Origin of the sequence: Photobacterium makurazakiensis (genome assembly GCF_050336715.1) — a bacterium.
Lineage (GTDB): Bacteria > Pseudomonadota > Gammaproteobacteria > Enterobacterales > Vibrionaceae > Photobacterium > Photobacterium makurazakiensis.
Genome location: NZ_JAKJSJ010000025.1, coordinates 1 through 89994 on the forward strand (window position 1 = coordinate 1; position 89994 = coordinate 89994).

Genomic DNA, 89994 nt, shown 5'->3' on the forward strand with positions numbered 1-89994 from the left:
TATATAAAGCACATTATAAGCTTATAATTGCATACGATTTTAATTTTGCCTGCATGCTCACGAAATCAGACTCATATACTTTTAAATCATCGGGTTAGATATTATAGTTATTCCATCAAACGCGGAAGTGGATGGGGTCTGGTGGCCCTCCCGGTCTTCAAAACCGACGTGAGCTGAATAGGCTTTGGCAGGTTCGATTCCTGCTCCTTCCGCCAACTCTTTTATAACTAAGTGTATGGAATAAATATTCACTTAGTAACTTTAAATATTAAAACATGACGATGAATTGAGAATAACCTGAAATAATATTCATGTTTTATTCAGGGTTTTAAGATTATGGTGGAATATTAACTACCACTGAAATTATAAATTCAATTGTACGTTATACATGCCCCCCTTAATTCGATAAAGCCCGATTAATTATTCTTATAGTTGGTGGTAATAAAAGACCAACTATTTACTTAATTTTTTAATCTTAATGGGGCTTTATATTATGGCCGTAAGCACCTTATCTTCGATCCCTCAGATTGATAAAATCCTTCAACAAGCCTTTCTTGCCGCTTATATCGAACGATTGAGCCGTCCTATGGTGGCCGACATCATACGTGACCAAGTGAATAGCTATAAAAAGGCGCACCTCCAGAACCCTGAAGCCAACCCATTTTCGTTAGAGCAGCTTTATCATCATATTGAGCGTGGTTGTTGGTTGGTTAATCAGCAGCGCCTTCAGCGGGTGATTAACGGCACTGGTGTTATTGTTCATACTAACCTAGGTCGCTCACCGTTAGATGCCGATTTGTGGCAAAGTGTGAGTGAGGTAAACACTCATTATAATAACCTTGAAATCGATTTAGGTACGGGTAAGCGAGGGAAGCGGAAAGGGCTGCTGCAAGCGTTAATGCAACACTTAGTAAAGGGAGAAGACACGTTGGTTGTCAATAACAATGCTTCTTCTATCTACTTGATGCTACATGAGCTCGCCAAAGGTAAAGAAGTGATTGTTTCTCGTGGTGAGCAAATTCAAATAGGCGGAGGCTTCAGAATCCCCGATATCCTTGCTTTATCGGGGGCTAAATTGGTTGAAGTCGGCACGACGAATATCACGACAACACAAGATTATTTGGACGCGATTACTGATGATACGGCGATGGTACTCATTGTTCATACCTCAAATTTCAAGATCCGCGGCTTTACTGAATCTGCCGATGTGAAAGAGTTAGCTCAAGCACTGCCTGAGCGCGTGGTACTGGCCGTTGACCAAGGCTCAGGTACAACAACAGAAGTAATGCCTGACGAGCCAACGGTGGCAAGTTATATTCAAGCTGGCGCTGATATTGTGTGTTTTTCTGGCGATAAAATTCTTGGTGGCCCGCAAGCGGGTTTAATAACTGGCAAGCAATCGCTGATCCATCAGTTAGAGAAAAACCCGATGATGCGAGCATTCCGTCCAAGTCGCATTGTTTACTCATTGCTTGAAGAGCTCGTCGTTCGCAAACTCAATCTGCTTGATAGCGGTAAAGGTGTGGCTGAAGTTAAACGGCAAGCCGATTTGTCTGCGATTGAGCAGCGTGCTCATCGATTGGCTAAAGATTTTGGGGATCAGGTAACGGTCGTACGTTCTGAATTGACCGTAGGTGGCGGATCGCTGCCCGATCAGAGTGATCCGTCTTGGTCGATAGAGATCGCGCCGAATGCTGGCCGTTTCAGGCCCGAAAAGTTACTGCAGGTGATGCGAAATTGGCCATTATCGGTGATTGGGGTTATTAAGCACGACAAAGTGCAGTTGAACATGGCAACTATCAGCAATGATGAAGTGTTTTATTTACGTAGCCAGCTGGCGGAGGTGTTGCAATGAGCTACGTTGTAGGCACTGCTGGGCATGTAGATCATGGCAAGTCAGCGTTGATCAAAGCATTAACCGGTATAGAGACTGCGCACTTACCGCAAGAAAAGAAGCGAGGGATGACCATCGATCTTGGCTTTGCGTATTTCAAGCACCCGAACGGCGAGCCTGTCGGGGTTATTGATGTTCCGGGGCATGAACGCTTTATACGCAATATGGTAGCAGGGGTGTGGAGCCTTGATATGGTGCTGTTTGTTGTGTCAGCCGATGAAGGTTGGATGCAAATGTCGACTGACCACCTTAAGGTTATTGCATCAATGGGGATTGAAAATGTCACCTTGGTGATCACCAAATCTGATTTGGTCGATAACGATATGCTGGCGCTGGTGGAAGAAGAGTCGCTTGAGCAGTTCCTTGATCTTGCGGGTTTTATTCCTGACTCTATGGTGGTTTCTGCTCATCAGAACAAGGGGATTGACCAGCTTCGCCATCATATCTGTAAAAAACTCGATAGTATGGTGGATGACCGCGATGTGGGGATTGATGAGAAGCGTGGGGCACACCTTTATATCGACCGTGTATTTACCGTCAATGGAGTTGGCACTACGGTAACTGGTAGCCTGTGCGGCGGTGAATTCCGCGTTGGTCAGAAACTGATCATGCAGCCTTCTGGTCGAGAAGTACAAGTCAAAAGCTTACAGTCTTATCACCAGAGCATTGATACAGCACTTCCGGTATCACGGGTGGCGATTGGCCTAAAAGGGGTAAAGAAAAAAGAAGTAGAGCGGGGGTTCTGTCTGGTTGAGGCGAAAGATGCGCCATTTGTCACCAACGAGATCATTATCCGTTTAGACAGCTTATTATTTAAGGACTATTTACCTGGAAAGCAGTCTAGAAACAACAGTGAAGTTGAAGTCGCTTTTGGATCGTTTAATACCCTAGCGAAGATCTTTGTGTTCAAAGGAACGAATCTGGCCAGATTACGTTTGAAAGAGTCTGCCTGTTGCTTTTGGAACCAGCGAGCCTTGTTAATTCAACATGGTGGCAGTCGGATCTTAAACTGCGGTGCAGTTGTTTGGTCTGGTGCGGTTGAAAAGCAACATCGTCAGAAACTGTATGAGCTTTTAATGGCAATGCCCGATCACCCTGCATGGGAAGATTATGTCACCATTAATATGGCGATGTACGGTTATGCTAAGCGCGGTGAGCAGACGCTGGATGAATCAGGCTATAAGGTCTGTGATGATTGGCTATTTACGGAAGAATGCTTCAAAACAACCTTCCAGCAAATTGAGCAGATCTTCCAGCAAGAGCAGATTGATATGCCGGTTAATGAGCTAAGTGGCAAGTGTCAGATAGCCATACCGCCACTTTCGGCCTTGCTCGGCTCATTAGCGGAAGAAGGATTGTTACGTAAAAATGGCGATCTATACTCGCTTGGTTCAGGCAAAGATGAAGCTCAACTATCTGCGACGGCGAAAAAAATTCTCGATCGTATGATCCAAGCTGGTAAGCAAGGCTATGAGGCTGAAAAAGAGAAAATTCCAGGCGCACAAAAAGAGTTGAGAAACCTTGTCCGCTTGGGCTTTGCCGTGCCGATGGAAGGTAAGATTTTCTATGAAAAATCCTTGTATGAAGGATTGATAAAAGATCTACTTACTGGATATAGCGAGAGCGAACGGTTTGCCATCGCTGCTGCGAGGGAGCGCACAGGCCTTTCCCGTAAGTATTTGATCCCAGTTTTAAACCGGATGGAAGCTGATGGTTGGATTAAACGTATCGAGAACGATCGCTTAGTGCTAAGGGCACTTGAACCAGAGTGTGTTTGATTGTTAGCTGGTTATTAACATTGATATGAACCCTAAGCGTAAGACCTAGGGTTCATATTCACCGATGAAAATTGTCTTAAATTTCCAAGGTTGCGTTATTGAGTGTTAGTGAAGAAATCGTTGTACAGCATGTACAAGTGAGCTGCACTCCAAGAAAAGTTTGGTGCGCCTTGTTGATCACCCGTCAATGGGTTGTAGTTTTCACGGATAGGCCCGTCTTGAATTAGGCCATCTGCGTTCTGGAAGAAAGCGCCTGCCATCTCGATAGCATCATCACGATAACCGTAGCTTTCCATTCCCTTCAAACCAAAGTAGAACTGGTCGACCCATACGCGGCCACGCCAGTAAATATCAGGGCCAAAGGCTGGGCTAGATAGTGCCGCTGTACCGAGTGGTACGTGTGTATTGAACTCCTCAGTATCTTTCATTACTGAAACCACAGCATCAGCGTGCTCTTGCGTTGCTGCACCGTTAAACAGTGGAGACCAGCCTTCAGGGCCTTTACCACGTTCTACGATAGGCTTGCCAGCACAGCCGTTGGCGAGAGGCTTGTCTTCAATACGTATATCGTAGAAGAAACTAGTGCTCTCATCAAACATACAAGTATTGATGTAGTTTGAAAGATGCTCAGCCTTTTTGCGGAATTCTGTTGCTTCAGCATCTTTGCCAAGAATGTCAGCCATTTCAGCAAGGTACTTGTTATCACTGTACATGTAGCTTGCTTGATCAACAGATTCTTGCAGCAGTGAGTAACCCAACAGCGTGCCATCTTCTGCGCGGTTTTGAGCAAATTCTACATCCCAATCAGAACGCTTGCCGCCATTTGCTACATATTCGTTTAGCTGATCGATATCGATGAAGCCAAATGCTGCTGCATCATCACGACCCGATTCCCAAGAAGCTGCGATTTGTGCAGGGCTTTCGATGAAGTCGTAACCGCCTTCAGCCACCACTTTATCAAGCGCTTCTTGACCTACGATAGTTTCATGCTCGTCGCCGCGTACTACTGTGAAGAACATATCGCCTTCAGGTGTGTTGTGCGCTTTGTCTAGTGCAGCACCGTATTCAGGAATGCCGTTACCGTTGTTGTCACGGTTACGTAGCCACCAGTCATGATAAGCGACCAGCTTAGGATACATTTCTTCTAGCCAGGCTTCGTCTTTCGTGGTTTTGTAGACTTCCATCACAGCCCATGCAGCTAGGCTTGGCTTAGTATTACGCTCGTTCCAGTTGCCGCCGTCACCGCCGCGCTCAGGACTTAGGTTGTAAGCAAGTAGGTCTGGCACGTAGCCTTCATCCCATGGACGAACTAAATCATCGGCTTGGATTTGGTACGCAAACATCGCGCGAATGTTGTCTTTTGCTACTTCTGGGTTGAAGTGAGCCATGGCGTACGCTTGTTTCCAAGTATCCCACGGCCATGTTTGGTTGCCAGAAAACCAACGAGCAGTAACAGAAGGGGTAACAGAATCAAACTCCATTGCACCGGCTGCGCCACGCCAGTTACCGTTTAGGGTTTCCATTGCTTTAACAGCAACACGCTCTTGTTCTGGCGTTGCGTTAGGGTTGGTTAAACCCATTTCAAGATAGCCTTCCCAGCGTGCTTCTGATGCCGCAAGATAATCGGTAGGGTTTGCCAAGATTTTTTTGATCTCAGCTTGCTCTGCCGTGTTTTCTTCTGCTGTTAACACATGCGAGTAAGTGGTGTAGATCGTCGTTGACCCATCAATGTTTGCCGTTGAAGTAAAGGCTAAGCCATCAACTTGCGTTTGGGTTGGAATCGACTTTTGGACTTGATATTCAGATTCGCCAGAAGTTAACAGATCCCATGTAGAGCGAACCTTGCCGAATGTGACTTTTACCCCGTTATCTGTTGCGACGATCTGACGGTTGTAGTTTGGGTAGGTTTCTGCGATGGTTTTGGCTGTTTGCGCTTCGCCTTCTTTAGCATGAGTCTTTTCTAGCAGTTCACCATCCCAAACAAGTGTTACTGGAGAGTCGGTGGTGATCTTAGTTTCAAGCAGCGAGGTACGGTCAGAAGCGAAACGTATCGTCATCTCAACAGTCACATCGTCAGATTTTAATGTTTGAACCAGTGCTCCGGGTAAGCTATAAGCCTCCATGGTAAACGCAACTTTTTTGCCATCTTTGAACACGCTTAAACGGTCAAAGTTGTCTGCCATAAAGTTAATGTATTCTTCTGTCAGTAGCGCTGTGCCAGGGAAGCCACCTATGCCAGCGTCAGAGTCAGGAAGTAAGTGCCCATGCCATGCACCTAAATCAAAAAATGGGTTGAACCGCTGGTGGTCATCGAAATCGTAGTCACGCATGTACTCTGGAGAACCAGTACGGTCGATGACATTTTTAAATTGGCTTGCTTGAAGCTGCGCTTCAGTATTTGAATTTGTTGTACAACCAGTAACAACAAGTGCCGCACCGATAGCTAAAGCGGCGAATGATTTATTTAGTTTCATGATGAGTTCCTGTTATTACCAGTAGAAGTATTGCATTGCGAACACTTGCGCGTCGCCAGTTTCAGTGTCTGCGCCTACGCCGAATCGGCTATCAAAGGCTGTTGCGTACGTACCATTCCCGTACTCGTACCACACACCAGCATTGATGTATGATGTAACTTTGTCATCTATACCGTCTATTTCGTTGTTAGCGTAGTTGTATGCTGCTGAGAGATAAACACCTTGTGCAGCTTCATACCAAGTACTTGTTTGAAAGCCAGTCTCTGTACCATTCGGATCATCACCATGTTCAATCGACTGTTCGTCATTTCGATTACCTTTATTGGTGTCGTGCCAGACGCGAGCAGCAATGTTTTTGTATTCAGCACCAACTAGAAATAACTCACCGCCATCATTGTTACGAGCTTCTGCTCCTCCCATTAGCGTAAGAGCATCCGTTGCGTCATATTGAACGTAACCATTGACCATGGCATTTTTATCAATCCACTGGTCAGCAAATCTATCGTATTTACCAAAGTGGACAAGTGCATCGTCTTCCGAGAAGTCAGATTTAGGCGCGAATGAAACGCTATAGCGAAGTTTACCTTCTAAGTTTTGGATTTTTACACCGACGTTGACATCGCGAGTGTTAGAGATCACGTAACCATACTCGACGGTTGCATCACCCCACCATTGAACGTCATCTAATGAAGAGTCCATGCGTCCCACAATAAATTCTGTTTTATTGTCTGTGCGATAGCCAACGTAAAAGCGGTTGAAGCCACCTTCGAACCCTCCCCATCCATGGCCAGTTGCCCATGCAGTGCCTTCGTCGTCAGCTTGTACTGTCCAGCCTTCCAGATAAGCAAGACCGAACCAGTTACCATGTTCAATGGCTAAACCTGCTTCGATGTAAGTCCCATCGGCGTAACGGCCTTTATCGTTCCCTTCTAGGGCGACATGACCACCAAGCCCTAGTTCACCATAAAAGTTGAATAGGGTTTTTGATGGATTTTCTGGAGGACGAGTGTCGCTATGGCTAGCTTCTGTTTCGGTAGCGTTGGTGGATAGGGCTGTGAGAATACAGCTCGTAATCAGAGTTATTTTAGTAAATCTACGCTTCATTTTATTAACTTCTACTCAAGTGTAAAAAGTGACCGTCTAGAGCTCTATTGGCTCTTTGTTGACGTGTGTATCAATAAACTTATTATTTCGAACGGAAGTGTAGCGGTATTCAATGGTTTTTTAATAAATACATTCTTAAAGTGTGATCTTGTTTTAGTAAAATTTTACTGGTTAATTAAGGCGAGGTTTTAGGTGTATATGACGCTCGAGGGTGAGGTGAAGGATTGATTTTCTTGGTGAATGATTAAGTTGTATTTGCATTAAAAATGCCCCTCAAAGCGAAACGCTTGAGGGGCTGAAATGGATATCTAGAAGAAGAGTCGAGAATTAAACTTATTGTTGTTTAACGGTCTCTAATGGCTCACCTTCAGCTTGCTTCTTTTCAAAGCGAGAGATCCACCACCATGCAATTGCAGAGAATACTGCTGTCATGAAGACGTTGATGAAGAAGGCTCTCATTAAGTTCACACCTGTTGGGAATGCAGAAGCTGTCATACTTACGATAAAGATAACAATAAGAACCGACACAACAGCCATACCTACTTTACGAGAGCCCATGCGGAAATCACGTGGTGTATCGTCGTATTTCAGACGGAAAACAAAGTAAGCAGCCATAATGAAGATAGGTGGAAGCATTGCAGTACCTGCGGTTAGGTTGATTGCTACGTTCATCATGTCTTGTACAGACTCAGAACCTAAACCGCTGACTAGTAACATTACTACTACGAATGCGAACTGCCACCAAGCTGCACGAACTGGCACACCGTGTTCATTAAGCTCAGTTGTTTTCTCACCGTAAACACCTTTTGGAATTTCAGAGAAGTGAATTTTCACTGGTGCTGCTGTCCACATCATCATAGAACCGAACATTGCAATGAACAGTACAATACCAACGAAACGGCCAACTAAAGATGCAGATACATCGAAGTATTGAGCCATACCCGTGAAAATTTCCACCATGCCGCCTGCATAAGTGAGGCTTTCACGAGGAACGAATACGTTTACCAATAGAGAACCAACCGCGTACATGGCACCAATGAGTACACCTGCTGCGATAATTACTTTGATAAAGGTTTTCTGGCCGCCTTTCACATCTTTTAGGTATGCCGCCGCTGTTTCTGCCCCGCCTGCTGCTTGGAAAATCCAACACATAATACCAATGGTTGCCCAGTTGATTGTTGGAGTCATTGCTTCCAGAGTAATAGGTTCCGCAGGGACGTGATCACCACCAAGTGCCATAAGTGCACCGATGACATAAATACCGAATAGGGCAAATACGCCGTAAGCAACAAGCTCAGAAATTCGACCCAACCAAGTCGCACCTTTTGTTGAAATGTGCGTCGCTGCAGCGAATAAAACAATCGAGATAGCGGAAGTTACAACGGGTGAGAATGCGTATTCATAACCGAGCATCGCGTAAGAGGCATACGAAATAACATTGGGTAGTAGCGATACAAACCAGAATAGGTTTACAAACCAATATAAGAACGAGCCTAAATAGGCCATTTTGGTACCAAGTGGTTTCTTCAACCAATCGTACATCCCTGATTCGGAGTTCTTATTTGCTGATACAAATTCAGCAATGATGAACACGAATGGAATAAAATAGACAATAGTGGCAAGCAAAAAGATAGGAGCAGAGCTTAAGCCAAGTTCTATGTTGTTGTTTACGATGTTGCGAACGTTAAATACCGCCGCAAGTGTCATAGACAGCAAGGCAAATTTGCCTATTGTGCCGCGAAGTTGTTCAGACATGTTGTTCTCCGATGAATCACGTCGTTATTATAAGCCCAAATTCTATTGAGCGTTTTGTTGGCTGGGGCCAGGTGCTTATGCCTGACCCGTTATAATTAATTGTTTATTTGTTTAGGAAGTAACCATCTTCAATGGTGACTTTGAGTACAACTTTGCGCACATGGTTATCACCATGGAAACGGTAAGCATTGTTGTTATCAAAAATGGCGACGTGACCCTGCTTTAGTTGACGAATTTCGCCAGAGCCAGTGAGGTATTCACGGTCGGTTTCATCTTGATAGCTTTGCGTTAGTTCAAGTTGTTTTTTGTCTGCAAACTCGACAGTTTCACAGCCTTCTAAGTAGTAATGCACATCAAAATAGCGACGGTTACCTGTGAAGGTTTCTGTATTACATGCCATGCCACTTTCAATCATGTACGCCAGTGAGTCACCGATGGAGTACATGACGCCATCTTTGATATTGCCTATATTTTCAATCGCTTCTATACAGCGGTTCCATTTACGACCGTCGCGGTAGACGACTTTAAATTGCTCTAGAGATTCTAAAACGATCATGGTTTATGCCTCGTTCTTCTTTAATGGGCCCGTGGTGAAAAAGCCGTTATCGAACTGATGGTTGACTAGTGTCTGAGCTGAGCAGTCACCTGCTTGGAAAGGGATAAGGGTCAATCCGTAGCGGAATTCATCCATGTAAACGCGATATGAGTCTAATACTTCGCTACCCCAAGAATTTGAACCTAATCCCATGACTTGGTGGTCAAGGTTTAGGGTGATGTATCCACTCTTCTCTAGCTCGATGGTGTGCTGTGCGGCATGTAAGTTTTGGCTGGTGTAGAACCATGCGCTGAAGTTGATCTCTTGCTGAGGTTTCACCGCAATACCATTACCTGCACGGCTTGAAAGTGCCGCCCAGCGCACATGCTGTCGGTTACCGTTATTTTGCGGGAATGGGTAGTTTTCAAACATGTCAGCAACTGTTGACTGGTACACATCAATCATGTTGGCTTGCTTGCTATCTTGGTAGTTTTCTTCTGGGCCACGGCCGTAGTATTGCACTTGGTCGAAGTCGCCGTTGATACCTAGGTCTAGGCCAATTACAGGAATAACATGCGGGTAATCCCCGTAACGCTCACCACTAAGCTCAACGTTTAGCTGGCCCTGTGCGTTGATTTGGTAGCGATAAGTACAGCGCATGCCAAAGTCAAATACAGGTGGAGCAATGATGCTGGTGGTTGTGATTTCAATAGCACCATTAGCTTGGTCGATATTCAAACATTCAAGGTTGATGCTACGGAAATGCTCCTGCATGATTTGCAGGTGAGCGGGCTCCCAGTAGCCATCGTGCTCTTGCTTGTGGTTATCAATCATTGGTTTGAAGAAGTTAAGCTTAGGCTCTGAAGCAATTAGCTCTTCGCCATTCACTAACCAAGATGTCAGCTTGCCGTTCACCTTCGAGAAGTTAAGTGCAAAGTTATGACCTTTCACTATGTAATCTAAGCGTGATTCAATAACTTCAAGCGCAGTTGCGTTGTTGGTGGTAAAAGGTTCTAGCTCAGCGGTGGCTTCTTTTACTTGGAATTGGTAAACCGCGATGTCGTGGTTCGCTTCACTGTATGCAGTGCGAGAATCTTTACGAACGGTGAAGTTAACGAACACTTCACGAGTATCAAGCTGAGGGATATCTAGTGAGATTTCACGGCTAGAGTTTTCAGCGAGTTCTTCTACTTTGATCTGTTGTACCGCAATGGTTTCACCTTCGGCACGAATTTCGGCAGTAATGGTGTAATCATCGATGTTAGAGAACCAAAGTTTGTTATCGACGGTGAAGGTGCCAGCTTGTGCATCGAAATCACGGATTTTTACAGGTGCAATGACTTGTTTGTATTCTTTCAAGCCAGGGCCAGGAGTCTGATCTGGGTATACCAAACCATCCATGCAGAAGTTGTAGTTATTTGGGTAGTCACCGTAGTCACCACCGTACTTGTAGAATTCAGTGCCTTCTTCATCACGAGCCAGAATACCGTGATCACACCACTCCCAAACGTAGTGACCTTGAATCGCATCATGCTTGTAGAAAACATTTTGGTATTCTGTTAAACCGCCCGGGCCGTTACCCATTGCGTGCGCGTATTCACAGATGATGCGTGGCTTTTCATGTGGGAATTCGCCAAATGCATTCATTAGTTGCGCGCGCGAATACATGGTAGAAATGACATCAACGACTTCAGCATCACGGTCTTCTTCGTAGTGCACTAAACGCGTGTCATCAATTGCTTTTGCGGCATCGTACATTGAACGGATGTTGCAGCCATAGCCAGATTCGTTACCCAATGACCACATGATGATAGAAGGGTGGTTTTTCTGGGCGTGAATATGTCGCTCAATGCGCTCTACAAACACCGCTTCCCAAGCTGGATCGTTGGTAATGCGGCTGAGATCGCCAACGTTAGCAAAACCATGTGTTTCTACATCGGTCTCACCCATGACAAATAAACCATAGATGTCACACAGTTCATAGAAACGAGGGTCGTTCGGGTAGTGCGCGGTGCGTACGGAGTTGATGTTGTGCTGTTTCATCAGCACCAAGTCTTTTTCCACGCGATCCATCCCAACGGCACGCCCTTTAAGGTGGTCGTTATCATGGCGGTTCACGCCGTGCAGCATCACGTATTTATTGTTGATGTAGAACAGGCCGTCACGTACTTTAATGTCACGGAAACCAACACGTTGTGGGATCACTTCCAATACATTGCCGTCTGCATCTTTCAACGTCAGTAGCAATTGGTATAGGTATGGGTTTTCAGCATTCCATTGAATTGGGTTAACGACATCAATTGAAAACTGAGTTGAAGCGCTGCCAGATACGGTCAAGTTATCCAATGAGCCTTGCGAGATCACGGCGTTGTTATCGTACAGTGCGTATTCCAGTGTTGCACCTGCCGGTGTGGCTGCTAAGTTTTCTAGTTCAACCTGGCAAGACAGCGTTGCGCTTTGGTATGCATCATCAAAGTCGGTACGAACTGTTACGTCTTGTACATGAAGTAGCTCTTTACCTACTAGGTAAACGTCACGGAATATACCGCCTGTCCACCACATGTCCTGGTCTTCAATGTAGGTTGAATCTGCCCATTGCATTACACGAATAGAAAGTAGGTTGGTACCAGGTTTCGCGTATGCTGAAATATCAAATTCTGCGGTTAAGCGGCTACCTTTACTAAAGCCAACGTATTCACCGTTAACGTAAACCTCGAAATAAGTCTCGACGCCGTCGAACTTAATAATGGTTTGTTTTTCATCCCAGCTTTCACTTAGGAAGAACGTACGCTGATACGCACCAGTTGGGTTATCTGATGGTACAAAAGGCACATCAATCGGGAATGGGAAACCTTCATCGGTGTACTGAAGGTCGCCGTGGCCTTCCATTTGCCACATATTCGGAACAGTAATATTGCCCCAATCGGTCATTTCTTGAGAGTAGAACTCCTCGGGTACTAATAGAGGATTAGTGAAATAGCTGAAGTTCCATTGGCCACTTAATAATTGGTAGTGGCTACTCAGTTCACGCTGAAATGTCTTCGCGTTTTTTTCTGAGCGGTATGAGAAGAAATATGCGCGTGGCGCCATACGGTTCTCATGTAAGTGAAGGAAGTTTTCCCAGTTGTTCACATTGCCTCCCGGTTTCTTAACCGACGTTCTTATTCGTAAGTGGGGTCGTGTAAGTAACGACTAATCTTTATCTGAGGTGATTATTGGTAAAACTTTTACTAAATGATACGGGTGAAATTGTTTTACTTTAACTTGATCACATTTTTGTCGTAGGCAGGATACTTTGGTGTGATCGAGCTAAAAGAATCAACTAAGAGGCTATGGTCTGGATGATTAGGCTGTTTGGTTAGTATTTGTATGGTTTTTATACGTTAGTCGACTAGACTTGTTCAATTAACTTAACGAAGATAAACCAGAGTAGCTTAGGTTGTATTTTAGTAAAAGTTTACTTGTCGGGTTGGTGAGTGGAAAGATTTGTATTGGAGATGCAAAAAAGGGTCTGAATATATCAGACCCTCTCTATCAAGTTGCTAAACCCAAATGAAGATTATTTGGTTAGATCAAAGTCCATCCACACCATACGGTGGTCGGAAGAAACGCCTTTGCTGTTACCTAGTTCTTCATCGTAAACTAAATGGTAGCCATCTTCGTTACTTGCAGGCCAGAACACACCTGTGTTTGTAACTTCTATATCAACTGAAGGGATCACGTAGTCTAAGCGGAGGCCGCTCGTGCTCGTGATGAACTCAGGGTAAAGCGTATCAGCGTTTTCTTCTTTGCATAAGCCTAAGTCAAAGCACTCAGGGCCACCAAGGCTTGTTGGTGCTTGGAAGCCAACAGTTGCTGCCATATTTACATAAGGGCTATTAAGCAGCTCGCTAATTGTTCGACGATCACCATCACCTTGTTGCGAATCGGCGTTTAGATCACCCGCGATAACAAATTTACTACCAGATGCCAAACCGCCTTCTTTGCCGTTGTCATCGTAGAAGTAGCTTTCTGAGGCGATGTAATCATTCCAGAATTTGAGTTCAGCGCGGTTACGTTCCGTGTTGTGATTTCCTGGGTTATCAAAGATTGGTGGGGCTGGGTGCGATACCAAAAAGTGAATAACCTCATTACCGGTTGTTGTTGGCACAATTAAAGGTAGATCGATATGGTTTTTCGACGATAGCGGGAATTGTTCCCAAGCATTATCGTCGTACCAGTTGTCACCGCAAACTTTACCGTTTGTTGTTGGTAGTGGATTATAAGGGTCATTACAATTCACAATTTCAAGGTTTTTCTCTCCAGGCATGTCTTTCCATTTGAAGTTCTGGAAAGAACGAACGTTGCTTTCATCTATTTCAAACTGCGAGAAAACAGCGAAAGCGTATTGACCGTGGTAGCCACCAAAGCCCCAAGCATCATCACCTGTATCGGTTGTAGAACCATCATTGTTTAAGTCGAAGCTACTTGGTTTACCAGTGTTAGTCGCAACGTTCTTTTTGTATTGGAAGTTGATTGGGTCTTGGCCATTTTGAGCATGGGCAAGGTAATTATCATGAAAGCCGTTTAGGGCTGCCATGTCTTCACCCGTGCCGTCATTGTTAAATTCAGCTAGGACAAATGCATTTGGGCGTACACGTTGAATAGTTTCTGCAACATTACGGATCTGAATAATTTTCTTCGCTGTTTCGATCTCATCATCAGACAGTGAAGAGTCATCTTGCTTATAGCGTTCAATCAGTGTGCTTTGAGCATCGCGGCTCATTGTCATTTCGGCCACAAGATCTTCATAAGTCGCTCGGTCAAACGATAGGTTATATGTCGCAAAGCGAGCTTCGTTATAAGTCGTAATCGAATCATCACTGTTGCAGCCTGAAAGAGCAGCCAATGCAATCGATGCTGCAATTATTGTTTTTGTCAGTTTCATTTTGTATTTCCCAGCTGAATAGGTGACGGAGGTTACAAAACCCTACAAACCATTTCTGTTGAAACATTATATTTTGTGATTGCGATCAAATTTATGCTGTCTGAGTGAGTGGAATATATACGCAAACGGTATCGGCAACCGATTGTTTGAGGGGGATTTATACAGTTTATTTGTTTTGCGGTAGCTGTAATTACCGAAAAAGAAGCTTACTAAGTGTCAACTAATTACCAGTGTCTGACATTTTTTTGACTTGAAATTAAATACAGTACGTCATACTATATTTATAGTGTTAATTAAGTCAACATTAAGTATCGAGGTGCGGTATGTGTAGTCAATGTAATGTTCAAATGATCCAGCTAAAGCGTAATTGGTGGCAAAAGATAAAATATAAATCGTTATGGAAATGCCAGCAATGTCAACGAGTTGTATCGTTGTGAGTGACTTGGTTAAAGTGCGAAAAAACATTAAGTTGCGTAGCCAGGCTGCAATAGAAAAAACGAAAAAGAGAATGCTTAAAGTAAAAGCCCACCGTTCATAAAGCTAGACGCTTCATTACTCATTTATGAGATAGATGTCATAAAAGATTCTGATATCACATTTTTTGTCATACAAAAATTTTACAATTGTTGGGTTTTCTATCAACAAATGAAAACCCCTACATTAGTGATGGCTAAAAACCAAAAATAATGACTAAAAATGTAAATGGAGGAACATAATGACAACTGGCAAATATCTGCGTTGGAAAGATGCTGAAGGAAATGAGTTTAGACCTGTTTCACTAACCGGTACTGAGTTGTTAAATGACAGAACATTAAATAAAAGTACAGGCTTTAGTTATGAAGAGCGTGAAGCGTTCCAGCTAAGTGGCTTATTACCACCTCGAGTACAAACATTTGATGATCAGCTAAACCGAGTCTACGACGGCTTTAAAAGTGCATCGACAGATATTGAAAAATACCTTTTTTTACGTGCACTACAAGATCGTAATGAAACACTCTTCTATGCATTACTTTCTCGTCATATCGATGAAATGACCCCCATTATCTATACCCCTACGGTGGGTAAAGCTTGTCAGGAGTTTAGTCACCGTTACCAGAAAGCACGTGGTTTATATATTACTGAAGATAACGTGGATCAAATGGATGATTTGGCGCGTAACTTCACGGGTAAAGACATTAAAATTATTGTTGTGACTGATAGCCAAGGCATCTTAGGCCTTGGTGATCAGGGCGTTGGTGGTATGGGTATTCCAATCGGAAAGCTGTCACTATACACCTTGGGTGCAGGTATCCACCCTGCTCACTGTTTACCTATTGCCCTTGATGTTGGTACTGATAATCAAGATTTACTCGATGACCCAATGTATCTTGGTGTACCTCGCAAGCGTATGCGTGGCCAAGAATATAAAGACTTTATCCAGACGTTTGTTCATCAAGTAAAACGTAATTTCCCCAAAGCAGTTCTACAATGGGAAGATTTCAGCAAATCGAATGCCTTTGATAACCTATCAGATTATGAAGACTTTATTCCGTCATTTAATGATGATATTCAAGGTACAGGGTCGGTTGTTTTAGCGGGTATTCTTGGAGCCGTTAAAGTTAAAAATGAATCGCTAGCTGATCAAAACTACGTTGTTTATGGCGCAGGAGCTGGTGGTGTAGGGGTTGCTGATCAAATTTATGCAGGCCTACTTAAAGAAGGCTGCTCGCACGCAACGGCACGAGATAAAATCTTTATTCTCGACTCGCAAGGTTTAGTCTTTGACGATCGTGTTGGTCTTGATGAATATAAAAAGCGTTATGCCAAACCACGCCATTTAGCTGAGGGCTGGCAAACAGTTGAAGAAAATAAAGTTTCGCTTACTGAACTGATTAACCATTATCCAGTAACCGTTTTGTTAGGCACAAGTGGCATTGGTGGCGCATTTAAACAAGAGCATGTACAAAAAATGATGGAGTACACGTCTCGCCCAATGATCTTCCCATTGTCGAACCCGACGGCAAATTGTGAGGCATTGCCTGAGGATATTTACCTCTGGAGTGATGGTCAGGCTATTGTTGCTACGGGAAGCCCATTTGATAATGTTAGCTATAATGGTTTTGACTATCGTGTTGGCCAAGGCAATAACGTATTTATCTTCCCCGGTGTTGGCTTAGCCGCAATTGTTGCACAGACACAAAAAATCACACTGGATATGTTTACGATGGCTTCTTATGCCCTTGCAGAATGTGTTAGTGAAGAGGATTTAGCTAAAGGGTGCGTGTTCCCACAAATAAGCGAATTAAAAGATGTTTCATTGCACGTTGCCACCAAAATATTAGAAAATATTAAATCGACAGATCCAAAGAGCATACTGAGGGGTCGAGATATCGAGCAGGAACTTGCCGAACATATGTGGGAGCCTGTTTACTTACCTTACCGAAGGGTTTAGTATTTGTTTTGATTTTTAGCCCAGCATTTTTGCTGGGCTTTTTGCTATACAGGCCAAAGGTTTAGCATTTTAGGTCAAGCGTGTTTTTGGTGATCTCAATCTCTGCTTAATTCTATATTTCAAGGTAATATAATGTTGCAAAGAGGTTAACTATAGAGTTAAGAGTACTTGCTAAATTAGGGGGTTTGTATGCAGCAATCAATCTTATTTTCAAAGTTAAAGCAGTTGGCTGTTATTACATCAATGGCTGTTGGCGGTGTATCACTGTGGTTAATCATGATGTATCAAATTTTCAATATGGCTGTATAGCTTACTTGGTTACTATAGATATCGGGCTTAACCAAATTGCCTATTTCTTTGTGCCCATGCTCCAACAACGATGAATGCAATCGTAACAAAACCAACGAGCCAGTGGTTGGGTAATTGTTCAAGCTGCTTCGATAAAAATGGCGATGCTTTGATGATTAAAAAGCCATAGCCAAATGAGTGAACAAAAATAAACACTGTGGTACGAATGATAAAGTGGGTGCTGGACAGCTGTTTTCTTAAAATTCGGTTGATATCAGAGCCAAAGATCACAAGAAGACAAGCAATAATGGCCGTGGAAATATCGAGTAACCACGGCCTTAACCAGAAACCGAAATCAGCAATAAGAGAAATAGCATAATTCATTGAGTAATAATGTCGTAAAGTGTAAAAAACGTACTGGGGTATAACGACCAAAGTTGTACTTTTCTGTTGCTTTTAACTATTTTTCTTTTGATATATGAGTTTTCGCCTACCAAACGCTGATATTGTGTAATCACATAGAGTAAAGCATCAAAGGTGATATACTTCGTTTTAACGAAGTCATTTTTCTGTATTGCTATGCTAAACATTTCAAACGCTGTTCAACTGAGTGACTGGGAAATCGAATTAACGGCAATTCGAGCCCAAGGAGCAGGTGGACAGAATGTCAATAAAGTCTCTAGTGCCATCCATTTACGCTTTGATATTCAACGCTCAACCTTGCCTGCTTTTTACAAAGAACGGCTATTAAAGCTGTCTGATAGCAGGATTACAAAAGAGGGCGTTATTATCATTAAAGCGCAACAGTTTCGTACTCAAGAGAAGAACCGAGAAGATGCATTAGAGCGCTTGAAAGAACTGATCCAATCTGCTGTGGTGCAACAAAAGTCTCGAAGAGAGACAAGGCCAACCCGAAACTCCCAGAAACGTAGAGTTGATAAAAAAACACAACGGGGACAAACCAAGACGTTAAGAGGTAAAGTTAACTTTTGACATGCTTGGCAAAAATTGAGTTTAAATAGAATATTGTCATAAAGAAGCGTTACAGTTTGTTATCTAATGCTTTTTTATGGTGATCAGGATGTCTGAAAAGAAAACCCAGCAGCTACTTCAACTTTTTTACAGAGAATCAGCACGTGTTCGTCTGCTCGAACGCCATGATTTGCCTGCGCCCGACGCCGAAGAGCAGCAAGCCTTAAATGAATGGCTGACCACTAAACGGCATTTTACGCATGATGAAGTTACTACTCAGCATTGGATAAAAACTTGTAGTGCGGGTTATATTACCGAGCTGATGCTTTACCCCGATGGTTCACTGGATGAGTTTACGCTGTTTAAGCGTTTACGAACGACCGGTAGTTGGCAGTTAGTTGATGGTCTTATTGAGTTGTCGATTTTCAAAGGCGATAACCACTATCAAAGTGCGATTATCGCGAATAAAGCCAGTAGCATCCATTCAGCAATAGAGTATAAAAACGGCGAGCTACATGCCTATTTAAAAGTGGCTCAGGTAAAGGCTGTGTAATACTTAGATCAATGACTTATCCAGATTGGCATAAGTCATCATAACAACAGCCGAATTGTCGAGTTTTTATGTAGAGCTTGGTATCGATAGAGCACAACATATTTGGCTGTTTATCTTTATTTATTTTTTATGTCAAAGCAACGTGATAGTAATAAATAAAACAACTAGTGCTAGATGCCATGTACTAAAAATAAATAATGATTAAAACATCAATTGTGAAACACCTCACACAATATTTTTTATATCCTGTATATGATTATCTCACTTCATGGGTGGGAATTAGAATGAAATTGAATGCAAAGACATTAATAGCCTTTATCCAGAGTGTTTTATACACTCTGGTTAATGCTATTTATTCTTGCGCTTGCATTCATAATAATGAAAATTTAATTATGGATTCTGATAAAGAGTTTGACGAAGTAGCCTCAAACTACAATCAGCTCTATATCTGTGTTGGTGATTTAATCGGTAAGAAAGTGCGCTATTGGTATGGTGTAACTTGCACTCGCTGGAAACGTAACTTTTTGTCTTGTGCAGCACAAGTGCGAACGTTACTTTCTGTTTTGTTACTCACATATTTATATTTTTCTAAAGGAGTATCTGCGAGTTCTCTTGTGAGCTTTTACCGTTATGCTCCGGGTAGAGCTGTGATGTTCAACAACTTAGTTGCTAATTTATTTGAGCGCGATCTTCTAGTAAAAGGCTTTAATATCAATCAAATAAGCGGCAATCACTTTAAGGTGGTTGCCGTTTTTTTATTCTTGAAAATCAACAGACTTAAAAGCTGTTAAAGAGGTGAATATGTTTATTGTTTGTGTAGCTGCTTGCCCAACAGGTATTGCCCATACATATATGGCGGCAGAAGCGTTAGAAGTGCTTGGTAAAGAGCACGGGTGGGAAATAAAAGTCGAGACCCAAGGGAGTACGGGAATAGACAATGAGATCACCGAAGACGACATTGAACGAGCTGATGGCGCAATTATTGCGGCGGAAATTGCAATAGATGGCGCTGAACGATTTGAGAGCTTATTAACATTGGAGTGTGCAGTCGCCGATCCAATAAAGCAACCTGCGGCAGTGTATGAAACTATGGTGCATATTATAAATAATAATTAAGGATAATTACCATGGCCCTATTATTAAAAAAAGAAAAAACAGAATTAGATAAATTGCGTGAAGCCTTAATGACGGGGGTGTCGTATATGATCCCTGTTATTGTTGCTGGTGGTATGATGCTGGCGTTTGGCTCATTATTTGAAACGTTAACGGGTGTGGATTTAAATGAAAGTAACTCTTTCTTAGCGCAAATAATACATGATCTTAAGACATTTGGCTTATATGGCCTGACATTGTTATTCCCGGTTATTGCGGCTTTCGTTGGTTTTGGCCTTGCGGGGAAACCTGCTATTGCCCCAGGTTTAATTGCCGGAATGCTGGCTCGAGATATGCAAATGGGCTTTCTCGGAGCATTACTTGGCGGCTTGATGGTCGGTTATCTCGTTCGCTGGATGCTAGCAAACATTAAGTTACCCAAAGAGTTTCGCAGCCTACTTCCTATGGTGATTATCCCATTATTAGGCACTGCAATCGTATTGTTCACCATGAAATATATTGTGGGTTATCCGCTTATTGCTCTCAATTCAGGCTTGGAAAATTGGCTAGTCGACATGTCTGGCGGTAACAAGGTACTGATGGCTGCTGTACTTGGCGCTATGGTGGGTTTTGACTTGGGTGGGCCAATTAATAAGGCAGCCATTACGGTGAGCTTAGGTCTATTTGCGCAAGGGATTTATGAGCCCGTTACGGCTTCTCATATCGCAATTATGATTGCACCGTTTGGTATTGGTGTTTCGACCATTATTGCTAAAAAATATTATACCCAAGAGCTACAAGAGAACGGACGTGCTGCGTTGATGATGTCCTGTGTTGGGATCAGTGAAGGGGCAATACCGTTCATTTTGGCCAACCCTGCATTGATTCTGGTTAATACCATCGGCAGTGCAATTTCTGCGTCATTAGTCATCTTATTTAGCTCTATAGTCGAGGCACCTGCTGCGGGTATTTTAGCGCTTATCCTGTCTTCAAACTTCTTCTTGTATCTCGTTTCAATAGCAGCAGGCGTGGCATTTGTCGCGATAGGAACAACCGTATTGATGAAGCGCCAGTTTGCTAAAAAGCAGACCTTGGAATCATCTCAAACTAAACACCCTGAATCAGCATAGAGGCTAGTGTCATGTCGTTGAATAAAAAAGCATATATTGTGCCGCATACCCACTGGGATCGTGAATGGTACTTCAGTACTGAAGAGTCTCAGGTATTGCTTGTTTTTACCATGCAGCAGGTGCTAGACCAATTAGAAAATGATGACGGGTTACCTTGCTTTGTCCTCGATGGCCAGTCGGTCATGCTGGAAGATTACTTAAGTGTTGTTCCGGAAGATACCCAACGTGTTATTGAGCTGGTTAAGAAAGGCAAGTTATTGGTGGGGCCATGGTATACACAAACGGATCAGTGTGTTGTTCATGGTGAATCGCAGCTAAGAAACTTGTTATGGGGTTGCCGTGATGCTGAGCGTTTTGGTGCCGTGATGAAAGTGGGGTATGTGCCTGACTCTTTTGGACAGAGTGAGCAATTGCCGCAGCTGTTGCAGCATTTTAATATCGATAAGTGTGTTTTCTGGCGTGGGATTTGGGAAGGGATCACTGAAAACACCGAGTTTATTTGGCGAGCTCCGAACGGTAGCGAAGTCACGACTGCGGTCTTGGAGTTTGGTTATAGCGCCTTCCAAGGTATGAAGTCGATGAGTTGTCATCTCGATGGGATTGACCAAAAAATGACCGAACGTTTTTGGCCTGGTGAACGTGAACAATTCCTGTTTATGGGCGGGCATGATCAAAAACCATGGCAGAGTGAGACGGTACAAGCAATCCAACATGCCAATAGTGAACGAGATTACAGTTATCAATTGTGCCACTTTGAGGACTATTTCACCGCTACCACTGGAGGCTCACTGCCTGTGGTAGAAAGTGAAATGCTTTATGGAAAATACAGCCGGATCCACCGTGGTATTTATTCAACCCGATACGATATTAAGAAGCTTAATAGCGATGTTGAAAATCTGATGGTCAATCAGTTAGAACCTTTGCTAACTGTGGCTAACCACTTAGGATTGAAATACCCCTATGGCTTGATGGAAAAGAATTGGAAGCAGCTGATGCAAAGCCATGCACATGACTCGATTGGTGGCTGTAATACCGATTCAGTCAACCAGCAGGTATTAGCGCGGATTCAAGCAGTACGTGAAAGTGCAGAACGGTTGAAAGATATCACGCTAAAACAGTTGGCAGATGCGTCAACCAAAGGGCTGAACGGTGAATATGTACTCGCTTTTAATCCGTTGCCATATGTACGTGATGCATTGGTAGAGTTAGAGTTGGTGCTACCGACTCGCCAGTTTGCTTTATATGACGGTGATGAGCCTGTCGAGTTCCAGCTTGATGCGTGCCAGTTGGTTGATATCAACGCTATTGTTCAGGATCCAACAACGCTAGGTGATGAACGTTTTAAATCGTGGTATCGCCATCGCATTGTTGCTTCTTTGAACGCGCTGCCAGCTTGTGGCTATCGTAGCCTTCTAATTGAACGGTTGGAAGATAGCGATTGCAGTGATGATGAACCGAAAGCGCATGAACCCGTTGAGAGCATACGGTCTCAGGAAATTTACAACGACTACTTGTCGGTGAGTGTTGATGAAGCTGGTAAGGTCGCACTGACAAATAACGTCACAGGTGAGCATTGGGACGATTTGTTGACGTTAATCGATGGTGGAGACGATGGAGATAATTATGATTTCTCAGCGCCTCACAGCGATCACCTTATTACACTGACGACGAAAGCGACGGAGATAAAGGTATCCCATGGCTCGCTACGCTCAGCGATCAGCATTACTTATCAGGTTATTTTGCCGAGCAACCTGCACGAGCGTGCTGACAAAGTATGTAGCACAGAACAAACCGTGGAAATGGTACTTTCACTTAAGCAAAACAGTGAGCAAGTTGATATTCAGATACAGCTTGAAAATCAAGTTGATGACCATCGCTTACAGTTGCACGTCAACGGCGATTTCCTTAATCGGGAGAGCATTGCCGACCAGCCGATTGGTCTGATCCGTCGTGGTGATGATGAGCAAGCACTGTCTGTGTGGCAAGCGCAGGAATGGACATCATGTCCTGTACCTATCTACCCAATGCAAAGTTTGGTCGCTGGCGAAACTAAGCATGGCGGGATTGCGATTTTTACTGATGGGATCCGTGAGTATCAGCAGTACCCAGAGTCAATCGCGATTACGTTGTTCCGTGCTGCAGGCTATGTGGGTAAGCCCGATTTGAAATACCGCCCTGGTCGTTTGTCCGGCCTACCGGACGTAAGCCCTGACTCGCAACTAAAGAAACCGTTGTCGTTCCGCCTTGCATTGTATCCGTTCAGTGGAAAAGCAATGCAAGCCCAGTTGTGCCAGCGTGTAAAGCATTGGCTAACAGCCCCGCTAACACTGCACAACGGAGTGGTTCAGCGATTTATGATCGCCCCACCAGTGTTTAGAGCGCCAGAACATTTCAGCCTGATGGCATTTAATCTACCAACCCTTGCAGTGAGTGCGATTAAAACCGCGGAAGACGATGCTCAATCCATTATCGTTAGGTTGATAAATAACAGCTGTCAGCCGGTAGCATTGGGTGAGCTCCCATCCGGTTGGCAGGTTGAAGTTGCCGATGGCATGGAGCGAGGCCAAGTCGAGGCGACAGCAACGACGACGATTCCGAAGCAGGGACTCATTGCTTTGAAGTTACGCCCAACCGAACGGTAACTAACGTATAGATAATAAACCCTCACCGTCACAATGATGGTGAGTGGCTTCGTACACCCCCAAAATTTGTCAAATGCATTAGGTATTATCATGACGAAACAATTTGAATTTAAAAATGTACTGGTTAATGGCATACATGCGAGGCCAGCCGCAGAAATAGAAAGCCGAGCACAAGCGTTTCAGTGCCAAATATCTTTGGTTAATAGCACGAAAGGCACAAGGGCTAACGCGAAAAGTGTGTTGTCACTGGTTGGAACCGATAGTGTGTTAGGGGATGTTTGCCAGTTTGTGTTTGACGGTGAAGATGAAATTGCGGCTTTTGAGCACATGAAGCATTTCATTGAGCGTGATTTTGAACATTGTGATGAGGCAGTTGCTGTAATTGAGAATAACGACGATCAACCATTACCTGTCTCTCTAGTGATGGCAAGCCCCAAACTTGTGCGTGGTAGTGTGGTTTCAAGAGGGGTTGGACAGGGTAAACCCGTTTCTTGTAGCCAAGTCGATTTATATCAACTGGCTGATAAAGCAGAGCGCCAGCAAAGTGAGGTCATTACAGAGTCTTTGTTAACTGGTCTAGCAAAGCTACAACAGCAGCTAGCAGATAATTTGGCAATGCTGGGTGAAAACACAAAAGAAGAACAGGCCATTTTGCAGGCTCATCGGCAGATTGCTAGTGACAGTATATTTCGTGACGCGCTGTTAAATCAGTCCTCGCAACCAAATAGCCTTAGGGCAATAGCAGATGCCGCCAGTGAACTAAAAGCCCCTCTACTGAATAGCGAAAGTAGCTATTTGAGAGAACGAGCGCTAGACATTGAAGATTTGTGCGTTCAGCTAGCAGGTATTGTCGTTGGTAATCCGTTGAATAATCCAGTTGTCCTGACATCGGACAGCATAGTGATTGCCGAGAATCTAACACCAAGTGAATTGCTTGCGTTCGACAAATCCCATCTTAAAGGCATCGTATTAGCTCATGCCGGTCAAACTTCCCATACGGTTATTCTGGCGCGTTCTTTTGGTATTCCTGTGCTAACCGGTATCGATAACTTACCGTCATTCATTCGGGGGGCTGAATGGACTATTTTGGATGCGCAACATGGCTGTTTGATTCGGGATCCTAATGATGCCGTTGCACAGTTCTATGATTTAGAAGGACGTAAAATTGCTGCAAAAGAAAAAGAGTTAGCGCCTTTTGTTACGTCCAAAGGCATGGCAAAAGATGGCCGACCAATGGCACTTTACGCCAATATTGCTGTAGGACTGGAAGCCGAAGCTGCATTCACCCAAGGTGCAGAAGGGATCGGCTTATTCCGTACTGAAATGCTGTTTATGGATAGCCCTAATGCGCCAACAGAGCAGGAGCAATATGAAATCTACTGCGAGGTTGTAAACGCAGCAAACGGTAAGCAAGTTATTATAAGAACCCTAGATATTGGTGGTGATAAACCTTTACCGTATCTTGACTTACCACAAGAAGAAAACCCGTTCCTCGGCTACCGTGCTATACGTATGTACCCGCAACACCAAACAATGATTGAGAGCCAGATCAGAGCCTTACTACGTGCAACCCAAGCGGGGGCTATTGATATTATGATCCCAATGGTTTCCTGCGTGGAGGAGGTCAAATGGATCCATCAGCTATGTCACCAATGTGCAGAGCAGTTGGCCGCAGAAGGTTATCAGCTTGGCCAATGGAGGCTTGGGATCATGGTTGAAGTACCTTCAACGTTGTACATGCTGGAGAAGATCTCAAACTGGGTGGATTTTGTTTCCATTGGCAGCAATGACTTAACCCAATACTTCATGGCATGTGATCGAGGCAATAAATATATTAAGTCACTGTATGACAGTTTAAACCCTAGCTTTATTACTTTCTTGCGAGACCTTGCTGTTACCGCTAAACGAGCTGGGCTTGAGCTAGGCATTTGCGGCGAATTGGCGGGGGATATTCAAGCTTTACCACTGCTATTGGCAATGGGGTTTGACGAAATAAGTGTGTCTTCACCGAATATTGCGTTGTTACGTGCTCACTTAAGTCGGTTGGACAGTAGCGATTGTGAAAAACTGCTAACAACAGTGATTAGCAAAGAGACCGCTTGTGAGGTTAAAGCGTGTATTGATATGTTCTGGCAACAACAAAATCAGCCTGACATTCTTGATGAACGCTTAATAATACAATGCAGCGCAAAAAATAAAGCCGATGCTATAAAGCTCTTAACGGACAATCTAGAAGTTCAAGGCAGGGTGAAGCGAGGTGATGACGCTGAACGAGCAATTTGGGAGCGTGAGGCAATCTTTGCTACATCACTCGGTTTTGGTGTAGCAGTACCGCACTGTAAATCAGAGCATGTTACGCACAATAGTATTTCTGTTGCTCACCTTGCTGAACCAATTATATGGAATGAAAAAGAGAATGAGCAGGTATCAACGGTGATCATGCTGACAATATCCAGTAATGATAATGATGGTACGCACATGAATATCTTTTCTAAGTTAGCCCGCAAGCTTATGCATAGTGATTTTAGGCAGCAATTGATGCAGACATGTCCAGTGCAAGCAAAAACAGCAGAACAAACGACAGCCTTACTTAAAGGGTGCCTATTTGAGCAAGTGGCGTGACGAGCCAAGTAGTAATGATTCAGTAGAATCGAGGATGGATTGTGCAAAAATGAAAATGTTATCTTTGAACGTTATGGTGGTTTCTAGCTTGTGTCTGATTGGTTTCCCTTATCTATTGGAGCATCCGGCAGTGCTAGGCAGTGTAGCTGCAGCATGTACAACATTGTCTTTTTTACCGCAGGTAATTCAAACCGTTAAGACCAAAGATACGACAGGTATTTCATTAGTTATGTATATCATGTTTGTTTTTGGTGTATTTTGCTGGTTAGTGTATGGATATATGTCACACGATATTCCTCTAGTGTTAGGAAATGGAATAACATTTATTTTAGCAAGCATAGTATTGTTTCTTAAGTTTAAAGATGGTGTTCATATCAAAACCTAAGTTGAATATAGTGTGGATTTTATTGCAATATTCTTGTTACGAACTATGCATATTATTAATTAGCTGATTATGGATGAAATATATATCACTAATTATTTAATTAAATACTATTAGTAATGTGATCTTGCTCTTAGACGTTATGATGTTAATGCTGATACGATTTGTTTGTTAATTATTCATTTAGTTTGGATGGACTCAATGCTAAAAGAGCTTTTATTTTTAAGTAAAATAGTAGGAAGGGGTAGCGAATGGCTTCTCTCTTTGCTAGTGATGCTTGAAAAAATTAGTGTTTCATTGATTCCAAAATCTGAAGACTTAAATGGAGTTGAATATAACAAAAATGATAATTTAGATGATATTGCTGTTCAATGGTCTAGCTTATGGGAGAGTTTGAGTACGCAGGGAAGTACCCAGAAATATCATTACATGCAGAAAAGCAATTTAGCCTCGATTGGTGATGTAAAGACAAGTGTTTTACTTCAAGTTGTTGATTTTAAATTATTAAAGCATGTTTTTGGTGATTCGTCTGTTAAGCAAATACAGTCATGTCATCGTAATGCTGGGGATCCGGCTGCAGATGATAATGCTAACCCTGTTTATTTATCCTTTTCTTCTATAAATATCTTTGGCCATCAATATCTTACTTATATAAAAAAGCACAGGAAGACAATTACGTCTTTTCTGTGCTTTTTCTATTTTAATCCAGTGAAAAGTTAGAGAGGTACTTATGTTTTTTGTTTGTGTTGCTGCTTGTCCGACAGGTGTAGCTCATACATATATGGCTGCTGAGTCATTAGCAATGGTCGGTGAAAAACTAGGGCATGAAGTAAAAGTAGAAACTCAGGGAAGCCTAGGTATTGAAAATGAAATAACTGAAGATGATATTGCCCGTGCGGATGGTTGTATTATTGCTGCAGAAATTGCGATTTCAAATAAAGAGAAATTTAGTGGGTTACCTGTATTGGAGTGTGCGGTAGCCGATCCGATTAAACATGGAGACGCTGTTTTCGAAGCGCTATGTGAGGAAATAAATAATGGCTAAGTTTACGTTGAATAAAAAAGAGAAAACAGTTGGTAGCGAGGTGAAACAAGCTATCATGACCGGTGTTTCTTATATGCTGCCGCTGATCATTGCTGGTGCAGTGATTATGGGGATTGCGCGTATTGGCGCATCTTTTTATGGCATTGATAATATTTGGGATGGTAGTCATGCAGAAGCTGCAAATGCGTTGGTGCGAATGTTCCATGCCTTCGATGGTTTTGGTGGACTTGCCCTAAGCCTAATGCTTCCTGTGGTTGCTGGCTATATTGCTTTTTCAATTGCTGATAAGCCAGGTATCGCTCCGGGTATGGTGGCAGGTCTGTTAGCTAAAGATCTTGGGACAGGTTTCCTTGGCGCTTTGGTCGCAGGCTTTATTGCTGGCTATATCGTTAAGATGCTGGTCACCAAGGTGAAACTGCCAAAATCAATTGCATCAGCGGGCCCTATTTTTATCATTCCGGTTGGGGGAACACTACTCGCATGCCTTGTCATGATGTACATCATTGGCGATCCACTCGCGGCGATGAACCGTGGTCTTGAAAACTGGTTATTGGGTATGTCTGACAGTAACAAGGTTGTTCTTGCCGCTGTTGTTGGCGGAATGGTGGGTTTCGATTTAGGTGGGCCTATCAACAAGGCCGCTGTGACAACCGCGATGGCAATGCTGGCATCCGGTATTTATGATCCGAATACTGCGGCGCAAGTCGCCATTATTATTCCACCTATCGGCATCGGTGTAGCAACCCTTATTTGGAAACAACGTTTCCCTCAATCTTTACAAGATGCAGGTAAAGCCTCAACGCTGATGGGACTGATCGGTGTTTCGGAAGGGGCGATCCCATTTGCATTGGCCAACCCGAAAATTATTCTCATTAACGTCATTGGTTCTGCAGTTGGTGCGGCATTAGCAGTAGGCCTCGGTGCCGTAAACCGAGCACCAATTTCGGGCTTTTATGGTTGGTTAGCGGTAGAGAGTTGGGGGGTATACGTACTCGCAATTGCCGTTGGTTCTGGAATTATTGCCGTAGGCTCTTTGCTGATATTTAAAGGTGAAGAACTACCTGAAAAGAAAGAAGAAGCAAAACCGAAGTTCAAAGTTACCAAAGCCCAATAATTAATTGTCATGGAGACTCCTTCGATGAAAAGGATCATAAAAAGTAGTGTGGCAGCCATTCTTTCATGTGGTCTTGGAACTGCAATAGCAGCAGAGAATATCCAAGTCGCTTTTATGCCTGATATCCACTTTCACGATGTTTACGGTGAATTTAAAGACGGCAGCTATCAAGGGTTAGAAAACAGCAAAAGTGGTGAGTTAGCGACAATCCGCAGCATGCATGCGCAGCTGACTTCAACCCGTTTGTTTAATGAAAATTACTTTGCCCTATTGGCGGCTTTAGATGATGCCGTTAAGCGAGGAGTTAAATACATCGCGCTACCCGGTGATTTTAGTGATGATGGCCAACCCGTTCATATCCGAGGCTTGAAAAAAATACTCGATAAATACGCCAACGAACACGACATTGAGTTTTTTGCAGCTCCAGGTAATCACGATCCGGTTAGGCCATTTGATCGCCCAAGCGGTGAGGGAGATTTCCTCGGTAAGGATGGCAAAACGCAGCGCATCTACAGCAAAGGGGCAAATGAATGCCAAGGCTATGAAGGTGCGTCAACGGTGATTGATGCGGGCTATGAGCTACCAACCATCTGTACGGAAGAAATTCGAGAGCTTGGCTATGAAGGGCTTATGGTTGAGCTGGCAGACTTTGGCTTCTTCCCTCAATCGTCAAATGTGTACTGGGAGACACCATATTCAAGTTATAACCAAAAAGATTATACATTTGAAATCGCGGGTGAGCAGGCAGAGTACGGTAAGCGGCAGTATGAAATTTGCCATGAAGGAACAGGGGGAAGTTATAAGCAAGAGGACTACTCAGCTTGTTTTATGGTGCCTGATACCAGCTACTTAGTCGAGCCAGTGGAAGGGCTTTGGTTATTAGCGATTGATGCCAATGTATATCTTCCAAACGCTGATGCTGATATGGCTCAGCCAGAGCTGGCTGCTAACTTTGCTGGTTCAGGAAATGCAGGCTATAACAAAATGCTGACTCATAAAGCGCATGTTATTGATTGGATGAAAAATGTTGTAGAGCGTGCTGATGCTCAGGGTAAGACGCTGGTGGCCTTCAGTCATTTCCCTATGACGGAATTCTACAATGATGCAGCTGAAACCATCGAAGATATCTTTGGGGCTGGTAATTTCCAGTTGGCACGTTCGCCAAAAGAAGATGTTAGTAAAGCGTTGGCGCAAACAGGGATCAAACTGCATGTTGGTGGCCACATGCATTTTAATGATACCGGTGTAAAGCACTATGATGATGGCTCCTTCCTGTTTAATATTCAGGCACCCTCAATGGCGGCATATGTACCGGCCTACAAACTCCTGACCTTCAAGCCAAAACAACAAGTTGAAGTTGAAACGGTGATCTTAGACCAAGTCCCACGCTTTAATGAGTTGTTTGAGCATTATGAGCAAGAATGGCAGCACCTCAAGGCCAAAGGTAATGAGGAAATTTGGAACAAAGATGTACTCACATCTCGTGATTATTACGAATTCACTAATTGGCATATCACTGAATTAACCAGAATGCGCTTTTTACCTGAAGAGTGGCCTTGTGATCTAAAGCAGATGGTTTTTGCGTTGGATGGACGCCAAATGATGATTTTAAGTCAGCTTGATAGTCCGTTAACCCAAGAGCAAGTCGCCAGCTTAAGTGATGGTCGCCAGTCAATAGAAATGTGCCAGGAAAGCTCAGTACGATTTGAACCAGCAGAGATTAAAGATCCTGCTTTTGAAAAAGCATGGGCTCAAGCAACCCGAAAAGCAGAGCAGGTTGCCGCCAAACAAGGAATTGCATTATCAGATTTTGCAGTGTGGAATGGCTTTGATCTCGCCGTTGATTTTTACCGCTTAAGAAATGCTGATGAACTAGCGTTCAAAGATATTGATCGTTCTCGTATGCCGCAATACGAATTACTTGCCAGTACTTTAGCAAGTCATGTGATCGATAGTCATGCCTCGGGTACTCATACTGATTCGATGCAGTTTGGTGATGTCTTTAAACAGCGCTTCGGTGGGTTATTTGGCATTTTGTCTAAATTTGCCAGTGGCCAGCCAAGCTACCATTTTGAGCTTGATTTAGAAAAAGGGGCGATTTCAGACTTGAACAAATAAGACAGAGTCGGGCAATGAATTGATAAATATGTCTAGATTTTGCCGTACTTGCCAGTATTTATTGTTTGATTGCCTTTTTTGAAAAACAAAAGGTAAAACAATGAAAACACAATATAGCTTGCTAATAGGTTTACTGTTTATAACAACTTCAGAAGCCGCTGACTTTCAACACTTGGATGAAGCGGTTCCTGTTAACGGTATTATAAATGGTAATGAACCAGTCTTTGATTTTGATACTGATGGCTGTTTACCTGCTGCAGGGATCAGCCGCAGTGGAGAACAAAATCCGGGGTTAAATAACTCGGGGCCGATTACTGGTGATTGCCGTGATGACTATTTCCTGGAGACATCAAATACATTGTATCGCTATGCTTGTATTGATGATCAGGGTGATAGTTACTGCGGCCACTTTTATTCTTTGTATTTTGAAAAAGATCAAACCATGGCCGGTTGGGATTGGTTTGGCCACCGCCATGATTGGGAATATGTCGCGGTATGGACCAAGAATGGAGAAATCACTCATGGTAGCTATAGTGCACATGGCGATCTAAACACTAAGCCTGTGCAGGATCTTCCTATGGAAGGCCAGCAGATTAAGTTTGTCTATCATAAAGATGGAGGGCTAACACATGCTATGCGTTTTGCTAAGCCTGATGAAGTGGCTGAGAATAATTATGGTTACTTTGTTACGCCAGTCATTATCAGTTGGTATGAATTAACTGGTGATGCGATAAGTAATGAGGCGATGAGAAATAAATTAAATAGCTTCGATTATGGAAAAGCAACCATTCCATTAAAAGATAGCAATTTTAAAACTAACCTTAACACTTATAAACCAGCAGGTTATCCAGAATTTACGCAACAGAGTATAGAGGCGTCAAATCCGACTTTCTGAAAAATGGGGGAGTAACCCCCATCTCTTATATTGATAAATAGTGGTGAAATCGAATGGAGATTAAGAAATAAAAAATCAACTTAAAAACAGCTTACTAGAATAGGAACGAATGTAATTTCTCTGGTAAAAGCTTTCTGAAACTGTTATCTGTTTATCTAAGATAATTCAGAAATTACAGAGCGAGTTAAAGCGGTGACTACAAGGACGAACACGATTGATACTGTTGCCATTGTTGGCGGAACCCACGGTAATGAGTTTAGCGGCATTTATCTGTTACGAAAGTGGCAGCAATCGCCTTCATTGGTGAAGCGTGAGACATTCTCGACCGAAACGGTTTTTGCAAATCCAAAAGCGTTTGAAGAGAATAAGCGTTATCTTGATTGTGATATGAACCGACAGTTTGGCTTAGGCGATCTAGATGATGACAATCTAGCAAACTATGAACAAAGCCGCGCTAAGGTATTAAATGCCCAACTCGGGCCAAAAGGTAATGCTAAAACAGACTTCATTATCGACCTCCACAACACCACCAGTAACATGGGGCCTTCGTTAATACTGTTGCAGTCTGATGCTTTTAACCGCCAGCTTGGTGCTTATGTAAAAATGCAGATGCCGGATGCGGTGGTTGTATTAGAAGATCAAGTCTCGGTAGAAGAGCATTATTTTTTAAGTTCAATTACCAACCAAGGGGTGATTGTTGAAGTCGGGCCTCAGCCGCAATCGGTGATCCGCCAAGATATTCTTGATTGGATGGACGAAATGACATCCCATATTCTTGATTTTGTCGACCTGTATAATCAAGACCGCTTGCCTGAACTACCTGCAAGCTATGAAGCTTTCAAATATCATGAAACGTTAAAGCTGCCAGAAGATGAAAGCGGTGAGCGAGCAGGCATGGTACACCGTTCTGTGCAAGATGCAGATTTCAAAGTATTAAATAATGGCGATCCAATTTTTACATTGTTTGATGGCAGTGAAATCTATTGGGAAGGTGATTACGAGGCTTACCCACATTTTATCAACGAAGCCGCGTATTATGACAATAACCTTGCAATGTCATTAGCGAAGAAAGTGACCGTTGAAGTGTAATTTTCAAACTTTCAGCGGAAATGCAGCAGCGTACTAGGCTGCTGCATTTGTTTAGATGTATGCACTTATATTAATCAATAAGTATCTGCCCATTTTTCCAAATTTAGCCTACGCTGCGAATGATATCTTCCCAATCTTTAGTGATCATTGTTCCTGTAATAGGAAGCTGATGTTTCGCATGAATGTAGTGACAATTGTTATGCGTAGCTTTTGCATTTGCTGTCTCAGCTTTGGGGTGAGGGATATGGTACGCCATTGCCTCTAAAACTAATTTAAATTGATATCCTGCTTTATGAAGACGAAGGCCGAGTTCGACATCTTCACCTCCCCAATGAGTGAAACTTTCATCAAACCCTGCTATGTCTCTAAATGAAGCAGCTTTACCAAAAAGGTGCCCCCCCCAGCAAAATAACCATGGATAGGCTTCATAGCCACGTATGTGGCCAATTTCATTGAGTAATTTTTGGCGGCAATCTTGATTTGAGTTATGCGCGCTAAGTGCAGTAAATAATTCAGAAAAATTGTTGTCAGCGAGAAGTTGGCTAAATTTGTTTTTAGCCACAAAATGTTCTTCAAAGCCATGGCAGAAACCAATATGGATATAGTTGGTATCTTCTTCAATTTTATCCATGTGGATTTGTAAGCTATCAGCGTGCAATACAACACCGCTATCAAGAAAAAGAATGTAATCCCCTTTTGCCTGCGCTAATCCGAGGTTTCGTACTTTTGCGGCTCGGAAGCCCTGATCATGTTGGTAGCAGTACTGTATATTAAGCTTTTGAGAAAAACTGAAAGTCAGCTCTTTGGTGTTATCGGTTGAGCCATCATCTGCCACAATAACTTCGAATCGATCATGTGCTAGTGATTGATGGCAGAGAGATTCAAGTGTCTTCTCTAAAAAGTCAGAGCAATTGTATGTTGGTATGATCACGCTGATTAATGTCATATTTCCTTATCCTAAACTGAGCGAAGTTGAGTAGTTTGTTGGCGTTGAAGCAGTTGAATAGCAGCAAATGTAATAATTAAGCCACTTGCCGCAACCATATACATACCTGTAGTAAGCCCGAAATGAGTCGCTATAAATCCGATTAGCGGAGGGCCAACCATTCCGCCTGTAGAACCAAAAGTAGCCATCAAAGAAAGGCTTCCAGGTCCGATGGCTGCTGCTGTGGCATAAATAGCAGGGGAAATTAAAGAAACAGTTAATCCGACAATGGCAAATGACACCCAAGTTGCCGCTAGCCCTGAAATAAATAGACCGATAGACAGGACGATAGAAACGAAAAAACCAGCAATTGCGATTAGCACAAGATCAGGAAAGCGTTGACGTAAATTATCGGCAAATAGGCGCCCGATAAACATGGCAATCGAGAAAACTAAAATTCCTGAGGGGGCGATACTTGCTGTCGTACCGATCACTTCACGTAGATATACGGCACTCCAGTCATTCATTGAGCCCTCAATGATTGTTGCACAAAAGACAATGGTACCGAGTATTAAGGTATTTATATTTATGAGTTTGCGCTCTTTTTTCCGCTCTGAAGCTGTGGGAGCTTCGTTTTTATCAAGACCAAAGTAAGCATAAATGATCAGGGTGATGAGTACTCCTGATACGAAAATACTATGGTAAATAAGCTCATCAGAAATATAGTGAATGACGCCCATAGAGAGCAATGCTGCTGCTGCGAGCCCTAGGCTAAAAACAGCGTGCAGACGTGACATACACTTAATATGATGTTTTTTCTCGAAGTCACTGCCTAGAGTATTAATTGAAGCATTAATACCTGCACAACAAATGCCTTCAAAAAACATTAATATCAGTCCGATGGGATAAGATTGGTTAAGCATCAAAAGTGGTAGCAATAACGTTGCTGCTATCCCAAGTAATAGCGATGTTTTTCTAGCACCAAGATTATGAAGAAACCAAATTGTAATGGGAAAGGCGACGATAGCCCCAAGGCTAGTGGCTAACAAGTAAAACCCAAGTTGAGCCTCGGTTATTGCCATTGCGATTTTCAGATCAACAAGCCGTGAAGCCCAACTTCCAATGTTAAAACCAAGTACGCAGAATAAGCTGGCGATAGGTAGAGCGCTGAGTAGTTTGTGCTTCAAGGGTTTTATTGAATTGGCATGCTGATTATTATTTACCACGGCTCAAGCCCCACCAGCTTTTTACCAAGAGGGCTTAGCTCTGCTGGCTTAAAGGGCTCAGGGTCAAATTGTCCGCGCCAGCCTCGAAGCCATGCGGGAGGACGCGAGGACTCATAGCAATTAATACGCTCTTCTCTGGACTGGTGAAGAACTTCAGGTACATGTCGTGCGCTATCCGCTTTGTACATTGCAATGAATTGGACAAAACGGGGGTCAAAGTGGTGTGTGCAAACATTACCGTGTGGTAGCCGGCTATCGAAGATAACTAAACTGCCTGCGGGGGCATCAATACGGGTGATATCTTCTTCTGTAAACTTGTATACCTCTTCAAGGTATAGGCCATTGATAGTGAATTTATCGAACAGTTCTGGATCATGAAAAGTGTTATTGACTATTTGGCGGTAAACTTGAGGTAGCCCACCGAATGCGCCTTGGCTCTTTTCGGTGTCTGTCAGGTATATCAGCCCCTGATAGACAGGTTCGTCCAATTTACGGAAATCATAATCCCAGTGCATCCGATTTTGATCGTTACCGTATTGCTCAAGATCATATCGGCAGGGTGGCTTAAACGAAGCACGATCCATCGTTACCCAAAGCTTTTCTTCCTCAAGGAGCTTTGCAAAAGCATGGTAAATATCTGGGTGTTGACGAACTTGCCAAAAAGCTGGGTGGTGGTGCATTGGAACTGAGCCCGAATCATTAATTGGATCATCTTTATACCAAGTCCGTCGGTCCTTGAGATCTACAGCCATAAAATCACAAATAGCATCAATTGAGGCTTGCCTCAGCGAAGCGGGAACAACAGACTCAATGACGGTGTAACCTTGCTCTGCCAGTTGGGCTCTTTTCTCGCCCCAAAAGGCCTCACTTCTGTATGGAAATGTCATATATATACCTAAATTTATAAGAGATTATTCTGAGTCGTAAAGGGCGTTTAACAGCGCGCTGGCACATCTTTCAATATGTTCTGGTTCCCACGTTGGGTGCAGGTGTAGATTAAGGGTGCGCTTGGAGAGTGAGTAAGCGATGGGACATACTTGGTTCGCATAGTCGATAGATTTTGAATCGGTATACTCAGTGGAATGGAACGGAAAATTGACTCGGCCAAAACCTATTAGCTCAGAGTAAGCTTTTTCTCGGTAAGCTTCAGGCCATAGCACTTTGGTGACAGGGACCCCTTGCTGGACGAGTTTTTTGTACACGCGATCGGTACGTTCTTCATCGAATGATTGATTAAAGACGATTGGAAATAGCCAGTAAGCGTTACGCCTTTCTTCTGTATCAAGTGGGAGATATTCGATGTGCTCGCAGTTTGACAAGCTTTCACGGTAGAGCGCTGCATTTTTACGTCTGTTGGCAAGGTTCCAAGTATCTAGCCTTTTGAGCTCATTGAGGCCAATAATGGATTGGATCTCGGTCATCCTATAGTTATAACCAATACGGTTATGGATATACTTGTCTTTCTCTTCCATCTCTAAGAGAGCGAGCTTTTGTTTTACATCAAAGCCATGATCCCTAAATGATCGGCACTCCCATGCGAGAGTTTCGTCATTTGTGGTGATCATTCCACCTTCACCTCCCGTTGTAAAATGCTTGCTTTGGCAAAAGCTGAATGCAGCGGCATGACCAAGGGTGCCAGCTTTCCTTCCTTTATATACCCCTCCGACACACTGCGCGGCATCTTCGATGAGTTTAATGTCGTAGCGGCTAGTTATTTCTAATATCGGGTCGATATCGCAAACAACGCCATATAAATGGACAACGACGATAGCGCGGGTTCGCTCAGTAACAAGAGCTTCTATACGATCAGGGTTAATGGTGTGATCAGAGCAAACGTCGCAAAAAATTGGAATGGCACCAGCTTGAAGTACAGCATAGGATGAGGCAATGAAACTGTATGATGGGACGATAACTTCATCGCCAGGGCCAATATCCATCGCACTAATTATGGTATGAAGTGCCGACGTACCAGATGAACAACTGATAGCGAATTCAGTACCACACCAGTGTGCATAAGCTTGTTCAAATTCACGGCCTTTATCACCGGTCCAATAATTTACTTTTCCAGATTTTAGCGGTTCAACAATATCTATCAGGCTATCTGGATGAAATGTTGGCCAGGCTGGAAAGGGTGGGAAATCTTGATGACTCATGAGAGTTCCTTCTCGATGTTATGTGTTAGATGACGGGTTACAAGCGGTTGATGCCCATTGGTATGCCCTATGAATTTTGATATCTGGCCGATAATCCGCTCCATTCCTTTTGACAGATCCATGGTAAATAGCTTTTCGACAATGCTTTGTCTGATATCGGCGTTATATGCGAGCTTCAGAATATTATTTTCAATAATGGCATCATTAACGAGTTGGCCGTTTCCGCAGTAGGGGAACATGGCTTCTCGATAGAAGGTATGTAGACACTCTCGTTCGTTGGCGGAGATCACGACCGTTGGTAGGCACATAAAGGCTGTTTCAAATACTGTTCTACAGTTGGCTGTAATCGCCATATCGACAATCGTCATGAGGGGAGCAATGTCTTGGTTCACAATGATTGTCGCTTTTATGCCTTTAGTTTTTACAAAATGTTCAATGTTGTGTTGATGCTGATAGCTTGGCCCAAGAGCAATGTAATAATGTAAACTAGATAATTTGGGGTTTTTAGCAATAATATTCAGTGTTTTCTGCGTTAAATTTGTAGGGTCCTCTCCCCCAAAGGATATTAATATGTCGGAAACGGTTGGGTTTTTATTAATGTTTTCCCGTGTAGGCTTAACAAAATCTTTTCGTATATCAGCATAGTCTTTTCCAAATAATACTTTATGGTTACCTGAGTCACTATAAACTGCATTGATAACACAATCTGCATATAAACTACCTAAACCAATATCCTCAAAATTAATGACTGGTATGTTCATTTTTTTTATGGTTTTAATATATTCGGGTTCTGTATTGAGTATATCGTTAATAACAAGCTTAGGTTTGGCTTCGATTATTTTTTTTATAATATCTTCATCGTTATCTGAAAGAGCAACGTTATCCTCTAACTTTTGTTTGAAAAATTTAACGCCTAAGTGGCTATTGGGGGAAAGAATAAATGTTCTATCAATGCCGGCTGGCAGTGATTGAGCAATTGTCCATGCTCGAAAGCAGTGCCCTAGCCCTTTTCCTTTTATCCCTTTGACGACAAAGACCACTTTTTTATTAAGTGAATATTTTTTATCTTTTTCCCATTTTTTTGTGGTGGTTGTATTTATCATAAAATCCTGAGCTAATAAAAGACGGAAAAGATTCATTATTGACTAACAATAAAAGTGATAAGGTTATTATTGATTAGTGAGGTGCAAATAATCCGATGATGATTGTTTATGTGTTAAATTTATAACATTTAATTTTAATGTTCTCTCGCTTAAAATGTGATTTTATTTTAATTTGACATAAATTTAGCTTTTAAAAATATAATGTTTAGTTGCATGTGGACTTCTATTGAAATCCAGTTCTTTATTTATTGGAATGTGAATTGTTAGTTATTGCGATTAACTTCAATGTTTTTTGTTTTAAGGTATTTATGAGTTTACATTATATTGTTGTCGATAATGACTAAAAAATAATTATATCCATGGCTGTATTTGTAAGATACGAAATAAATAGCCAAAATTTATTTTCTTTTCGGTTATAGTAGCTGTTGTTATTAATAATTGATTTTAGGCTAGTAGATGGCAAACAGTAAATTGATTTTCTTTGTCGCCATTACAATGGTGGCGTTTGCGGGCAACTCATTACTAAATCGCATTGCGTTGCTTGATACAGCGATTGATCCTGCAAGCTTTACGCTTCTTCGACTTGTATCTGGTGCTGTTTTTCTATTACTTACCTCTAGTCTTAAGCAATATTTCAGCGGAGAAGGAAAGCGAAAGCAAAGCAATAGGTGGTCTAGCAGCCTTTCAAGTCGCAAATCATGGTCAATGGCTGCCGCGCTTTTTGTCTATGCTGCGGGTTTTTCTTATGCATATGTTAATTTATCAGCGGCGGCTGGTGCACTGATTCTGTTCGCTGCAGTACAGATGACCATGATTGGTTATGGTTTCTGGCAAGGAGAACGTTTTTCACGATGGCAATGGGGCGGTTTTTTATTTGCACTCGGTGGCTTGGTTATATTGATGATGCCGGGTATAAGTGCGCCTTCGGTTGAAGGAGCCGCAATAATGAGTATTGCAGGCGTTGCATGGGGCGTTTATTCGGTAATGGGAAGAGAAGTGAGCTCTCCCATAAAGGCAACCCAAATAAACTTTATGTTAGCGGTTCCTATGGGGGTGGTATTATGTTGGATAATGAAAACCCAGCTGAGCTTTGATGCTGCCGGTACGGCTTATGCTGTTGTCTCTGGTGCGATTGCTTCGGGGATGGGGTATACGTTGTGGTATCGAGTACTTCCACAGTTACAATCCACTACTGCGGCAACAATCCAATTGAGTGTACCGGTTATTGCTGCTGTTGGGGGAGTGGTTGTTTTAGGCGAGTCGTTATCACTACGTTTAGTCATTGCATCATTGATTATTTTAAGTGGTATTGCGGTTGTTCTTCGCAGTAAAGCGGCTAATTAGGCGGCGTTGATTGCCGTTATCATTACTCCTTATTCATAACGCGGCTTTTAATAAAGTTAACCACCCATTGTGAAACTTCACGAGCGTGAGTCGGTTGTTGTAAAGAGATTATCGCTTTTTCAGCGGTAGCCTTAGGATAGAGCTCCTTTCGAGCTTCAATTAAATCTGATGAATATTCAGGGGTGAACTCTGGGTGGCCCTGAATGCCAAGAAAATGTTCGCCGACCAGTATCATTGAGTAAGGGCAAAATGTGCTTCCTGCTAATATTTTTGTATTTTTGGGCGGCTCTACAATTTGATCTTGATGACTGACAACCAGTGAAAACTGCTCAATATGGGGTCTCAGCCAACTATGTTGCTTTAGTGCTGCAACCTCAAAGGTAACTCCTTTTATGCCAAGCCCCCATCCATGCTCTGAGCGAGTAACTTCTCCCCCCAAAGCCCAAGCAATCATTTGATGGCCGAAGCAGATACCGACAAACGGAATATGCTGGGTATAGAGTTGATGAACGAAAGCTTTGAAAGTATAAATCCAGCGGCTTTCATCATACACACTGAACTTACTGCCGCTACTGATATAGCCATCGCATTCATCTAACGACTGGGGGTATTGTCCATCTATTACCCGATAAAACTGTAACCTAATACTGTTATCAGTTTGTTCAATGAGTGCACTGAACATCTCTGGATAATTACCGTGTGCTGATTGTAATTCCGCTCTGACATCATCACAGAGTAATATACCTATCTTCATGGCTTCACCTATAAATCAAGTGTGCCATTAATGGCATGTTGGACTATCTCTTCGTATTGTATGGCACTAAGATGGATCGGGTTGCTTGTCGCGGCGGCATCTTGTAAAGACATTGTCGCTATCAGTTTGATATCGCGATTATCAATGCCTATGTCTGCTAAGGTATGTGGAATACTGAGTGTCTGACGTAGCTGAATGACCCAATCCAGTACGCCCATAAAGTCAGGTTGTTCTAAATCAAGGTAGCGGCCTAAGCGTTGCATTTTTTCTTTCAGATAGTGCTGATTAGCACACAGAACATAAGGCATTAGAATGGCGTTAAGTAAACCGTGGTGATGGTTATAGCGTGCTCCTAAGGTATGCGCTATCGCATGCATTGCCCCAAGCCCTTTTTGAAAAGCCGTTGCCCCCATTGTTGATGCAATTAACATCTGTGTTCTGGCTTGAAGGTTACTGCCATCAACATACGTAATAGGTAAATAGAGCTTACACAGGCGAATACCCTCTAAGGCTATAGACTCGGCCATGGGGTGATAAGATGAGCTGCAAAAAGCTTCCATATTATGTGATAGTGCATCCATACCCGTTGCGGCGGTTAAATGTGGCGGTAAACTCGCGGTCAGTAAAGGGTCTAAAATCACTTGTTTGGGCATCATATCCGGATGAAAAATGATCTTTTTGACTTTGGCGGTGTCATCGGTAATGACTGAAGCACGACCGACTTCTGAACCTGTTCCGGCAGTCGTTGGAAGGGCTATAATGGGTAAGATGTCAGCATTGTTGGCTTTTTTCCAATTATCCCCAAGGTCTTCAAAGTCCCATAGCTTATGCTGTTGCCTCGCAACGAGGGCGATAGCTTTGCCAGTATCGATCGATGATCCTCCACCAATGGCAATGACACCATCATGTTGTCCTTTCAAACACACTTTGATCCCGAGCTCTATTTGAGCACCTGTTGGATTACCTGAATATTCACTAAAGACTGAAACCGTTAATCCCCGTTGTACGCAAAACTGAATGAGTGTGCTTAATAAATCGGTTTCAGCAAGGTTGGGATCCGTGACAATCAAAGGGTTTTGCATTCCCAAAGATAAGCAATAGTCAGGCAATTGTTGGCTGGTGTTTTCACCTACTGTGATTTCTGTCGGATAGTGCCAGTGCATAATGGTCATAGCTACTCTAACAATGTTTAATATGGAAGGATTTGGGGCGAGTTAGTGTTTCAAACCCTAGCTGAGATAATGAATAACCTTTTCCTGAGTGTTTTACTCCCGTCCATGCTAAAGCGGGATCTAGGTAATCGCAGCGATTTACAAAGAAGGTGCCAGTTTCGATCTGCTCACCCAGCTTGACCGCTCTCTTAATGTTGGTGGTAAAAACACTGGCAGTGAGTCCATATTCACTATTGTTCATTAAGCTTATCGCTTCATTATCAGAATGGACTTTTTGGATAGGTAAAACAGGACCAAATGTTTCTTCAGTCATAATTCTCATTTGATGATTAACGTTGGTGAGTAGCTGTGGGGCAAGGTATGGCGTACCTTCTCTGCTCAATGGAAAGTTAGACTCAACGATATGGGCTTTTGCACCTAACTCGGTTGCTTCTCGTATTTGTTGGCGCACGAAATCAGCAGCGCTAGCCCTAACCATTGGGCCAATGGTTGTATCAAGTTCGAGCGGCGAGCCCAAACGATACTGATTAATTATCGCGATGGCTTTAGTGACAAATTCATCATGAATTGCGGCATCAACGTAGACCCGTTCAATACCACAGCAAGATTGCCCAGAGTTAAACAGAGCACCATCAACCAGGGTTTCTACGGCAGCATCAATATCTGCATCGGCACACACGTAGGCTGGGTCTTTTCCGCCAAGTTCGAGCCCGATACTATGAAAGTGGCCTGCTGCGGCTTGTTCGATAATGGCTCCACCATTGACCGAGCCGGTAAACACTACATGCTGAATGCGTTCGCTAGCAATTAACTGTTCAGTGTTTTTGTGATTTAAGTGTAGGTACTGAAATACATCATTGGGTAGCCCAGCTTTAGTGAATGCTTGATGTAGACGCTCGGCGCATAATGGGGTTTGTGATGAGTGCTTTAAAATCACGCTGTTGCCTGCAAGCAGCGCCGGAATGAGGGAGTTTATCGCTGTTAGGTAGGGGTAGTTCCAAGGCGCAATGATTAAAATACTGCCTAAAGGCTCTCTGGTAATACGGCGAGTGAAATTCTTCTTTTTGGGTAATATTACGGGGGCGAGGGCATCGTCACTAATTTCGATCATATACCGAGCTCGTTCTTCTACTCCTTTTAATTCACTGGCCGCATATTTAATTGGCCGACCTATCATCCAGCTTAGCTCGCTCGCTATCATGCTTTTGTGGCTTAAGAGTGCATCTATGGCTTTATGGCAGATAGATTTTCGTTGTGATAACGGCGTTTCTCGCCAAGCAACCTGGGCAAGGTTGGATAGGTCCAGCGCACGGTCGATATCTTCAAGGTTAGCCTGTGACACTGAGGCTACGACACTACCGTCAACGGGAGAAATAGTATTTAGAATGATGTCTGCGTCCTGAATGATCGTAGTATCGCGAATAGGTAACGGAACTGGGCGGCTCATATCAATGACCTCGTTATTTACAGTGTGCTAAATAATTTCAAAATAACGGTTTAGCTCCCAGTCTGTGACGTGTTGGCGGAATTCTCTGTCTTCCCATTCTCGCGAGGCGGCAAAGTGGTCAACAAATGCGTCACCAAATAATGCGCGTGCAGAAGAAGATTGCTTAAACTGCTGTGTCGCGTCCCACAAACTACGAGGAAGAGCGAGATCAGGGCGATGCGTTTGTTCATAGGCATTCCCAATGACGGGAGATTCAGGCTCTAACTGGTGTTCAATGCCATACAACCCTGATCCCAGCGCTGCAGCCAGGGCAAGGTAAGGGTTCGCATCGGCAGCACCAATACGATATTCAATACGCTGGCTGCTGCTTGAACCTGTAATAACCCGAAGGGCTGCTGTTCTGTTTTCAATTCCCCAGGTGGCATCGGTTGGTGCCCAAAAGCCAGGGACCATTCTGCTATAGCTGTTAACCGAAGGAGCAACCATACACAGTAGCTCTGGCATTAATCGTTGCTGCCCAGCAATAAAGTGACGCTGTAACTTACTAATACCATTAGGCTGAGCTGCGTCATAAAAAGCAGAGCGGCCGTCATGATGATTAAGTGAAATATGAATATGACCACTTTGACCTGGGTAGTCATTACTCCATTTCGCCATAAATGTGGCCATTAGTTCATTTTTTTGCGCGAGCACTTTCATGTAGGTTTTGAAAAGCGCGGCTTTGTCAGCGGCATTACTTGCGTGATCAACAGCAATTGCTGCTTCAATAACACCAGGACCTGTTTCCGAGTGAATTCCCTCAATGGGAAAGTCCATCGTTTCAGCCATTTGAAGAATGCGCTTATAGAGTTCAGAGTAAGTCGAGTTGCGGATCATTGAATAGCCAAACCAATCGGGTGTGATAGGTTGGAGGTTTCTAAAGCCTTTTTCACGGATAGAGTGAGGTGTTTCTTTAAATAAGAAAAACTCATATTCGAACGCAGAATTGGCAATAAAGCCCATTTTCGCGGCTTTATTTAGTACCCTTCTCAGCGTTGCTCGTGGACAAACATTTTCAGCATCTTGAGAAAATTCTGCGATAAACAACAACATGCCATCTTCATCGAGTGCTTCTCGGCAGGTGGAAGGAATAATACGAACAGGGGCATCAGGGTAACCAGTGTGCCAACCAGTGTATTGGGCATTGTCATAAAGCTGATCTTTAACATCCCACCCGAGCACAACATCACAGAAGGCAAAGCCATGCTCCAGTGACGAAAAAAACTTCTTTTTAGACATGTATTTGCCACGCATAACACCATCGTTATCAAACAGTCCGACTTTTACATGGCTAAGTTGACGCTCTTCGACGATCTGTTTGGCATCGTTAATGCTCGTAACGTCTCTTGGTTCCATAGATCATCCCTTTGCTGGTGGCAACACAACAGTCACAAAAGTAAAGGCGCGGTAATAAGTGTGCTTGTGACCAAGTAGGATTATTTTGTTGTTTGTTATTAAACGTAGGTAGGCAGGTAAAATTCGTCAAATTTAGTGTGATAAGTTGTTCCTTTATCCGGGAGCATCAATTTTGACTATATTGAGATAAATGTGACACACCCCCCGTTTGTCTAAGATTTTAATAAATCTTTAATTTAAACAAATGATTAGGTCTATATTTATAAGAAATTAAACTATTAATAGAGTTATGGCGATAAGGGAGTGGGTAATGAAAGCAGTGTCCTTATGGATCAAGGCATGTGTATTATTTCTGTGCGCTAGTTTTTTAATGATGAAGGACGTTGTTGCTGCAGAGCTAAGCTTTTACGAGTCAGGTAGGCAGGTTCAAATACTGTCACTTAAAAAGATGAAGCAAATTTTACCAACTCATAAGATCACGATTTATGATCCTCAGTATGGAAAAGATAAAAACTATCATGCGTTTAAGCTACATGACGTATTGAGTTTGGCTTATGGTGATAGCTGGTTACAGACTTTAAGTACTGACATTAATTTTACAGCATTGGATGGATACCAAGCCGTATCAGACTATAAGAAAGTGGTTAATCGCGGTGGTTATATTGTGTTCGCCGATCTTGATTATCCGGATTGGGAGGGAATAGGGCATAAGCAAGTGAATCCAGGTCCTTTTTATATTGTTTGGCAAGGGAAAGAACAAGGCCCAAAAAATGCGTATCCTTGGCCGTATCAATTAGCTAAAGTTGATACTGTTGATTTTCAGGCGCAGTACCCAGCAGTATATCCCCAAGGTGTAGCAAAAAGTTCGAAGGTTTATAGTGGTTTTTCACTGTTTAAAGAGCGTTGCATGAAGTGTCACGCAATAGATCAAGAAGGTGGCAAAGTGGGACCTGATCTAAACGCGCCGATGAATATTTTGTCTTACCGCCATCGGGATATGGTACGTGACTACATTCGGCAGCCATCGAAGTTCCGCCATACCCAAATGCCCGATCATTTAGACTTAAAGACTTCACAAATTGACAGTATTCTAGATTACCTTCAGTACCAAGGAAAACTCAGCAAAAGGTAACTTAAACGCGTTACCGTTAGCGCGAGATTTAAAATTGCCTGATCGCTCGGGTGATTTATTTACTTTGCTATCGGAGTTTTGTTGGTGTTCGAAATAAACTGTGTTCAAATGCTGTTAATATAAAAATCAGAAAGAAAAAGGAAGTTTTGATGTCACTGGTAATACCGATGGTGATATTCATGCAACAACGCATGGCAGAGGCGGGTGATAAAGACGATGCCAAAGCGATGCAAGCTTATATGAAAACCGAACAACCCTTTTATGGGGTTAAAGCACCAGCTCGTAAAGCTATTTTCAAGCAAGCGAGAGACCATACCAAAATCGATAATTTTACTGAGTATCAACGTCTTGTACTTTGGTTATGGTCGGGTGAAAACCGTGAAGAACAATATTTAGCCATGGATGTTGCCGAATATTATAAGGCTTTTCGCACTTTAGAGGCCTTTTCTATTTATGAAGAAATGCTCAATGAAGGAACTCATTGGGATACTGTCGATAAAATAGCCTCAAATTTAATCGGTAGTTTAGTGCAAGAACATCGAGAGCTAGAAAGCAAGGCGATTGAGTGGCGTACGTCTGAAAACATGTGGTTACGCCGAGCTTCGTTGTTAATGCATTTGAAGCATAAAGAAGAAACAAATGTTCTTTTGCTTGAAGAAACCATATTAATGTTAGCGGCCGAAAAGGAATTTTTCATACGTAAAGCGATTGGCTGGGTGCTTCGTGAATATGCCAAAACGAACCCTGATCATGTTCGTGAATTTGTACTGCGTCATGATGATGTCCTTTCATCACTGAGTAAGAAAGAAGCACTTAAAGCGCTTTCCTTTAACTCTGAAGGGATGAATTGATACACTATGGTGAACAGTTACATTTAGCATCCCCTTATATTTGAAGGCAAGAGAATGATTGAACGTCAAGAAACCAAGCAGCGTATGAGTCGCATTGTTAAACATAATGGCACAGTATATCTATGTGGTCAGGTGTGTGCCGATGCAACACAAGGCATTAAAGAGCAAACTCAAACAATGCTAGACAAAGTTGAAGTGCTGCTTGAGCAGGCTGGTAGTGATAAAGAGCACATGCTTTCTGCAACTATTTATATCAAAGATATGAAAGATTTCGCTGATATGAATGAAGTATGGGACAATTGGGTACCTGCGGGTCACGCACCAGCACGTGCTTGTGTTGAAGCAAGCATGGCGCGTGAAGCACTATTGGTTGAAATTTCAGTCGTGGCTGCTGAGAAATAAAATCCGCGTTACTTACGCGCTATAAAAACACCAGGTTTATTGAGTAAGGCAGTGTTGTCTTTTCCAATACCTGGTGTTTTTTTATATTTGCCTTGCGCAAATTATGAATATTTACTTATCTAGATTGGTATCACTGACTCATAATCGTATGATTGTTAATGTAAGCGTAATATCAGTATCTGTTATATATGGATGTTGCCTTAAAGGAAATACTACGGATATGAATAAAGTAACGAGAAAAGTATGGGGTGGGTTAGGGCTAGTATTCATGCTCTGTTTTTCATCGAACCTATATGCAAAGTCAATTTCTGTTAGTCATGAACCAACATTAACGTTAGAAGGGGCGTTAACAAATCAAAGGGTTTGTTACTTCGACGGTAAAAGTTACTCTTTAGGTGCTGTTATTGTCGTCGAAGGGGTCATGCTTGAATGCAAGCCTGAAAATTCGTTCGAAACGAATGGTAAATTGAAGTGGCATCGAGTTAAAGCATAAAGGAAAAAGCGCAATCTTATTTTCATAAGATTGCGCTTTTGGTAACAGGGGGAACTGTTACTTAATTCGTAGTTATGACGATATCTAGCGAGCTTGGCTCTAGCGAACTAGGCGACCAGAGTCGGGCGCTAGTTTGCCCGTTCCACCTTGATGGTGCTCGGTAGTTGCGCCCATTTCTTGCATTAAAAATTCTTTCATTGCCGCAGATTCACGTTCGTTCGTTGGCTTCCAGTTTGAGACCACGCGTGCTTTGTTACTTTGCATTGAACTATTCCTTTTCTGTTCATAGTGACAGTAATTCACTATGTGCCATGTGATTCATACTATGATGTTATTTTTATACAAAATGAATTTAATTACCACAACTAAATTCGCCTCACGTATTTATCTGGCTTGCTAATAACATGGAATATAAAAATAGTAGCGTTACAAATTAGACCAGTTAATCATGCTTATGAGCTTTTTGGGCATAAAAACAACCAACATAGGTAAATATAGCGTATGAATTGGATAAAAAAAGCCAATTCGGAAAGGAATTGGCTTTGATTGATAGTTCAGTAATATGTAATGGAATTACATAAAATGAATGTTAGCGGTAGTATTTAGCGTGCTAGTGATCGTGATTTTAGTTCGAAAATAAGTTTTTCAGCACTGCACTCAAACTGAATTCTAGCAGTTAGTTCCGTACTTTCGTCAGTTAGTGGGCTAACGTCGTGCTTGTAGTTAGCACAAACTTCTTTTGCAAGGGCTAGGTAGTTTGCTAGCTCAGCTTCAAGTGCTGCTTTATCACCAGCAAAAATGGTGACTTCAGCAACATCATCGCCTTCATTAATCATGAAACCCATTTCCGCAGAAACGCCACATGCTTCACATGCTTGATATTCTAAATCTAATTCTTCATTTGCCATGACTGTTACTCTATCTCCATTAATATTATGCGGATATTCTAAAACGTTGTGACAAAGATCGCTATGGCTTAATTGGGTTTTTCATTTTACAAATATGACAGCCTTTATAGGGAAGGCTCAATCAAGCCTTCCACTATTCATCGACCAAGGGGAATTTGATGAAGAAGGCTGTAGCAAATTAACGGTTATCGGGTTCGTATTTGTCATAGCTGTAGCTAACATTGACTATAGTACGGTATTTAACGTCACCGGATGCAGTTGCAAATTCATCAATTTCAACATTTGCATTGTCAACTTTGATGGTATTGGTATTCAAACCATACTCATAAATACCCAGCGTACGTTTTAACTGCCGAGGTGACTCTGATTGTAAGTTACGCGTGAATGCTTGTCCTTGCTGATAAGCGGCTTCACGAGAATCACTGACGCCAGTTGTGAAATTTGAACTCTCGTGGTTTACATTACGAGTAAAGCCATATGATGTAGCACTAAAGCTGATTATAGCGATGGTAATAATTAGTTTACTCATGATTTTATCCTCACTTCTTTAACAGCAATGACTTTTAGGTTGTTCCACTGTCATAGGAATAGACCCATCGGCCATGCTTATCTTGCAAGTAAGGTAACTTTTTTTCTTATTTATTACTGGTTTAGGTCTATACCAGTTGGAAAGTTGCTGAAAGATAGAAGTGATACTAGGTAAAAGGTGCTTGCCCATTTTGAGGGCAAGCACTTATAACGTGATTTAATTCAATGCTGGGTAGAGGAGCGCTACATGCTTTAGGGTTTGTTGAAATGGAACATGCTCTAGCTGGCCGAAACCATTCATTTGCCTTGCTTTTACTTTGGTATTTAAAGGCGAGGTCATCCCGCATAAAAAACGAGTAATTGCTGCTAACGATGGCGCGACAGAGCATGCATTGATGAACGGGTCGCACCACGCTTTTAATACGTTATCTGAAGGCGCTGGTAGTGTCGGCTCTGCTGGCAACTGTGCAGGTGTGCCACGGCATACTGAGCAGTGACCACAGGTCGTCGGTGCATTGTGGTCTGCAAAATATTCAGCAAGAGTATGGCTGAGGCATTGTTCATTTTCAAAGAAGCCTAGCATGCGTGCCAGACGATTAATTTCACTGTCTTCTTTCGCTTTAAATAACTGGTAAAGGCTGTCGGCTTGTTCTTGAACGTTGAAATGTGTTTGACGTACACGGTATACGTCTGTCATTTGTTTACTTTCGAGAGCTATCCAGCCTTTTTCGCTAAAGTAGTCGATGGCTGCAACCGCTCTTTTTCGTTCAGTGCGTGTTGCTTGCCATAGCGCATCAAAGTCAACGGTGTGCCATGTTCGTGCTTTTGGTGAGCAGGCAAAAATATGACCAACAAACGTACGTCGTTCACCTTGAAATTGGTTCATGATGAACTCTTGTTCAACCAAGAGCTTGAAGCGGTAGTCAGCAAAATAAGTGTACTGTGGCTCAATAATTTGTGCCATTTCGAGATAAACTAATAATGTTTTTAGTGGCAATAGGCGAATGTTACTGTCTTTAGATAACCGTGAGAGCATAACTTCCCATTGCTGATCATTTGCTTGGATCTGCTCCAGAATAAACGCAATGGCTGTCTTATCGGGTGTATCACCATAAACAAAGTTTTCAAGTACATTCACGCCTGACTTATTTGCCAACATGATGCACTCAGAGGTATTGCCATCCCGTCCTGCTCGGCCAATCTCCTGGCTGTAGTTTTCAATTGATTTTGGAAGATCGAAATGAATAACACGACGAATATCAGACTTATCGATACCCATACCAAAAGCTATTGTGGCAATGATACAGTGATGGTGGCCTTGCATGAAATTTTGCTGAATCGTCTGGCGTTGTTCACTATCCATACCTGCGTGGTAGGCTTGTGCTTGATAACCTTGCTGTAATAGCCATTGTGCTAACTCTTCCGCCGTTTTTTGTAGGGTTACGTAAACGATGGTTGGCTGCTGGGGGGCTTTCACAAGCGTGCTAAGCAAAGCTGACTTTTTCTCACTTTCAATCGTTGGCAGTATTGCAAGATCAAGGTTTGAGCGATAAAAGCCTGTAATGACGATATTGTCTTTGTCGATAGCAAACTTTTTACCCATATCTTCGATAACCGCAGGCGTTGCCGTTGCAGTAAGAAGTAGCACTTGCGGTATGTTGAGTGCTTGGCGGTGCTGGGGGAGTTTGAGGTAGTCGGGGCGGAAATTATGTCCCCACTCAGAGATACAGTGCGCTTCATCGACAACCAGCAGCGACGTTTGTACTTGTGAGATAAAATGACGAAAGCGTTCGTTATTCAATCGCTCAACCGATATCATTAATACTTTGATGTCGCCATTTCTCACCCCTTGCATGACTTGCTGAGTCTGCTCCCAGGTTTGACTTGAATCTATCGATGCGGCAGGAACCCCTTTGCTATGAAGGAAGTCGAGCTGATCTTTCATTAATGCTAACAGCGGGGAAATCACCAACGTTAAGTGCGGTAACTGCAAGGCCGGAAGTTGGTAGCAAAGCGATTTTCCTGAGCCTGTCGGGAAAATGGCCGCTGCAGATTGGCCGTCGAGAACCTTGGTAATGACATCCTCTTGTCCATGACGTAGGCTATCGAAGCCAAAGTAGTGCTTAAGCGTTTGATGATACATAGAAATGGTTAGCTAAATCAGGCAATACCCAGATAATAACGAATTCTATCGGGTATTGCCTAAGTTAATGACGATCTGATCAGTCTTCTTTGAAGCGTGCCGAGAGCTGATGAAAATCGTCAACTTTGGCTTTTAGTACTGCGCTACTACGCTCTACGTGGTTCACTTCATTAAGATTTTGAACAGAAGTGTCTGCGATAGCATGAATATGCTGACTTGTTTGTTGAGACATATTCTCTTGAGAGGCTGCAGATGACGATACTTGATCGACCAATTGGTAAATTGACAGTACGTTATCTTCAACCGCTTTAAGCGCATTCGCCCCTTCAGCAGCCAGATCAACACAAGTATTTGTATTGTCACGGTTACTTTCAATCAATGACTGCCAATTCTGGATTGTTTCGAGCATGCTTTCAATACTGGATTGAATTTGTTCCGTTGCTCCTTGGCTGCGTGACGATAAGGCTCTGACTTCATCTGCCACTACGGCAAACCCTCGGCCATGCTCACCTGCACGTGCTGCCTCAATCGCCGCGTTTAATGCTAATAAATTGGTCTGCTCTGCAATACCGCGGATCTCAGACATTACCGCACTCACTTTTCCGGCCTCTTGGCTGAGTTGGTGAGTGGCATCGGTTGCTTGTTCTGCTTGGGCTGAAAGGTTGTTCAAGCTTGATTGGGTTGAATCAAGTTGATGACGAGTGAGTTCGCATTGGTCGCGAGTTTGGTCAAGCAATGAATGGCTTTCTGCAGCGTGAGAAGCCACTGAGCGCGCAGACTCTGAAATATCATCCATGGCGGTAGCGATATGCTGAATATTGGTATTCTGCTGTGCAATAGCAGAATTTACCCGGCTGGCAGAGGCATTGAGATCATCGGCAAGATCATGAAGCGGAGCTGCTGAATCGGTCATTCGCCCCAGTATGGTTCTGATCTTTGCCGAGGCCATCTTTAGGTGGTAATCAGCGACTGAAAACGCATCATTACCTGAAAAAATTAGACGGCTAACACTATCATATTGAGATTGTAGTGATTTAATTTTTGCTGGCGTGCTGAATAATTCCTGACGGAAAAACAATGCCAATACTGCCGCAGGGGAAAGTGAGGCGAGGGTAGAAATGTTTAATCCGTCAGTGAGTGCAGTAAAGCCGAATGGCGCGAAACATGCGATAGCCAAGACTGAGTACTTTAGGGCGCTTGGAAGATTAACGCTGCCATTGTGCCCACGTTGCTCAGCTTTAAGCAATTGACTATATGCTGTAGTGGCAATTTGTACTAGCTGAGCTTTGGGTTTTACACGAACAGATTGATAGCCCGTAATTGTGCCATTTTCATAAATAGGCGTAACGTAAGCATCTACCCAATAATAGCGGCCACATTTGGTTTTGTTTTTAACTATCCCACGCCATGCTTTTCTTTCACGCAGTCTTGACCATAAATCACCAAAAGCAGCTTTGGGCATATCAGAATGACGAATAATATTGTGGTTCTGGCCTATCAATTCATGTTCTTGATAGCCAGCGACTCGACAAAATGAGGGATTACAGTAGGTAATAACACCTTTAAGATCGGTTGTTGAGACTAACTGTTCGCCTTCTGGAAAGGTGACTTCGTTGTCATTAGTCTGAATATGAGAGTTTGTGAAATTGAGCGAGCGAGCCACGACTAAACCTTTATGTTGGTTACTTGTTGTTAATATTTTTTATTTTTATCAAGGATAATAAACCACATTGTTATGATAAATATCAATATATTAATCATTTAGTGGTAAATTTTGTTAACTCAAACATAAAGCAGTATTAATGGTTATTTTCTTTTATAGCTGGATTCGTTGAATAGAATTGAGTCAAAAGTACCTCATGACAAAATAATGACACTATGAAACTGTATGGTCGTAGTGACAATGCTGGCATCTCCGTGGTTTAAGCAAACTAATGTAAATAATATTTAGTTTAATCAATAACTAATATGTGTTTTTATTCAAGGAAGTCTTATGCTGTGGTTTTATAACTTGAGTTTCCGTTGGAAGTTTGCGACCCCAATTCTATTGGTCGTTTTGATTTTCTCGTTGTTATTTAGTGTCGTGTTTATTGTCTCTAGTGATCAAGCAAAAGTTAATTCTGTATTGAATGGACAGGTAAAGCCAACGCTTGAACAAATGGATGAAGGCTATCGCGACCTTTATCAAGTGATTACGGCGGGGCAAGGTATTTTGCTGGCTAATGATGATCAAAATTTGATCCGTCAGTATCAGGATATTTATGCCGATGATTCAGAGAAAGCTTTGAAGCGCTTGCTCTCTGCTCAGCAGTTAGTTGATAGTAGTTTTATCGGTGAAAGCCATCGCCATACTTTAAACACAATTGAAGTGGTGTTTAATCGCTGGCTAAAACATTATAAATTTATGATGGAAAATCCATCAAAAGCTACGGACTACTATTTTGATTCGCGACGTAATATTGACTCGGATTTTAATGAGTTGGTGGGTCTTTATAAGTCATTACGCACGGAGATTGAGTTAGCTGAATCTGAGTTAACCTATGCGCTCAAAAAAGAAGTGAAAACGGCAACAGTGGTAATTGAAGTTGGCATGGTACTGGCCTTAATATTTTCATTATTCATTGCTTGGTTTACATCTGGCATCATCATTAGGCCATTAAAACGCCTATCTGAGACGATGCATGATATATCAAAAGGAGAGGGTGATTTAACCCAACGTATTCACGTTGAATATAAAGATGAAATTGGGCAGTTAGGTAACGCATTCAATGCCTTTATTTCAACGGTTCATCAAACTATCAGTGAAGTTTCTTCTACCCTTGCAACAGTACAATCTGCAACTCAACATATTCAAGCTGAAACACAAGGTGTTAGGAAGAACGCTTCTTCCCAGCAAGAAGAGAGTGCGCAAGTGGCAACTGCGGTACATGAAATGAGCGCAACTAGTGATAACGTAAGTGGCCATGCAAATGAGGCAGCCCAGGCCAGCCAACATGCAAGTGATGAATCGAATGCTGCGCGCACCGTGCTAGGTGAAGCGGTTAATTCTATACACCAGCTCGCTGATGATATTGACGCGTCAAGCCAAGTAATCACAGAGCTAGAGCAAGATGTTGGTAGTATTGCTTCGATTCTGGATGTTATAAGAGGGATTGCTGACCAAACGAATCTATTGGCACTCAATGCGGCTATCGAAGCGGCGAGAGCGGGTGAGCAAGGACGCGGTTTTGCTGTCGTTGCTGATGAAGTACGTTCTTTAGCGAGCAAGACCCAAGCTAGCACGGGTGAAATTCAAGCAATGATTGAACGTTTGCAACTAGGGGCGAAAGAAGCCGTTGTTGCGATGGAAAGTAGCCGCTCCAGCGGGGTAAACACCGTTGGGCAAGCAAATACGGCTAACGAGTCGTTAGATGCAATTAGCCATTCCATTGAGGTGATCAATGAAATGAATCTACAAATCGCGACAGCAGCGGCTCAGCAAAGCCAAGTGAGTGAAGACATTAATCAGAATGTTCAGCATATTGCGGATATGAGTCAGGAAGTGGTTAATCAGGTACATTCGACAGAGCACGCATTTGATAACTTAGCCGCTCAATGCCAACAACTCGCCTCGCTTGTTGGGCGGTTTAAAATTTAACGAGCCGCGGCAGAAGCAAATACTTTAAACCTCCTACGTGGAGGTTTTTTATATCAGTGCTGAATTGACACGCGATATCACTCAAAAACATGAAGCAAATCAAGAGGAATAATTGAATCATAATTGTACTCGATAAGTTGCATACGGTATTCTGGCTTCAGAGTGAACGCTATTTATTAAGGAGTAAACCATGCCATACGATACTTTAGTCACTGTTGGTATTTTCATTGTTGTAGCCATCGTGTTTATTGCGGCAGGGGTAAAAACCGTTCCGCAGGGTAGTGAATGGACGGTTGAGCGCTTCGGGCGGTATACCAAAACGTTGCACCCAGGATTGAATTTAATTGTGCCATTCATTGATAGTGTTGGTAATAAAATTAATGTGATGGAAAGAGTCTTAGATATTCCTGCTCAGGAAGTTATCTCTAGAGACAATGCCAATGTGACAATTGATGCCGTGTGTTTTGTCCAAGTGATTGATGCTGCGAAAGCTGCGTATGAAGTTACCGATCTCGAGCACGCTATTCGCAACCTTACATTAACGAATATTCGAACAGTGCTTGGCTCAATGGAACTCGATGAGATGTTATCTCAACGTGATACGATCAATGGCCGTCTACTTTCGATTGTCGATCAGGCGACCAACCCTTGGGGTGTGAAGGTTACACGTATTGAGATTAAAGATGTGCAGCCTCCTGCTGATTTGACCTCTGCAATGAATGCCCAAATGAAAGCAGAGCGTAATAAACGTGCCGAAGTACTGGAAGCTGAAGGTGTACGTCAGGCTGAAATTTTACGTGCTGAAGGTCATAAGCAATCTGAAATTTTACGTGCTGAAGGTGACAAACAAGCCGCCATTTTACAAGCGGAAGCTCGAGAGCGTGCTGCAGAAGCAGAAGCGCGAGCAACCACCATGGTATCAGATGCTATTGCAAAGGGTGATGTGAAAGCGGTGAATTACTTTATCGCTCAGGGCTATACCGATGCATTAAAATCGATTGGTCAGGCTGAAAATGGCAAAGTCATTATGCTACCACTAGAAGCAACAGGTCTAATGGGATCTGTTGCGGGTATTGCTGAACTATTAGGCCAATCAGGCGGTAATAGTGAAGGTAGTCATAAAGGGAATAAAGCATGATCACACTGCTTGAGCAAATGAACGTCTGGCATTGGATAGCGTTAGGCTTGGTATTATTGCTGCTTGAGCTGTTGGGGACTGCGGGATATTTATTGTGGCTGGGTCTATCTGCCATGATGGTTGGCGCGTTGTTGTTAGCGCTGCCTCTGGGCTGGGAAATGCAATGGACCACGTTTGCGGTGTTGTCTTTGTTTACAACGTGGCTATGGTGGCGTTACCAGCATAAAAAAGATCGTATTGGTGATAATGCTAGAAACTTAAACCAACGAACAGAACAACTTGTTGGCCAAACATGTGTTTTGCAAGAAGCTTTCAATATTGGGCAGGGTCGCCTTCAGTTTGGTGATACCACTTGGATTGCAAAAGCGGAATCAAATATTGCTGCAGGCACCCTTGTTGAAGTCGTACGAGTTGAAGGGATCATATTGATCATTCAAGAGAAAGCTAAACAGTAAAAATGGGTTCTGTTGTTATATCGACTATCCATAAACAAAACGTGGCTTCTTAGGAAGCCGCGTTTACATAAACTGAAAGCTATTGTATTGATTGAATACTTTGCACGGTATTACCACTATTATCTTCAATTTCTATATCTGCCCCGCGAGAAATCAAAAGCTCTGTGAGCTCGGTTCTACCAAATAATGTCGAGTACATGAGAGCTGTTTGCCCTGCTTTATTTTGATGATTGGTTTCACAGTCTGCATTAATTAACTGGCGTGTGATGCCTAATTCTCCTTTAAAAATTGCAGCCATCAATGCCGTATTGCCTCTGTTATCTTCTAGGCAAGCATTGGCGCCTTGCTTTATTAATTGTTCTACTGCATCGGCTCGGCCGTTATAACTGGCGACCATCAGCGCGGTATATCCTTTTTGATCTTGAATGTCGATTGGTAGCCCTGCCATGACAAACTCGTTTAAAACTTCGATGTCGCCAGTACGAGCTGCTGCATAAAAATAGGCAATAAGCTCGTCGTAGGCACTTGGCTTATCAGGTTGTATGTTGCTAGCTTGAACGCTGGTGAATAGTCCGGAAAGTAATAATAAAAGACCCAGTGTTTTGAGGAAGAGTGTGTGCATATTAGAAACCCGGTGAACTTGTCTATAGGTGAGTGCGGTAGCGATACTACCGCACGTTGTTCGAGCGTATTTAATGCAACTTAATTGGCAGCAGCAATGCGTTTCACTTCTTTTAGATCACCATTTACAGCTTGAGTAAGGCGTGTGCCATATTCTTTGTCAGCTTTATAGGTAAAGCTCAATATTTGATGCTTAATGCTGTCGTCTTTTACTGCGCTTAGATCACCCGCAAAGTTAGCGATTAAGTTCTTTTGTTGCTCGGCATTAAAGCTGCGATATAAGTCACCAGCTTGGGCAAAGTTGAGTGTCTTCTCGATACTAGCTTGTTGCACTGTGCCGTTGAGTTGGGTCTGGCTGTGTCGAGCTTGACTATCTTCAGCAACGTTGTCGCGGCTTGGTTGATAGTTAATATCTGAGCGAGTATTACCAATATTGCCTGAACCATCTTGGTTATAATTGACGACCTTAACCTTGGTTTGGTTTATTGGCAGTTGTTGGTGGTTTGCACCTAGACGGTACATTTGTGTATCGGCATAAGAAAAGACGCGGCCTTGTAACAGTCTATCTTCTGATGGCTCAATCCCCTTAATTAAGTTTGCAGGAGCCATTGCCACTTGCTCGCTCTCTTGGAAGAAATTATCTGGGGTGCGATTTAGTGTCATTGTTCCCACCTTTGTTTCAGCAACGTTTGGCCACATTTTTGTTGCATCAAGCGGGTTATAATCATGATCATTAAGATCCGTTGGTTTCATGACTTTGATGTATAGATCCCACTGCGGGAAGTTACCCATGGCAATGTTATCGTATAAATCTCGGGTCATGTGCTGGAAATCTTTTGATTGGATCTCAGCTGCCTGCGCACTGGTTAAGTTTTCGATGCCTTGGCGGCTCTTCCATTGGAATTTAACGTAGTTAACTTCACCGTTATCGTTGATCATCTTGTATGCATGAACACCAAAGCCATCCATCGTGCGGTAGTTTGCAGGTGTACCATGATCGCTATATAGCCAGGTCAACATGTGTGTTGCACCAGGTTCATATGAAAAGAAGTCAAAAAAGCGGTTTGGATCTTGGATATTCCTGACGGGTGATGGTTTTAATGAATGCACCATGTCGGGGAATTTAATCGCATCACGAATGAAGAATACCGGTAAGTTATTGCCCACTAAATCCCAGTTACCTTCGTCAGTATAGAATTTGGTCGCAAAGCCTCGTGGATCGCGCAATGATTCTGGGCTGCCTTTGCCATGAATTACGGATGAGAATCGAACGAATACCGGGGTTTCTTTTCCTGAACTGGCAAATGGTGCAGCGCTGGTTATATCACTGAAATCAGTACTGGCGACAAAGACGCCATGAGCCCCAGTACCGCGAGCGTGTACAACACGCTCAGGGATACGCTCACGAGCAAAGCGTTGTAGTTTTTGAATGAGTTGTACATCTTCTAACAGCACGCTACCTTGGCTTCCCGCGGTAATTGAGTTTTGGTTATCACCAACAGCAGCGCCGTTGTCTCGAGTGAGCGTGTTTGCACCTGCGCTAAAGGCTGTTGCCATACAAAGCGCAAGAACCAAAGATTTTTGTTTTAATTTCATTATGTTATTCCCTGTTTGTCATTTTATCTCTTCAACGGGGACTATACGGATGTGGGGATAGGTAATGAAATTGTTGCTTCCTATACATTTAATAGATAAAACTTATCAGTTAATATTTCGATCTTTTAGCTAAGCTGTAGCGTAGGGGAAATCGTTGTTTCCACTCGTGGATAGAGTGTTTCCAAATGCATGGTGTTGTTAGCGCGTTGTAACCGATAAAATTAAATGCAACCGATTACGTCGGTTTAATAATTATTAATAGTCAGCCAAAAGAAGATAAACGATGAAATTGGAAGCCGTTGATTACAACGCGGATAATGCCGCAGAGTTATTCGTTGAATCCTTACGCAATACGGGATTTGGTGTGTTAAAAAATCACCCAATCCAGCAGCAACTCGTACAATCTATCTATGATCATTGGCAGGAATTCTTCAATACCGAAGAAAAAGAAGCATTCCGCTTTAATGTCGACACGCAAGATGGCTTCTTTCCGGCTGAAGTGTCAGAAGTAGCGAAAGGGCATTCTAAAAAAGATATCAAAGAGTACTTTCACTACTACCCTTGGGGTCAGTGTCCTGAATCATTGCAGGCTGAAATACAGCGTTATTATGAAGAAGCAAACAAGCTAGCAAGTGAATTACTGACTTGGGTTGAAGCACACTCGCCAGAGAGTGTTTCTGCACTATACTCTCAATCGCTTTCAAGCATGATTGATGGTAGCGATAAAACCTTGCTTCGCGTGCTGCATTACCCACCATTGAAAGGTGATGAAGAGCTGGGTGCGATTCGCGCGGGTGCGCACGAAGATATTAACTTGCTTACGGTACTCCCTGCTGCCAATGAACCTGGCCTACAGGTATTAACCAAAGAAGGTGAGTGGTTAGATGTGCCATGCGACTTTGGTAACTTAATCATTAATATCGGTGACATGCTGCAAGAAGCATCGGATGGCTATTTTCCATCAACGACACACCGTGTAATTAACCCTGAAGGGGCGGATAAGACCAAGGCACGAGTTTCATTGCCATTGTTCTTGCACCCAAAACCAGACGTTGTGCTATCAGAGCGCCACACGGCAAACAGCTACTTGATGGAGCGCCTACGTGAGCTAGGCGTTATTTAAGTTATATTGCTTCGGTGATGAATATGAAAGCCAACCTTCGGGTTGGCTTTTTGTTGTTTTGAGCTTACGAGGGCTGATGATAGCGATAGTTCTCAACCATCTCCTTGATTGCTTTCCGTAGCCAAATTAGCTTCGGGTTATGGGTGTTACGCTTATGCCACATAAGGGTGAATGGTACATCAAGGCCATGGCTGTCTTCATTTTCTAGCGGGATTGGTTTGGCAATCAAGTTGGGGTGATGATGCTTGATATACTCGCGGCAGTAGCCCGGTGCTGTGGTAAACATTAATTGATTTGGCTGAGCTGCCATAAACAATGACTGTTCAAAGGTGGAAACAGACAGCGAGACATTGCGCTTTAATCCTTTTGCGGCAAGTACTTCATCCAACGCCCAGCTCTCACGGGCTTCCCACAACACGGTAATGTGCGAGTACTGCAAGAAAGTCTCAAGTGACCAAGGTTGTTTGGTTGCTGGGTGATCACTGCGCATATAGACCATCGGTTTTTCGGTAAATAGCACTTCATAATCAATGTAGTATGGAAGTAACGCCAATGTTTCTTGCGAGCGGTGGTGAGTTTCACGTCCGGTAAAACCGATATCGGCATTACCGTTAATGATTGCCTCAAGGGAGTCGTAATCCCAGTTGCGGATCTTAATGTTGGAATCATGATACTGCTGGCTAATAAGCTGCGGCAGCTGGCTTAACATTACCATATGTAAGGGCGATTCCATCATTAGCTGAAACTTCACTCCCTTGGGGGTTTCAGAGCCTCGCTTTGAAGAAAGTTGCGTTCCGATTTGAAACCATTCTGATAACTCTGTTTCCATACTCAGTGACAGTAACGTTGGCTGTAAACCATGAGGCGTACGAACAAATAACGGATCGTCAAACCACTCGCGTAATTTTGTCAGTGACTTGCTTACTGCTGAAGGTGTAACAGAAAGCTTCTTTGCAGCCTTAGTAACGCTGCGTTCTTGTAGTAGCAGCTGCAATGTAATCAGCAGATTCAAATCGAGTCGATGGAGTGGTTTGCTCATGGTGTTCTCTTACTGGTTACAGGCAATAGTGGCGTTAGGCTCAGGCTGCCTTATCGTCATGATTAGAAATAGATTAACCACGGCAGCCAAGAATAATAATATCATTAATATATTAATGGCGCTGATGCCTAACCAACCCATGAACCAGATGTAAAATGCGGAAAAAGAAACTTGGCATACCCCTAATATAGAGCTGGCAAGCCCCGCATGCAGCTTAAACGGCGCCAAAGCTTGGCTGGTTAAAGTACCAAATCCTATCGAGAACCCAGAGCAAATAAAGGCGAAACCAAGCATATAGACGGCGTATGAGCTTTGCTGCTGGTTTGCCATCCATAAAATGGTGGCAGAAAAAAAGAAGAAAGCTTGCGACACAATGATTATTTTTTGTTGACCAAATTGACTTAGCAGTTTTGGGGTAAGGAATGAACTGATCATACTTACGCCCGCAAGCATTGCCATTGCCGTTGCGTATTGGCCTTTGTCGAAGCCGAGTGTATCCATTAATAGCATCGGGGAAACACCAACATAGGTAAGGATAGCGGTTACACACAAAGAGGTGTTAACCAAGCGGCTTAGGTAAATACGGTTTAGAAAGGCATGGTATGCGTGCTGAGGGGGTATGTTTGGCTGATATGTTGAGCCTTTTTCTTTCGTGGTATTCGGGCGTGATTCTTTTAACAAGAACAAACACAGTAAACCGATAAACGCTGCAGCTGTTGCCATGGCTAGAAATAAACTAGTCCATGCGAATTTGAGCATGATGAGATGACCGATCACAGGGGCGAGAACAGGAACGATACATGTGATCCCGTTGATCATTGAGAGTACCTTAGCTCGTTTATCATCATCAAGCGCATCGCGCAGAATGGCAAAAGTGACGACGTAGCAAAAGCCAGCCCCGATACCCTGACCAAAGCGAGCAAAGAAAAAGCCTTGGCTAGTGGTTGCCCCCATCGCCCACCATGAGGCAACAGCGAAAATGATCGAACCAACGATCGCTACGGGTTTTCGACCCAATTTATCAGCGGCAAAGCCGCCGAAAACCATGGTGGATGCCATACCAATCAAATAAATTGAAAAGGCAGCATGTAAGTCTGCTTCGGAAGCATTGAGCGATGCTGCAATTTCAGGTAGTCCAACCAGATATAAGTCAATCCCAAGGGGATACATTAGTATTAAAGAAAAGCAGCAGATAAGTAATTTATTCATGGTGTACAGGCAATTATTCAAGGTAGCAACACCTTATCTGTCTCACGCTAAACCTGCGAGTTGCCTTTAAGACAATCGTAATTGCCAAATAGGAAATACACTATTTGGCAATTAATGGTGCTGTTATTGAATTTGGGTTGCCTTTGCTAGCGTATCGGTTGGAATGTTCGCAGCCAAGGTAACGCGGAGGTTATCAATTTCTTGACCGTTGTTTGGCTGAAGGATCCACATACCGCCAGTAGCAGGATCGATCACCAACCATCCAAGCAATCCACCAGAGAATAGATTACCGCCAATATACCAACCGGAAACCGTTGGCTCGATGATAATGGTTTGTTTTTCGTAGCCCTTGGATGTGACTTCTAATTTATATTCAGCACCATCAAACCAATCGGTTGAACGCTTCAAATCATAAGAAAGGCTACCAGTCTGCTGAGTAACAGTTACGCCTTTACCTGTCTTGAGGGTGATTGTGGCAGTGGCTGGTATTGCCACAATCGACATGGCTTCAGTACTGCCATTAACAATAGAGGAGCAACCATTGAGCAGCATGAAGGACGAAAAAAATAGAATTTGTAATAGTTTAATCATGTAACGAATTATTTCTAGGCTTAAAAAGCAAAGATAGTAGCGATAAGGTGCTATCTATCAAATCAATAATAATTATCGAACAGCTTGTATTCATAGGTCTAGGTTATCAAGTTACCAGCACAATAAAACATTGTTCAAAACTAATTGAACACTATTTCTTTAGTGACAGTCACTTAGCTGCCTTAGAAAAAAAATATATAGAATGATGTTTTATATATCGAAAGGGGAATTATTTTTCATTTAAATTCAATTTTGTTTACCGAGAAACGATTATCGTGAAGTGAGTGCTGAATTATTAAACAAAATCAGCACAGTAAATCCCTTGCCTGTAATATGGATATAGAAATTTGCTTGTATTTATAGATAAGGAAAGTCTATGGCATTATCTGGTAGTCAATTAACGGGATGCGCAGTAGGCGCAATGCTTCTCCCTATGGTGGTGAACGCTGGCGAGGTTGATCCTTTTACGGGGGCTTATTATGGAGAGGTGGACTTTGCCCCTCTTACTATCATCAAAAAACACGATGAACGTTACTTTGCAATGGTTGCAACGGGAACAATCGAAATTGAAATGAGTGACGATGGGGCGTTTCAGGCAAAAAATCCGCAAATTGATATTAGCGGTCAGTTCGGCAATAAAGTTGATGGTAAATATCAAAGTAAACAAGTGGATATTTATGGCTCTTCCTATGTTTATCAACGAAAAGTATTAGAGCAACCAGCAATTTCCGCCTTATATAGCGCAGATGGCAGCTATAGTGCATTCAGTCCTATGAACCATTCCCAGTGCAGCAGTCCATTCCCTAATGCAGAGAAAGCAACCCATAAACTGCTAACTCAATCGTCAAAAATGGCTGCGCTGATAAAGAACATTGAGCAGGGACGCTATGATTACGGCAATATTGATAGTCTTCTTATTATAAAAGACGGCGATCTCGTATTTGAACGCTACTTTAATGGTTGGCAGCAAGATGAGCCGCATACTGTACAGTCGGTGAGTAAAAGCCTGACGTCACTATTATACGGTATGGCAGAGAAGCAGGGGATGATTCAAGATGATGACAGTATCGCTGCCAAATACTTATCAAGTTATCGTACGTATTTTGTCGGAGATAAGGCAAACATTACCTTAAAGCATCTTTTAACAATGTCGTCAGGTTTATATTGGGATGAATGGTCAACGTCATACGAAGATCCCAATAATATTCGTATTAAAGAAATTATGAGTGATGACTCTGTCGCATTCACGTTGTCACAAGACATGATCCATGCGCCAGGGGCACAGTTTGTTTATAGCGGTGGTAGCGTTGGGGTTATTGGCGAAGTTGTTCGAGAGGCAAGTGGGCATACATCGGTTAGTGACTACGCCATGAAAGGGCCATTCTCAGCGCTCTGCTTTCAAAATGCATTTTGGGTGAAGCAAAACGATCAACGTTCTAATGTTGCTGGTGGGGTATACCTGAGACCACGAGACATGGCCAAATTAGGTATGCTGGTATTAGATGATGGAAAGTGGAACGGTAAGTCACTGATTGATGCTGAATGGCTTGTGAATTCAACAACGCCAGCAATTAAAACGGGATTAACTGGTAGTGAATACAGTTATTATTGGTGGAATACGACATACCGTCATAATGGCAAACGCTATCCTGCGATAAAGGCGGCGGGATATGGCGGGCAAGATATTGTGATAGTTAAAGCGTTAAATTTAGTTGTGGTGAAAACCGCATCCAATTTTCATGCTCGATCACTTATCGATAACATAATGGTGAATCAAATATTGCCAACCTTTGATCATTAACTTTTACATTTGCTTTATGCTCCCATATTGAAATGCGGGTAACCCATAGCCACGCAGCGCATCAATGTAACAGTTGATGCGTATTTGACCTGTTGGGAAACTACTTGGTGATAAGCCGTCAGATACAGCTAGGTGGTTAAAGGCAATGTTTGAGTCTTTGTGTTGGCTTTGAATCACCTCAAATAGAATTTGAGACCGATGAACATGAATTGAGGCGCTGATTAAAGTCGCGTGTTTTATCTGATGTTTGTGGAGCAAATTCAAACTGTAGTGAGCATTTTCAATGGTGTTGGCTGCTTGGTCTTCTTTAATGATACGTTCGCCAGCAATACCATGGTTAATGAGCCATTGTTCCATTTGCTCTGCTTCTGTTTTTCCTGCTGTTTTAACTCCTCCAGTGACAATGATCAGGCTATTGGGTGATAACAAGGCGAGGCTACGTGTTGTTTCTAGTCGCAGCGCGAGAGGCTTTGCTATCGTCCCGTCGCCGTTGAGCTTATAGCCAAGCGTGACGATAGCGTGTGGTGCGGTGGTTTCTATTTCATGTTGATATTGAATTGGCTGGCTTAAGTTGCGCTCGATAATTGCCAGGGTATTGGCTGTCCCTATAGCGAGTTCAGCGTTTTTAGCCGTGCATTGGAAGGTCAGTTTCTTGAGGTAACCATCACTGTGTGCTTGTTGATAAAGATAATGATACCAAGTGGCAAGGTAGCAGTGAATGGTGCCGCGTTGTTGGGTATTGGCTGTTAACAAGGCTTGTTCATAATAGTCTATTGCTTGCTCTAATTGCCCCCTGAAGGTTTCGATGTTCGCCATGGTGATGGCGATATCTGTATGCTCATCCTTAGGGGCTTGAAGAAGTGCCTGAGTAAGGTAATAGTTTACCGCATAAAGGTTCGAGACTTGTTCACCATGTAGCTGAAAATTATTACGGCTTGGGCTGTTATAGGCATTAAAAGCCTGCTTTATCAGTAAGTTTTCCAATTAACTAATATCTTCCATGTTTGTCCGTGAGTTTAGCTACACTCAATAATGTTATACCTGCAGCAATGGCCTAGGGTGCTATATCACATGACTAAACGCAATGTGCTCAGTGTGATTTGAAGCCTCAGAAGTCGCAGTATTAAATAACAAGGAGATGACGATGGCGAACTTGTTCAAACAGCACGGTGCCTTCAGCTGGTCTGAATTAATGACAGACGATCCTGAAAAAGCGCTGGAATTTTATACCCAAACGATTGGTTGGGAAGTTGAAGCGATGCCGATGCCGCAAGGCACTTATCATGTATTAAAGGCAAACGGAGAGCCCGTTGGTGGGGTGATGGCTAAGCCTGAAGGCTATGAGCATATTCCTAATCATTGGGGAACCTATGTCACGGTAGATAATGTTGATGCTACGCTCGAAAAAGTTGTTGCGGCGGGTGGTAAAGCTATTTATGAGCCGATGGATGTTCCCGGCGTAGGCCGAATGTGTGCGATTAATGATCCAGACGGTGCAGTAATTTCGATTATTACCTATGAATCACCTGACTGCCATGAATAACCGTTAAGCGCCTTATCCGATGAATCAATACCTTTGAATCAATACCTTTGAAGATAAAACCGCTTGGTTTACTTTTAATAAAAGTACCCAAGCGGCTTGTTGTTGGTGTGTACAGAGTCCTGCTATTTAATGCAACTGAGCATATAATCGATAACCGGATCACTATTGTCTTTAAGCTGTAATGCTTTAGGCAAAAAAGCGGGCTTGTTTAAGATTTCACGTGTTATTAACTCATCAAGTAAAGGTTTAAACTCAAAGCCTGTTTTTCCTACAAATAATGATGTTAAATCATCACTTTTATACGCATGCAGTGCGTCTTTTAAACCTTTCAAGTATAAGTAGTCTTTCGTGAACCCGCCCCCGCGATAGGCGCGAGCCGTGATCGTAAATGCATCATCATCGCTAAGTCCATAGTCGTGTTTTAGTAGGTGGAAGGTATCGTTAAAGCTTTCACCGCGTACCATCATATCCACAGCGACTACGCGTAAAGCGAGTGTTTTTAGTCGATGCAGCGGGAAGCTACCTGACAAATGCTCACATAATATCGCCAGCCCTTCTTGAGTATGGGTATTCCCCGGCAACCCCAGTTTGAGTACCTTAAGCGGCTGCTTATCGGCATTCGCGCTGGTGACTAAGTGAACACCTAATTCGTGATGAATAAGGGCATCTAAGTCTTTTTGGGTAAACTTACAACCAAGGTTTACTTTGATACTACGCCCACTAACCATCGCGCGGGCGATGAGCTGTTTCGATCCAACCACACTACATTTTACGCCGTAGTCATCTGCTGCGGCTTTAAACGCTTGTATTGCCTCTTTAGCTGAAATTGTTGGCTCAAGCGGTGCTTCATATTCACGTGAGTGCAATATGAAGTTCGCATTGGCAATATCTAATTGATCCGGTTGGCCGTAATAGCGCAGTGAATTATATAAAAATTCATCAGTGCCAATACTGGTTAATAGGTCAATACGTACCGCGAGTTGATCAATTACCTTACGGTACATTTTCTGAATATCAGCATCACGAACATCTTCAACCGGTAAGCGATAAAGTTGCTCTCGGAACTTATATGGATCTAGATCTAATTGCCGATAAGTAAAAGCTGGCAGATAGTCATGTGAGCGATGTAAGAACCGGCGTTTTTCCTGTTTAATATTCGTCGGGTTAATATAACTGAGTGTATTTACCCCTCGTGCGATTGAAAACAACTGGCGATCAAGCTTGAGTACTTCACGCGGCAGCGTAGAAGCCAACACATGGCTACTGGTTAGTCGCTTTACCTTTGTACGACGCAGAATCGTCTCTGCTGCATGCTCGGTAATTACCGTTTTCATGGCTTCTTTCATTTTTTCGACAACCAAGGGAAAGCTTTCACCTCGGTTCTCGTCCATAAAAACTTTTTTTAATTCCAACGGCATGATCAACGTGTTGGCAAAGTTGCTTTTTACGAAGTTGGCTTGGTAGCCCATACCATGAAAAACATCGTTCACCTTTGCGTCGACGACAATATTTGGCAGCTCTACGGTTGCGAGTTTATCAACAAAACTTTTGATCTCTTTATGCCAACGACGAGTATTGACCTGTTTCGTTCCTAAATTGAACACAGGTACGTCTCGGTCGATGCGCTGATAGTTATATGAATGTATGTCGTATAGTAGACATAATCCAAATCGGCTCTCTAATGTGTCAATTAAGCACGCAAGAATACGGTAATAACAACTGTGCTTTGCCAGTGATACTGACCGCTCCTCAGATGTTAGTGATTCAGACCAAACTTGTTTGCCCCACGCTTCATCATAAATGCAATTTTCTGGATCACGGTTAAGATCATACTCATAGCGTGAGTCTTCAGCTTGCAGCACAATTGGCAGTGAAGAGATGAAGTCACCGGTAAACGGGTCTTCTTCAAAATAGCGCTCATCTTCACTTAATTGGCATTTAGGCATTAGATCACCGCGTAAGCGGTGACCGTGATGAATTGCCGTTGCAATATAAGGCTGATATTCACTGATGCGAATGGTCAGGCTTCCATCGTTTAGCTGTGCTTCAAATGGGGTAAGGTGCTGGATCTTGTCCAGCACTTCCGCTTCAGTAAGTTGTAGCATCGGCGATCACCTGACGGAACTCATTTTTCCGCGCAATGCTAACTTCTTTTGCCACAACAACGCTTTCGACAAAATCCAACACCTTACTTTGTAGCTTGGTACGGTTTAAGCGGTTAATACGGGTAATGCCCCCAGGACTAAGCACGTTAACCTCGACCAACTTCCCGTTGATCACATCTAAGCCAACAAAGTACAAGCCATCACGGACCAGTTTCGGACCAATGTGCTTACATAAACGAAGCTCTTGCTTCGTTAGGGTGTGCTTAACTTCTTTACCACCGGCATGAATGTTAGATCGCACATCACCTTGAGCGGGAACACGGCGCATCGCGCCAATTGGTTCACCATTTAGCATCATGATGCGTACATCACCCGCCTCAGCCCCTTCAATGTAGTCTTGCAGGATCACATAGTTCTTATCGTCGCCAATATAGAAATCCAATAATGACTTCACGCTTGATTTAGCGCTTTTCTCGATCAGAATAACGCCCTTACCGCCATAACCATTCAATGGTTTCAGGATCATGCGATCATTGGTACTTTCATCTAAAACACGCTCAAGGTAGTCACGGCTTTTTGAAACATGAGTAACGGGAATAAACTCGTTATTCGGATCTGGCAGTGAGGTGGTGTAAAGCTTGTTATTAGCTACACGTAGTCCATCAATATCGTTCATGATAAAGGTATGATCACGAACAGAATCGAGGAAGTTCAACGCCATCGTATCGAGCGGTGGGTTAGCGCGCATGAAGATCACATCAAACCCGGCTAATGGTAACTGTGCTCGAGTAAATTCCGCTTTGCGATAGAAGCTTGGAATGTTTAACGAGATATCACCTTGCTTTAGTACTTTACAAAATGCGATTGCAGTACTGTGGCGCATCGTGAGTTTATTGGGTGTTGTAATGGCCACCGTATGGCCGCGTAGTGCAGCTTCATGAATAAGACGTAGTGTTGAATCGTTTTCTGGCTCAACTTTGTCCCACGGGTACATAACAAAACAAATCTTCATAGCATTAGCCCAATGTCTGTCGTTTTTGACAGGAAAGAGAAAGAAGCCATCGCACGAAGGTGGATGGCTTAGATATAATTAATTCAGTTTTTTAAAGGTGAAAAAGTTTCACCTTTATTTATCAGATATCGATTTCGGTATCTGCTTCTAAGACGTCGTCGTCTTCGAAACGACCACGTTGTGCGCGTTGTGATACGCAAAGGGTGTAACTGCGTATTTTGGTCGAAGTCTTGGTGATGTATTTGTACCAACACTTTGCGTAACCAGATTGAATTTCTTGCTGCCCTAGTATTTCAGCAATAAATTGTTGTTCGACTTCACTGCTTGGCAGTAGTGACCCATCAGAGAGGCCGCGCATGGTACGACCAAAAGTTTCAAGTAATTGCGCTTCGTTAATAGTGAATACACCTGAACGGTTAAAGCCTCGTGGGAAATTATTATCGTCGTAAAATTTGCCTACACTTCTCATGAATATGCTTCCTGATGAGATTTTTCGCAGATATTCATCGATGATAGGGGGGAAGTAAATCAAATGTTTTTCGTTGTCACGATTAGAATATTTGATTAATACTTCATAAGTACTCGGTGTACTATTACCCTTTTCATTCTTCTTCGTTATCGAGAGCGCTAGTGGATACTGAATTACTCAAAACTTTTCTTGAAGTCACAAAAACACGCCACTTTGGACGGGCAGCAGATAATCTTTTTCTCACCCAGTCCGCGGTGAGTTTCCGCATTCGCCAGCTAGAGTCGCAATTAGGTAACGACCTGTTTTCAAGACAACGGGGGAATGTGCATTTAACGGCTGCAGGTGAACGTTTACAGCCGTACGCGGAAGCAATATTACAAACGTGGGGCAGGGCAAAACAAGATGTGGCATTAAGTGACAGCCATAATCAGCAAGTAACGATTGGTGCATCCCCCATGTTTTGGGAGTTTGATGGCATTTCAGACTGGATAAGTCGAATTTATCGTGACGTTGAGGGGTTGGCTTTGCGCCTTGAATCGGTCCCAAGGCAGGGGATGTCAAAAAAGCTGTTTGATAACAGCATTGATGTAGCAATAACCAGTGAGCCGCCCAAAATTGAAAACCTGCAAGTAACTAAAGCGAAAGATTTCCAGTTGCAGTTAGTGAGTCGTGAGCCAAACTGCACCATGGAAAAGGTTAAATCAATTCCCTTGGTGTTTTTAGATTGGGGTACTCGCTTTTCTGTTGAGCAGAGCCGTATTCCGGCGTTGCAGAAAACACCAATAATGCATACTCACTCAAGCCGAATGGCGCTTGATTTCTTAATCAATAGTGGTGGTGCGGGCTATTTACCTTCGCCAGTGATTGCACAAAGTGTTCAGGATGGTTTGTTGTTTCCTGTCGAAGATGCACCAATTATGGAGCAATCTTTGTTTTTGGTTTGGCGTGAAGACAGCGAAAAGCTTGATTTACTTGAATCTATGCTTGCCGTACCGTTTAAGCAACTAGTTGAGAGTGTGTGAGTCATTAAAGTTGCTTGTTGAATTGATAAAAAATACTCGTTGTACATAAATTGGCTAGGTCGCCTATGCTCAGCGCTGTCCCTTCTATGTTGGGTTGCATGAGATGTATATCACAAATGGTATTGTTTGGTTGTTGGTCACATTACTATTTTTAGCTGGACCGCTATTGTTTAGTATTTTTGTCATAATCAAATATTACTATGCAATAACAGTCGGTAACGATGTGTTGTTATTGGCTGTTATCGTTGCAAGTGTGCAATTAATCAGTATTAGTTATTTACTCTGGAATGGTTTCAGGAAACAAGCATGGCTAAGTTAGATCAAAAATTCTCCAAAGGGCTGAAGTCTAAGCAGAAGTTTGATATTGAAGATAACTTTCAAGACTTTGAGCAGCAATCAAAAAAGAAAAAACGCCGAATTGTAAGGCAGCGAGAAGAATTTCCGGAGTATAACGACAACTATTAAGATAATCTTTCCAGCTCAGTGAGTTGAATGATCCTATGATCTCATACTGAACGAAAAGGGGCTTTTGCCCCTTTTTTGTTATCTAACTGGACTTCCAAGCGCCACAATTTGGTATAGGCTTAAGCTTATATGCTTGCTTGGAGTTAGTATGAATCCGCTTTCATTTAAAAATGTAGAGAAGTTGACTGGTGAATCGGTACGATTATTTGATCAGTCCGGACTTGAAGGTGAATTTGTCATCCAAAGTGTGACAACACTCGAGCGCCATGGCATGGATGACTTAGGACGATTAGTTGAACACTTTGTGATTAATTTTCAAGGCGATGGTAGTACTCATTTCCCTGATGGTCATTATCATTTCAAACACCCTAAATTAGGGGAGATTGAATTGTTTGTATTCCACAAGCATGGGCATGAGTATGAAATCATGGTCGACACTCAAATGATTGGTTAGTGTGATTTTTTGCGGTGGATCATTTATAAACAAGTAACTTCCACTGAAACTACCACCGAGAACTCGCTGGGGTTATACTAACCCGAGTTTTTATTAAGAATGCAAGAGTGAAACCATGCTAGATAACCTAAGTATTCCTGAGGGAATTGAAAAAGAAGCTGAATTACCAATTCCATCAATTGAAGAGCAAAAGCGTATTGTTGAAGAGCTTAAACGCCTTGAAGAAGCTGGTGAGCTGACTCCTGAGCTGCTAGAAGCATTCATGACAGGCAAGCGTACTCTTGCAGAAGATGACCAAGCATAACTTGTAACCTGATACGCATATTTGTTAGAACGGCACTTTTGAAGTGCCGTTTTAGTATGAAAAAAAGCAAGTACGTTGTTGAAAGTGTTAAGTGACTCGTGCTGTGGCGTTTTTTTGACGAAGATGTGTCCATTTAAGAAATTGTTGATGATATTTTGACGCTCTAGATCTTGTTCTCGACATTCAGCGGAGGATAGCATGAGAACTCATATAGGGCTTACAGGTGCAAAGTATCGTTTTAAAGTGGTAAAGAAAACGGATGAGTACCTGTTGTTTCAGCGTAAATTTTATTTTCTTTGGGTCAGTGACGGTTTAAGTTATTCATCTAAACATGAAGCAACGAATGCTATACCTTACATATAATATGAAATTGGTTTTATATGTTATAGGTTATATGCTCACATTTAAGTTGTATAATTTAAAGGCATTATAAATATTTGTTGTAATTATAATGTCCTGAAATATCCTAGTCGCAAAATTGTGCTAAAAAAACTTGCTATCTACTTATATTAACTATACTTGAGAGTATGGTTATACAGGCAGTAATAAATGCTTTTTACCCATAGTATCTTTGGTTATTTAAGGAGTATGGTAGATGGTTGACGAAATTCAGTTCTATGAACCTGACGAAGTACATGGTTTTTTATCTAACTTTTCGCCAAGCCCTATATTATTAAGCAATGAAGTTTGGCCCACCAGTGAGCATTATTATCAAGCCCAGAAGTTTGAAGAACCTAGTATTCAGAAAGAAATATTACTCGCCGAAACACCAGATGAAGCATTTAGTTTAAGTCGAAAATATGCTGATAAAGTAAAGCAAGACTGGATGGATGTTAGACATGCAGTTATGCGATATATTGTTTTTGAAAAATTTCGTCAAAATAGTCAGTTAACACATTTGCTAGTCAGCACTGGTGATAATTTATTGACTGAACACTCTCATAAAGATAATTATTGGGGCGATGGCGGAGACGGTAAAGGGCAAAATGAGTTAGGAAAAATCCTTATGGAAGTAAGGGATTACTTTTCGGAAATCGAACCTTATAACTTAGTTCAGTTTGTCGATAGTGCCAAACTACCTACCCAATGGGGAACTTTTCAGATGTATGGCTTCGTTGAGCAGGCCACAGGAAAAGAGCATTTAGCACTGGTTTATGGTCAGCTTGATGAAAATAAGCCGCCATTAATTCGTTTGCATTCAGAATGTTTAACTGGTGATGCTTTATTTAGTGCTCGTTGCGATTGCGGGTTTCAGCTTTCAAGAGCAATGGAAAATATTGTGAGTGCAGGTAGTGGTGTTTTATTTTATTTACGCCAAGAAGGCCGCGGTATTGGTTTAATCAACAAAATACGTGCTTACCACTTACAAGATAATGGTGCTGATACGGTTGAGGCTAATGAAGCGCTCGGCTTTGACGCTGATATGCGAAATTATGATTTTTGTCGTGGAATGTTAAGCTTTCTTAATATTAAATCAGTTGATTTGATGACTAATAATCCTCGAAAAGTGAAGGCACTTGAGAGTGCTGGAATTAAGATTAATAAAAGAGTTTCACTTCAAGAAGGGAATAACCCACATAATAGCGATTATTTAAAAACAAAAGCATCTAAACTTGGCCATATGTTCGATGACGCATTTATTAAGTAGAATTTAAATTAAATTATTTTGAAAATAAAACCACCACTTTCGTGGTGGTTTTATTTTTTGTTAGAATAGACTTTTATTAAAAGTAAGGCTTCACGATATTATCAAGTGTACCTGCACTCTTTAATTCAGATAAACGTGAGTTTATAAAACTTTGTATTTCTGGATCCATATTTGGGTCGAATGCTAAATAAATAGGATAATCTGGTATGACAGTACTAAAGGATTGAATTTTGTAATCTTCGGTTTTCTGGTTTTGCTTATTTAAATTATACTTAATACGAGATTCCATTTCGATAAATGCAGTATCACCAGGCAATTTTTTGATTACCCTAAAAGCAGCGCTATAGTCTTTAACTCGGAGTTCCTCGACTTGTCCTCCTTCAATGTAGGGAATGAGCTGTGGATAATCGAAGCCATGAAGCAGTACAACGACCTTATCTTCCATGTCACTCATGGAATTGAATGTCGGTGACTTTTTGCTGCTGCTTACCAGTACGTGCTTAACATTGTAGATGGGAATATCTGAGAGATTCTCTGCTTGGACCCCGCCCCAGTTAGGGCTGCCATAAGTGATCCAATTTGGTTCTCCACCTGCTTCAAGCAAAGTGATCATCCTATTGAATGGGAAAGTATGAGTATTAATATTGTACGGGCTGTTTTCGAATACAGCGTTGACAATATCTGTAACAATACCTTTATGCTTATTGTTTTCTTCTATTTGGAAGGGAGCGGCCTGTTTGGCGATGACATAGTAATTGATAGCTTCTGTTTTATCAGCAAAACTTGAGCAAGATAACATTAGTGCCATTGACATGAGAGATTTTTTCAACATTTTAGTTTCCTTACTAACCTATCCAATTCGAGCGACTATTATTATGGTAGTTGAGTAATAATAAGATGCGAGTTTAGGATGAACGAAACGTGTCAACGAACCAAATTAAAAAGAAAAGTTAGCTTATCTAAGCAATTATTGTTTTTCATTGTCTTAATTAGCTCAGTATTTACATTACTATCGACATCATTCAGTCTTTATCTAGACTATAAAGATGAGCTGTCAGATATTGACTCGAGCTTTGAACAAGTTCATGAAAGTTTTTTTTCAGGTCTAACCTCTAGCCTATGGGTTGAAGACCGCGAGCTACTGTTAACTCAAGCAGAAGGGATCATGCACTTCCCAACAATTTCGTCATTAGTCATCAGAGACGAAAATGAGGTGATTGTTGAATTTGGTACAAAATTGACCGATCAGAAAGTTGAGAAGTCTTGGACGATGAATCATCAAGTCGGTAATAAAACGTTCGCATTGGCAACGCTAACCCTTCAATCTGATCTAAAAATGGTATACCAAGGCCTGTTTGATAAATTTTTACTGCTCCTATTAGGGCAGGCAATACAAATCTCAATCATTGCTGTATTTATCCTGTTAATTGCCTACCGTTTATTGGTTCACCCATTAACCTTAATGTCGAAAGCAGTGACGCAGTTTGATGATCAAAACGTCCCCTTACCGATAAGCTTACCGAAACGATGGATGAATGATGAGATAACCACGCTTTCCCAGCAATATAACGGCACGGTTAGTCACATTAGAGATAACTATCAGCAATTAGAGGAAGCACGAAAGTCGGCAGAAGAAGCCAATATCAAGAAAAGTGAGTTTCTGGCGAACATGAGTCATGAAATCCGCACTCCCATGAATGGCATTATTGGGTTGTCTGGATTGATGAAAGAAATGGATATGACAAAAGATCAAAAAGAGTATGTTGATATGTTGCATACATCATCATTAACATTACTTGATTTGATTAATGATATTTTAGACTTCTCTAAGATAGAAGCAGGTCGGTTAGAGCTCGAATCCATGCCATTGAATTTGTTTGAACTGAATAAAGAAGTCGAATCTCTCTTTATGGTTCGAACGGCTGAAAAAGGCCTGACATTCCGATGTACTGTCGATAAACGTATTAGCCCTATTCTATTAGGGGACGCCACTAAGTTACGTCAAATTTTGAATAACCTCGTGAGTAATGCAATTAAATTTACAGAGCATGGTTATGTGCACCTGCATATTCAATTGGAAGATAAATCAGACTTGAGCAGTCGAGTTCGCTTTGAGGTTATCGATAGTGGTATTGGTGTTCCCGAAGACAAGCGAGAAGCAATTTTTGATAAGTTCCAGCAAGCCGATGGCAGTACAACACGTAAATATGGCGGTACCGGACTTGGATTAGCAATTGGCCGTGAAATGGTACGGCTAATGGGGGGAGAGCTATCGATTTCAAGCTCCGAGGGTAAAGGTAGTACTTTTTACTTTGTACTCGACTTAGTGGCAGGCGAGCATGTGGTGTCGCACGATGAAAAAGACGCCTTTGATAAATTGAACGTGCTGTTAGTTGATGACAGCATGCTAAATATGAGGATTACTTCTGCACAGCTTCATGCGCTTGGTGCATTAGCAACCAGTTGTGAAAACCCCAACCAAGCGGTTAGCTTAGTTCAGAAAGCTATTGATGAAAAGAAACCATATGATGTCATTATTACTGATAAAGTGATGCCAGATATCGACGGTTTTCAGTTAGCACATCTTTTAAAAACGAAATTCTCGAGCCGATGCCCTCAGATAATGATGATTTCAGCAGCCCCCGATGTTGGCGATGATAAAAAAGCTAAATTGATGGGGATTACGTCATATTTAGCAAGGCCATATAAAGAAAGTAATTTGAAATGGTCAATACAGCAGCTATTGGCATCGCGTGGTTCTGCGATATCGACAAATAATAGAAGCGTTGCGTACCCGAGTGACGATGCGTCATCAATATCACCTTCTCAAACTACACCAGAGGCATTTTTCCAGTCGGTTAGTTCTACATCTTCGTCATCTATGACAGAGAATAAACCAACAAAACCACAAACGACGAAAATGAATCAGCCTGCGAATCAGCGTGATGGGGCCGCAGACAGTGAAGCGTCTGTCGCAATTCTAGTGGTTGAAGATACACTCATTAACCAAAAAGTTGCCAAGATGATGCTTGAAAAGCTGGGAGCATCAGTTGTTATCGCTGAAAATGGCCAGGTAGCCGTCGATCTTTATAAACAACACGCTTTCGATTTGATTTTTATGGATTGTCAGATGCCCGTATTGGATGGTTTCGAGGCCACGCAGGCAATTCGACATTTAGAAGGTGAAGGGGAGCACATTCCCATTATTGCATTAACAGCTAATGTGGTAAAAGAAGAGAAAGATAAGTGTTTTGATGCTGGTATGGATGATTTTGTTTCAAAACCAGTCAGTAAAAAAACGTTGTCTTCAATGCTTGAAAAACACATAAAGTTAAATACAACCCTGTCTACGGGGTAAGTGTTTGCTGGTGATATAGCAGAGGGGTAATAGCCCCTCCAATATTTAAATAAGATTCATCGCTGTGCTTAATGAGTTAGATGGTTGTCGATAAAGGCCAATGACAACGGTTAATGTATCTTTGCTGATGTCTTCAGATATATCTTTAATAACGTAAAATTCATTGGTCTTACCAGCAAGAGAGGAGTCGACAAGTCGTTGAAGGCTGTCGTTTATGTCGCCCGTAACCTCAACGGTTTCTATCAGTTCAAACTGCTCATTAACAGCTTCAGTTGGAAGAAGTAACTCTGGCGATGCATTGACAAATGATGAGGCTGCCAATAAAAAAAGTGCAATAATTCGTAGCTTAAACATGAGATTACTATTCTGTGTATTTGTCATAATAAATAAAAGCGGCGCTACTTTGCCACTTCTTAAAAAAAGAATGTCAATGTTAAGTCAAAACATGCGCGATATAGCCCTCCAAAATAAGAGGGCTTTAATAGTGTGAGACTACTTCAAGTTAATTTTGTCTATTTGAGTCTTACCTGTCGTTTCACACTGATGCTGTTGTTTTAGATGTTGGGTTTTTGGAATGGGTTTGCCGTTGATATCAAGGCATACTGCAACTGTCATGAATGGTGTCGTTGGGCTAGGGAGCCCCCCAAGGCCGCCGCCAGTAGCCCACGAATAACTACTTAATACTAACAGCCCGACAATATAGAGATATTTCATACACAACCTTTGTTAACACTATTAAAGGTTCTTAGAGTGTAGCCTATTGATGATGCTCATAGAGTTTCTCTAACGCTACAGAGAGGCCATTCTCGGTTACTATTCGAATATGTGATTTATTGAGGTGCCTAGCATTATTCACCCCGCAGGAATGCGCGATTAAACCTAAACCATAATGTATATATTTGTTGTAGTTGGCGACTCTAATGGTTTTATCTTCAACATCTAACCCTTGTTGAAGCCGTTTGTTGTGCGTTGTAATGCCTGTAGGGCAAGTATCTTTATTGCACTGCAATGCTTGAATACAACCGAGTGCAAACATATGGCCGCGCGCCGATACAACAAAGTCAGCACCTAGAGCGATAGCCCATGCGACTTTTGAAGGGGTGATAAGTTTACCGGATGCGATAATTTTAATTCGCGGTTTAAGTTGATGTGCTTCTAACCGACTAACAACTAGCGGCAGGCTTTCTTTAAGGGGAAGGCCGACATAATCCATTAAAGGTTGGGGAGCGGCACCTGTACCGCCATCGGCGCTGTCAATAGTAATAAAGTCGGGCGCACTCTGTTGGCCTCTTTTATCAATTTCATCGAGTAAATCATCGAACCAATTTAATGATCCAATTACTGATTTGAAGCCGACAGGTTTACCAGTCGCTTCTCTTATAAAGTTAATCATATCGAGTAGATCACCGACACTTCTAACTTCAGGATGACCATTAGGGCTTATGGAGTCTTGGCCTTCTTTTATCCCCCGTATTTTGGCAATTTCCTTTGTCACTTTTCGGCCAGGTAACATACCCCCTTTCCCTGGTTTTGCGCCTTGGCTTATTTTGATTTCAAACATTTTAACTTCTGGGTGTCTGGCCAGTTCAATCAATTTTTCTTTACTTAATTTTCCTTGCTCATCACGAACGCCATATTTTGCTGTTCCGATCTGAAAAACGATGTCCGCCTGGCCTTCAAGGTGATAAGGGCTTAATCCGCCTTCTCCTGTATTCATCCAGCAACCAGCAAGTTTCGCGCCTCGTGAAAGTGCCCTGACCGCGGGTTTCGATATTGCACCGTAGCTCATGCCTGAGATATTAAAAATGGATGAGGTGGTATAAGGGGTACGGCAACTTTCACCAATAGTAATTGGGGCTGGTGCAACGGCATCTTCTTCTAAAGTTGGAAAGGCACAGTTCATAAACATAATTGTGCCAGTAGGATCTAGGCTACGTGTTGAACCAAAGGCCAAGGTACGGTCAACATTTTTAGCGGCTTTATACACCCAGCTCCTTTCCGCTCGGTTAAATGGCATTTCTTCTCTGTCCATTGCAAAAAAATACTGCCGAAAAAACTCGCCTTGTTTTTCAAATAGATAACGGAATCTACCAATTACTGGATAGTTATGCCTTATTGCATGCTTATGCTGCCGAATATCGGTGATATACATGTAAATCACGGCGATCACGCCGAGCCCGATACAGATAACAAATAAACCTGAAAGAAAGTTTATTCCGAATATAAGTGAGTCGCCCATAGTGCCTCCCAATAACGATCTGTTCGTTTTAAAGCTAGTCTAACCAGGGAGAAAGTAGGGTATATGCAGGAAAAAATTCAAATTAAGATAAGAAAAAGCCAAACCATGGGAGGTTTGGCGTTCAGCGTGTATCAGTCATTGCTTTTAGGCAATCGCGGCGGTGTCTTTCATTTTTGCACCACGCAGCATCGCATGGATTAGCTCGTTGGCTTCAAATTTTGTCAGTGCTTCATGAGCCCCTACTTGGTGGGCTTGCGAAACGCTAATTTCACTCGAAAGGGAGGTATGCAGAATAATATAAGCATCGTTGAGTATTGCGCTATTTTGCACTTCAAAAGCGAGCTCGTAGCCATCTAGTCCGGGCATTTCTATATCACTGACTAAGATATCAAATGGCTGGTTGGCTTCGGCTGCATGCTTTAGCATTTCAAGCGCATCACGCCCATTGGTTGCAATGAAGTAAGGAATAGAAATACTGTCTAATGCTTGTGATAGTTGCTTACGTGCTACTGCGGAGTCATCAACCAATAGGATTTTTAGGGGACGAAGTACTTCCCTTTGAACATCAGTCAATATCGGGTGTAGGCTATCTGGTGCATCTGGGAATATTTTAGATAAAATTAATTCAACGTCTAAGAGTTGAACCAATTTATTTTCAACGGTTGTAACACCCGTGACGAAAACATTATTGCCCAATGCGCTTGGTGGGGGATCAATGTTATGCCAGTTACATTCGGTAATTTTATTAATACCGCGAACTAAAAACCCAACCAACATACGACGACAATCAGTAATGATAATGTAGCAATTTTTTAATTCATCTTTTGCTAGTGGCGGGTAGCCAATGGATTTTGCCATATCAATAACAGGCAATGTGTCGCCACGTAAGTTTGCAGCACCAAGTACGGTAGGGTGAGAGTGTGGTATTGCAGTAAGCGTTGTATAAGGCACAATCTCTTTTACTTTTAATGTACCAATAGCAAAAGATTGTAACGCTGTAAGTTGGAACAACAACATGCCCTGAGATTGATTAGTGGCATTTTTTATCATTCTTCAATCCCTGTAATAAAAAGAAGCTAGCTAAAAACAATATAGTAACTTTTAACACTATAGATAGGAATCAAAGTTAGTGAGATTGTTGTTTTTAATTGATCTAAGTAAATATCTTTAAAAGATGAGTATCGGCTCTTTATTCCCCTTTCTTTTTTATCGTAAAAGAACGTGCAAATAACAAACAGATATTTGAACGAAGAGCTGATTTAACGCGCATCTGTTACAATTCATTTACATTTAAGTTTGAGTTGCCCTTCAAAAATCAACACTCCCTTCGCGAAACGAAAAAACTTCGCTAACACTTAATGCGTCAACGAAAACAAGGCCGGAATGAGCCATTTTGATATTGAATAATTTTACTTAACCATTACGTGGAGAATAAAATGCAAAAGGGACTACACCTTAGCAAACTGGCTGGCGCAATGTCAGCCATGCTACTAGCAGGGATTGCTGCTAACACTCAAGCTGCACCAACACATGACAAAAATGTGATTGGTTATATTACTCAATGGGAAGCATGGAAAGGCACTAACGCAGGTTTTAGCGTTAAAGGCGAAGCGACTCATTTAAATGTAAATATGGATATTTACTCAATCCTAAACTTCTCCTTCTTTGGGGTCGCTAAAGACGGTTCTTTACATAGCGGCGACTTACGAAATAAAAATATCTATAAACCTGATGCTGTTCAAGAGCCGGGTCCATTGCTTCATCCTGACGTTTACTCAAGCTGGGACCTACACATTTTATGGGGTGAACTTGAGTACATTCACCAATACCCAGGCAACGAAGCGTGGGAGGCTGATGCACTGCTTAAAGTACAAGAGCAGGGGTTTGTTAAGAGCGGAAGTGGTTGGTTGCATGAACCAACTGGTGTAACGGGGCAATTTCCGATCCCATTGAAAAAAGCGGGTGGTGCACCGGGCTTGATTGACCTCGCTCAGCAAAAAGGTGTGCAGGTTATGGCCTCACTTGGTGGCTGGAGTATGTCAAAGCACTTCCCTGAAATGGCTGCCGATCCAGTTAAAAAGGCACGGTTCCTTGAAGATGTCGATAAGTTAATGGCCTTAGGCTTTGATGGTATTGATATCGATTGGGAATACCCAGGCACTGGTGGTATGAACTTTGGTGGTAACCCAGAGGACTATGGTAATTTTGAGCAGTTAATGGAAGATATTCGTGAGCGCATTGGCCCGAATAAATTGCTGACTGCTGCGTTCTCTGCTTCAACGGCAAAACTAGAAGGTTATAACTGGCCACGTCTTGTTGCTTCAATGGATTACTTCAACATGATGACCTACGACCTAAATGGTGGTTGGTCTAATGTGACAGGTCATAATGCCCCGTTATATTCACACCCTGAAGAAGAATACCCTGATTTAAATTTGGATTACCTGCGCGCGTGGATGGACGCTAAGGGGATCCCTTCAGATAAGATAAACTTTGGTGCTGCATTCTATGGCCGTGGTGTTCAAACAACTGAAGGCACAGCTTATGTTGGTGCGCCGACAGATAAGCGTGCTGTGACATTCAGTGTTGATGGCCCCGGTGTATCAGCGGTTGATTTAGATAACTGGAAAGAATTTGAAGGGCAACCAAATTATAACTACATTCAGCAAACGTCTGGCTGGGAGCATTTATGGGATGTGAACGCCGAAGTGCCTTATGCCGTAAAAGGGAAGTACTTCCTAAGTTATGATGATGTACCGTCGATTGAGAAAAAAGCTCAGTACATTGTTGATAATAACCTTGGTGGGGTAATTGTTTGGCAGGTACACGGTGACATTAAGTGTGAAGGCACATTTATCAATCGTGGTACAAAACTGAAAGAATGTACGCAGCTGAGCTCGCCACTCGCGGAAGCGATTGACCGTGTTTTTTCGGCAGATGTAATACCTAATAATGCACCAGTACTGAGTTTGCCAACGGCTCAAACTGCGGATGCTGGTCAGGTAATTAGCTTTGTTGTATCGGCAACGGATGTAGACGGCGATGCGCTATCTTTCAGTGCTTCAAATGCGACAGTTGTCGATAACGGTGATGGAACTGCAACTGTGACTTTCCAAGCTGCTAATACGGCGGTTGATATTGAAGAAGTAGTTTCGGTAACGGTTTCAGACGGTCGTAAATCGGTGTCTGGTAATGTTGTAGTGAATGTAACGGGTACTGGGGTTGTTGGTAATACGGCACCAGTATTAACGGCACCTGCTAGCACTTCTGTAAATAGTGGCCAAAGTGTGGTGATCAGCGTAAGTGCAGACGATGCCGATAGTGATGTATTAACCTACACTGCTTCTAGCGGTAATGTTGCTGTTACAGCGATGGGGGCTGATATCACGTATACAGCACCAACGGTTACAACTGACACTGTAATTGACTTAGTCGTGACCGTATCAGATGGCTTAGCGGCAGACAGTGCGACAATTGCAGTCACTGTTGTTGCAGATACTACGGGTGGCAACACAACGTGGGACGCGGACACTATATATAATACCGGCGATACTGTTGTATTTGACGGTGTTCAGTACACTGCTAAATGGTGGACTAAAGGTGAGCAACCAGGAACAAGTAGCGCGTGGGAAGCCTTTGATGATGGCAGTGTTCAAGATTGGAGTTCAGCTAAAGTCTACAACGGTGGCGATGTGGTGATCTTCAATGGTCAACAATACAGTGCTAAGTGGTGGACGAAAGGTGATCAGCCGGGTAACGCTAATGGGCCTTGGGAACTGATTTAACGTTTGGTTTCATTTTAATAAAATACATTAATGTAAGATCAACGCAGGCCTCATAATGAGGTCTGCGTTTTTTTATGCAGTAGGCTGACTCGCTAGAATCAGCAAAGGAAATTCTAGCGCTTCACCACTATAGTTAAGGTGTCGTGGGTAATGAAGGGCGACCGATATGGAACTACGTAACAAGTCAGGCGACATTGCCAAGTTGGCAGATAATCTAACCTTGAAAGAAATCGTCGACATGGGTTTTTCACTGGATATATGTGATGAAGCATATGATCCGAACGAACACTGGACAATAACTAACCAAATAAAGAATGAAGGAGAATATCCTTCTTCTAAATAGCACCTTCTAATTAGCATTAATGAAGGTCGATTTTATATCGACCTTCTCTATCTGGTTGTTTTTTAAACGGTTATTCCTGTGTTTTGTGATGTTCGTCACAGTTGGGAAAGCAGTGCTTTCTTTTAATCCTCAATATGACATTATCTATCTCGTTCAAGCTTATCACCGATTGGCAATGCCAACAGCAATAAGCGTGCATCGTATAATGGCTATTACCTCAGCCTTCCAAGCTGATGATGCGGGTTCGATTCCCGCTGCACGCTCCAGTTTTCACTCCCAATTTATGTCATTGAAATTAACGCTTTACTGCGTGTATTTTTGTATCTGAAGATTGGCTTTTTTCTTATACAAGATAAATCTAAAACTATCTTCGCTTCCTTCTGGAATTACTTCAGTAATTTAGGTCCAATTTGACCACCGACGATGACACCAGGCACCGTAAACAGAATGATGTTAACCACCTGATTTAGTGAGTCACCATCGTGATTTGCAAACTTAATAAAGTGACCAACTGACGCTATCACTAAAGTCAGAACGACGACAAAGATGGATGTTGCAACGGCGACTGGTGTGGGAACACGGCATCGAGGTGATACTCTTGCAATTCAGCTAGGCCAACAGAAATTATGCCAACAAATGCGCCGCCGATAGCAGAAAACGTTTTGCCTATGGCTGGGTTACATATGGTGTATCGATATACATTTCCTTCATTATCAATAAGCTCCGATTTATAGGACTGACTGAACTCATCTTGGTGATTTCTCATTTATTGCCTGTAGTAATTTAACTGTGTGCAATCGAGAGTGACATTAGTTGGGTATATCTGTCGGAGAAAAAGAAAACAAAAAGTGCAGCTCAATGCTAAGGTAATGAAAAACAAACTAAATAATTCTATCTTGCGTAAACACTATATTTACTGTCGCTTGGTTATACTTAAACTACAGCTTAAATCATTGCATGTAACTGAATAAGCGATAGAGGATGCAAAATGATAGAAGGAGAGGGGACGCAGAGTAATTGGCTTATTCCGAATGTGGATTCAGCATCAGCATTGAAACGGTGCGCTAATAATAAAGGTTTATATATTCAATTGCTCTGTCGATTTGTCGAGAAACATCAGCAAGGGATTAGCATTGAAGATATGACATTTGAGGAGGTGCTCACTGCCATTCACTCAATAAAAGGCTCAGCAAGTAATCTTGGTATTGATGATTTAAGCAATAGAGCCAAACGATTAGAACTGTTATTGAAATCCTCCAATTCTATTCATGTCGATGAAGTTGAATTATTCTCTAACCATTTAATTGAACAATGTAAACTGATATCTACGAATCAGTCTGTTATAGATCAGTTAGAGAAGAGTGATGCGACTACAAGTCATGCCGTTTCTAGTGGAATTGAAGGAAAACCAACACTAGTTCTTATTGAGAAAGCGACACCGTCAACTCGCAATTTGATAAGCCAACTTAAAGAATATTACCGAGTAGTATTTTTTCCTGATTATCTAAAAGCAATGTCATCGTTGAGCAATAACCATGATCCGAAATATGTGTTCATAACCATGACAACAGAAAATAAAGAGGAGATTAAAAGGTTCACAGTAGATCTTAGGCGCTCGAAAGGAGAACAGATCAGGGTATTCCTTCTCGTTAATGGAGACTTTGAAATTGATTACCAGCAGTGTAGGAATTTGGGCGTTGATGATGTGTTTACACAACCTCTAAATATTGAATTGCTCCGCAGATGGAAAGAGAAGGGTTAACGAGTTGAAGCAGTTAATACCAAAGGTTCCTCTTCATTTTTTATGGGCTATCATCAGTATCTCGATCTTCCCCTTTTTACTGCATATTGCGGGTGTCGATTTTAGCTCAAACTACGCATCATTAGATGTTGCTCGAGTCGAAGGGTTATCCTCACCTGAAATCCGAGATTATCTATTTTACGTCTTGTCTGGCAGCATTATACATACCTTGCTCGAGTGGACGTCAATATGTATCGCGGTTGTGACCGTTGTTCTGGCTTTTGTCCACTTTCAAATAAAAAAAGATGTGGTGACACCCATCATCGGTGTCGCTTTATTTACAGCAGGTTGCCTAGACATATTTCATACGCTTGCTGCCGACAGGCTCATTTCAGCAACTGCGCCAAATCAAGACTTTATTCCGTTTACCTGGGCTATCTCTAGGTTGTTCAACGCAACAATAACCATGGCCGGGGTGACGTTGCTACTGCTCAGAGGAAAGCAAAAAGCCAGTTTATCGTTTGTACTTGGTGTCAGTGTAACTTTCGGAGTAATTGCATATGCCATTGTGGTGTATTGTGCGACGCAAGCAGAGTTGCCACAAACAATATACCCTGATGCATTAATCACAAGACCATGGGATATTGGGCCTTTATGCTTGTTTCTGATTTGTGGGTTCTGGCTTTATCCAAAGCTATACCACCGTGAACCTTCATTATTTACGCAAGCACTTTGGCTTAGCCTTATTCCACAGGTGATGACTGAGTTGCATATGGCGTTTGGGTCAGTCGCTATTTTTGATAGCCATTTTAATATTGCTCACTTTCTAAAGATAATCGCTTATGCTGTACCATTTTGCGGGTTGATACTGGATTACTTACAAACATATAAATCCAAGTTGGTGTTAGAGCAAGCATTATTTGTAGAAAAAAATAAACTAGAAGAGAAAGTAAAAGTTCGAACCAGTGAACTAAAGCAGAGCGAAGAAATGATGCGTAAGGTGATTGTTACTGCTCTTGATGCAGTTATAATGATTGATCGTAAAGGGAAAATATTAGAATGGAATCAGCATGCAGGGCTGACTTATGGTTGGACTGAAAAAGAAATAATGGGAAAATCAATTTTTGATATTATTGATGTCGGAGTTGAAGAGGATTTAATTCAGTTTTCTGAATTTCWAGCAACAGGACGGGATTTTTTCAATAATAACCGACTCGAAATGAGTGCTTGGCATAAAAATGGAACAAAGATACCCATTGAGATATCGATGACACCAATAAGGAAAAATGACAGTTTTATATTTAACTCATTTTCACGTGATATTAGCGAAAGAAAAAAAGCAGAACAAGCTCAACTTAAACTGATTGATGAAGCTGATAAAGCTAATAGGGCAAAAAGCGATTTTTTAGCGGTGATGTCTCATGAAATTCGAWCCCCTATGAACGCCATAATTGGCATGAGTCACTTAACGCTACAAACTAATCTAGATCCAAAACAGAGAAATTATATCGAGAAGGTACACAGCAGCGCCGATAATTTACTGAGTATCATTAATGATATTTTGGACTTTTCTAAAATTGAAGCCGGTAAATTAGAAATTGAGAAAAGARGTTTTAGATTAGAAGACATTTTTTATAATACAGCTAACTTGATTGGTTTAATTGCTGAAGAAAAAGGGGTCGAGCTGGTATTCTCTATGAAATTAGATTTACCTAGGCACTTGATTGGTGATGAGGTACGTCTAAAACAGATATTACTTAACCTCGCAAACAACGCTATCAAGTTTACAGATAAAGGTGAAATATTGATTGGTGTTGAGGAGAAAAACCGTAATAACGATGACATTGAGTTGCACTTTTGGGTGCAAGACAGTGGGATAGGGATTGATGAAGAATTAAACAAAAGGTTATTCAAGAGTTTTAGCCAAGCTGACTCATCTACAACTCGAAAGTATGGAGGGACCGGTTTAGGTCTAGCGATCTCAAAGCAACTTGTAGAAATGATGGATGGTCGGATCTGGGTAGAGTCAACAATAGGCGAAGGAGCGACGTTTCACTTTGTGGTCAAATTAGGTATTGATAGCAAAGCCTTATCAAGGAGGGCTTTGCACCTTGATGAACTTAAAGGTTTACGTGTATTGGTTGTCGATGATAACCCTTGTGCTGCTGAAGTGATCACTTCAATGTTACAAGGCTTTGGGCTTATTGCGGAGTCAGTGAATGACAGTTACGAAGCTATAAATGTGATTGTAAGTGAAGAAAGTCAAGCGACGCCTTTTGAGCTTGTATTGCTTGATTGGAAAATGCCAGAGAATGATGGTATCAGCGTCGTTCGACGGTTACAGGAACATTATCAAAGCTCAACACCGATAGTTATCATGGCTACGGCTTATAGCCGTGACGAAATGCTGCATCAACTTGATAAGAGTAGTCTGCAGATACAATCAATTTTAACCAAACCGGTCACGCCGAGCTTTTTGTTGGAAGTGGTCAGTGATGCTTTCGGTAAACAGATTGATGTCACTCCCTTGAGTCTAAAGCGGGCTGCTTCCAGCCATGATGTCATGAAGAAGTTGGTTGGCATGAAAGTTTTGTTAGTTGAGGATAATGATATTAATCAAGAATTAGCAAAAGAATTGCTACATCAAGCTGAAATGGAAGTCGTGGTAGCCGAAAATGGACAGCAGGCATTGGACATACTCAATGTAATTGCAGATTTTGACTGCGTATTGATGGATTGCCAAATGCCAGTCATGGACGGCTATCAAGCGACTCGCGAAATACGTAAGATTAAGCAGTTTGAGAATATCCCGATTCTTGCCATGACGGCAAATACAATGGTCGGAGATAAAGATAAAGTGCTACAAGCAGGTATGAACGGTCATATTTCAAAACCTCTTAATATAGAGTTGATGTATGAGACTATAGCAAAGTGGATAGTACCGAATTCGATTAAGCCTAATTATGATACTGCAAAGCTGGGTAATAGCCTTCGATTAAATCAGGGGAGAGCAACAAAGTATTCTGAGATATTGTCGCTTATCAGTCAACTTCGAGAGTGTGTAGAGAGTAATGATACAACTGCTGATGAAATTCTTGAGAAGATGAAGGATAGCCCGCACTGTACTCCCTTCTCTGGCATGATGAACGACTTGGACGAAAACCTTACGTTGTATGATTTTGACTCAGCCTTAATCACCCTTACTAAGCTGGAGCGGGCAGTTAATAGCCACTGTAATGAATAAACCACCGCGCTGGTGGTTTATCATTGATAGCTGAATATTGCTAAGTTAATCTATTATTTGTTTGTGGAATGGAAAGCATAACGTGAGTATGTGTTTCCATTTGCTGTCGTTGCTTTATATTTTAAAGAACGAGAACTCTCAAGTGTCATAGGAATAAATACTTTACCCTTTGAGTTTGTTATATAGCTTTCTTTTACTTGAGGTACATTTGCAATTGTTACAGATACATTCGATACAGGTTCGTTATTCTCATAAACGCTTACCCATACACCATTATGTGTGTCAGCTACACGAATTTGTGCAGAAACCAAGCTTGGGATAAACATAGCAGTTAGAATAATTGTTGGGATTATATTTTTCATGGTAGTACCTATCAGTTAATTCAGTTACTGAAACTTTGACGTGTATATTTACTCTGTAAACTTACTATAATATTTGTTTAGTTGATAATCTGTGTTGTAGATACTGATGAATGTGTACTTGCATATATTCTATGTGTAAAATCATCAGTCTTTATAGTTTACTAGTGGGCTATCATCAGATGTTAAAATTAGTTTCTAAATAACGAGCAATATCGCTTGATTCAGGCATCCATGTTTCCTCTCCATTGCTATTGATAATTCTCAACACCGGAACTGTTCCTCGTCCACGCTCAGTAATAAGTTCAGATCTGTACTGAGGATTTTTCATAGTATCTCTAAGCTCAACATTAATACCTAACCTATCAATTGGTTCTCGTGCTATAGAGCAGTATGGACATCCTACGAAGTGATATAACATTAACTTCTCTGGCTTGCTTGCTAGTCGTTTTGTTCCAGCTTTTGGTTTCATTTTATAGCCCTTACTTTGAATTTAAATATCATCATTTGATTTATACTTTCTTTAGGTAGTGATTCATATTTTATCTGAATACTGAGATTTTAATGTGTCACATTTAGTTGGAGATGTGTGTAAATCAACACACCATCTTGAATAGAGAGGCATTTGATCGTCTTTTAGCATCTTTTCTGAGAATAATTAATATATTCAAAGGCGTATAAAATGCCATATGACAGGGTTCCTGCTGAGCATAAACTATAAAGATTAATTAGAACCACTAGTTACTGTAATCTCTGCCTTGATAACAACAATTTTTCCTGCGTAATACTTAGATCAATTACTCATCCTGATTGATATGGATAGTGAGAAAATTGTCGGCGCTACGGTTTTTGGTACAGGAGCGATAAGGTTATTGGCATATTTGAAGTCTTTATGCAGACGAAAATGTCATATAAATATTTCCGTTAACCAGTTTTAGCTTTTTTTAGTGATGATAGATAATGAAATTGGAGGACTATATGTTAGTTAGATTCTGAGATATGCTCTTTGCATTGTAAGTGTGCTAAGGGGTAATCTTATGGGTTAAAGGTGAAGGTGTTAATTTATCGACTCATTACTTCATCTCTATACATTAGATTCATGTTTAATAGTACGTCTTGAAGTTTGACTTTATCGAGAAGAAAAATTTTAAGTTTTATAAGTGATTGTTCTTCCATCTCTTTTAATGATTCATTTAATCGGCATCGAGAAACACCGCTAATAGCACTTAATTGTGTTTGTGATATTTTTATGAGTATTTCATTACCCTCGATGTATTTTTGTCTCAATTCTATCTCTAGAATACAGTAAATTATTTTTTGAATCTTATTATGAATAGAGGAAAGCACTGATTGTAGAGATATTTTATGTATGTATTGACCAGCTGAATATAAAAGCTTATAAATTTGAGGGTTACTATCAGCAAGTTCAACTAGTTGCTTTTCTGGAAATACTAACATATGTAAGTCTTCGATCTCATCAATATGAAAGAATAGCTCAGTGTTTGACTTTATAGACATTGCACCAAGCCAGTCTCCTCTTCCCATTATTGTACCTGCACTGAGTTGGTAATCATTTGTCGAAAAATGAAAAGAAGCGCTACCATGAATAACATATATTAAGCCTGGTTTTGATATGTGACTGTTTTTTAGATCTAAACTTGAGATCCCTTTCTTATATTTAGATATGTCTAATAGGTACCCTTTGACTTGTTCAGGTAATTCGCAAGGCCATATTATTTTGTCGAAATTAAATGGGTTCATGATATTAACTCAAAAGTTTAAAGCAATAATATGCTACAGTTCTAGCAAAGAAAGACAACTGATATAATGTAATTATATGGTTTATTTTGCAAGAAAGTATTTACTACACATTGCAC

77 protein-coding genes and 2 tRNA genes are annotated in these 89994 nt (G+C 42.1%); 40 read left to right on the top strand and 39 right to left on the bottom strand.

Going from position 1 to position 89994, the window contains the following annotated elements; genetic code table 11:
• Positions 1–123 precede the first annotated feature (123 nt).
• From L4D09_RS12350 to selB, 3 genes are all read left to right on the top strand, one after another.
• Positions 124–215, top strand: a tRNA-Sec gene (locus L4D09_RS12350).
• Between the two features lie 278 nt (positions 216–493).
• Positions 494–1855 (top strand): L-seryl-tRNA(Sec) selenium transferase, encoded by a 1362-nt coding sequence (gene selA, locus L4D09_RS12355; RefSeq protein WP_428457807.1) that lies wholly within the window; start codon positions 494–496, stop codon positions 1853–1855.
• A complete protein-coding gene (selB, locus tag L4D09_RS12360) occupies positions 1852–3672 on the top strand; it encodes a selenocysteine-specific translation elongation factor (protein ID WP_428457808.1) in 1821 nt (606 codons plus the stop codon). Before selA ends, selB begins: the two co-directional genes overlap by 4 nt.
• A 95-nt stretch (positions 3673–3767) precedes the next feature.
• On the opposite strand, the gene ygjK is transcribed toward selB, so the two are convergent.
• The 6 genes from ygjK to L4D09_RS12390 form a co-directional block, all read right to left on the bottom strand.
• The gene (ygjK, locus tag L4D09_RS12365; protein ID WP_428457809.1) at positions 3768–6146 is read right to left on the bottom strand and encodes an alpha-glucosidase; all 2379 of its coding nucleotides are present in this window, start codon (positions 6144–6146) and stop codon (positions 3768–3770) included.
• Between the two features lie 15 nt (positions 6147–6161).
• Positions 6162–7250: a protein YgjJ gene (gene ygjJ, locus L4D09_RS12370; protein WP_428457810.1), complete on the bottom strand. Its 1089-nt coding sequence runs from the start codon at positions 7248–7250 to the stop codon at positions 6162–6164.
• Positions 7251–7583: 333 nt separating this feature from the next.
• On the bottom strand, positions 7584–9005 hold the full coding sequence (locus L4D09_RS12375; RefSeq protein WP_428457811.1) for an amino acid permease: 1422 nt from the start codon (positions 9003–9005) through the stop codon (positions 7584–7586).
• A gap of 103 nt (positions 9006–9108) precedes the next feature.
• On the bottom strand, positions 9109–9561 hold the full coding sequence (locus L4D09_RS12380; protein WP_428457812.1) for a beta-galactosidase subunit beta: 453 nt from the start codon (positions 9559–9561) through the stop codon (positions 9109–9111).
• Between the two features lie 3 nt (positions 9562–9564).
• Positions 9565–12672 carry a beta-galactosidase subunit alpha gene (gene ebgA / locus L4D09_RS12385; RefSeq protein ID WP_428457813.1) on the bottom strand — a complete coding sequence of 1036 codons (3108 nt, stop codon included), beginning with the start codon at positions 12670–12672 and terminating at the stop codon, positions 9565–9567.
• A 427-nt stretch (positions 12673–13099) separates the two neighbouring features.
• Positions 13100–14467, bottom strand: coding sequence for an endonuclease/exonuclease/phosphatase family protein (locus L4D09_RS12390; RefSeq protein ID WP_428457814.1), 1368 nt, complete (start codon positions 14465–14467; stop codon positions 13100–13102).
• A gap of 715 nt (positions 14468–15182) precedes the next feature.
• Between L4D09_RS12390 and L4D09_RS12395 the strand changes: the two genes are divergently transcribed.
• Positions 15183–16898: an NAD-dependent malic enzyme gene (locus tag L4D09_RS12395; RefSeq protein ID WP_428457815.1), complete on the top strand. Its 1716-nt coding sequence runs from the start codon at positions 15183–15185 to the stop codon at positions 16896–16898.
• 336 nt (positions 16899–17234) lie between these two features.
• Here L4D09_RS12395 and L4D09_RS12400 read toward each other — a convergent pair whose 3' ends face one another.
• The gene (locus tag L4D09_RS12400; RefSeq protein ID WP_428457816.1) at positions 17235–17570 is read right to left on the bottom strand and encodes a DUF3392 domain-containing protein; all 336 of its coding nucleotides are present in this window, start codon (positions 17568–17570) and stop codon (positions 17235–17237) included.
• Between the two features lie 195 nt (positions 17571–17765).
• On the opposite strand from L4D09_RS12400, the gene arfB reads away from it, so the two are divergent.
• From arfB to L4D09_RS12470, 14 genes are all read left to right on the top strand, one after another.
• A complete protein-coding gene (gene arfB, locus L4D09_RS12405; RefSeq protein ID WP_428457817.1) occupies positions 17766–18179 on the top strand; it encodes an alternative ribosome rescue aminoacyl-tRNA hydrolase ArfB in 414 nt (137 codons plus the stop codon).
• 88 nt (positions 18180–18267) lie between these two features.
• Positions 18268–18711: a hypothetical protein gene (locus tag L4D09_RS12410; protein WP_428457818.1), complete on the top strand. Its 444-nt coding sequence runs from the start codon at positions 18268–18270 to the stop codon at positions 18709–18711.
• A gap of 284 nt (positions 18712–18995) precedes the next feature.
• A complete protein-coding gene (locus L4D09_RS12415) occupies positions 18996–19502 on the top strand; it encodes a hypothetical protein (RefSeq protein ID WP_428457819.1) in 507 nt (168 codons plus the stop codon).
• Positions 19503–19512: 10 nt separating this feature from the next.
• The gene (locus L4D09_RS12420; RefSeq protein WP_428457820.1) at positions 19513–19827 is read left to right on the top strand and encodes a PTS fructose transporter subunit IIB; all 315 of its coding nucleotides are present in this window, start codon (positions 19513–19515) and stop codon (positions 19825–19827) included.
• An 11-nt stretch (positions 19828–19838) separates the two neighbouring features.
• The gene (locus tag L4D09_RS12425; RefSeq protein WP_428457821.1) at positions 19839–20933 is read left to right on the top strand and encodes a PTS fructose transporter subunit IIC; all 1095 of its coding nucleotides are present in this window, start codon (positions 19839–19841) and stop codon (positions 20931–20933) included.
• 11 nt (positions 20934–20944) lie between these two features.
• Complete coding sequence (locus L4D09_RS12430) at positions 20945–23575, top strand: glycoside hydrolase family 38 N-terminal domain-containing protein (protein ID WP_428457822.1); 2631 nt, start codon at positions 20945–20947, stop codon at positions 23573–23575.
• 90 nt (positions 23576–23665) lie between these two features.
• Entirely contained in the window at positions 23666–26197 is a 2532-nt protein-coding gene (gene ptsP / locus L4D09_RS12435; protein WP_428457823.1) for a phosphoenolpyruvate--protein phosphotransferase, read from the top strand.
• Positions 26198–26246: 49 nt separating this feature from the next.
• Positions 26247–26582, top strand: coding sequence for a SemiSWEET transporter (locus L4D09_RS12440; RefSeq protein WP_428457824.1), 336 nt, complete (start codon positions 26247–26249; stop codon positions 26580–26582).
• A 198-nt stretch (positions 26583–26780) separates the two neighbouring features.
• On the top strand, positions 26781–27299 hold the full coding sequence (locus tag L4D09_RS12445; protein WP_428457825.1) for a hypothetical protein: 519 nt from the start codon (positions 26781–26783) through the stop codon (positions 27297–27299).
• A 10-nt stretch (positions 27300–27309) separates the two neighbouring features.
• A complete protein-coding gene (locus tag L4D09_RS12450) occupies positions 27310–27624 on the top strand; it encodes a PTS fructose transporter subunit IIB (RefSeq protein WP_428457826.1) in 315 nt (104 codons plus the stop codon).
• The gene (locus L4D09_RS12455; RefSeq protein WP_428457827.1) at positions 27617–28738 is read left to right on the top strand and encodes a PTS fructose transporter subunit IIC; all 1122 of its coding nucleotides are present in this window, start codon (positions 27617–27619) and stop codon (positions 28736–28738) included. The genes L4D09_RS12450 and L4D09_RS12455 overlap by 8 nt, the downstream gene beginning before the upstream one ends.
• Positions 28739–28762: 24 nt before the next feature.
• Positions 28763–30856 carry a metallophosphoesterase gene (locus L4D09_RS12460; RefSeq protein WP_428457828.1) on the top strand — a complete coding sequence of 698 codons (2094 nt, stop codon included), beginning with the start codon at positions 28763–28765 and terminating at the stop codon, positions 30854–30856.
• A 100-nt stretch (positions 30857–30956) separates the two neighbouring features.
• Positions 30957–31751: an NPP1 family protein gene (locus tag L4D09_RS12465; protein ID WP_428457829.1), complete on the top strand. Its 795-nt coding sequence runs from the start codon at positions 30957–30959 to the stop codon at positions 31749–31751.
• A 192-nt stretch (positions 31752–31943) separates the two neighbouring features.
• A complete protein-coding gene (locus L4D09_RS12470; protein ID WP_428457830.1) occupies positions 31944–32840 on the top strand; it encodes an aspartoacylase in 897 nt (298 codons plus the stop codon).
• Between the two features lie 103 nt (positions 32841–32943).
• On the opposite strand, the gene L4D09_RS12475 is transcribed toward L4D09_RS12470, so the two are convergent.
• From L4D09_RS12475 to L4D09_RS12495, 5 genes are read right to left on the bottom strand one after another with little or no spacing between them, the layout of a single operon-like run.
• On the bottom strand, positions 32944–33786 hold the full coding sequence (locus L4D09_RS12475) for a glycosyltransferase (RefSeq protein ID WP_428457831.1): 843 nt from the start codon (positions 33784–33786) through the stop codon (positions 32944–32946).
• An 11-nt stretch (positions 33787–33797) separates the two neighbouring features.
• A complete protein-coding gene (locus L4D09_RS12480) occupies positions 33798–34991 on the bottom strand; it encodes an MFS transporter (protein WP_428457832.1) in 1194 nt (397 codons plus the stop codon).
• Positions 34985–35878, bottom strand: a complete 894-nt coding sequence (locus L4D09_RS12485) for a phytanoyl-CoA dioxygenase family protein (protein ID WP_428457833.1) — start codon at positions 35876–35878, stop codon at positions 34985–34987. The genes L4D09_RS12480 and L4D09_RS12485 overlap by 7 nt, the downstream gene beginning before the upstream one ends.
• 24 nt (positions 35879–35902) lie before the next feature.
• Entirely contained in the window at positions 35903–37144 is a 1242-nt protein-coding gene (locus L4D09_RS12490; RefSeq protein ID WP_428457834.1) for a DegT/DnrJ/EryC1/StrS family aminotransferase, read from the bottom strand.
• A complete protein-coding gene (locus L4D09_RS12495; RefSeq protein ID WP_428457835.1) occupies positions 37141–38283 on the bottom strand; it encodes a PseG/SpsG family protein in 1143 nt (380 codons plus the stop codon). The genes L4D09_RS12490 and L4D09_RS12495 overlap by 4 nt, the downstream gene beginning before the upstream one ends.
• A 420-nt stretch (positions 38284–38703) precedes the next feature.
• On the opposite strand from L4D09_RS12495, the gene L4D09_RS12500 reads away from it, so the two are divergent.
• Complete coding sequence (locus L4D09_RS12500; protein ID WP_428457836.1) at positions 38704–39591, top strand: DMT family transporter; 888 nt, start codon at positions 38704–38706, stop codon at positions 39589–39591.
• A 22-nt stretch (positions 39592–39613) separates the two neighbouring features.
• Here L4D09_RS12500 and L4D09_RS12505 read toward each other — a convergent pair whose 3' ends face one another.
• From L4D09_RS12505 to L4D09_RS12520, 4 genes are read right to left on the bottom strand one after another with little or no spacing between them, the layout of a single operon-like run.
• Complete coding sequence (locus tag L4D09_RS12505; protein WP_428457837.1) at positions 39614–40345, bottom strand: glutamine amidotransferase-related protein; 732 nt, start codon at positions 40343–40345, stop codon at positions 39614–39616.
• Between the two features lie 8 nt (positions 40346–40353).
• The gene (locus tag L4D09_RS12510; RefSeq protein ID WP_428457838.1) at positions 40354–41517 is read right to left on the bottom strand and encodes an iron-containing alcohol dehydrogenase; all 1164 of its coding nucleotides are present in this window, start codon (positions 41515–41517) and stop codon (positions 40354–40356) included.
• Between the two features lie 7 nt (positions 41518–41524).
• Positions 41525–42964, bottom strand: a complete 1440-nt coding sequence (locus L4D09_RS12515) for an aldehyde dehydrogenase family protein (RefSeq protein ID WP_428457839.1) — start codon at positions 42962–42964, stop codon at positions 41525–41527.
• Between the two features lie 27 nt (positions 42965–42991).
• Positions 42992–44359: a glutamine synthetase family protein gene (locus L4D09_RS12520; RefSeq protein WP_428457840.1), complete on the bottom strand. Its 1368-nt coding sequence runs from the start codon at positions 44357–44359 to the stop codon at positions 42992–42994.
• 310 nt (positions 44360–44669) lie between these two features.
• Here L4D09_RS12520 and L4D09_RS12525 point away from each other — a divergent pair, with 310 nt between their 5' ends.
• The 4 genes from L4D09_RS12525 to L4D09_RS12540 all read left to right on the top strand — a co-directional run bounded on the left by L4D09_RS12525 (position 44670) and on the right by L4D09_RS12540 (position 47237).
• Positions 44670–45491, top strand: coding sequence for a cytochrome c (locus L4D09_RS12525; RefSeq protein ID WP_428457841.1), 822 nt, complete (start codon positions 44670–44672; stop codon positions 45489–45491).
• Between the two features lie 149 nt (positions 45492–45640).
• A complete protein-coding gene (locus L4D09_RS12530) occupies positions 45641–46342 on the top strand; it encodes a DNA alkylation repair protein (RefSeq protein WP_428457842.1) in 702 nt (233 codons plus the stop codon).
• A 54-nt stretch (positions 46343–46396) separates the two neighbouring features.
• Complete coding sequence (locus L4D09_RS12535; RefSeq protein ID WP_428457843.1) at positions 46397–46744, top strand: RidA family protein; 348 nt, start codon at positions 46397–46399, stop codon at positions 46742–46744.
• A 220-nt stretch (positions 46745–46964) separates the two neighbouring features.
• Positions 46965–47237 (top strand): DUF1496 domain-containing protein, encoded by a 273-nt coding sequence (locus tag L4D09_RS12540; protein WP_428457844.1) that lies wholly within the window; start codon positions 46965–46967, stop codon positions 47235–47237.
• A 99-nt stretch (positions 47238–47336) separates the two neighbouring features.
• Here the strand turns inward: L4D09_RS12540 and L4D09_RS12545 are convergent, their stop codons facing one another.
• The 5 genes from L4D09_RS12545 to L4D09_RS12565 form a co-directional block, all read right to left on the bottom strand.
• A complete protein-coding gene (locus L4D09_RS12545; protein ID WP_428457845.1) occupies positions 47337–47501 on the bottom strand; it encodes a hypothetical protein in 165 nt (54 codons plus the stop codon).
• Positions 47502–47839: 338 nt separating this feature from the next.
• On the bottom strand, positions 47840–48145 hold the full coding sequence (locus L4D09_RS12550; protein WP_428457846.1) for a YfcZ/YiiS family protein: 306 nt from the start codon (positions 48143–48145) through the stop codon (positions 47840–47842).
• A gap of 178 nt (positions 48146–48323) precedes the next feature.
• A complete protein-coding gene (locus tag L4D09_RS12555) occupies positions 48324–48674 on the bottom strand; it encodes a DUF3316 domain-containing protein (protein WP_428457847.1) in 351 nt (116 codons plus the stop codon).
• 216 nt (positions 48675–48890) lie between these two features.
• A complete protein-coding gene (locus L4D09_RS12560; protein WP_428457848.1) occupies positions 48891–50816 on the bottom strand; it encodes a RecQ family ATP-dependent DNA helicase in 1926 nt (641 codons plus the stop codon).
• Positions 50817–50895: 79 nt separating this feature from the next.
• Complete coding sequence (locus L4D09_RS12565; RefSeq protein WP_428457881.1) at positions 50896–52446, bottom strand: methyl-accepting chemotaxis protein; 1551 nt, start codon at positions 52444–52446, stop codon at positions 50896–50898.
• Between the two features lie 363 nt (positions 52447–52809).
• On the opposite strand from L4D09_RS12565, the gene L4D09_RS12570 reads away from it, so the two are divergent.
• The 3 genes from L4D09_RS12570 to L4D09_RS12580 all read left to right on the top strand — a co-directional run bounded on the left by L4D09_RS12570 (position 52810) and on the right by L4D09_RS12580 (position 56046).
• Positions 52810–54453: a methyl-accepting chemotaxis protein gene (locus L4D09_RS12570; RefSeq protein ID WP_428457849.1), complete on the top strand. Its 1644-nt coding sequence runs from the start codon at positions 52810–52812 to the stop codon at positions 54451–54453.
• Between the two features lie 190 nt (positions 54454–54643).
• Positions 54644–55591, top strand: coding sequence for an SPFH domain-containing protein (locus L4D09_RS12575; protein WP_428457850.1), 948 nt, complete (start codon positions 54644–54646; stop codon positions 55589–55591).
• Complete coding sequence (locus L4D09_RS12580) at positions 55588–56046, top strand: NfeD family protein (RefSeq protein WP_428457851.1); 459 nt, start codon at positions 55588–55590, stop codon at positions 56044–56046. Before L4D09_RS12575 ends, L4D09_RS12580 begins: the two co-directional genes overlap by 4 nt.
• Before the next feature lie 79 nt (positions 56047–56125).
• On the opposite strand, the gene L4D09_RS12585 is transcribed toward L4D09_RS12580, so the two are convergent.
• Positions 56126–56668 carry an ankyrin repeat domain-containing protein gene (locus L4D09_RS12585; RefSeq protein WP_428457852.1) on the bottom strand — a complete coding sequence of 181 codons (543 nt, stop codon included), beginning with the start codon at positions 56666–56668 and terminating at the stop codon, positions 56126–56128.
• An 80-nt stretch (positions 56669–56748) separates the two neighbouring features.
• Positions 56749–58263 carry a catalase gene (locus tag L4D09_RS12590; RefSeq protein WP_428457853.1) on the bottom strand — a complete coding sequence of 505 codons (1515 nt, stop codon included), beginning with the start codon at positions 58261–58263 and terminating at the stop codon, positions 56749–56751.
• 283 nt (positions 58264–58546) lie between these two features.
• On the opposite strand from L4D09_RS12590, the gene L4D09_RS12595 reads away from it, so the two are divergent.
• The gene (locus tag L4D09_RS12595; RefSeq protein WP_428457854.1) at positions 58547–59386 is read left to right on the top strand and encodes a 2OG-Fe(II) oxygenase family protein; all 840 of its coding nucleotides are present in this window, start codon (positions 58547–58549) and stop codon (positions 59384–59386) included.
• A 64-nt stretch (positions 59387–59450) separates the two neighbouring features.
• Here the strand turns inward: L4D09_RS12595 and yidZ are convergent, their stop codons facing one another.
• The 3 genes from yidZ to L4D09_RS12610 all read right to left on the bottom strand — a co-directional run bounded on the left by yidZ (position 59451) and on the right by L4D09_RS12610 (position 62225).
• Positions 59451–60425, bottom strand: a complete 975-nt coding sequence (gene yidZ / locus L4D09_RS12600) for an HTH-type transcriptional regulator YidZ (protein ID WP_428457855.1) — start codon at positions 60423–60425, stop codon at positions 59451–59453.
• A 9-nt stretch (positions 60426–60434) separates the two neighbouring features.
• Complete coding sequence (locus L4D09_RS12605) at positions 60435–61634, bottom strand: MFS transporter (RefSeq protein ID WP_428457882.1); 1200 nt, start codon at positions 61632–61634, stop codon at positions 60435–60437.
• 123 nt (positions 61635–61757) lie between these two features.
• The gene (locus L4D09_RS12610) at positions 61758–62225 is read right to left on the bottom strand and encodes a hypothetical protein (protein ID WP_428457856.1); all 468 of its coding nucleotides are present in this window, start codon (positions 62223–62225) and stop codon (positions 61758–61760) included.
• Between the two features lie 376 nt (positions 62226–62601).
• Here L4D09_RS12610 and L4D09_RS12615 point away from each other — a divergent pair, with 376 nt between their 5' ends.
• Positions 62602–64026 carry a serine hydrolase domain-containing protein gene (locus L4D09_RS12615; protein ID WP_428457857.1) on the top strand — a complete coding sequence of 475 codons (1425 nt, stop codon included), beginning with the start codon at positions 62602–62604 and terminating at the stop codon, positions 64024–64026.
• Positions 64027–64029: 3 nt separating this feature from the next.
• Here L4D09_RS12615 and L4D09_RS12620 read toward each other — a convergent pair whose 3' ends face one another.
• Positions 64030–65010: a YdcF family protein gene (locus L4D09_RS12620; protein WP_428457858.1), complete on the bottom strand. Its 981-nt coding sequence runs from the start codon at positions 65008–65010 to the stop codon at positions 64030–64032.
• Positions 65011–65170: 160 nt separating this feature from the next.
• On the opposite strand from L4D09_RS12620, the gene L4D09_RS12625 reads away from it, so the two are divergent.
• Positions 65171–65569, top strand: coding sequence for a VOC family protein (locus L4D09_RS12625; RefSeq protein WP_428457859.1), 399 nt, complete (start codon positions 65171–65173; stop codon positions 65567–65569).
• 122 nt (positions 65570–65691) lie between these two features.
• Here the strand turns inward: L4D09_RS12625 and L4D09_RS12630 are convergent, their stop codons facing one another.
• From L4D09_RS12630 to L4D09_RS12640, 3 genes are all read right to left on the bottom strand, one after another.
• Positions 65692–67674 (bottom strand): flavohemoglobin expression-modulating QEGLA motif protein, encoded by a 1983-nt coding sequence (locus L4D09_RS12630; RefSeq protein WP_428457860.1) that lies wholly within the window; start codon positions 67672–67674, stop codon positions 65692–65694.
• Positions 67658–68686, bottom strand: a complete 1029-nt coding sequence (gshB, locus tag L4D09_RS12635; RefSeq protein WP_428457861.1) for a glutathione synthase — start codon at positions 68684–68686, stop codon at positions 67658–67660. The genes L4D09_RS12630 and gshB overlap by 17 nt, the downstream gene beginning before the upstream one ends.
• Before the next feature lie 121 nt (positions 68687–68807).
• Positions 68808–69155, bottom strand: coding sequence for a MaoP family protein (locus tag L4D09_RS12640; RefSeq protein WP_428457862.1), 348 nt, complete (start codon positions 69153–69155; stop codon positions 68808–68810).
• A 161-nt stretch (positions 69156–69316) separates the two neighbouring features.
• Between L4D09_RS12640 and hdfR the strand changes: the two genes are divergently transcribed.
• The 5 genes from hdfR to ribA all read left to right on the top strand — a co-directional run bounded on the left by hdfR (position 69317) and on the right by ribA (position 73048).
• Complete coding sequence (hdfR, locus tag L4D09_RS12645) at positions 69317–70177, top strand: HTH-type transcriptional regulator HdfR (protein WP_428457863.1); 861 nt, start codon at positions 69317–69319, stop codon at positions 70175–70177.
• A 306-nt stretch (positions 70178–70483) separates the two neighbouring features.
• Positions 70484–70642: a hypothetical protein gene (locus L4D09_RS12650; RefSeq protein WP_428457864.1), complete on the top strand. Its 159-nt coding sequence runs from the start codon at positions 70484–70486 to the stop codon at positions 70640–70642.
• A 148-nt stretch (positions 70643–70790) separates the two neighbouring features.
• Positions 70791–71096, top strand: coding sequence for a DUF6916 family protein (locus L4D09_RS12655; protein WP_428457865.1), 306 nt, complete (start codon positions 70791–70793; stop codon positions 71094–71096).
• A gap of 115 nt (positions 71097–71211) precedes the next feature.
• Entirely contained in the window at positions 71212–71400 is a 189-nt protein-coding gene (locus L4D09_RS12660) for an ATPase (RefSeq protein ID WP_428457866.1), read from the top strand.
• 595 nt (positions 71401–71995) lie between these two features.
• Entirely contained in the window at positions 71996–73048 is a 1053-nt protein-coding gene (gene ribA / locus L4D09_RS12665; RefSeq protein ID WP_428457867.1) for a GTP cyclohydrolase II, read from the top strand.
• A 76-nt stretch (positions 73049–73124) separates the two neighbouring features.
• Here ribA and L4D09_RS12670 read toward each other — a convergent pair whose 3' ends face one another.
• Complete coding sequence (locus L4D09_RS12670) at positions 73125–73880, bottom strand: substrate-binding periplasmic protein (RefSeq protein ID WP_428457868.1); 756 nt, start codon at positions 73878–73880, stop codon at positions 73125–73127.
• Positions 73881–73958: 78 nt separating this feature from the next.
• Here L4D09_RS12670 and L4D09_RS12675 point away from each other — a divergent pair, with 78 nt between their 5' ends.
• Complete coding sequence (locus tag L4D09_RS12675; protein WP_428457869.1) at positions 73959–76406, top strand: response regulator; 2448 nt, start codon at positions 73959–73961, stop codon at positions 76404–76406.
• Between the two features lie 45 nt (positions 76407–76451).
• Here L4D09_RS12675 and L4D09_RS12680 read toward each other — a convergent pair whose 3' ends face one another.
• From L4D09_RS12680 to L4D09_RS12695, 4 genes are all read right to left on the bottom strand, one after another.
• Positions 76452–76760 carry a hypothetical protein gene (locus tag L4D09_RS12680; protein WP_428457870.1) on the bottom strand — a complete coding sequence of 103 codons (309 nt, stop codon included), beginning with the start codon at positions 76758–76760 and terminating at the stop codon, positions 76452–76454.
• Between the two features lie 138 nt (positions 76761–76898).
• Positions 76899–77120, bottom strand: coding sequence for a hypothetical protein (locus L4D09_RS12685; RefSeq protein WP_428457871.1), 222 nt, complete (start codon positions 77118–77120; stop codon positions 76899–76901).
• A 43-nt stretch (positions 77121–77163) separates the two neighbouring features.
• Entirely contained in the window at positions 77164–78645 is a 1482-nt protein-coding gene (locus L4D09_RS12690) for an FMN-binding glutamate synthase family protein (RefSeq protein ID WP_428457872.1), read from the bottom strand.
• 144 nt (positions 78646–78789) lie between these two features.
• Complete coding sequence (locus L4D09_RS12695; RefSeq protein WP_428457873.1) at positions 78790–79695, bottom strand: chemotaxis protein; 906 nt, start codon at positions 79693–79695, stop codon at positions 78790–78792.
• A 386-nt stretch (positions 79696–80081) separates the two neighbouring features.
• Here L4D09_RS12695 and L4D09_RS12700 point away from each other — a divergent pair, with 386 nt between their 5' ends.
• The 3 genes from L4D09_RS12700 (at position 80082) to L4D09_RS12710 (ending at position 83039) form a co-directional block, all read left to right on the top strand.
• Entirely contained in the window at positions 80082–82430 is a 2349-nt protein-coding gene (locus L4D09_RS12700; protein ID WP_428457874.1) for a glycosyl hydrolase family 18 protein, read from the top strand.
• Between the two features lie 166 nt (positions 82431–82596).
• Positions 82597–82773: a hypothetical protein gene (locus tag L4D09_RS12705; protein ID WP_428457875.1), complete on the top strand. Its 177-nt coding sequence runs from the start codon at positions 82597–82599 to the stop codon at positions 82771–82773.
• A 191-nt stretch (positions 82774–82964) separates the two neighbouring features.
• Positions 82965–83039, top strand: a tRNA-Gly gene (locus tag L4D09_RS12710).
• A gap of 263 nt (positions 83040–83302) precedes the next feature.
• Here L4D09_RS12710 and L4D09_RS12715 read toward each other — a convergent pair.
• Positions 83303–83539 (bottom strand): hypothetical protein, encoded by a 237-nt coding sequence (locus L4D09_RS12715; protein ID WP_428457876.1) that lies wholly within the window; start codon positions 83537–83539, stop codon positions 83303–83305.
• Positions 83540–83761: 222 nt separating this feature from the next.
• Between L4D09_RS12715 and L4D09_RS12720 the strand changes: the two genes are divergently transcribed.
• Both L4D09_RS12720 and L4D09_RS12725 read left to right on the top strand, forming a co-directional pair.
• Positions 83762–84535 carry an Hpt domain-containing protein gene (locus L4D09_RS12720; RefSeq protein ID WP_428457877.1) on the top strand — a complete coding sequence of 258 codons (774 nt, stop codon included), beginning with the start codon at positions 83762–83764 and terminating at the stop codon, positions 84533–84535.
• 208 nt (positions 84536–84743) lie between these two features.
• Entirely contained in the window at positions 84744–87758 is a 3015-nt protein-coding gene (locus tag L4D09_RS12725) for a response regulator (protein ID WP_428457883.1), read from the top strand.
• A 53-nt stretch (positions 87759–87811) separates the two neighbouring features.
• Here the strand turns inward: L4D09_RS12725 and L4D09_RS12730 are convergent, their stop codons facing one another.
• From L4D09_RS12730 to L4D09_RS12740, 3 genes are all read right to left on the bottom strand, one after another.
• Positions 87812–88120: a hypothetical protein gene (locus L4D09_RS12730; RefSeq protein ID WP_428457878.1), complete on the bottom strand. Its 309-nt coding sequence runs from the start codon at positions 88118–88120 to the stop codon at positions 87812–87814.
• A 175-nt stretch (positions 88121–88295) separates the two neighbouring features.
• Complete coding sequence (locus L4D09_RS12735) at positions 88296–88589, bottom strand: glutaredoxin family protein (protein ID WP_428457879.1); 294 nt, start codon at positions 88587–88589, stop codon at positions 88296–88298.
• Between the two features lie 590 nt (positions 88590–89179).
• A complete protein-coding gene (locus L4D09_RS12740; protein ID WP_428457880.1) occupies positions 89180–89878 on the bottom strand; it encodes a Crp/Fnr family transcriptional regulator in 699 nt (232 codons plus the stop codon).
• Between the last annotated feature and the right edge of the window lie 116 nt (positions 89879–89994).

Bases quoted from the DNA above. Each gene is read 5' to 3' on its own strand.
- selA (WP_428457807.1), top strand. From the start codon at position 494: ATGGCCGTAAGCACCTTATCTTCGATCCCTCAGATTGATAAAATCCTT.
- selB (WP_428457808.1), top strand. From the start codon at position 1,852: ATGAGCTACGTTGTAGGCACTGCTGGGCATGTAGATCATGGCAAGTCA.
- ygjK (WP_428457809.1), bottom strand. From the start codon at position 6,146: ATGAAACTAAATAAATCATTCGCCGCTTTAGCTATCGGTGCGGCACTT.
- ygjJ (WP_428457810.1), bottom strand. From the start codon at position 7,250: ATGAAGCGTAGATTTACTAAAATAACTCTGATTACGAGCTGTATTCTC.
- L4D09_RS12375 (WP_428457811.1), bottom strand. From the start codon at position 9,005: ATGTCTGAACAACTTCGCGGCACAATAGGCAAATTTGCCTTGCTGTCT.
- L4D09_RS12380 (WP_428457812.1), bottom strand. From the start codon at position 9,561: ATGATCGTTTTAGAATCTCTAGAGCAATTTAAAGTCGTCTACCGCGAC.
- L4D09_RS12390 (WP_428457814.1), bottom strand. From the start codon at position 14,467: ATGAAACTGACAAAAACAATAATTGCAGCATCGATTGCATTGGCTGCT.
- L4D09_RS12395 (WP_428457815.1), top strand. From the start codon at position 15,183: ATGACAACTGGCAAATATCTGCGTTGGAAAGATGCTGAAGGAAATGAG.
- L4D09_RS12400 (WP_428457816.1), bottom strand. From the start codon at position 17,570: ATGAATTATGCTATTTCTCTTATTGCTGATTTCGGTTTCTGGTTAAGG.
- arfB (WP_428457817.1), top strand. From the start codon at position 17,766: ATGCTAAACATTTCAAACGCTGTTCAACTGAGTGACTGGGAAATCGAA.
- L4D09_RS12410 (WP_428457818.1), top strand. From the start codon at position 18,268: ATGTCTGAAAAGAAAACCCAGCAGCTACTTCAACTTTTTTACAGAGAA.
- L4D09_RS12415 (WP_428457819.1), top strand. From the start codon at position 18,996: ATGAAATTGAATGCAAAGACATTAATAGCCTTTATCCAGAGTGTTTTA.
- L4D09_RS12420 (WP_428457820.1), top strand. From the start codon at position 19,513: ATGTTTATTGTTTGTGTAGCTGCTTGCCCAACAGGTATTGCCCATACA.
- L4D09_RS12425 (WP_428457821.1), top strand. From the start codon at position 19,839: ATGGCCCTATTATTAAAAAAAGAAAAAACAGAATTAGATAAATTGCGT.
- L4D09_RS12430 (WP_428457822.1), top strand. From the start codon at position 20,945: ATGTCGTTGAATAAAAAAGCATATATTGTGCCGCATACCCACTGGGAT.
- ptsP (WP_428457823.1), top strand. From the start codon at position 23,666: ATGACGAAACAATTTGAATTTAAAAATGTACTGGTTAATGGCATACAT.
- L4D09_RS12440 (WP_428457824.1), top strand. From the start codon at position 26,247: ATGAAAATGTTATCTTTGAACGTTATGGTGGTTTCTAGCTTGTGTCTG.
- L4D09_RS12445 (WP_428457825.1), top strand. From the start codon at position 26,781: ATGCTAAAAGAGCTTTTATTTTTAAGTAAAATAGTAGGAAGGGGTAGC.
- L4D09_RS12450 (WP_428457826.1), top strand. From the start codon at position 27,310: ATGTTTTTTGTTTGTGTTGCTGCTTGTCCGACAGGTGTAGCTCATACA.
- L4D09_RS12455 (WP_428457827.1), top strand. From the start codon at position 27,617: ATGGCTAAGTTTACGTTGAATAAAAAAGAGAAAACAGTTGGTAGCGAG.
- L4D09_RS12460 (WP_428457828.1), top strand. From the start codon at position 28,763: ATGAAAAGGATCATAAAAAGTAGTGTGGCAGCCATTCTTTCATGTGGT.
- L4D09_RS12465 (WP_428457829.1), top strand. From the start codon at position 30,957: ATGAAAACACAATATAGCTTGCTAATAGGTTTACTGTTTATAACAACT.
- L4D09_RS12475 (WP_428457831.1), bottom strand. From the start codon at position 33,786: ATGACATTAATCAGCGTGATCATACCAACATACAATTGCTCTGACTTT.
- L4D09_RS12485 (WP_428457833.1), bottom strand. From the start codon at position 35,878: ATGACATTTCCATACAGAAGTGAGGCCTTTTGGGGCGAGAAAAGAGCC.
- L4D09_RS12490 (WP_428457834.1), bottom strand. From the start codon at position 37,144: ATGAGTCATCAAGATTTCCCACCCTTTCCAGCCTGGCCAACATTTCAT.
- L4D09_RS12495 (WP_428457835.1), bottom strand. From the start codon at position 38,283: ATGAATCTTTTCCGTCTTTTATTAGCTCAGGATTTTATGATAAATACA.
- L4D09_RS12500 (WP_428457836.1), top strand. From the start codon at position 38,704: ATGGCAAACAGTAAATTGATTTTCTTTGTCGCCATTACAATGGTGGCG.
- L4D09_RS12505 (WP_428457837.1), bottom strand. From the start codon at position 40,345: ATGAAGATAGGTATATTACTCTGTGATGATGTCAGAGCGGAATTACAA.
- L4D09_RS12510 (WP_428457838.1), bottom strand. From the start codon at position 41,517: ATGACCATTATGCACTGGCACTATCCGACAGAAATCACAGTAGGTGAA.
- L4D09_RS12515 (WP_428457839.1), bottom strand. From the start codon at position 42,964: ATGAGCCGCCCAGTTCCGTTACCTATTCGCGATACTACGATCATTCAG.
- L4D09_RS12520 (WP_428457840.1), bottom strand. From the start codon at position 44,359: ATGGAACCAAGAGACGTTACGAGCATTAACGATGCCAAACAGATCGTC.
- L4D09_RS12525 (WP_428457841.1), top strand. From the start codon at position 44,670: ATGAAAGCAGTGTCCTTATGGATCAAGGCATGTGTATTATTTCTGTGC.
- L4D09_RS12530 (WP_428457842.1), top strand. From the start codon at position 45,641: ATGTCACTGGTAATACCGATGGTGATATTCATGCAACAACGCATGGCA.
- L4D09_RS12535 (WP_428457843.1), top strand. From the start codon at position 46,397: ATGATTGAACGTCAAGAAACCAAGCAGCGTATGAGTCGCATTGTTAAA.
- L4D09_RS12540 (WP_428457844.1), top strand. From the start codon at position 46,965: ATGAATAAAGTAACGAGAAAAGTATGGGGTGGGTTAGGGCTAGTATTC.
- L4D09_RS12545 (WP_428457845.1), bottom strand. From the start codon at position 47,501: ATGCAAAGTAACAAAGCACGCGTGGTCTCAAACTGGAAGCCAACGAAC.
- L4D09_RS12550 (WP_428457846.1), bottom strand. From the start codon at position 48,145: ATGGCAAATGAAGAATTAGATTTAGAATATCAAGCATGTGAAGCATGT.
- L4D09_RS12555 (WP_428457847.1), bottom strand. From the start codon at position 48,674: ATGAGTAAACTAATTATTACCATCGCTATAATCAGCTTTAGTGCTACA.
- L4D09_RS12560 (WP_428457848.1), bottom strand. From the start codon at position 50,816: ATGTATCATCAAACGCTTAAGCACTACTTTGGCTTCGATAGCCTACGT.
- L4D09_RS12570 (WP_428457849.1), top strand. From the start codon at position 52,810: ATGCTGTGGTTTTATAACTTGAGTTTCCGTTGGAAGTTTGCGACCCCA.
- L4D09_RS12575 (WP_428457850.1), top strand. From the start codon at position 54,644: ATGCCATACGATACTTTAGTCACTGTTGGTATTTTCATTGTTGTAGCC.
- L4D09_RS12580 (WP_428457851.1), top strand. From the start codon at position 55,588: ATGATCACACTGCTTGAGCAAATGAACGTCTGGCATTGGATAGCGTTA.
- L4D09_RS12585 (WP_428457852.1), bottom strand. From the start codon at position 56,668: ATGCACACACTCTTCCTCAAAACACTGGGTCTTTTATTATTACTTTCC.
- L4D09_RS12590 (WP_428457853.1), bottom strand. From the start codon at position 58,263: ATGAAATTAAAACAAAAATCTTTGGTTCTTGCGCTTTGTATGGCAACA.
- L4D09_RS12595 (WP_428457854.1), top strand. From the start codon at position 58,547: ATGAAATTGGAAGCCGTTGATTACAACGCGGATAATGCCGCAGAGTTA.
- yidZ (WP_428457855.1), bottom strand. From the start codon at position 60,425: ATGAGCAAACCACTCCATCGACTCGATTTGAATCTGCTGATTACATTG.
- L4D09_RS12605 (WP_428457882.1), bottom strand. From the start codon at position 61,634: ATGAATAAATTACTTATCTGCTGCTTTTCTTTAATACTAATGTATCCC.
- L4D09_RS12610 (WP_428457856.1), bottom strand. From the start codon at position 62,225: ATGATTAAACTATTACAAATTCTATTTTTTTCGTCCTTCATGCTGCTC.
- L4D09_RS12615 (WP_428457857.1), top strand. From the start codon at position 62,602: ATGGCATTATCTGGTAGTCAATTAACGGGATGCGCAGTAGGCGCAATG.
- L4D09_RS12625 (WP_428457859.1), top strand. From the start codon at position 65,171: ATGGCGAACTTGTTCAAACAGCACGGTGCCTTCAGCTGGTCTGAATTA.
- L4D09_RS12630 (WP_428457860.1), bottom strand. From the start codon at position 67,674: ATGCTACAACTTACTGAAGCGGAAGTGCTGGACAAGATCCAGCACCTT.
- gshB (WP_428457861.1), bottom strand. From the start codon at position 68,686: ATGAAGATTTGTTTTGTTATGTACCCGTGGGACAAAGTTGAGCCAGAA.
- L4D09_RS12640 (WP_428457862.1), bottom strand. From the start codon at position 69,155: ATGAGAAGTGTAGGCAAATTTTACGACGATAATAATTTCCCACGAGGC.
- L4D09_RS12650 (WP_428457864.1), top strand. From the start codon at position 70,484: ATGGCTAAGTTAGATCAAAAATTCTCCAAAGGGCTGAAGTCTAAGCAG.
- L4D09_RS12655 (WP_428457865.1), top strand. From the start codon at position 70,791: ATGAATCCGCTTTCATTTAAAAATGTAGAGAAGTTGACTGGTGAATCG.
- L4D09_RS12660 (WP_428457866.1), top strand. From the start codon at position 71,212: ATGCTAGATAACCTAAGTATTCCTGAGGGAATTGAAAAAGAAGCTGAA.
- ribA (WP_428457867.1), top strand. From the start codon at position 71,996: ATGGTTGACGAAATTCAGTTCTATGAACCTGACGAAGTACATGGTTTT.
- L4D09_RS12670 (WP_428457868.1), bottom strand. From the start codon at position 73,880: ATGTTGAAAAAATCTCTCATGTCAATGGCACTAATGTTATCTTGCTCA.
- L4D09_RS12675 (WP_428457869.1), top strand. From the start codon at position 73,959: ATGAACGAAACGTGTCAACGAACCAAATTAAAAAGAAAAGTTAGCTTA.
- L4D09_RS12680 (WP_428457870.1), bottom strand. From the start codon at position 76,760: ATGTTTAAGCTACGAATTATTGCACTTTTTTTATTGGCAGCCTCATCA.
- L4D09_RS12685 (WP_428457871.1), bottom strand. From the start codon at position 77,120: ATGAAATATCTCTATATTGTCGGGCTGTTAGTATTAAGTAGTTATTCG.
- L4D09_RS12690 (WP_428457872.1), bottom strand. From the start codon at position 78,645: ATGGGCGACTCACTTATATTCGGAATAAACTTTCTTTCAGGTTTATTT.
- L4D09_RS12695 (WP_428457873.1), bottom strand. From the start codon at position 79,695: ATGATAAAAAATGCCACTAATCAATCTCAGGGCATGTTGTTGTTCCAA.
- L4D09_RS12700 (WP_428457874.1), top strand. From the start codon at position 80,082: ATGCAAAAGGGACTACACCTTAGCAAACTGGCTGGCGCAATGTCAGCC.
- L4D09_RS12705 (WP_428457875.1), top strand. From the start codon at position 82,597: ATGGAACTACGTAACAAGTCAGGCGACATTGCCAAGTTGGCAGATAAT.
- L4D09_RS12715 (WP_428457876.1), bottom strand. From the start codon at position 83,539: ATGAGAAATCACCAAGATGAGTTCAGTCAGTCCTATAAATCGGAGCTT.
- L4D09_RS12720 (WP_428457877.1), top strand. From the start codon at position 83,762: ATGATAGAAGGAGAGGGGACGCAGAGTAATTGGCTTATTCCGAATGTG.
- L4D09_RS12730 (WP_428457878.1), bottom strand. From the start codon at position 88,120: ATGAAAAATATAATCCCAACAATTATTCTAACTGCTATGTTTATCCCA.
- L4D09_RS12735 (WP_428457879.1), bottom strand. From the start codon at position 88,589: ATGAAACCAAAAGCTGGAACAAAACGACTAGCAAGCAAGCCAGAGAAG.
- L4D09_RS12740 (WP_428457880.1), bottom strand. From the start codon at position 89,878: ATGAACCCATTTAATTTCGACAAAATAATATGGCCTTGCGAATTACCT.